Origin of the sequence: Maritimibacter alexandrii (genome assembly GCF_005871115.1) — a bacterium.
GTDB lineage: Bacteria > Pseudomonadota > Alphaproteobacteria > Rhodobacterales > Rhodobacteraceae > Maritimibacter > Maritimibacter alkaliphilus.
In genome coordinates this window covers 571,963-681,508 of record NZ_SWKQ01000013.1, presented here as the reverse complement: position 1 = coordinate 681,508, position 109,546 = coordinate 571,963, and the positions used below count along the sequence as shown (strand labels likewise).

The 109,546-nt window shown below is 65.3% G+C and carries 124 protein-coding genes and 2 tRNA genes (2 of these 126 running past the window's edge); 66 read left to right on the top strand and 60 right to left on the bottom strand.

The genetic code is table 11. The features are described from left to right. Positions 1-754 carry the 5' portion of an FAD-binding oxidoreductase gene (locus tag FCT00_RS15975; RefSeq protein ID WP_138423801.1) on the bottom strand. It extends 620 nt beyond the left edge of the window, so 754 of the gene's 1,374 nt are visible here — the first part of the coding sequence; its start codon is at positions 752-754; the stop codon falls past the left edge of the window. Between the two features lie 30 nt (positions 755-784). Beyond that, the gene (gene hemN, locus FCT00_RS15970; RefSeq protein WP_138423800.1) at positions 785-2,140 is read right to left on the bottom strand and encodes an oxygen-independent coproporphyrinogen III oxidase; all 1,356 of its coding nucleotides are present in this window, start codon (positions 2,138-2,140) and stop codon (positions 785-787) included. Between the two features lie 61 nt (positions 2,141-2,201). Between hemN and fnrL the strand changes: the two genes are divergently transcribed. Then, complete coding sequence (fnrL, locus tag FCT00_RS15965; RefSeq protein ID WP_008331127.1) at positions 2,202-2,942, top strand: transcriptional regulator FnrL; 741 nt, start codon at positions 2,202-2,204, stop codon at positions 2,940-2,942. A 40-nt stretch (positions 2,943-2,982) separates the two neighbouring features. Here fnrL and FCT00_RS15960 read toward each other — a convergent pair whose 3' ends face one another. Next, complete coding sequence (locus FCT00_RS15960) at positions 2,983-3,345, bottom strand: hypothetical protein (protein WP_138423799.1); 363 nt, start codon at positions 3,343-3,345, stop codon at positions 2,983-2,985. A 163-nt stretch (positions 3,346-3,508) separates the two neighbouring features. Further along, the gene (locus tag FCT00_RS15955) at positions 3,509-4,351 is read right to left on the bottom strand and encodes a universal stress protein (RefSeq protein WP_008331125.1); all 843 of its coding nucleotides are present in this window, start codon (positions 4,349-4,351) and stop codon (positions 3,509-3,511) included. Positions 4,352-4,599: 248 nt separating this feature from the next. Here FCT00_RS15955 and ccoN point away from each other — a divergent pair, with 248 nt between their 5' ends. The 23 genes from ccoN to FCT00_RS15845 all read left to right on the top strand — a co-directional run bounded on the left by ccoN (position 4,600) and on the right by FCT00_RS15845 (position 22,240). Next, complete coding sequence (gene ccoN, locus FCT00_RS15950) at positions 4,600-6,198, top strand: cytochrome-c oxidase, cbb3-type subunit I (protein ID WP_008331124.1); 1,599 nt, start codon at positions 4,600-4,602, stop codon at positions 6,196-6,198. A 14-nt stretch (positions 6,199-6,212) separates the two neighbouring features. After that, a complete protein-coding gene (gene ccoO / locus FCT00_RS15945; RefSeq protein WP_008331123.1) occupies positions 6,213-6,965 on the top strand; it encodes a cytochrome-c oxidase, cbb3-type subunit II in 753 nt (250 codons plus the stop codon). An 11-nt stretch (positions 6,966-6,976) separates the two neighbouring features. Next, on the top strand, positions 6,977-7,162 hold the full coding sequence (locus tag FCT00_RS15940) for a cbb3-type cytochrome c oxidase subunit 3 (RefSeq protein ID WP_138423798.1): 186 nt from the start codon (positions 6,977-6,979) through the stop codon (positions 7,160-7,162). Next, positions 7,159-8,022: a cytochrome-c oxidase, cbb3-type subunit III gene (gene ccoP / locus FCT00_RS15935; RefSeq protein WP_138423797.1), complete on the top strand. Its 864-nt coding sequence runs from the start codon at positions 7,159-7,161 to the stop codon at positions 8,020-8,022. The genes FCT00_RS15940 and ccoP overlap by 4 nt, the downstream gene beginning before the upstream one ends. A 148-nt stretch (positions 8,023-8,170) precedes the next feature. Beyond that, positions 8,171-8,680 (top strand): GNAT family N-acetyltransferase, encoded by a 510-nt coding sequence (locus FCT00_RS15930; RefSeq protein WP_171043020.1) that lies wholly within the window; start codon positions 8,171-8,173, stop codon positions 8,678-8,680. Positions 8,681-9,029: 349 nt separating this feature from the next. Next, on the top strand, positions 9,030-10,466 hold the full coding sequence (gene ccoG, locus FCT00_RS15925; protein ID WP_138423795.1) for a cytochrome c oxidase accessory protein CcoG: 1,437 nt from the start codon (positions 9,030-9,032) through the stop codon (positions 10,464-10,466). After that, positions 10,463-10,957, top strand: coding sequence for a FixH family protein (locus FCT00_RS15920; RefSeq protein ID WP_328591399.1), 495 nt, complete (start codon positions 10,463-10,465; stop codon positions 10,955-10,957). The genes ccoG and FCT00_RS15920 overlap by 4 nt, the downstream gene beginning before the upstream one ends. 3 nt (positions 10,958-10,960) lie before the next feature. Next, on the top strand, positions 10,961-13,159 hold the full coding sequence (locus FCT00_RS15915; protein ID WP_138423794.1) for a heavy metal translocating P-type ATPase: 2,199 nt from the start codon (positions 10,961-10,963) through the stop codon (positions 13,157-13,159). After that, the gene (gene ccoS, locus FCT00_RS15910; protein WP_008331113.1) at positions 13,156-13,317 is read left to right on the top strand and encodes a cbb3-type cytochrome oxidase assembly protein CcoS; all 162 of its coding nucleotides are present in this window, start codon (positions 13,156-13,158) and stop codon (positions 13,315-13,317) included. Before FCT00_RS15915 ends, ccoS begins: the two co-directional genes overlap by 4 nt. A gap of 170 nt (positions 13,318-13,487) precedes the next feature. Continuing rightward, positions 13,488-14,324: an urease accessory protein UreD gene (locus FCT00_RS15905; protein ID WP_138423793.1), complete on the top strand. Its 837-nt coding sequence runs from the start codon at positions 13,488-13,490 to the stop codon at positions 14,322-14,324. A gap of 1 nt (position 14,325) precedes the next feature. Next, complete coding sequence (locus FCT00_RS15900; protein ID WP_008331104.1) at positions 14,326-14,628, top strand: urease subunit gamma; 303 nt, start codon at positions 14,326-14,328, stop codon at positions 14,626-14,628. An 11-nt stretch (positions 14,629-14,639) separates the two neighbouring features. Continuing rightward, positions 14,640-14,816: a hypothetical protein gene (locus tag FCT00_RS21505; protein ID WP_171043019.1), complete on the top strand. Its 177-nt coding sequence runs from the start codon at positions 14,640-14,642 to the stop codon at positions 14,814-14,816. Further along, positions 14,813-15,118: an urease subunit beta gene (locus FCT00_RS15895; RefSeq protein ID WP_138423792.1), complete on the top strand. Its 306-nt coding sequence runs from the start codon at positions 14,813-14,815 to the stop codon at positions 15,116-15,118. The genes FCT00_RS21505 and FCT00_RS15895 overlap by 4 nt, the downstream gene beginning before the upstream one ends. Further along, a complete protein-coding gene (locus tag FCT00_RS15890; protein ID WP_138423791.1) occupies positions 15,118-15,600 on the top strand; it encodes a GFA family protein in 483 nt (160 codons plus the stop codon). The genes FCT00_RS15895 and FCT00_RS15890 overlap by 1 nt, the downstream gene beginning before the upstream one ends. A gap of 344 nt (positions 15,601-15,944) precedes the next feature. After that, positions 15,945-17,663, top strand: a complete 1,719-nt coding sequence (ureC, locus tag FCT00_RS15885; RefSeq protein ID WP_138423790.1) for an urease subunit alpha — start codon at positions 15,945-15,947, stop codon at positions 17,661-17,663. Between the two features lie 6 nt (positions 17,664-17,669). Continuing rightward, a complete protein-coding gene (locus tag FCT00_RS15880; protein WP_171043018.1) occupies positions 17,670-18,332 on the top strand; it encodes a DUF6946 family protein in 663 nt (220 codons plus the stop codon). After that, positions 18,329-18,934 carry a hypothetical protein gene (locus tag FCT00_RS15875; RefSeq protein WP_138423788.1) on the top strand — a complete coding sequence of 202 codons (606 nt, stop codon included), beginning with the start codon at positions 18,329-18,331 and terminating at the stop codon, positions 18,932-18,934. Before FCT00_RS15880 ends, FCT00_RS15875 begins: the two co-directional genes overlap by 4 nt. Before the next feature lie 5 nt (positions 18,935-18,939). After that, positions 18,940-19,593 (top strand): hypothetical protein, encoded by a 654-nt coding sequence (locus tag FCT00_RS15870; protein WP_212748022.1) that lies wholly within the window; start codon positions 18,940-18,942, stop codon positions 19,591-19,593. Continuing rightward, entirely contained in the window at positions 19,590-20,159 is a 570-nt protein-coding gene (locus FCT00_RS15865; RefSeq protein ID WP_138423786.1) for a hypothetical protein, read from the top strand. The genes FCT00_RS15870 and FCT00_RS15865 overlap by 4 nt, the downstream gene beginning before the upstream one ends. Next, the gene (locus FCT00_RS15860) at positions 20,156-20,656 is read left to right on the top strand and encodes an urease accessory protein UreE (RefSeq protein WP_138423785.1); all 501 of its coding nucleotides are present in this window, start codon (positions 20,156-20,158) and stop codon (positions 20,654-20,656) included. Before FCT00_RS15865 ends, FCT00_RS15860 begins: the two co-directional genes overlap by 4 nt. Next, positions 20,646-21,284, top strand: a complete 639-nt coding sequence (locus FCT00_RS15855; protein WP_008331079.1) for an urease accessory protein UreF — start codon at positions 20,646-20,648, stop codon at positions 21,282-21,284. Before FCT00_RS15860 ends, FCT00_RS15855 begins: the two co-directional genes overlap by 11 nt. After that, positions 21,281-21,916: an urease accessory protein UreG gene (ureG, locus tag FCT00_RS15850; RefSeq protein ID WP_138423784.1), complete on the top strand. Its 636-nt coding sequence runs from the start codon at positions 21,281-21,283 to the stop codon at positions 21,914-21,916. Before FCT00_RS15855 ends, ureG begins: the two co-directional genes overlap by 4 nt. Positions 21,917-22,018: 102 nt before the next feature. After that, positions 22,019-22,240 carry a hypothetical protein gene (locus FCT00_RS15845; RefSeq protein WP_008331077.1) on the top strand — a complete coding sequence of 74 codons (222 nt, stop codon included), beginning with the start codon at positions 22,019-22,021 and terminating at the stop codon, positions 22,238-22,240. 73 nt (positions 22,241-22,313) lie between these two features. On the opposite strand, the gene FCT00_RS15840 is transcribed toward FCT00_RS15845, so the two are convergent. From FCT00_RS15840 to FCT00_RS15825, 4 genes are all read right to left on the bottom strand, one after another. After that, a tRNA-Gly gene (locus FCT00_RS15840) sits at positions 22,314-22,387 on the bottom strand. A gap of 323 nt (positions 22,388-22,710) precedes the next feature. Further along, positions 22,711-24,243, bottom strand: a complete 1,533-nt coding sequence (locus FCT00_RS15835) for a tripartite tricarboxylate transporter permease (protein ID WP_138423783.1) — start codon at positions 24,241-24,243, stop codon at positions 22,711-22,713. Between the two features lie 10 nt (positions 24,244-24,253). Continuing rightward, positions 24,254-24,685 (bottom strand): tripartite tricarboxylate transporter TctB family protein, encoded by a 432-nt coding sequence (locus tag FCT00_RS15830; protein ID WP_138423782.1) that lies wholly within the window; start codon positions 24,683-24,685, stop codon positions 24,254-24,256. Between the two features lie 78 nt (positions 24,686-24,763). After that, positions 24,764-25,744: a Bug family tripartite tricarboxylate transporter substrate binding protein gene (locus FCT00_RS15825; protein WP_008331068.1), complete on the bottom strand. Its 981-nt coding sequence runs from the start codon at positions 25,742-25,744 to the stop codon at positions 24,764-24,766. Positions 25,745-25,912: 168 nt separating this feature from the next. On the opposite strand from FCT00_RS15825, the gene FCT00_RS15820 reads away from it, so the two are divergent. The 4 genes from FCT00_RS15820 (at position 25,913) to FCT00_RS15805 (ending at position 30,006) form a co-directional block, all read left to right on the top strand. Beyond that, positions 25,913-26,584, top strand: coding sequence for a response regulator transcription factor (locus tag FCT00_RS15820; RefSeq protein WP_138423781.1), 672 nt, complete (start codon positions 25,913-25,915; stop codon positions 26,582-26,584). After that, positions 26,577-27,962 carry a sensor histidine kinase gene (locus FCT00_RS15815; RefSeq protein ID WP_138423780.1) on the top strand — a complete coding sequence of 462 codons (1,386 nt, stop codon included), beginning with the start codon at positions 26,577-26,579 and terminating at the stop codon, positions 27,960-27,962. The genes FCT00_RS15820 and FCT00_RS15815 overlap by 8 nt, the downstream gene beginning before the upstream one ends. After that, positions 27,959-28,996: an ABC transporter substrate-binding protein gene (locus FCT00_RS15810; RefSeq protein WP_138423779.1), complete on the top strand. Its 1,038-nt coding sequence runs from the start codon at positions 27,959-27,961 to the stop codon at positions 28,994-28,996. Before FCT00_RS15815 ends, FCT00_RS15810 begins: the two co-directional genes overlap by 4 nt. An 86-nt stretch (positions 28,997-29,082) precedes the next feature. Beyond that, positions 29,083-30,006 carry a PHP domain-containing protein gene (locus FCT00_RS15805; RefSeq protein WP_138423778.1) on the top strand — a complete coding sequence of 308 codons (924 nt, stop codon included), beginning with the start codon at positions 29,083-29,085 and terminating at the stop codon, positions 30,004-30,006. Between the two features lie 2 nt (positions 30,007-30,008). Here the strand turns inward: FCT00_RS15805 and FCT00_RS15800 are convergent, their stop codons facing one another. Further along, positions 30,009-31,691 carry a dihydroxy-acid dehydratase gene (locus FCT00_RS15800; RefSeq protein WP_138423777.1) on the bottom strand — a complete coding sequence of 561 codons (1,683 nt, stop codon included), beginning with the start codon at positions 31,689-31,691 and terminating at the stop codon, positions 30,009-30,011. 150 nt (positions 31,692-31,841) lie between these two features. Here FCT00_RS15800 and FCT00_RS15795 point away from each other — a divergent pair, with 150 nt between their 5' ends. Then, the gene (locus FCT00_RS15795) at positions 31,842-33,077 is read left to right on the top strand and encodes a lytic murein transglycosylase (protein ID WP_138423776.1); all 1,236 of its coding nucleotides are present in this window, start codon (positions 31,842-31,844) and stop codon (positions 33,075-33,077) included. Position 33,078: 1 nt separating this feature from the next. Here the strand turns inward: FCT00_RS15795 and FCT00_RS15790 are convergent, their stop codons facing one another. Continuing rightward, complete coding sequence (locus tag FCT00_RS15790) at positions 33,079-33,900, bottom strand: DUF6635 family protein (RefSeq protein ID WP_235889115.1); 822 nt, start codon at positions 33,898-33,900, stop codon at positions 33,079-33,081. A 42-nt stretch (positions 33,901-33,942) separates the two neighbouring features. Next, entirely contained in the window at positions 33,943-34,668 is a 726-nt protein-coding gene (locus FCT00_RS15785; RefSeq protein WP_171043017.1) for a helix-turn-helix transcriptional regulator, read from the bottom strand. A gap of 360 nt (positions 34,669-35,028) precedes the next feature. On the opposite strand from FCT00_RS15785, the gene FCT00_RS15780 reads away from it, so the two are divergent. The 9 genes from FCT00_RS15780 (at position 35,029) to FCT00_RS15740 (ending at position 43,377) form a co-directional block, all read left to right on the top strand. Further along, positions 35,029-35,223 carry a Flp family type IVb pilin gene (locus FCT00_RS15780; RefSeq protein WP_008331049.1) on the top strand — a complete coding sequence of 65 codons (195 nt, stop codon included), beginning with the start codon at positions 35,029-35,031 and terminating at the stop codon, positions 35,221-35,223. Between the two features lie 111 nt (positions 35,224-35,334). After that, positions 35,335-36,162 carry a Flp pilus assembly protein CpaB gene (gene cpaB, locus FCT00_RS15775; protein WP_138423773.1) on the top strand — a complete coding sequence of 276 codons (828 nt, stop codon included), beginning with the start codon at positions 35,335-35,337 and terminating at the stop codon, positions 36,160-36,162. Next, positions 36,162-37,649 carry a TadE/TadG family type IV pilus assembly protein gene (locus FCT00_RS15770; RefSeq protein ID WP_171043016.1) on the top strand — a complete coding sequence of 496 codons (1,488 nt, stop codon included), beginning with the start codon at positions 36,162-36,164 and terminating at the stop codon, positions 37,647-37,649. Before cpaB ends, FCT00_RS15770 begins: the two co-directional genes overlap by 1 nt. Next, positions 37,649-38,143 carry a TadE/TadG family type IV pilus assembly protein gene (locus tag FCT00_RS15765; RefSeq protein WP_138423771.1) on the top strand — a complete coding sequence of 165 codons (495 nt, stop codon included), beginning with the start codon at positions 37,649-37,651 and terminating at the stop codon, positions 38,141-38,143. Before FCT00_RS15770 ends, FCT00_RS15765 begins: the two co-directional genes overlap by 1 nt. Next, complete coding sequence (locus FCT00_RS15760; RefSeq protein WP_138423770.1) at positions 38,140-38,766, top strand: TadE/TadG family type IV pilus assembly protein; 627 nt, start codon at positions 38,140-38,142, stop codon at positions 38,764-38,766. Before FCT00_RS15765 ends, FCT00_RS15760 begins: the two co-directional genes overlap by 4 nt. Further along, complete coding sequence (locus tag FCT00_RS15755; RefSeq protein ID WP_138423769.1) at positions 38,763-40,013, top strand: AAA family ATPase; 1,251 nt, start codon at positions 38,763-38,765, stop codon at positions 40,011-40,013. Before FCT00_RS15760 ends, FCT00_RS15755 begins: the two co-directional genes overlap by 4 nt. A 2-nt stretch (positions 40,014-40,015) precedes the next feature. Continuing rightward, on the top strand, positions 40,016-41,428 hold the full coding sequence (locus FCT00_RS15750) for a CpaF family protein (protein ID WP_138423768.1): 1,413 nt from the start codon (positions 40,016-40,018) through the stop codon (positions 41,426-41,428). Beyond that, positions 41,428-42,378 (top strand): type II secretion system F family protein, encoded by a 951-nt coding sequence (locus tag FCT00_RS15745; RefSeq protein WP_138423767.1) that lies wholly within the window; start codon positions 41,428-41,430, stop codon positions 42,376-42,378. The genes FCT00_RS15750 and FCT00_RS15745 overlap by 1 nt, the downstream gene beginning before the upstream one ends. 9 nt (positions 42,379-42,387) lie before the next feature. Beyond that, positions 42,388-43,377 carry a type II secretion system F family protein gene (locus FCT00_RS15740; protein ID WP_138423766.1) on the top strand — a complete coding sequence of 330 codons (990 nt, stop codon included), beginning with the start codon at positions 42,388-42,390 and terminating at the stop codon, positions 43,375-43,377. Here FCT00_RS15740 and FCT00_RS15735 read toward each other — a convergent pair. Continuing rightward, positions 43,374-44,261: a LysR family transcriptional regulator gene (locus tag FCT00_RS15735; RefSeq protein ID WP_138423765.1), complete on the bottom strand. Its 888-nt coding sequence runs from the start codon at positions 44,259-44,261 to the stop codon at positions 43,374-43,376. The two genes, FCT00_RS15740 and FCT00_RS15735, sit on opposite strands and share 4 nt — an antisense overlap. A gap of 101 nt (positions 44,262-44,362) precedes the next feature. Between FCT00_RS15735 and FCT00_RS15730 the strand changes: the two genes are divergently transcribed. Both FCT00_RS15730 and FCT00_RS15725 read left to right on the top strand, forming a co-directional pair. Then, positions 44,363-45,556, top strand: a complete 1,194-nt coding sequence (locus tag FCT00_RS15730; RefSeq protein WP_138423764.1) for an acyl-CoA dehydrogenase — start codon at positions 44,363-44,365, stop codon at positions 45,554-45,556. After that, entirely contained in the window at positions 45,556-46,704 is a 1,149-nt protein-coding gene (locus FCT00_RS15725; RefSeq protein WP_138423763.1) for a CaiB/BaiF CoA transferase family protein, read from the top strand. The genes FCT00_RS15730 and FCT00_RS15725 overlap by 1 nt, the downstream gene beginning before the upstream one ends. 241 nt (positions 46,705-46,945) lie before the next feature. On the opposite strand, the gene katG is transcribed toward FCT00_RS15725, so the two are convergent. Beyond that, on the bottom strand, positions 46,946-49,138 hold the full coding sequence (gene katG / locus FCT00_RS15720) for a catalase/peroxidase HPI (protein WP_138423762.1): 2,193 nt from the start codon (positions 49,136-49,138) through the stop codon (positions 46,946-46,948). A 211-nt stretch (positions 49,139-49,349) separates the two neighbouring features. Between katG and FCT00_RS15715 the strand changes: the two genes are divergently transcribed. From FCT00_RS15715 to FCT00_RS15680, 8 genes are all read left to right on the top strand, one after another. Continuing rightward, the gene (locus FCT00_RS15715; protein ID WP_138423761.1) at positions 49,350-50,261 is read left to right on the top strand and encodes a LysR substrate-binding domain-containing protein; all 912 of its coding nucleotides are present in this window, start codon (positions 49,350-49,352) and stop codon (positions 50,259-50,261) included. 51 nt (positions 50,262-50,312) lie between these two features. Next, positions 50,313-51,701, top strand: a complete 1,389-nt coding sequence (locus tag FCT00_RS15710) for a phosphomannomutase (protein WP_138423760.1) — start codon at positions 50,313-50,315, stop codon at positions 51,699-51,701. A 94-nt stretch (positions 51,702-51,795) separates the two neighbouring features. Further along, positions 51,796-52,614 carry a phosphonate ABC transporter ATP-binding protein gene (gene phnC, locus FCT00_RS15705; RefSeq protein WP_138423759.1) on the top strand — a complete coding sequence of 273 codons (819 nt, stop codon included), beginning with the start codon at positions 51,796-51,798 and terminating at the stop codon, positions 52,612-52,614. A 59-nt stretch (positions 52,615-52,673) separates the two neighbouring features. Continuing rightward, positions 52,674-53,579 carry a phosphonate ABC transporter substrate-binding protein gene (gene phnD, locus FCT00_RS15700; RefSeq protein ID WP_138423758.1) on the top strand — a complete coding sequence of 302 codons (906 nt, stop codon included), beginning with the start codon at positions 52,674-52,676 and terminating at the stop codon, positions 53,577-53,579. Between the two features lie 60 nt (positions 53,580-53,639). Next, positions 53,640-54,491 carry a phosphonate ABC transporter, permease protein PhnE gene (gene phnE, locus FCT00_RS15695; protein WP_138423757.1) on the top strand — a complete coding sequence of 284 codons (852 nt, stop codon included), beginning with the start codon at positions 53,640-53,642 and terminating at the stop codon, positions 54,489-54,491. Beyond that, positions 54,491-55,837, top strand: coding sequence for a phosphonate ABC transporter, permease protein PhnE (gene phnE, locus FCT00_RS15690; RefSeq protein ID WP_138423756.1), 1,347 nt, complete (start codon positions 54,491-54,493; stop codon positions 55,835-55,837). Before phnE (FCT00_RS15695) ends, phnE (FCT00_RS15690) begins: the two co-directional genes overlap by 1 nt. 1 nt (position 55,838) lies before the next feature. After that, positions 55,839-56,477 (top strand): SDR family NAD(P)-dependent oxidoreductase, encoded by a 639-nt coding sequence (locus FCT00_RS15685; RefSeq protein ID WP_138423755.1) that lies wholly within the window; start codon positions 55,839-55,841, stop codon positions 56,475-56,477. Then, positions 56,477-57,094 (top strand): LbetaH domain-containing protein, encoded by a 618-nt coding sequence (locus tag FCT00_RS15680; protein WP_138423754.1) that lies wholly within the window; start codon positions 56,477-56,479, stop codon positions 57,092-57,094. The genes FCT00_RS15685 and FCT00_RS15680 overlap by 1 nt, the downstream gene beginning before the upstream one ends. Here FCT00_RS15680 and phnF read toward each other — a convergent pair. Continuing rightward, entirely contained in the window at positions 57,091-57,804 is a 714-nt protein-coding gene (gene phnF / locus FCT00_RS15675; protein WP_138423753.1) for a phosphonate metabolism transcriptional regulator PhnF, read from the bottom strand. The two genes, FCT00_RS15680 and phnF, sit on opposite strands and share 4 nt — an antisense overlap. Positions 57,805-57,896: 92 nt before the next feature. Between phnF and phnG the strand changes: the two genes are divergently transcribed. The 8 genes from phnG to phnN are packed head-to-tail and all read left to right on the top strand — an operon-like array spanning position 57,897 to position 63,454. Beyond that, entirely contained in the window at positions 57,897-58,343 is a 447-nt protein-coding gene (phnG, locus tag FCT00_RS15670; protein WP_138423752.1) for a phosphonate C-P lyase system protein PhnG, read from the top strand. Beyond that, the gene (gene phnH / locus FCT00_RS15665) at positions 58,343-58,912 is read left to right on the top strand and encodes a phosphonate C-P lyase system protein PhnH (protein WP_138423751.1); all 570 of its coding nucleotides are present in this window, start codon (positions 58,343-58,345) and stop codon (positions 58,910-58,912) included. The genes phnG and phnH overlap by 1 nt, the downstream gene beginning before the upstream one ends. Then, a complete protein-coding gene (locus FCT00_RS15660; protein WP_138423750.1) occupies positions 58,912-60,000 on the top strand; it encodes a carbon-phosphorus lyase complex subunit PhnI in 1,089 nt (362 codons plus the stop codon). Before phnH ends, FCT00_RS15660 begins: the two co-directional genes overlap by 1 nt. Continuing rightward, positions 59,997-60,599 carry an HAD family hydrolase gene (locus FCT00_RS15655; protein ID WP_138423749.1) on the top strand — a complete coding sequence of 201 codons (603 nt, stop codon included), beginning with the start codon at positions 59,997-59,999 and terminating at the stop codon, positions 60,597-60,599. The genes FCT00_RS15660 and FCT00_RS15655 overlap by 4 nt, the downstream gene beginning before the upstream one ends. Next, positions 60,596-61,456: an alpha-D-ribose 1-methylphosphonate 5-phosphate C-P-lyase PhnJ gene (locus FCT00_RS15650; protein WP_138423748.1), complete on the top strand. Its 861-nt coding sequence runs from the start codon at positions 60,596-60,598 to the stop codon at positions 61,454-61,456. Before FCT00_RS15655 ends, FCT00_RS15650 begins: the two co-directional genes overlap by 4 nt. Then, positions 61,456-62,226 carry a phosphonate C-P lyase system protein PhnK gene (phnK, locus tag FCT00_RS15645; protein ID WP_138423747.1) on the top strand — a complete coding sequence of 257 codons (771 nt, stop codon included), beginning with the start codon at positions 61,456-61,458 and terminating at the stop codon, positions 62,224-62,226. The genes FCT00_RS15650 and phnK overlap by 1 nt, the downstream gene beginning before the upstream one ends. Positions 62,227-62,228: 2 nt before the next feature. Then, a complete protein-coding gene (phnL, locus tag FCT00_RS15640) occupies positions 62,229-62,912 on the top strand; it encodes a phosphonate C-P lyase system protein PhnL (protein ID WP_138423746.1) in 684 nt (227 codons plus the stop codon). Next, positions 62,909-63,454 (top strand): phosphonate metabolism protein/1,5-bisphosphokinase (PRPP-forming) PhnN, encoded by a 546-nt coding sequence (gene phnN, locus FCT00_RS15635; RefSeq protein ID WP_138423745.1) that lies wholly within the window; start codon positions 62,909-62,911, stop codon positions 63,452-63,454. The genes phnL and phnN overlap by 4 nt, the downstream gene beginning before the upstream one ends. Here phnN and FCT00_RS15630 read toward each other — a convergent pair. Then, on the bottom strand, positions 63,436-64,125 hold the full coding sequence (locus FCT00_RS15630; RefSeq protein WP_138423744.1) for a DUF1045 domain-containing protein: 690 nt from the start codon (positions 64,123-64,125) through the stop codon (positions 63,436-63,438). The two genes, phnN and FCT00_RS15630, sit on opposite strands and share 19 nt — an antisense overlap. A 77-nt stretch (positions 64,126-64,202) precedes the next feature. On the opposite strand from FCT00_RS15630, the gene FCT00_RS15625 reads away from it, so the two are divergent. From FCT00_RS15625 to FCT00_RS15590, 8 genes are all read left to right on the top strand, one after another. Next, positions 64,203-65,342 (top strand): alpha-D-ribose 1-methylphosphonate 5-triphosphate diphosphatase, encoded by a 1,140-nt coding sequence (locus FCT00_RS15625; protein ID WP_138423743.1) that lies wholly within the window; start codon positions 64,203-64,205, stop codon positions 65,340-65,342. Between the two features lie 218 nt (positions 65,343-65,560). Next, the gene (locus FCT00_RS15620; protein ID WP_008330967.1) at positions 65,561-66,724 is read left to right on the top strand and encodes a polysaccharide biosynthesis/export family protein; all 1,164 of its coding nucleotides are present in this window, start codon (positions 65,561-65,563) and stop codon (positions 66,722-66,724) included. Between the two features lie 272 nt (positions 66,725-66,996). Then, positions 66,997-68,118 (top strand): NAD(P)H-dependent glycerol-3-phosphate dehydrogenase, encoded by a 1,122-nt coding sequence (locus tag FCT00_RS15615; protein WP_235889113.1) that lies wholly within the window; start codon positions 66,997-66,999, stop codon positions 68,116-68,118. Positions 68,119-68,129: 11 nt separating this feature from the next. Then, positions 68,130-68,915, top strand: a complete 786-nt coding sequence (locus FCT00_RS15610; RefSeq protein WP_138423742.1) for an HAD-IIB family hydrolase — start codon at positions 68,130-68,132, stop codon at positions 68,913-68,915. 1 nt (position 68,916) lies between these two features. Continuing rightward, on the top strand, positions 68,917-70,419 hold the full coding sequence (gene ggpS, locus FCT00_RS15605) for a glucosylglycerol-phosphate synthase (protein WP_138423741.1): 1,503 nt from the start codon (positions 68,917-68,919) through the stop codon (positions 70,417-70,419). Positions 70,420-70,484: 65 nt separating this feature from the next. Beyond that, positions 70,485-71,288: a purine-nucleoside phosphorylase gene (locus FCT00_RS15600; RefSeq protein WP_138423740.1), complete on the top strand. Its 804-nt coding sequence runs from the start codon at positions 70,485-70,487 to the stop codon at positions 71,286-71,288. Positions 71,289-71,351: 63 nt separating this feature from the next. Next, a complete protein-coding gene (locus tag FCT00_RS15595; RefSeq protein ID WP_040884677.1) occupies positions 71,352-72,260 on the top strand; it encodes a sulfite exporter TauE/SafE family protein in 909 nt (302 codons plus the stop codon). Between the two features lie 3 nt (positions 72,261-72,263). Further along, complete coding sequence (locus FCT00_RS15590) at positions 72,264-73,025, top strand: TIGR02186 family protein (protein WP_008330958.1); 762 nt, start codon at positions 72,264-72,266, stop codon at positions 73,023-73,025. 2 nt (positions 73,026-73,027) lie between these two features. Here the strand turns inward: FCT00_RS15590 and FCT00_RS15585 are convergent, their stop codons facing one another. After that, positions 73,028-73,423, bottom strand: coding sequence for a VOC family protein (locus FCT00_RS15585; RefSeq protein ID WP_138423739.1), 396 nt, complete (start codon positions 73,421-73,423; stop codon positions 73,028-73,030). A gap of 102 nt (positions 73,424-73,525) precedes the next feature. On the opposite strand from FCT00_RS15585, the gene ychF reads away from it, so the two are divergent. Further along, entirely contained in the window at positions 73,526-74,623 is a 1,098-nt protein-coding gene (gene ychF / locus FCT00_RS15580; RefSeq protein ID WP_008330948.1) for a redox-regulated ATPase YchF, read from the top strand. Positions 74,624-74,655: 32 nt separating this feature from the next. Here ychF and FCT00_RS15575 read toward each other — a convergent pair whose 3' ends face one another. The 3 genes from FCT00_RS15575 to FCT00_RS15565 all read right to left on the bottom strand — a co-directional run bounded on the left by FCT00_RS15575 (position 74,656) and on the right by FCT00_RS15565 (position 77,139). Beyond that, complete coding sequence (locus FCT00_RS15575; RefSeq protein WP_138423738.1) at positions 74,656-75,975, bottom strand: polysaccharide biosynthesis/export family protein; 1,320 nt, start codon at positions 75,973-75,975, stop codon at positions 74,656-74,658. Between the two features lie 87 nt (positions 75,976-76,062). After that, entirely contained in the window at positions 76,063-76,860 is a 798-nt protein-coding gene (locus FCT00_RS15570) for a metallophosphoesterase (RefSeq protein WP_138423737.1), read from the bottom strand. Between the two features lie 189 nt (positions 76,861-77,049). After that, positions 77,050-77,139: transfer RNA gene (locus FCT00_RS15565), tRNA-Ser, on the bottom strand. A 273-nt stretch (positions 77,140-77,412) separates the two neighbouring features. Between FCT00_RS15565 and FCT00_RS15560 the strand changes: the two genes are divergently transcribed. Beyond that, positions 77,413-77,649, top strand: coding sequence for a hypothetical protein (locus FCT00_RS15560; protein WP_138423736.1), 237 nt, complete (start codon positions 77,413-77,415; stop codon positions 77,647-77,649). Positions 77,650-77,684: 35 nt separating this feature from the next. On the opposite strand, the gene FCT00_RS21770 is transcribed toward FCT00_RS15560, so the two are convergent. From FCT00_RS21770 to FCT00_RS15360, 41 genes are all read right to left on the bottom strand, one after another. Then, entirely contained in the window at positions 77,685-77,816 is a 132-nt protein-coding gene (locus FCT00_RS21770; protein ID WP_268920927.1) for a hypothetical protein, read from the bottom strand. Between the two features lie 106 nt (positions 77,817-77,922). Then, on the bottom strand, positions 77,923-78,888 hold the full coding sequence (locus FCT00_RS15555; protein ID WP_138423735.1) for a PQQ-dependent catabolism-associated beta-propeller protein: 966 nt from the start codon (positions 78,886-78,888) through the stop codon (positions 77,923-77,925). Continuing rightward, a complete protein-coding gene (locus tag FCT00_RS15550; protein ID WP_138423734.1) occupies positions 78,888-79,310 on the bottom strand; it encodes a cupredoxin domain-containing protein in 423 nt (140 codons plus the stop codon). The genes FCT00_RS15555 and FCT00_RS15550 overlap by 1 nt, the downstream gene beginning before the upstream one ends. A 211-nt stretch (positions 79,311-79,521) precedes the next feature. After that, a complete protein-coding gene (locus FCT00_RS15545) occupies positions 79,522-80,154 on the bottom strand; it encodes a hypothetical protein (protein ID WP_138423733.1) in 633 nt (210 codons plus the stop codon). Beyond that, positions 80,144-80,338, bottom strand: a complete 195-nt coding sequence (locus FCT00_RS15540) for a hypothetical protein (RefSeq protein ID WP_138423732.1) — start codon at positions 80,336-80,338, stop codon at positions 80,144-80,146. Before FCT00_RS15540 ends, FCT00_RS15545 begins: the two co-directional genes overlap by 11 nt. Then, complete coding sequence (locus tag FCT00_RS15535) at positions 80,322-80,606, bottom strand: hypothetical protein (RefSeq protein WP_138423731.1); 285 nt, start codon at positions 80,604-80,606, stop codon at positions 80,322-80,324. Before FCT00_RS15535 ends, FCT00_RS15540 begins: the two co-directional genes overlap by 17 nt. Continuing rightward, positions 80,606-81,313, bottom strand: coding sequence for a lysozyme (locus FCT00_RS15530; RefSeq protein ID WP_138423730.1), 708 nt, complete (start codon positions 81,311-81,313; stop codon positions 80,606-80,608). The genes FCT00_RS15535 and FCT00_RS15530 overlap by 1 nt, the downstream gene beginning before the upstream one ends. A 76-nt stretch (positions 81,314-81,389) precedes the next feature. Continuing rightward, complete coding sequence (locus FCT00_RS15525; RefSeq protein ID WP_138423729.1) at positions 81,390-81,770, bottom strand: hypothetical protein; 381 nt, start codon at positions 81,768-81,770, stop codon at positions 81,390-81,392. A 10-nt stretch (positions 81,771-81,780) separates the two neighbouring features. Then, on the bottom strand, positions 81,781-84,564 hold the full coding sequence (locus FCT00_RS15520; protein ID WP_138423728.1) for an autotransporter outer membrane beta-barrel domain-containing protein: 2,784 nt from the start codon (positions 84,562-84,564) through the stop codon (positions 81,781-81,783). 16 nt (positions 84,565-84,580) lie between these two features. After that, entirely contained in the window at positions 84,581-84,889 is a 309-nt protein-coding gene (locus tag FCT00_RS15515; protein ID WP_138423727.1) for a hypothetical protein, read from the bottom strand. A 43-nt stretch (positions 84,890-84,932) separates the two neighbouring features. Then, positions 84,933-85,439, bottom strand: coding sequence for a hypothetical protein (locus FCT00_RS15510; protein ID WP_138423726.1), 507 nt, complete (start codon positions 85,437-85,439; stop codon positions 84,933-84,935). A gap of 3 nt (positions 85,440-85,442) precedes the next feature. After that, positions 85,443-86,585 carry a glycine-rich domain-containing protein gene (locus FCT00_RS15505; protein ID WP_138423725.1) on the bottom strand — a complete coding sequence of 381 codons (1,143 nt, stop codon included), beginning with the start codon at positions 86,583-86,585 and terminating at the stop codon, positions 85,443-85,445. Beyond that, entirely contained in the window at positions 86,585-87,475 is an 891-nt protein-coding gene (locus FCT00_RS15500; protein ID WP_138423724.1) for a hypothetical protein, read from the bottom strand. Before FCT00_RS15500 ends, FCT00_RS15505 begins: the two co-directional genes overlap by 1 nt. A 4-nt stretch (positions 87,476-87,479) precedes the next feature. Continuing rightward, complete coding sequence (locus tag FCT00_RS15495) at positions 87,480-90,890, bottom strand: phage tail protein (RefSeq protein WP_138423723.1); 3,411 nt, start codon at positions 90,888-90,890, stop codon at positions 87,480-87,482. Then, the gene (locus FCT00_RS15490) at positions 90,887-91,117 is read right to left on the bottom strand and encodes a hypothetical protein (RefSeq protein WP_138423722.1); all 231 of its coding nucleotides are present in this window, start codon (positions 91,115-91,117) and stop codon (positions 90,887-90,889) included. The genes FCT00_RS15495 and FCT00_RS15490 overlap by 4 nt, the downstream gene beginning before the upstream one ends. A gap of 83 nt (positions 91,118-91,200) precedes the next feature. Next, positions 91,201-91,554 carry a GTA-gp10 family protein gene (locus FCT00_RS15485; RefSeq protein ID WP_138423721.1) on the bottom strand — a complete coding sequence of 118 codons (354 nt, stop codon included), beginning with the start codon at positions 91,552-91,554 and terminating at the stop codon, positions 91,201-91,203. Positions 91,555-91,580: 26 nt separating this feature from the next. Further along, positions 91,581-92,015 carry a phage tail tube protein gene (locus FCT00_RS15480; protein WP_138423720.1) on the bottom strand — a complete coding sequence of 145 codons (435 nt, stop codon included), beginning with the start codon at positions 92,013-92,015 and terminating at the stop codon, positions 91,581-91,583. Beyond that, positions 92,012-92,413, bottom strand: coding sequence for a tail completion protein gp17 (gene gp17 / locus FCT00_RS15475; RefSeq protein WP_138423719.1), 402 nt, complete (start codon positions 92,411-92,413; stop codon positions 92,012-92,014). The genes FCT00_RS15480 and gp17 overlap by 4 nt, the downstream gene beginning before the upstream one ends. Then, complete coding sequence (locus FCT00_RS15470) at positions 92,410-92,886, bottom strand: HK97-gp10 family putative phage morphogenesis protein (RefSeq protein ID WP_138423718.1); 477 nt, start codon at positions 92,884-92,886, stop codon at positions 92,410-92,412. Before FCT00_RS15470 ends, gp17 begins: the two co-directional genes overlap by 4 nt. A gap of 1 nt (position 92,887) precedes the next feature. Next, complete coding sequence (locus FCT00_RS15465; RefSeq protein ID WP_138423717.1) at positions 92,888-93,280, bottom strand: phage head completion protein; 393 nt, start codon at positions 93,278-93,280, stop codon at positions 92,888-92,890. Then, positions 93,280-93,906: a head-tail connector protein gene (locus FCT00_RS15460; protein ID WP_171043013.1), complete on the bottom strand. Its 627-nt coding sequence runs from the start codon at positions 93,904-93,906 to the stop codon at positions 93,280-93,282. Before FCT00_RS15460 ends, FCT00_RS15465 begins: the two co-directional genes overlap by 1 nt. Next, positions 93,899-94,081, bottom strand: coding sequence for a hypothetical protein (locus tag FCT00_RS15455; RefSeq protein ID WP_138423715.1), 183 nt, complete (start codon positions 94,079-94,081; stop codon positions 93,899-93,901). Before FCT00_RS15455 ends, FCT00_RS15460 begins: the two co-directional genes overlap by 8 nt. Before the next feature lie 69 nt (positions 94,082-94,150). Continuing rightward, the gene (locus FCT00_RS15450; protein WP_138423714.1) at positions 94,151-94,600 is read right to left on the bottom strand and encodes a hypothetical protein; all 450 of its coding nucleotides are present in this window, start codon (positions 94,598-94,600) and stop codon (positions 94,151-94,153) included. A gap of 30 nt (positions 94,601-94,630) precedes the next feature. Further along, positions 94,631-95,854 carry a phage major capsid protein gene (locus FCT00_RS15445; protein ID WP_138423713.1) on the bottom strand — a complete coding sequence of 408 codons (1,224 nt, stop codon included), beginning with the start codon at positions 95,852-95,854 and terminating at the stop codon, positions 94,631-94,633. Between the two features lie 2 nt (positions 95,855-95,856). Next, on the bottom strand, positions 95,857-96,525 hold the full coding sequence (locus FCT00_RS15440) for an HK97 family phage prohead protease (RefSeq protein WP_138423712.1): 669 nt from the start codon (positions 96,523-96,525) through the stop codon (positions 95,857-95,859). Beyond that, on the bottom strand, positions 96,518-97,741 hold the full coding sequence (locus FCT00_RS15435; protein ID WP_138423711.1) for a phage portal protein: 1,224 nt from the start codon (positions 97,739-97,741) through the stop codon (positions 96,518-96,520). Before FCT00_RS15435 ends, FCT00_RS15440 begins: the two co-directional genes overlap by 8 nt. 1 nt (position 97,742) lies before the next feature. Then, positions 97,743-99,458, bottom strand: coding sequence for a terminase large subunit (locus FCT00_RS15430; RefSeq protein WP_235889111.1), 1,716 nt, complete (start codon positions 99,456-99,458; stop codon positions 97,743-97,745). Beyond that, positions 99,439-100,290 carry a helix-turn-helix domain-containing protein gene (locus FCT00_RS21610; RefSeq protein WP_212748021.1) on the bottom strand — a complete coding sequence of 284 codons (852 nt, stop codon included), beginning with the start codon at positions 100,288-100,290 and terminating at the stop codon, positions 99,439-99,441. Before FCT00_RS21610 ends, FCT00_RS15430 begins: the two co-directional genes overlap by 20 nt. Before the next feature lie 4 nt (positions 100,291-100,294). Continuing rightward, positions 100,295-101,608: a DNA methyltransferase gene (locus FCT00_RS15420; RefSeq protein WP_138423709.1), complete on the bottom strand. Its 1,314-nt coding sequence runs from the start codon at positions 101,606-101,608 to the stop codon at positions 100,295-100,297. A 189-nt stretch (positions 101,609-101,797) separates the two neighbouring features. Then, positions 101,798-102,199, bottom strand: a complete 402-nt coding sequence (locus FCT00_RS15415; RefSeq protein ID WP_138423708.1) for an HNH endonuclease signature motif containing protein — start codon at positions 102,197-102,199, stop codon at positions 101,798-101,800. 7 nt (positions 102,200-102,206) lie between these two features. After that, positions 102,207-102,557, bottom strand: a complete 351-nt coding sequence (locus tag FCT00_RS15410) for a hypothetical protein (protein ID WP_138423707.1) — start codon at positions 102,555-102,557, stop codon at positions 102,207-102,209. Positions 102,558-102,676: 119 nt separating this feature from the next. Beyond that, on the bottom strand, positions 102,677-103,324 hold the full coding sequence (locus FCT00_RS15405) for a hypothetical protein (RefSeq protein ID WP_138423706.1): 648 nt from the start codon (positions 103,322-103,324) through the stop codon (positions 102,677-102,679). A 406-nt stretch (positions 103,325-103,730) separates the two neighbouring features. After that, positions 103,731-105,545: a DNA primase family protein gene (locus FCT00_RS15400; protein ID WP_138423705.1), complete on the bottom strand. Its 1,815-nt coding sequence runs from the start codon at positions 105,543-105,545 to the stop codon at positions 103,731-103,733. Further along, positions 105,542-105,763: a hypothetical protein gene (locus tag FCT00_RS15395; protein ID WP_138423704.1), complete on the bottom strand. Its 222-nt coding sequence runs from the start codon at positions 105,761-105,763 to the stop codon at positions 105,542-105,544. Before FCT00_RS15395 ends, FCT00_RS15400 begins: the two co-directional genes overlap by 4 nt. Beyond that, entirely contained in the window at positions 105,760-106,881 is a 1,122-nt protein-coding gene (locus tag FCT00_RS15390) for a DUF7146 domain-containing protein (RefSeq protein ID WP_235889108.1), read from the bottom strand. Before FCT00_RS15390 ends, FCT00_RS15395 begins: the two co-directional genes overlap by 4 nt. Beyond that, a complete protein-coding gene (locus tag FCT00_RS15385) occupies positions 106,871-107,158 on the bottom strand; it encodes a hypothetical protein (RefSeq protein ID WP_138423703.1) in 288 nt (95 codons plus the stop codon). The genes FCT00_RS15390 and FCT00_RS15385 overlap by 11 nt, the downstream gene beginning before the upstream one ends. 26 nt (positions 107,159-107,184) lie before the next feature. Continuing rightward, positions 107,185-107,829 (bottom strand): MT-A70 family methyltransferase, encoded by a 645-nt coding sequence (locus tag FCT00_RS15380; protein WP_235889106.1) that lies wholly within the window; start codon positions 107,827-107,829, stop codon positions 107,185-107,187. Next, positions 107,826-108,179, bottom strand: coding sequence for a hypothetical protein (locus tag FCT00_RS21685; protein WP_235889104.1), 354 nt, complete (start codon positions 108,177-108,179; stop codon positions 107,826-107,828). The genes FCT00_RS15380 and FCT00_RS21685 overlap by 4 nt, the downstream gene beginning before the upstream one ends. After that, positions 108,176-108,697 carry a YfbR-like 5'-deoxynucleotidase gene (locus tag FCT00_RS15370; protein ID WP_138423702.1) on the bottom strand — a complete coding sequence of 174 codons (522 nt, stop codon included), beginning with the start codon at positions 108,695-108,697 and terminating at the stop codon, positions 108,176-108,178. Before FCT00_RS15370 ends, FCT00_RS21685 begins: the two co-directional genes overlap by 4 nt. Further along, entirely contained in the window at positions 108,690-108,890 is a 201-nt protein-coding gene (locus FCT00_RS15365) for a hypothetical protein (protein ID WP_138423701.1), read from the bottom strand. The genes FCT00_RS15370 and FCT00_RS15365 overlap by 8 nt, the downstream gene beginning before the upstream one ends. Before the next feature lie 217 nt (positions 108,891-109,107). Next, on the bottom strand, positions 109,108-109,546 hold the 3' portion of the coding sequence (locus FCT00_RS15360) for a hypothetical protein (RefSeq protein ID WP_138423700.1). It continues 38 nt past the right edge of the window; only the last 439 of its 477 coding nucleotides appear in the window; the start codon falls outside the window, past its right edge — the gene reads right to left on this strand; its stop codon occupies positions 109,108-109,110.

Sequence of the window (109,546 nt, the reverse complement as noted above, 5' to 3'; positions counted from 1 at the left end):
TGCGCGGCATGTATTCGCAGGCTTCGACCGCGCCACCCGACGCGGCTTGCAGGCGGTTCAGGACGCTCAGTGCGGCATCCAGCGACACGGGCGCGAGCATCGCGGTGACGGTATGGGCGGGCTTGGGGGACAGCTTCATCACGGCGGCGGTGATGATCCCCAGCGTGCCCTCGGCCCCGATCATCAGGTCGCGCAGGTCGTAGCCGGAGTTGTCCTTGTGCAGCGCGGTCATCAGGTCCATGACCCGCCCGTCGGCGAGCACCACCTCGATCCCGAGGCATTGCGCCCGCGTGTTGCCGTAGCGCAGGACGTTCGATCCGCCCGCATTGGTCGACAGGATGCCGCCGACCATCGCGGAACCGCGCGCGCCGAAGACGACGGGAAACACGAGGCCCGCGTCCTCCGCGGCGTCGCGCAGGCGGTCGAGGATCACGCCCGCTTCCACGGTCGCCGTGCGGGCCGAGGCATTGACCTCGCGCACCGCGTTCATCCGCTCGACCGACAGCATGACGGCGCCCTCGTTGAACGTGCCGCCGCTGACGCCCGTGTTGCCGGAGACGGGGACGACGACCTGATCCATCCCATAGGCCAGCGCCATGAGGTCCGACACCTCCTGCGTCGAGCCGGGGCGAACCACGCAGAGCGGGGCGGAGTGATAGGCGCCGGTGGGGTCGTCGACATAGCGCGCCATATCGGACCCCGTCAGCACCTGTGCGCTGCCGACGATGGCAGCGGCCTGTTCGATGAAACCCATACTTTCCTCCCCGCACCGGGCGAGGAGGTCTCAGACCGCCTGACTGTGCCCGGCTTCGTTCATTTCGTAGGCGTCGAAGTAGCGGGCGATGATCCGGGCGAGGGGCCGAGCCTGCGGCTCGATCGTCAGGACACCGTCCGTGACGGACACCGTGCCGGGCAGAGTTTCGGCCAAGCCGTCGGCCAGCGCAACCGCCGTCGCGGGATCGACACCGACCTCGCGCGCGATGGCGGGCAGATCGACCGCGAAATCGCACAGGATCTGCTCGATCACCCGGCCGCGCAGGATGTCGTCACCCGTGAAGGCGTGCCCGCGCGTGACCGGAAGTTGCCCGGCGCGCACACGCTCCTGATAGGCCGAGGTGGCCGGGGCGTTCTGCGCGTAACCTTGCGGATAGCGCGATATGGACGAGGCACCGATGCCGATAAGCGCCTCGGCGCTGTCCTCGGTGTAGCCCTGAAAATTGCGGTGCATGGTGCCCGCTTTGTGGGCCTTCGACAGCCCGTCTTCGGGTCGGGCGAAATGGTCGATGCCGATTTCATCGAACCCGTCCGCCACGAAAAGGTCGCGCGAGAGGTTGAATAGCTCCAGCCGTTCCTCGGGCGAAGGCAACGCCTCGGTCGGGATCAGGCCCTGACGCCGGGCCATCCACGGGACGTGCGCGTAACCGAAAAGCGCGATGCGGTCCGGTCCGAGCGACAGCACCTTTTTCACTGAATCCGTCATCCGGGCGTTGGTCTGGTGCGGCAGGCCGTACAGCAGATCGACGTTGAGCGATGGCACGCCCCGGGCGCGCAGCCCGTCGACGGCGGCCTTGGTCACTTCGAACGTCTGCGGGCGGCCGATGACCTCCTGAATCATCGGGTCGAAATCCTGCACGCCGAGCGAGGCACGGTTGAGGCCCACGGCCACCAGCGCGTCCATCCGGGCATCGTCGATTTCGTTCGGGTCGATCTCGACCGAGAACTGCGCGTTCTCGCCCAACGGCGCCGTGTCGAAAATCGCAGCGGACAGCCGTTCGATCATACCCGGATCGAGCAGGGTCGGTGTCCCGCCGCCCCAGTGCAGATGGCTGATCGTGATGCCCGGCAGGAGGTGAGACTTCAAGGTCTCTAATTCCTGAGTGAGCGAATCAACATATGCGGCGACCGGGCTGAGTGTGCTCGTCCCCTGCGTGCGGCAGGCACAGAACCAGCACAACCTCCGGCAGAACGGAACATGAAGGTAGAGTGAGATCTGCGATCCTTGGGGAATCGCGCGAATCCAGTCGCTTACATGCGAACCACCGATGCCGCCGGCGAAGTGCGGGGCGGTCGGATAGCTCGTGTAACGGGGGACACGCGCGTCAAAAAGACCGAGTTTGCGAAGTTGCGTCAGGTTTTCCATTGGCGTAGGCTTAAGTTCAACTTTCGCGCGCGACATTGATACGGATCAAATGGCCTCAGCTATGGGCTCACTTCACCTCGATCTAAAGGATTGCGGCAATTGTCCGATCCGCCACCGTGCCGTCTGTTCGCGCTGCGAACCCGACGAGCTCGAGGTGTTGGAAGAAATCAAATACTATCGTAGCTACGAGGCCGGGCAGCCGATCTTGTGGTCCGGCGACCATATGGAATTCGTGGCCTCGATCGTGACCGGAATATCGACCCTCAGCCAGACGATGGAGGACGGCCGCACCCAGATGGTCGGCCTGCTTCTGCCGTCCGATTTCATCGGGCGTCCGGGGCGTGAAACGGCGGCGTTCGACGTGGTCGCGGTGTCCGACGTGACGCTGTGCTGCTTCCGCCGCCGCCCGTTCGAGCAACTCATGACCAACACCCCGCATATCGGGCAGCGCCTGTTGGAAATGACGCTGGACGAACTGGATTCCGCACGCGAGTGGATGACCGTGCTCGGGCGCAAGACCGCGCGCGAAAAGATCGCGAGCCTTCTGCTGATCGTGGCGCGGCGCGATGCGTCGCTGCGCAAGCAACTGCCGGGCGACGGTATGGTCTTCGACCTGCCGCTCACGCGGGAGGCGATGTCGGATTATCTGGGCCTGACGCTGGAAACCGTGAGCCGCCAGATCTCGGCGCTGCGCAAATCGGGGATCATCCAGCTTGAAGGCAAGCGGCGCGTGATCGTGCCGGACCTTCAGGACCTGATCGCCGAAACCGGCGATGACGTGGACGGCGGGATGATTATCTGACGAAAACGGCGGCGCAGTCGGACCGCGCCGCCACGCCGGATCAGACCTTGTTCGGGTCGACCGTGCGGAACGTCAGCCCGCACTTTTTCTGCTCAGACACGGACTGAATCGTTTCGAGCTGGCCCTTGAGGCTGGCAAGCTCGGTCGCGTTGGTGCCGTTGCCCCCGATGAAAAACGCGGCAGGCCAGAAAATCACCGCCGCCGCCGTGGTCGCGACCGCATCGCGGGTGGCGTTCTTGTCCTGCACCCCGGCGACGGTGTTGGCGCGGCTCGCCACCCGTTGCGCCTCGTCCGACAACTGCTTGCAGGACATGCTCTCATACAGCGCGGGCGAGACATAGGACGCTTCGATGTTCGCGCTGGATTTGGCACAGGCCGACAGCGCGGCCGTGCAAAGAAGCACGGTCGTAATGGTTTTTGGATTCAATGGGTTATCCTCACTCACTGGTTTTGTGACCGCACGATAGCCACAGGCACCGACGCCCGCCACCCGCACGGCAAAAAAAAGACCGGTGGGGGTGCCACCGGTCAGTCCTTCAGGGAGGAAAAACGTACTCGTCACATGGTCAATGCATGAGAAGCAGCGGGCGTTCCGTCAGCTCCAGCATATTTCGCGTCGCACCGCCGAGGATCGACTCGCGGAAACGGGAATGGCTGTAGGCACCCATGACGATCATGTCGGCGTCGATGTCGTTGCCATGCCGGGCCAGCACGTCCGCGACGCGGGGCATGGTCTTGGACAGGACCGAAAGCTCGGCCTTCACCCCGTGACGGGCAAGGAACTGGCTCAACTGTCCACCGGGGTCGGACCGTTCGGGGCCATGTTTGGGCGGGTCGATGATCGCGATGTTCACCGTCGAGGCGGCCTTGAGGAAGGGCAGGGCGGCCTTGACCGCACGCAGAGCCTCGCGGCTTTCGTTCCAGCCGATCAGGATGCGGTCGGCCTTGTCCGGGAAGCTGTGCCCGTCGGGCTGGATCAGCACCGGCACGTCGCCTTCGAACATCGCCGCTTCGGAGATCGCCTCCATATCGTGCCCGCGCCCCTTGGAATAAGGTTGCGGCAGGACCACGAGGTCGGAAAAGCGGGTGCGATGCGCGATCAGCTGGTTCACGGCGACCATCTGCGCCGACAGGCCGGTGGCCGACCAATTGAACGTCGATCCTGCGAGCGTTTTGCGCGCCATGTCCTCGATCGCCAGCGCATCTTCGCGGGCCTGATCGAGACTGTCCTGCATCACGACGGCGGTGGCGCCGGCGTAATAGAAACCGGGCTGCGTCCGGTCGAGGCCAAGGCACAGCACGTCAAGGTGCGCCTCGTTCGCGGCGGCGATTTTCTGCGCCGCGTCAAAGGCGGACGCTGAGTCCTTGGGGTCGGTGAGAACCGTGGTCACGGTGCGGAACGCCTTCATGGCTGCCTCATGCTGTCAGGGGCCGGAATGGAACGGCCGGACGGTGTATGACGCCATGGTGCATAGGGTCCGAAGTCCGCGCTTTGATATGTGTCAAATCGCTAATTTCACAAAGCCCACGGGGTTTTGACATGGATCAAGGTTACTGGCCCCCCAACAGGTCAAACCCCCAATCAGTCGAAAAGCGCGGACTGGGTGGGATTCGTCCTTTGTCCGAGCCGCGTAGTGACAGACAGAAGGGACGTAACATGTGGGATTACCTTAAACTGGTGATCTTCGGCCTCATTGCAATACTGGCCGCGATTGCCACCACCTATGCCCGCGATCTCGCTTACCTGGTCCACGCCATTCTGGTCGTGGCGATCGCGGCGGCGGGCTTCATCATCACCCTGCGCAAGATGGGTCATGAGAAGGCGCCGAAATCCGGGTATCTCGACGCACCGATCCGTATCGGTGTCGCACTCACCGCATTCTGGGGTGTCGTGGGCTTCCTCGTCGGAACCTACATCGCCTTCATGCTGGCATTCCCGCAGCTCAACTTCGCTTGGGCCGAGGGCATCCTGAACTTCGGGCGCCTGCGTCCGCTGCACACCTCGGCGGTCATCTTCGCCTTCGGTGGCACGGCGCTCATCACGTCCTCGTTCTATGTCGTTCAGCGCACCACCGGTGCGCGTCTCTGGTCCGACGGGCTGGCGTGGTTCGTGTTCTGGGGCTACCAGATCGTCATCCTTCTGGCCGCGACCGGCTATATCCTCGGCTCCACGCAGGGCAAGGAATACGCCGAACCGGAATGGTACACGGACCTCTGGCTGACGATCGTCTGGGTCGGCTACCTGCTGCTGTTCATGGGCACGCTCATGAAGCGCAAGGAGCCGCACATCTACGTCGCCAACTGGTTCTACCTGTCGTTCATCATCACCATCGCGATGCTGCACGTCGTGAACAACCTGTCGATCCCGGTGTCGATCTTCGGCTCCAAGTCGGTGCAGGTCTTCGCGGGCGTTCAGGACGCCATGACCCAGTGGTGGTACGGCCACAACGCCGTGGGCTTCTTCCTGACCGCGGGCTTCCTGGGCATGATGTACTACTTCATCCCGAAACAGGCCGAACGGCCCGTGTTCAGCTACAAGCTGTCGATCATCCACTTCTGGGCGCTGATCTTCCTGTATATCTGGGCCGGTCCGCACCACCTTCACTACACCGCGCTTCCCGACTGGGCCTCGACCCTCGGCATGGTGTTCTCGGTCGTGCTGTGGATGCCCAGCTGGGGCGGCATGATTAACGGCCTGATGACGCTCTCGGGTGCCTGGGACAAGCTGCGCACCGATCCGATCATCCGCATGATGGTCATCTCGGTCGGCTTCTACGGCATGTCCACCTTCGAAGGCCCGATGATGTCGATCAAGGCTGTGAACTCGCTCAGCCACTACACCGACTGGACCATCGGTCACGTGCACTCCGGTGCGCTGGGCTGGAACGGGATGATCACCTTCGGGATGCTCTACTTCCTGTTCCCGAAACTGTGGAACAAGGCGGGCCTCTACTCGCTGAAACTCGTGAGCTGGCACTTCTGGCTCGCCACCATCGGCATCGTGCTCTACGCCGCGTCGATGTGGGTGACGGGGATCATGGAAGGCCTGATGTGGCGTGAAGTCGACGCGCAGGGTTTCCTCGTGAACTCCTTCGCCGACACGGTGGCCGCGAAGTTCCCGATGTATCTGGTCCGTGGCTTCGGGGGTATCCTGTACCTCTCCGGTGCCCTGATCATGGCCTACAACCTCTGGATGACCGTTCGCAAAGCACCGCTGGCCGAAGCCACGACGCCTGCTGCGGCACCGGCTGAATAAGGAGGACCATAGACATGGGAATTCTTGATAAACACGCCGTCCTCGAGAAAAACGCCACGCTTCTGCTGGTCGGATCTCTCCTGGTGGTCACCGTCGGTGGCATCGTCGAAATCGCCCCGCTGTTCTATCTCGAAAACACGATCGAGGATGTAGAGGGCGTGCGCCCCTACTCCCCGCTCGAGATGGAAGGCCGGAACATCTACATCCGCGAGGGCTGCTATGTCTGCCACTCGCAGATGATCCGGCCGATGCGGGACGAGGTCGAACGCTACGGGCATTACAGCCTCGCCGCGGAGTCGAAATACGACCACCCGTTCCAGTGGGGCTCCAAGCGCACCGGGCCGGATCTGGCCCGCGTGGGCGGCCGCTACTCGGACGAGTGGCACGTCGACCACCTCGTGAACCCGCAGTCGGTGGTGCCGGAATCGGTCATGCCGAAATACGCCTACCTTCTCGATCGGCCGCTCGACGGGCGCTACATCGAGGACGTGCTGCGCACCAACGCCTTCGTCGGTGTGCCCTATACGGACGAGCAGCTCGAAGCCGCCGTCGCGGATTTCAAATCGCAGGCCGACCCGGATGGGGTGGTCTTCGAGGACAGTGATCCCGATGCCGTCGTCGAACGCTATCCGGGCGCACAGGTCCGCAACTTCGACGGTCAGCCCGAAGTGACCGAGATGGACGCGCTGATTGCCTACATGCAGATGCTGGGCACGCTCGTGGACTTCTCGACCTTCGAGCAGACCCCCGAAGACTGGATCCGGTAAGGGAGGCGATGATGGATACCTATTCGATCTTCCGAGAAATCGCGGACAGCTGGGTGCTTCTGGCCATGTTCCTGTTCTTCGTCGCGACGGTGCTCTGGGTGTTTCGCCCCGGGTCGCGCGATCTGCACAGGGACGCGGCACAGGCCCCCTTCCGCAACGATGAACCCGGCGCTGATATGAAGGAGGCCCGGCAATGAGCGACAACAAAGACCAAGTGGAAACCACAGGTCACGTCTGGGACGAGGACCTGAAAGAGTTCAACAATCCCCTGCCGCGCTGGTGGATCTGGACCTTCTACGCCACGATCGTCTGGGGCATCGGCTACACCATCGCCTATCCGGCATGGCCGCTGATCAACGGCGCGACGCGCGGTGTTCTGGGCTACTCGACCCGCACCGAAGTCGCGGACGAGATCAACCGCTTCGAAGAGATGAACGCGGGCGTGAAGGCCGAGCTTGCCGCGATGGACGTGACCGAAATCGCGTCGAACGAAGCGGTTGCGAACTATGCGATCCAGTCGGGCCGCGCGACTTTCGCGACCTATTGTTCGCAGTGTCACGGTTCGGGCGCCAACGGCATCGAAGAGGGCAACGGCTATCCCAACCTTCTCGACGACGAATGGCTCTGGGGCGGCGACATCGAAGCCATCACCTACACGGTGACCCACGGCATCCGGAACGAGGAAGACCCCGACGCGCGCTATTCGCAGATGCCCGCGTTCGGTGACGACTACCTTTCGGACGACGAGATCACCAACGTGGTGGCCTATGTCATGTCGCTGTCCGGTCTCGAAGGCTCGGGCGATGTGGCCGAGGGCGAGACGGTGTTCGCGGACAACTGCACCGCCTGCCACGGAGAAAATGGGGAAGGTGATCCAGATCAAGGCGCGCCGAATCTCTCCGATGCAATCTGGCTGCACGGCTCGAGCGAAGCCGCGATCGAAACTTCGGTCCGGCAGGGTCCGTTCGGCGTGATGCCGAACTGGAACTCTCGCCTCGACGAAGCCGAGATCAAGGCCGTTGCGGCCTATGTACACCAGCTGGGCGGCGGTCAGTAACCGCCGGCTGGCACCAAGTTCCGGGGCCTCACTCCCCGGTACAAGGCACCGACCCCTGATCCTGTTCGCGCGTTTCTCCGGGGTCGGTGCCAACTTAACGAAGGGTCGGAGGGCTGCCTCCGGCCCTTTTTCGTGCCATGTGTGGGCGATGACGGATGATCGGACATACGCGTTTCGGCGCGCCACCCCGGACGACCTGCCCATGCTGCGCCTGTGGCTGGCCGCACCGCGCGTTGCGCGTTGGTGGGACGACGAAGACCCTTTCGACGACGAGGATCTGGCGGACAAGGGGTTCCGCGCCTGGATCGTCAGCCACGAAGGGCAGGCGTTCGGGTATGTACAGGACTATGACGTGCACGGTTGGCCGGATCATCCGTTCACCTTCCTGCCCGCCGGATCGCGCGGAATGGACCTGTTCATCGGGCCTGAGGATATGGCGGGGCAGGGACACGGTTCGGCGTTGATCCGGGCGTTTTCCGAATGGCTGCTCGCGGGCGGCGCGCCCAGCGTCGGGGCCGATCCGCATCCCTCGAACGCCGGGTCGATCGCGGCCTTCGCCAAGGCCGGATTCCAACCGGCGGGCCAGCCGCAGGACGGCCCGCATGGGCGCTATCTGCCGATGGTGCGGGTGACGCGTCCGCCCGAACGGGACGGGTGACGAGTACGGCGGACCCGAGGGTGAGCCCGCCGTAACCGTCTTAGGGACAAACCGGCCAAGAACCTGTTCGCATCTCCGAGGCCGGTAGCTTCGGTATCACATATTCGGGGCGATGCGGGAAGCGGCGCGACGGGGCAGCACCCGGTGCGACATGCCATCGCACCCTGCGCCAAGCCGTCGCACGGCCTTGAAACCCCTGTTTTTGCGGGGCCATAAAACATACGCTACAAAGTAAGGTTACGTTGCGTCAACTGGCGCGGTGCGGCGCGGTATGTTGATCCAAGTCAAGGCTCGGGCGGGGCCTGAGACCCTAGAACCGGACAAACGCGAAACCCAGGATCGGATTCCCATGTCGACCAGTGACACCCCCGAGGCACCGCAGAAACTCTATGCAGCGCGCGAACCCGTGTTCCCGCGCCGGGTGCGCGGTCATTTCCGTGCGCTCAAATGGTGGATCATGGCGCTGACCCTTGGTGTTTACTACCTGACGCCGTGGATTCGCTGGGACCGGGGGCCGAACCTGCCGGATCAGGCGGTTCTCGTGGACCTTGCCGGGCGGCGGTTCTTTTTCTTCTGGATCGAAATCTGGCCGCATGAATTCTACTTCATCGCAGGCCTGCTTATCATGGCGGGGCTGGGCCTTTTCCTGTTCACCTCGGCGTTGGGCCGGGTCTGGTGCGGCTATGCCTGCCCGCAGACGGTCTGGACCGACCTGTTCATCCTGACCGAACGCTGGATTGAGGGCGACCGCAACGCGCGGGTGCGTCTGTGGAAATCCAAGTGGGACCTGAAAAAGTGGCGGCTGCGCCTGTCGAAATGGTTCGTCTGGCTGCTCATCGGCCTCGCGACCGGCGGCGCGTGGGTGTTCTACTTCGTCGATGCGCCGACGCTGGCACGCGACCTCGTGACCCTGAACGCGCATCCGGTGGCCTATTCCACCATGGGTATCCTGACCTTCACCACCTTCTTCTTCGGCGGGATCGCGCGTGAGCAGATCTGCATCTACGCCTGCCCGTGGCCGCGCATTCAGGCCGCGATGATCGACGAGGATACGCTTGTCGTCGCCTACCGCGACTGGCGGGGCGAGCCGCGCGGCAAGCACCGCAAGGGGCCGGAGGCCGAGAAGCTGGGCGATTGCATCGACTGCATGGCCTGCGTGAACGTGTGCCCGATGGGCATTGACATCCGCGACGGTCAGCAGCTTGAGTGCATCACCTGCGCGCTCTGCATCGACGCCTGTAACGAGATGATGGACAAGGTCGGCAAGCCGCGCGGTCTGATCGACTACATGGCGCTGAAGGACGAAACCCACGAACGGGCTGGCGGCCACAAGCGCCCGATCATGAAGCACATCCTGCGCCCGCGCACGATCATGTACACGGCGCTTTGGGCCGCCGTCGGCGTTGCGCTGACCGTCGCGCTGTTCATCCGGCCCGACCTTCAGATCACCGTGCATCCGGTGCGCAACCCGACCTTCGTGACCCTGTCCGACGGCTCGGTGCGCAACACCTACGAGGTGGGCATCCGCAACAAGCACGGGGAAAGCCGCCCGTTCTACTTCTCGCTGGGCGTGGACAGCCCGTTCACGGTAAACGTGGAAGGATCGGTCGAGACGATGCTCGTGGTCGACCCGGACACGGAAGGCAAGACCCGGCTTTACGTCACGGCCCCCGCTGGCAGCGAGGTCGCGCGCGACGACCGGACCGAAATTCGCATCTGGGTGATCGACGGCGTGTCGGGCGACCGCGCGTCCCACGACACCGTCTTTAACGGGAGAGGGCAATGAGCATGACCTATGACGCCCCCGACACGGGCAAGAAACTCACCGGCTGGCATGTGCTTGCCATCTTCGTCGGCGCCTTCGCCATCATCATCGGGGTGAACGTGTTCATGGCGGTCAAGGCCGTCGGCACCTTTCCGGGGCTCGAGACGCGCAACTCCTACGTCGCGAGTCAGAAGTTCGACACCGACCGCGCCGCGCAAGAGGCGCTGGGCTGGGACGTGGCGCCGACCCTGTCGGGCGAAACCCTGATGTTGATGATCACCGATCAGGCGACCGGCCTGCCGGTCATGGTGCGCGACGCGGGCGGCATTCTTGGCCGCGCGACCCATGTGGCCGACGACCAGACGCTGACCTTCAAGCGCACCATGAACGGCACCTACGTGGCCGAGGTCGGCGCGCTCGATTTCGGCAAATGGGAACTGCGGCTCGAAGCCGTGGCCGACGACGGCACGCCGTTCCGCCAACTCATCGAACTCTACATTCCGAAGAACTGACCCATGGCCGCCCCTGTTTCCGCCTGTCCTGCCTGTGATGCCGCCGCGCTTGCCGAAAGCACGGCTGGCAAGGGCTATGCGGGCGATGGGGGGGAGGCCAAGCGCATCATGCTGTCGTTGCCGCAGGTCTATTGCGCGGCCTGCATCGTGGGGGTGGAAAAGGGGCTGGCCACGCAGCCCGGCGTGCGTTCGGCGCGGGTGAACCTGACGCTCAAGCGGGCGACGGTGGAGGTCGATCAGGATGTCGAGCCGGAGACGCTCGCGGATTACCTGACCGGCATCGGGTTCGAAGCCTATGAACTCGACGCAGGCGCGCTGATGGCGACCGAGACCGACAAACGCTCGCGCGAGCTTCTGATGCGGCTGGGCGTGGCGTTCTTCGGCATGATGAACGTGATGCTCCTGTCGGTTGCTGTGTGGTCCGGTGCCTCCGACGCGACGCGCGATCTGTTCCACTGGGTCAGCGCGGGGATCGCGCTGCCCATCGTGGCGTTCTCGGCCCAGCCGTTTTTCACGAGCGCGTGGAGCGCGCTTCGGGTGAAGCGGCTCAACATGGATGTGCCGATCTCGCTCGCCATTCTGCTGGCGGCGGGCATGTCGGTTTACGAGACGATGCATTCGGGCGAGCACGCCTATTTCGACGCGGCGTTGTCGCTGACCTTCTTCCTGCTCGCGGGCCGTTACCTCGACCATCGCACTCGCGCGGTGGCGCGGTCGGCGGCGGAAGAACTCGCCGCGCTCGAAGTCCCGCGCGCGCACTTGATCGTGGGTGACGGCGAAGAGGTGGTGAGCGTCGCGGACCTCGCCATCGGTGACGTCGTGCGGGTCACGCCGGGCAACCGGGTGCCTGTGGACGGCATGGTCGAGACGGGTGAGAGCGAGGTGGACCGGTCGTTCCTGACCGGCGAGTCGCTCCCGGTCTTCGCCGGCCCCGGCGACATGCTGAACGCGGGCGAGGTGAACCTGACCGGGCCGCTCACGCTGCGCGTTGCGGCGGCGGGCAAGGACACGGCGCTGCACCGCATGGCCGATCTGGTGGCCATCGCGGAAACCGCGCGCAACAAATACACCGGGCTGGCCGACAAGGCCGCCGCGATCTATGCACCAGTTGTGCATCTGTTGGCGCTCGCCGCCTTTGTGGGCTGGCTGGTCATCACGGGCGGCGATGTGCGCCTTGCGCTGAACATCGCGGTCGCCGTGCTCATCATCACCTGTCCCTGCGCGCTGGGCCTTGCCGTGCCTGCGGTGACGACGGCGGCGAGTGGGCGGCTCTTCAAGAAGGGGATGCTCCTCAAATCCGCAACGGCGATGGAGCGGCTGGCGGACGTGGATCACGTCGTCTTCGACAAGACCGGGACGCTGACCGAGGGTGCGCCGAAGCTTGAAAACCTTGGCGACCACGCCGAAGCCGATCTGGTCGTGGCGCTGGGTCTGGCGCAGGGCTCGGCGCATCCGCTGGCCCAAGCCATCGCGTTCGCGGCGCGGGGCGAGGGGCTGGTGCCTGCGCCACTGACCGACGTGCGCGAAGTTCCGGGCCACGGGATCGAGGCGCTTTGGAACGGGCAGCAGGTTCGGCTGGGCCGCGCCGAATGGGTGGGGGCGCATGTGCTTGGGCGCACCGCGACCTACCTCAAAATCGGCAAGCGGCCTGCGGTGGCGTTCACCTTCACCGACGCGTTGCGCGACGGCGCGAAAGAGGCCGTGACGGCGCTGAAGGCGGCGGGCTGCGGCGTGACGCTGATCTCCGGCGATGCCGAGGAGGCTGTGCGCGACGTGGCGTTTCGGCTGGGCATCGACGATTTCCGCGCGGGCATGTTGCCGGACGGTAAGGTGGCCGAGGTCGAGGCGCTCGCGGCGTCGGGCAAGCGGGTTCTGATGGTCGGTGACGGGCTCAACGACACCGCCGCACTGGCCGCCGCGCATGTCTCGATCAGCCCGGCCTCGGCGCTGGAGGCGGCGCGGGTCGTGTCGGATATCGTGCTGTTGGGCAAGAGCCTCGCCCCCCTTGGCGACGCGCTGCTGACCTCGCGCAAGGCGACGCGGCGGATCAAGGAAAACTTCGGAATCGCAGCGACTTACAACGCCATCGCCATTCCCGTGGCGCTGCTTGGCTTCGCCACGCCTCTGGCGGCGGCCTTGGCGATGTCGGCCTCATCCATTATGGTCACGCTCAACGCGCTTCGGCTGAAAGTGGGCAAATGAACGTACTCGTGTTCCTCATCCCGACTTCGATCTTTCTGGGTCTTCTGGGCCTCGTCTTTTTCCTGTGGACGATGCGGTCACGCCAATACGACGACCCGGCGGGCGATGCGCAGCGCATCCTGTCGGGCATCTACGACGACGCGCCGCCCGAGGATTGAGGCCGCCGCGCGCAATCCACGAGATTCAATATCGCACAATTATTAGGCGGACAGCGCATTTTTTGCGCGCGGCCTGCGGCGCGTCTGCCGAATCTCACGACTGAACCGGCCCCCGACCTGACAACGCCCGCCGCCCGCGCTCAGATGATCCCCGGACAGCCGGAGGAATCATGACCCACCAGCCGGGGGCGACGTTGGAGCACGAGGCAAGCCAGCCCCGCGCGCGCGGGCGGGTGCAGGTGAGTTCAAAGCTGCGCGACGGACGGTCGGTGATCGACGGACTGGCGATGGCCGGGTCGATGAAGGCGCTGTTTCCGCGCACCGACACCACCGCGCTCGACACCATGCTGATCAACACGGCAGGCGGCGTCACCGGGGGCGACAGGTTCTTCATCGAAGCCGCCGCCGGGCCGGGCACGACCCTGACCGTGACGACGCAGGCCGCCGAACGGGCCTATGCGGCACGCGGCGAGACAGCGGGGCGGATCGAGACCCATCTGAGCGTGGCGCGTGATGCGCGGCTCAATTGGCTGCCGCAGGAAACCATCCTCTTCGAGCATATGAATTTCGAGCGCAGTCTGACGGTCGATCTGGACCCCGGCGCCCGGTTCCTGATGGTCGAGCCGATCATCCTTGGCCGCGTCGCGATGGGCGAGCGCATCTACGATGGCCGGTTCCGCGACCGGGTGGCGATCCGGGTCGGCGGGCAGGCGGTCTATCTCGACGGTGTGGCGCTGACCGGGGATGTCGATGCGCAGATGTCGACGGCCTCGACCCTGAACGGCGCGCGGGCGATGGCCGCGCTTGTTTACGTGGGCGCCGATGCCGAGGCGTGGCTGGAGCCAATGCGCCGCCTGATGCCCGAAACCGGGGGTGTGAGCCTGCAATCCCCCGACCTTCTGACCTGCCGGATCGTGGCGGCGGACGGCTTTGCGCTGCGCCGCGCGCTGGTCCCCGCGATCCGCCTGCTCAACGACGATGAAATCCCAAGACCCTGGATGCTGTGACATGAACCTGACCCCGAGAGAAAAAGACAAACTGTTGGTCGCCATGGCCGCCATCGTCGCCCGCAAACGGCTGGAGCGCGGGGTGAAGCTGAACCATCCCGAGGCCATCGCGCTCATCACCGACACGGTGGTCGAGGGCGCGCGCGACGGGCGTTCGGTGGCCGAGATGATGCAGGCGGGCGCGGCTGTCATCACGCGCGATCAATGCATGGAGGGCGTGCCGGAGATGATCCACGAAGTTCAGGTCGAAGCCACGTTTCCCGACGGCACCAAGCTCGTCACCGTTCACAACCCCATTCGCTAAGGAGAACCCATATGCGTTATCTCGTTGCCCTGCTCGCCACCACCGCCCCGGCGTTGGCCCATCCCGGTCACGGTGCGGTGCTGCATCTGCATGAAAAGGACGGGGTCCTGATCGCGGGCATCGCCTTTGTCATCGGGGTCAGCCTGTCGGCGGTCGCGGTCATCAAAGCGGCGAAGGCCCGGAAATGATCCCCGGCGAGGTCATGGCGGCCCCCGGTGAGCTCGTCCTGAACGAGGGCGCGCCGATCACGTCCCTGATGGTCGCCAACACCGGCGACCGTCCGGTTCAGGTCGGCAGTCATTATCATTTCTACGAGACGAACCCGGCGCTCGATTTCGACCGGGAGGCGGCGCGGGGCCTGCGCCTCGACATCGCGCCCGGAACGGCGGTGCGGTTCGAGCCGGGGCAATCGCGTGAGGTGAACCTTATCCCCATCGGGGGCGCACGCAAGATCTATGGCTTCAATCAAAAGGTCATGGGGGCGCTGTGATGCCGATGTCGCTGGAAGGGTCGTGCCAATGCGGGGCGGTGAACTTCACCGTTCAGAACCGCACGCCCGTCCCCTACCAGCGGTGCTATTGCTCGATCTGCCGGCACTCGGCCGGGGGCGGGGGCTTTGCCGTCAACATCGGGGCAATCGCAGACAGTCTGAGTTGCGACAACTGGGAAGGGCTGGGAAGCTATCACGCCGTCCATGACAGCGGGCGTGCGTCGCATGGCGAACGGTTTTTCTGCAAAACCTGCGGGAGCCAGCTTTGGCTTTTCGACGAACGCTGGCCGGACCTCGTGCATCCGCTGGCGAGCGTCATCGACACCAAGCTGCCGGTGCCTTCGGCGATCGCGCACATCTGGCTGGCGGACAAGCCCGACTGGGTCGAGGCCGAGATCGGAAAGGGTGACCGCAGCTTCGACGGCTACCCGGACCTGTCGCTGGAAGAATGGCATCGGGCGAACGGGGTGTGGGTGGAATGACGTTGTCTGTCCGGCATATCGGTCCCGCGCAGAACAGAGGTTTGCGCCCGGCCCGAGGGGAGGCGCTTGCGCCCGCCCTGGGGGCGGGGCGGGCGCAAACCGGATCGCAAGCGATCCGGTGGGGTCAGAACTGTCTGAGTACGGTCACCACTAACAACAAGCAAAGGGCCGTTAGCTCGATAGCTGTTACGAGGTTCCCATTCATAGGAAGCTCCTTCATTTGCGCGCCGGACCATCCAGCGCATGAGCCTCCTAAGGTTCACATGGAACGAAATTCCCCAATGCACCGAATTCTGGCGCACCGATATCCGCGCCAATGCACAGACGAAAAGGGCGCCTAGAAAATGCCAGCAACCATCAAACGATCCGACTATGCCGCGATGTTCGGCCCGACCACTGGCGACAGGGTGCGGCTGGCGGACACGGACCTTATCATCGAGGTCGAGCGCGACCTGACCGCGACCGGCGGGTATGGCGATCAGGTGAAATTCGGCGGCGGCAAGGTGATCCGCGACGGGATGGGGCAGAGCCAGTCTCCGCGCGCCGACGGGGCCGTCGATTGCGTCATCACGAACGCTCTGATCGTGGACTACACCGGCATCTACAAGGCCGACGTGGGACTGAAGGACGGGCGCATTGCGGCCATCGGCAAGGCAGGCAACCCCGACACGCAGGACGGGGTGAACATCATCGTCGGCCCGGGGACCGAGGCGATTGCGGGCGAGGGCAAGATCCTGACCGCGGGGGGCTTCGACAGCCATATCCATTTCATCTGTCCGCAGCAGATCGAGGATGCGCTGCATTCCGGGCTGACCACGATGCTGGGCGGCGGCACGGGGCCGGCGCATGGCACGCTGGCCACCACCTGCACGCCGGGGCCGTGGAACATCGCGCGGATGCTTCAGGCGGTCGATCGCGTGCCGATGAACATCGGGTTCGCGGGCAAGGGCAACGCCTCGCTCCCCGCCGCCTTGGAAGAGCAGGTGATGGCGGGCGCGTGTTCGCTGAAGCTGCACGAGGACTGGGGGACGACGCCGGGGGCCATCGACTGCTGCCTGAGCGTGGCCGATGACCTCGACGTGCAAGTGATGATCCACACCGACACGCTGAACGAGTCCGGGTTTGTCGAGAACACCGTGGCCGCGATGAAAGGCCGGACGATCCACGCCTTCCACACCGAAGGCGCGGGCGGCGGTCATGCGCCCGACATCATCAAGATCTGCGGCGAGGATTTCGTGCTGCCCTCGTCCACCAATCCGACGCGGCCCTTCACGGTGAACACGCTGGAAGAGCATCTCGACATGCTCATGGTCTGTCACCACCTCGACAAATCGATCCCCGAGGATGTGGCGTTCGCGGAATCCCGCATTCGGCGCGAAACCATCGCGGCGGAGGACATCCTGCACGACATGGGCGCATTCAGCATTATCGCGTCCGACAGTCAGGCGATGGGCCGGGTGGGCGAGGTACTGATCCGCACGTGGCAGACCGCCGACAAAATGAAGAAGCAGCGCGGGCGTCTGGCCGAGGAAACCGGCGACAACGACAACTTCCGCGTCCGCCGCTACATCGCGAAATACACGATGAACCCGGCCATCGCGCATGGGATGAGCCATGAGATCGGGTCGATCGAAGTGGGCAAGCGCGCGGACCTCGTGCTGTGGAACACGGCCATGTTCGGGGTGAAGCCCGAGATGGTGCTGATCGGCGGCATGATCGCGATGGCCCAGATGGGCGACCCCAATGCCTCGATCCCAACGCCGCAGCCGGTCTATTCCCGGCCCATGTTCGGCGCGATGGGGCGGGCGGTCGAGAACTCGGCCGTAACCTTCGTCAGCGCCTGCGCCCACGACAACTCCATCGCCAAGACGCTGGGGCTGATGAAGAACACGGTCGGCGTGAAGAACACGCGGGGGATCGGGAAGAAGGATCTGGTTCTGAACGACGCGACGCCGGAGATCGAAGTGCATCCCGAGACTTACGAGGTGCGGGCGAACGGCGAATTGCTGACCTGCGAGCCGGCAAGCGAGTTGCCTATGGCGCAGCGGTATTTCCTGTTCTGACGATCCATGATCTTGCGCCCCACCACCTCTCCTGAAGACTGGAAAGCCTTTCTCGCCCAACCCGACCTTCACTGGAAGCCGGGGCGGAGCGCAATGGAGACGGCGTTCGCGTGGGAGGGTGCGAAGGGGCTACCACTGGAAATCGCGGCGATGCTTCCGGGGGCGAAACTTTTGCTGGCGATCCCGGAATACAAGGTGGCTCTGCCGGGCGGTGGGGCCGACAGTCAGAACGACGTCTTCGCGCTGGTTCGGGACGAAAACGGCCTGATCCCGGTGATGGTCGAGGCCAAACGCGACGAAAGCTTCGGGCCGACGCTGGGCGAGTGGCTGGTCGATGCGAGCACGGGGAAGAAGGCGCGGTTGGCCGCTATCTGCGATCTGTTGGGGCTGGACCCGGCGGCGCTCGACCCCGGCCTGCGCTATCAGCTCTTCCACCGGACCGCATCGGCGCTGGTGACAGCCGCACGCTTCCACGCGGATCGTGCCGCGATGGTCGTCCAAAGCTTCTCGCCCGAACGTCGCTGGTACGAAGACTTCGCGGCTTTTGCGGCGCTCTTCGGCGATGCACCTGCACCCAGCGCCGCCCTGAACAGGGTCTTGCCGAATGGTAAAACGCTTCTGCTAGGATGGGCCAGCTGCCCATTGCTCACAGAAGGAATTGCCCCATGAAACGCCTTGTCTTTGCCGCCCTCGCCGCCGCCCTCCCGCTTTCCGCCAATGCCGCTTGTGTCGCGCCCGGTGACCTTTCTCGAGGCATCGCGTTTACCCGCGAGATCAAGGGGCAGGGGTCCGCGCAACCGAACGGGCAGTATGTGCAGGTGAACTATGGCCGGGGTGATGCGGTGGTCGCTCGCTATGGCATCTTTCCGGTGCAGGGCCATTTCTCGGATGCGCCCGAGAACGTGATCGGGGCGTGGTTCGAGCAGACCTCGAAATACAGCTTCGGGGGCAATCCGCCCAAGCCGCAGTCGGGGCGGGTCTGGACCTCGACTCTCAACGTCAAGGCGACCGGGAGCGATCAGTCGGGCGCGTTCAAGGAGAACTACCGCTACAACGTGCGCTACGTGTTCGAAGAAATGCGGCAGGCCACGCTGTCGGGCTGCACCTACGCGGTCATGGGCGTGACGGCGCGGTTTCAGGGCGAAGGGCGCGACTGGACCGACCGTTACGCCTATTTCCCTGAACTGGGGTATGGCCTGCTGACGCAATACACAGACAACCAGACTGGACGCACCGCCCGCTACGGCATCACCAAGATGGTGACGAAATGAGGGGCGTGGCGATCCTTGCCGCCGGTGTCGCGGTGCTCGCGGGGCCGGGTGCGGCGGCGTGCCTGACGGCCGCGAACCTCGACCGGGGGATCGTCGTGACCCGTCAGGCCACCGGGCCGACCACCGTGACGCGCACGGGGCAGGGGACGCGCTATCAATTCACGCGCCGTTTCGACCCGGACACGACGGACGGGTTCGCGGTGGATCGCTACACCGACATCCTGCGCGACGGGCCGTTTCCGATCCGGGAAAGCGGGTCGACCACGGCGGTCGCCCTGACGGGTCAGGCGCCGCTCGACTTCAACACGACGTGGTCGTCGGACTGGCGGATGAGCGGTGCGCGGCCCCGGCTCGACCCGCTCACCCGAGCGACGCGGACCGTGACGGAGGTGTCGTCCTCGTCCAATGGTCTGGACGATCAGCGGGGGCGCACGCGCTGGCAGGTCACTTACACCTTCCTCGAAGAAAAGAGCGCGCGGGTGAGTGGTTGCGACTACCGCGTGATGGGCATCACCGCCGAGCACCGGGATGGGCCCACGGCCTTCCTCGACCGCTATGTCTATTTCATCGATCTCGACATGGCGGTTCAGACCCAGTGGACGGAACTGGCCTCGGGCGTGCAGCGCACCTACGGGATCACGGGGGTGCGGGCGCGATGAGGCTGTTCCTTGCATTGACCCTGCTCGCCGGCCCCGCGCTGGCCTATTGCCCGCGCCCTTCGGACATGGCCGGGAACGGCGTCCGGTTTTCGGCCTCGACCGGGGATGTCGAGACCTTCGTTCGCTATGCCGACGGCTCGGTCGAATCCACGGTCGAAAGCGAGACAAAGCCGACGGTGCGCGCCGTGCTGGCCAAGGGCATGTACCTGACCCGGATCTTTGATCTGGTCGACGGAAAGGCCGAGAACGAGACGCGATATACTTATCCGACCGCGCTCGACAACCTGCCGGAACCGTTTCCCGATGGCGCCCTGACCCTGACGGTCGAAGGGTTCGACGGCACCGACCGGTTCAAGTCGACCGAGACTTATACCTTCGGGCCAGCATCCGTCCTGACCATCGGCACCTGCGCCTTCGCGATGATCCCGGTCGCGTTGTCTTACGGGCAGGAGCGCGAGATCTATCACTACCTGCCAGAATACGGCCTGTCCTACCTTGCCGAGAGCATCGCACCGGACGGGGCCAAGACCGATTACCGTTACGACACCGTTATGGGGTTGAGATGAACCTGCCTGCCGCCCGAGCCGTGAAACACCTCCACCATCCCGACACGCGGGTGGTGCTGACCTATGACGAGCGGTTCCTGCGGCGCAGGGTTCTGACCACCGAGACGGGCGAGCGGTTCCTCGTCGATCTGGCCCAGACCACGAGCGTCGGGGTGCATGACGCCTTCGTGCTGGAGGACGGGCGCAGCGTGGGCGTCGTTCCGGCGGAGGAAGACCTTTATGAGGTGACGGGCGACGACATGGTGCGGCTCGCCTGGCACATAGGCAATCGCCATACGCCTGCACAATTGGCATCTGCCGCAATTTTCATCCAACGCGACCACGTCATGCGGGACATGCTGACGCGGCTGGGGGCTTCGGTGCGCGAAGTGGTTGCACCCTTCACCCCCGAAGGCGGAGCCTATGGTCACGGTCGCACCCACGGGCACGACCATTCGCATACCCACGGCCCCGAAGGCCACGACCACGACCACGGAGATCACGGCCATGCGCACTGACGCGGTTCTCACGCTGACCCAATGGCTTTCGCCCGCCTTTCCGGTGGGGGCTTTTACCTATTCGCATGGGTTGGAGGCCGCGTTCGAGGCGGGGTGGATCAAGACCTCCGCCGATCTGGAAACGTGGCTCACCGACCTGCTGACGCTCGGCTCGGCCCATGCCGACGCGCATTTCGTGGCCGCCGCCTATCACGCCCGGGTGCCGCTGGCCGAGGTGGACCGGGCGGCGCGGGCCTTCGCGCCGTGCCGCGAACGGCTGCTCGAGGCCGAGGCGCAGGGGCGGGCGTTCTGCGACGTCGTGGGCCATGTGTGGGACGCCGACCTCGCCGGCCTGACCTATCCGGTGGCGCTGGGTCGTGCGGTGGCGATCGAGGGGCTGCCGCTGGAGCTGTCGCTCACGCTTTACCTTCAGGCTTTCGTCTCGAACCTCGTCTCGGCGGCGCAGCGGCTTGGCCCGATCGGCCAGACCGAGGCGCAGCGCGTGATCCGCACGCTGTCACCGATCTGCGAGGAGACCGCGCGGGAAGCGGCGGACGGGGAGTTGACGCATATCGCCTCGTCCTCGTTCCTGTCCGATATCGCGGCGATGAAACACGAAACCCAACGCTCGAGGATTTTCCGCACATGAATGGACCCCTGAGAGTAGGCATCGGTGGCCCCGTGGGGGCCGGCAAGACCACCCTGACCGCCGAACTGGCCAAGGCGCTGAAAGACCGCTGTTCGATGGCGGTCATCACCAACGACATCTACACGCAGGAGGACGCCGAGGCGCTGATGCGGATGCAGATCCTGCCCGCCGACCGCGTCGTCGGGGTCGAGACCGGCGGCTGCCCGCATACGGCGATCCGGGAGGATGCATCGATCAACCTCGCCGCCGTGGCCGACCTGACCGCGCGCCACCCCGATCTGGACCTGATCCTGATCGAAAGCGGTGGCGACAACCTGTCGGCCACCTTCAGCCCGGAACTGGCCGACATCACGCTTTACGTCATCGACGTGGCGGCGGGGGAGGAGATCCCGCGCAAAGGCGGCCCCGCGATCACGCGCAGCGACCTTCTGGTCATCAACAAGCGCGATCTGGCCCCCTATGTCGGGGCCGATCTGGGGGTCATGAAGCGTGACGCGACCCGGATGCGGGCCGGGAAACCCTTCGTTTTTTCTGCATTGCGGCACGGTGAGGGCTTATCCGACATCGTGGAACACATTGTAAATATTGGGGGATTGAGCCTCGACCCGGCCGGCTCTGCAAATGCTGCATAGCGGCATTGCCGCATTGTCGGTGTTCGTGGCAGCCTGTGTGACCTAATTAGATCGGCAAGGGGGGAAACCCTGAGCAACACAATCTGATCTGAGGTTCCCAAGATGGCCTATACCGCAACCAACTCCGACTTCGCCGCTTCGCACCCGGTTTTCGCCCGTGTCCTGAACGGTCTGAAATCCTTCGGTGCCGCCTATGTCGAAGCCCGCTCGCGCCAAGCCGAAATCGCCGCGTTCGAGTCGCTGTCGGACGCCGAGCTCGCCGAACGCGGCCTGACTCGAGACGGCATCGTCCGCCACGTTTTCGCGGACACCTACTACCTCTGATCGATCATCAGAGCGTGACGAAATCGCCGGGCCGGGTGCCCGGCTTTTTTGTGTCTGGAGACTTGCGGATCGGTGGAGCGGGCGACGGGAATCGAACCCGTATCATCAGCTTGGAAGGCTGAGGTCTTACCATTACACAACGCCCGCTCGGTGACTGCGTACCTATGGCATCGTATTTCCGGGGTCAAGATCGAGACGGTGCTGGCCTGAGGGCTTTCCACTGATGATTCCGGGAAACATGCCGACGTAGCGCCGCGGCCTATCTCTACGTCAAGAATATTGGCCGGCATTCCGCTCAGTTCGTCTGAAGCGGTGGGCGATGAGGGCGCCCCACGCATGCCACGAAAGACTGCTCGACGCACTCGGGAAGAAGCAGTCAGGCATCATTGTCCCGACCCAACCGAAAAGCCCCGCGCCGCGCCCGGCATGGATGGGAAAAGGGCGGCACCTGAATGCCGCCCTCGATCTTGTCAGTCCTGAAGCGCGCCTTCTTCGTCGCGGCGCATCTTGGCTTTCACGCGTCGCCCGACGATGACGGGCAGGATGAAGCCGACGATGGCGATGGACCACAGGATGATCGTCAGCGGGCTGTCGATCAGGGTCCACCAGTTGCCGTTGTCGATGGTGATCGCGCGGCGCAGGTTGTTCTCCATCGCGTTGCCCAGAAGCGTGCCAAGGATGATCGGCACCAGCGGCACGTCGAACTTGCGAAGCACCCAGCCCATGACGCCGAAGCCGATCATCACCAGCAGGTCGAAGGACGAGCCCGAGATGCCGTAGATCCCGACAAAGCTGACCATCGCGACGATCGGCATCAGGATACGGGGCGGGATCAGCAGGACGCGGGTGAACAGACCCACCATCGGGATATTCAGCGCCAGCAGCATGAAGTTCGCGATGAACAGCGCCGCGATCAGGCCCCAGACCACATCCGGGTTCTGCGTGAACAGCAGCGGGCCGGGCGTGATGTTCAGTGACAGGAGCACGGCCAGCAGAACCGCCGTGGTGCCGGACCCCGGCACACCCAGCGCCAGCATCGGCACCAGTGCGCCCCCGGCGGCGGCGTTGTTGCCCGCCTCGGGCGCGGCCACGCCACGGGGGTCGCCCGTGCCGAAGGTGCCTTCCTTGTCCACCAGCCGCTTTTCGAACGAATAGCTGATGAACGAGCCGAGCGAGGCCCCCGCACCGGGCAGAACGCCCGCGATGAAGCCCAGCACCGAGGTGCGCAGCATGGTCGGCGTCGTCTGTTTAATCATCGAAACCGGCGGATAGAGCCGACCGATGGTCAGCTTTTTGGCGTCCGCTTCGGAGTTGCCGTGGCGCTCTTCGAGGAAAATGAACACTTCGGACAGGGCGAACAGGCCGACGATGGCGACGAGGAAGTCGAGGCCGTCGTAAAGGTGCACTTCGCCGAAGGTGAACCGGGGCACGCCGGTCTGCGTGTCGACGCCGATCGTGGCGAGACCCAGACCCAGCGCGGCGGCGAAGGCCGATTTCGCCTGATTGGTCGAGGACACGCCGCCCAGCGTCATGAACGCGAGCGCGAAGAGCGCGAAATACTCGGCAGGGCCGAACAGAAGCGCGATCTTGACGAGCTGCGGGGCCAGCAGGATGAGCCCCCAGGTGGCAAGAAACGCACCGACGAAGGACGCGATGCCGGAGAGCGACAGCGCCTCGCCCGCGAGCCCTTTTTTCGCCATCGGATGCCCGTCGAGACAGGTCATCATGGCGGGTTCATCGCCGGGAATGTTGAGCAGGATCGACGATATTCGCCCGCCATACATCGCGCCGTAGTAGACCGAGGTGAGCAGGATCAGCGACGGCGTCGCGCCAAGACCCATGGTAAAGGCGAGCGGGATCAGGATGGCGACGCCGTTCGACGGGCCAAGGCCGGGCAGCGCGCCCATGATGGTGCCGAGGAAACAGCCCAGCAGCGCGAGCCACAGGTTGTTCCACGTCAAAGCGATGGCGAAACCATCGGCGAGGTTTGCGAAAGTTTCCACGTGAGCCTCCTCAGAAGCCGAGCGGGCCGCGCGCGAGCGACAGGCCGAAGATGAGGTGGAAGATCACGTAAATCCCCACGGAAGAACCGACTCCGGTCAGGACGGCACCGACAATGCCGGACCCCAACCGCCAGCTCAGGTAGGCGGCTGCGACGGCGGTGGCGATGACGAAGCCCACGACCGGCAGAAGCTCGGCATACAGCACCATCATCACGACGGCGGCGAGCAGTTCGGCGAGGCGGCCGAGGCCGGGCCAATGCGGGGCGGCGTCGGGTTTGATCGCGATGACGATGCTGGACAGGCCCAGCACGACGGCGACGATGAGGGGGAAGCCACTCGGCCCGACGGCGTCCGAGAGGAAGCTTTCCTCGATGTTCAAGGCGGCGACGGCGAAGCCGATGGCCAACAGCAGGCCGACGGCACCGAATATGCGATCGCTCATGGCGCTCTCCTTGCGGCAGAGATTGCGGAAAGGGCGGCGACATGGCCGCCGCCCCGGTGTGCGTGAGTGGTGGTCGGGTTACTTGATGATCCCGATTTCCTTCGAGATGTCCTGAATCTGCTGGACCGAATTCGCGACGAATTCCTGGAACTCGGCACCCTGCAGGCTGAGCGGGGCGAGGCCGTTGGCCGCCATGATCTCTTTCCACTCGTCCGAGGCATAGAGATCGGCGATTTTCGACACCCAAGTGTCATAGGCTTCGTCGGACATGCCGCCCGGCGCGTAGAACCCGCGCCAGTTCGCGCCGATCGCGTCGATGCCTTGCTCCTTCGCGGTCGGGAAGTCGGCGAATTCGCCCTCCAGACGCTCGGGCGAGAGAACCGCGATGACCTTGATGTCACCGGAATCGACGAACCCCTTGGCTTCCGAAATGTCGCCGGTGAAGGCCTGAACGGAGCCGGCCAGAAGCTGCGTGACAGCCTCGCCGCCCCCGTCGAAGGCGATGTATTTCACCGACCGCACGTCTTCGATGCCATAGGCATTGGCCGCGATCAGCACCTTGAGGTGGTCCCAGCCACCCACGGCCGAACCGCCCGCGACCGACACCGAGGTCGGGTCGTTCTTCACCATGTCCAGAAGCTCGGGCAGCGTGTTCACGTCGCTGTCGGCCGCCACGGCGATCACGCCGTAATCCGCGCCGATCGAAGCGAGCCAGCGGACCTGATCCATCGTGTTGCCGGGGAATGCCCCCTGCGCCAGACGGGTCGCGGTCGCGCTCGATGCCGCGACGATCAGGTCGTTGTCATCGCTGCGCTTGTTCACGACTTCGGCAAAGGCGACGCCGCCGCCGCCGCCGGCGAGGTTGACGACCTGCATGGTCTTTTCGATCAGGCCCTGATCCTGAAGCGACTTGCCCACCTGACGACAGGTGAAGTCCCAGCCACCGCCGGGGTTGGCGGGTGCGATGCACTCCGGGTTCTCGGGGGTGAAGTCCTGCGCGACGGCGCCGAAGGTGGATGCGCCCAGCATGAGGGCGGCGAGGGTGAGTTTGATGGTCATGAGTGTCCTCCAATTTCGGCGCCCGCACTCCCAAGCGGCACGCCGGTCTCCTCCCCGGCCGGGACACGGCTTTGCAGCACCGCTCCCGTCGGGTTAACTGGGCAGTAACGGTTGAACCTGTCACAAACCTGTCATGCGCCGGACGCATGGCACGAAAGGACCCCCGAGATGCGCGTTCTGATGGTCGAAGACGCGACCGATCTGGCCGAAACCGTGTCGGCCCGGTTCGCGCGCGTGGGAATCGCCTGCGATCTGGCGGCCACCGTGACCGAGGCCGAGGATCATCTGGCGGTCCAGCGGTATGACGCGCTGGTGCTGGACATCAACCTGCCGGACGGCAGCGGGACCGACCTTTTGCGCCGTCTGCGCACCGGCGGGGATCGGACGCCGGTCCTGATGCTGACCGCGCTGGTGTCGGTGGACAACCGGGTCGATGCGCTCGACCTCGGGGCCGACGACTATCTTGTGAAACCCTTTGATCAGCGCGAGCTGGAGGCGCGGCTACGGGCGCTGGTGCGGCGCGAGGCGGCGCAGAAAAGCGACACCATCCAGCTTGGGGCCCTCAGCTATTCGCCGTCACAGATGAGCGCGACTCTCGACGGCGAGAAAGTGACCCTGACCCGGCGCGAGGCGGCGTTGCTGGAACTGCTCGTCCGTTTCCCCGAGCAATACCTGTCGAAGGAACGGCTTTACGATGGGCTTTTCGCCTTCGACGATGCGGATGTCGGGCTGAATGCCATCGAGCTTTATATCGCGAGGTTGCGCAAGCGCCTTGCGGGCAGCAGTGTGGGGATCGAGACGCAACGCGGTGTCGGCTACAGGATCGTCGACCGTGGCTGACGGTTCGGCCCCCAGCCTTCTGGCCCGGCTTCTGACCGGGGTGGTTCTGATCCTCGGCATCGGCGCCGTGATCGTGGCCCTGTCGGCATGGTTCAACGGGCGATCCGCGTCGTGGGAGGCTTATGATCGTCTGCTTCTGGGTGCCGCGAACGACATCGCGGAGTCCATTCGGATCGCGGACGGGGCGCCGACGCTGAACCTGCCCACCTCGGCCTTCGAACTTCTGGCGCAGGCCCCGGACGATCGCGTGACCTATGCCGTGCGCGGACCGGACGACGGGCTGATTACGGGGCTGAGTGACACGCCGTACCCGACGCGCGAGCGGCTGCGCGAGGCGATCTTCTTCGACGGGTCGATGCAGGGCGAGGACGCGCGCTTCGTCGATGTCGTCCGCCGCTTCGCCGAGCGCGACTTTTCGGGCAACGTCCGGGTCACCGTGGGACAGACCATGATCGCGCGGCGGGCGCTTGCCATCGACCTGATGCTGAATGCTCTCGTTCCCATTGCCATCGCGGGGGCCGCGCTGATCCTGATCTCGGTCATCGTGGTGCGCGGCGCGGTCCGGCCGCTCGACCGGATCGCCGAGGATATGGCGGGGCGCGACCCGTATGACCTGACGCCGGTCTCGGTCGAGGACGTTCCGCGCGAGATCGCCGTCATCGTCACCGCCATGAACCGCTTCATGGGGCGTCTGGATCGGCAGTTCACGGCGATGCAGTCGCTGATTTCGGACACGGCCCACCAGCTTCGCACGCCCGTAGCCGCGATCCGCGCACAGGCCGAGACGGCAATCGAAGAAAGCGATCCGGGGGAACGCGACAAACGCCTCGAACGCCTCGCGCGGCGCACGCGGTCCTTGGGCATGCTTCTCGATCAGATGCTGTCGCGCGCTCTGGTCGTCCATCGCACCGACTCGGTCGCGCGCGAAAAGATCGACCTGCGCCAGATCGCGCTGGAAATCGTCGAGACCCGCGACCACGAGGTGCTGGCGCCTGACGTCGAGGTGGAACTGGTGATCGGGGAAGACCCGGTCATGGTTCTGGGCGACGAGTTTTCGCTGGTTCAGGCCGGAAAGAACCTGCTGACCAACGCGCTCAAACATGGCGCGCCGCCCGTGCGGATCGGTGTGAGCGAGGATAGGGGGCGCGCGGTTCTGTGGATCGAGGATGCGGGGCCGGGCATGTCGCCCGGTCTGCTCGCCCGCACTGGCGAACGGTTTCAACGCTCCGCCGCCTCGCGCGAGGACAGCGGCGGGCTTGGCCTGTCCATCGTGACCGCCGTGACCGACGCTTTCGACGGCGAGATCGTCGTGTCGCAGGCGAACGGGCGGTTTCGGATCGGCTTCGCCCTTCCTATGGTCAAAGGGGGTGCTTCGTGACGCGCCTGATACAAGCTCTGCTGGCGGTCGCGGTTTCGGCCACGGCGGCATTCGCACAGGAAGACGTGGCGACGTTCGGCACCGGGGCGACGCCGTTCGTCATCCGGTCGACGACCGACATCGCCATACTGGAACCCGCCCTGACCGCCTTCGCAGCCGACCACCCGGACCTTGCGATCACTTATGAACAATGGGGCTCGAACCCCCTGCACGCCGATGCGTCGTCCGCCTGCGACGGCGAGACGACCCCGGCGGACGCGGTGTTTTCGTCCGCCGTTCACCTAATGGTCTCGCTGGTCAACCGCGCCTGCGCCCGGCCCTTCGTGTCCGACCGCACGCGGGCCCTCCCCGCGACGCGCCGTTGGCGCGACGAGGTTTGGGGCGTGACGCAGGAACCTGCGGTCATGATCTACAACACCGACCGGATTGCGCCTGAGGATGTTCCGCAATCGCGTTTCGATCTGCTCGATCTCATGCGCGACGATCCCGTGACCTTCCGGGCGCGCATCGCGACCTACGACATCGAGGCATCCGGGCTGGGATACCTGTTCGCCTATATCGACAGTCTCGAAGCGACCACTTTCGGGTCGCTGCTGGAAGGTCTGGCACGGTCCGATGCGATCGCGACCTGCTGTTCGGCCGAGATCATCGAGGGCGTTTCGACCGGCGAATACCTGTTCGCCTACAACGTCCTCGGCTCATACGTGCGCAACGCGGCCCCCGCGAACGTGGGTGTGATCCTGCCAGAGGACTACACCCTCTTTCTGTCCCGTGCCTACATGATCCCCGCCAAGGCGCGGAACCCCGTGGCGGCCGAACAATTCCTCGACTTCCTTCTGTCCGAGCGGGGGCAGGCCATGCTCGCCTCGGTCGGCCTGCTGTATGCGACCGACCCCGACGAGTTGCGCACGGTGCAAAGCGCGCGCCGGTCCATCCCGCTCGCGCCGCCGCTCCTCGTGGCCCTGGACGGCAGCACCGAGCGGCAATTCCTCGAACGCTGGACCGACGCGTTTTCCGCCGCACCCGTGCCCTGACACATGACGCCGGGCGGGCGATGGCGACAAACGGGTTCAAAACCGCGCCGTGATTGCGATAGCGTTCCCGCAACAAGGAGAGCACGATGTCGCTGACCGCATTCACGGCGCCCGGACGGTTCTGGCGCGGAAACCTGCACACCCATTCCAACTTGTCCGACGGGGCGCTCGACCCCGGCGAGGTGTGCCGACGCTATCAGGCCGAGGGCTATGATTTCATCGCGCTCACCGATCATTTCGTCGGCATGTTCGACTACCCCATCGCGGATACGCTGCCGTATCGCAACAACGCCTTCACCACGCTTCTGGGGGCCGAGCTGCATTCCGGCGCGATGGAGAATGGGGATCTGTGGCACATCCTCGCCGTCGGGTTACCCGCCGATTTCGCGCCCTCAAACTCGCCCGGGTTCCTTGCCGTCGACGCGCAGGAGACCGGGCCCGAGGTCGCACGTCGTGCGCGCGATGCCGGGGCTTTCATCGCCATCGCGCATCCGCACTGGTCGGGGCTGACGCTGGCGGACGCCCGGTCGATCGACGCGGCCCATGCGGTCGAGATCTATAACCACGGGTGCGAAGCCGGGGCGGCGCGCGGCGGCGGCGGACATGTGCTCGACCTCCTGCTGTCGGAGGGGCGCGACCTTACGATCATCGCGACGGACGACGCCCATTTCACCGAACCGGACCATTTCGGAGGCTGGGTCATGGTGAAGGCCGAAGCGAACGATCCCGATCTGCTGTTGGCGGCGCTGAAGCGGGGGGAGTTCTACGCCTCCCAAGGGCCGGAAATCCGGGGCATCGACGTGACGAAAAGCGCGGTGACCGTGGAAACCACCGCCGCGGTGTCGATCATCGTGCAGGGTCGGGGGCAGGGCACGGCAGCGGTCCACGGCACGTCCATGACGCGGACCGAAGTGCCGCTCATGCGGTTCTACGACAGCGATTGGTTGCGCGTGACCGTGGTGGATGCGGCGGGAAAGCAGGCGTGGAGCAATCCTTTCCCGCGCCCCTGAGCCTAGGTGTTCCGGTGCGTGGTCGCGCCCAGATGCGCGGGGCCGACGAGGGCCGCGTATTTGCGCAGGGTCGGCGTTTCGGGTTCCAGCCCCTCGGGCACCGGGGGGCGGGTGCGCCGGGCAAGCTCGTCGATCGAAAGTTTCACGTTCAACTCCCGCTTGCCTGCGTCGATCTGGATGATATCGCCCGTGCGGATCAGGCCGATGGGGCCACCCGCCGCCGCTTCGGGCCCCACGTGACCGATACACAGACCCCGCGTCGCGCCTGAGAAGCGGCCGTCGGTGATGAGCGCGACCTTCTCGCCCATGCCCTGACCGTAGAGGAGCGCGGTGACGCCCAGCATCTCGCGCATCCCCGGCCCGCCCTTGGGGCCTTCGTTGCGGATCACGATGACGTCGCCCGCCTCGTATTCACGTTTGCGCACGGCAGCCACGGCATCCTCCTCGCACTCGAACACCCGTGCGGGGCCTTCGTGGACTGTGTGCTTGAGACCCGCGACCTTGAGCACAGCGCCTTCGGGGGCGAGCGAGCCCTTGAGCACCACCACGCCCGAGGTCGGCGTGACCGGATTGCCCATGGCCCGGATCACCTTGCCGTCCGCTTCGGGGCCGGTGTCGGCCAGTTCACCCAGCGTCCGGCCCTCGACACTCGGCGTATCCGTGTGCAGCACGCCCGCCCCCTTCAACACGCGCAGGAGCGCCGGGGTGCTGCCCACGTGGTGCATGTCGCGCGCCCAGTAGGCGCCGCCGGGTTTCAGGTCGGCGACCAGCGGCACGTCCTCAAGCACCTTCGCGATGTCGTCCAGCGTGAAGCTGATCCCGACCTCGTTCGCGATGGCGGGCAGGTGGAGCAGGGCATTGGTCGATCCGCCCGTCGCGCCGACCGCGACCACGGCGTTTTCCAGCGACTCGCGCGTGATGAGGTCCGAGGGCAGCGGGCTGTTCTCGTCCACGGCGCGGCGCAACAGGCCCGCCGCGCGTTTCACCAGCACTTGCCGTTCGGAATAGACGGCGGGAAGGTAGGCGACACCGAGGGGGGCCAAGCCCAGAACCTCGGCCACGAGCGCCATGGTGTTGGCCGTGAATTGCCCGGCGCAGGAGCCGACGGTGGGCACGCCCACCCGCTCCATCGCGTCGAGCTCTTCTTCGCTCGATGTCCCCTCGTAGACGCGCCCCACGCCTTCGTAGACGTCGACCACCCCGATGTCCTGCCCGTTCCACGGCGTCGGCAGCGCGGCCCCGCCATACAGGAAGACCGAAGGGCGGTTGATGCGCGCGATGGCCATCAACATGCCCGGTAGCGTCTTGTCGCAGGAGGCGAAGGTCATCAGCCCGTCATAGGCATGGCCGCGCACCACCGCGTCGATGCTGTCCGCGATGATCTCACGCGAGACGAGCGAAAAGCGCATCCCGCGATGGTTCATCGACATGCTGTCGGCCACGGTGATCGTGCCGAATTCGAAGGGTGTCATCCCTTCGCGGGTGATGCCCAGCTTGGCCGACTGGATCTGCGGCGGGAGCGACATGGTGCAGGGCGTCACCTCGCTCGCGGTATGCGCGATGCCGACGAACGGGCTGGCCAGTGCCGTGTCGTCGTGCCCCATCGCGCGCAGGAAGGCGCGGTGGGGCGCACGGTCGAGCCCCTCCACGATGGTGCGTGAGATGAGCGTGTCGCGTTTGGTCATGTCGGTCCTCCCTGTCCTCGCCGGCACTGTGACCGAAGACCGGGGCGGCGGAAAGGGACGTGGCGGGGTTTTCAGCCGATGGCGGAACCCCCGCCTTGGTGCCGCGCGGGATTGGCCCTAGGGTCGGGGCGACCTTTGGACGTTCGTTTCATGCGCTGGCTACATGCCCTGATCTTCGCTGCCCTGATCGCCACACCCGCCGCTGGGCAGGATCGTGACGCTGTGGAAGGGCAGTTTCAGGACTGGCTGGACATGACCGTCTGGCCGCGCGCACAGGCCAACGGCGTGTCGCGGGACACGTTCGATGCGGCTTTCGACGGTGTAACGCTGAACTGGGATCTTCCCGACCTCGTGCCCCCGGGAACGGTGCGCGAGACGCCGCAGAACCAGCGGCAGGCGGAGTTCGGGGCGCCCGCGAAATACTTCAACCGGAACGGGCTGGACGGTGCCACCTCGGTCGGAAAGGTCATGGCCCGCCGTCACGCGGCCACCCTAGACGCGGTCGAACAAAAGACAGGCGTGCCGGGGCGGATCGTTCTTGGCGTCTGGGGGCGCGAGAGCGGTTATGGCCGGGTCGCGATCCGGTATGACGCCTTCGAAGTGCTGGGCACCAAAGGCTTCATGTCCACGCGCGCGGATTACTTCACCGACGAGTTGATCGCCGCTCTGGAAATCGCCGAGGCGGGGCATCTCGACCCGCGTGAGATGCGCAGCAGCTGGGCGGGCGCATTGGGGCAGCCGCAGTTCATGCCGTCCAACTTCGCGCGCTACGGCACCGATGGTAACGGCGACGGCAAGGCGGATATCTGGGGCTCCGAAGCCGATACCATCGCCTCCATCGCCGCCTATCTGGCCGACCACGGCTGGGTCGCGGGCCGCGACTGGGGGTTCGAGGTCAGGGTGCCCGCCTCCATCAGTTGCACTTTGGAGGGGCCGGATCAGGGGCGCACCATCGCGGATTGGGCCGATATGGGGATCACCCGCGTCTCGGGCCGTCCGTTTCCCGAACACGAGGCGAAAGGCCAGGGCTATCTGATGATGCCCGCCGGCCGGTTCGGTCCGGCCTTCGTCGTCACACCGAATTTCTATGTGCTCAAGGATTACAACACGAGCGACCTGTACGCCCTGTTCGTGGGGCATGTGGGCGACCGTATCCAGTATGGCATCGGGGATTTTCGCGGCGATTGGGGCGATGTCGGCGGAATGTATCGCTCGGACATCGCCGACATTCAGCGCGCGCTGGAAGGGCAGGGGCACGACGTCGGCGGGGTCGACGGGTTGCCGGGCTACAAGACGCGCCGCTCCATCGGGCGCTGGCAGGAGGCCAACGGGCGCGAGGCCACATGCTTTCCCAGCAAGGCGCTCAAATCCGCGATGGTGCCGTAACTCAGCCGCGCAGGAAGCGGATCAGGTTGAAGGCAAGGTCGCCGATATCGCCCAGCCGGGCCGCGACATGCTCGCGCGCAAGCCCTTCCGGCCCGGCGCGGTCCGCAAGGCGGCGGAAAAGGCGCTCCAGCCTGCGGCGGTGCGTGCCGGTCGCGACCTGAACCGGATCGGCGACGAGGCCCGCAAAGGTCGTGACGAAGGCGCTGGCGACAGAGAGCGCCAGAAAGACCGCGACCACCATCCAGATCGGCAGCGCCGCCGGGAACAGGCCATACCAAAGCCGCCCGATGCCAGGGCCAAGCGGGAACCGGTCGATGGCGATGGACTGGGCCCCCAGATCGGCGAAGGGGCCAGCGAGCGATACGAGGCCGGGGGTCGCGGTGTGAAACAGCAGAAAGCCGGATAGGATGACGACGATCAGTGTGACGATCTCGGCCACGGCGCTGCGGGTCGAGACATAGGCGTCGATCGCCGCACGCGTCTCGTCCACCGGCGCACCGGGACCGATGCCGTGACCGTCCAGCTCGTGAATGAACGCCGCCACCCGCGCGGCCACTTCGGTCGCCACACGGGTGCGAAGCAGGATGCGGCGCGTGGCGAGCCAGTCTGCGGCCCGATGCCGTTTCATCACTCGCGCGAGCAGAGCGGCAAGGCGCGTCAGCAGAAACACGGGCGCGAGGATCACGTTCAGCGGCGCGCGGATCAGATCGCCGCCAAGGGCCGCGCGATGCAGCCGCAGGGTGCCGCGAAGCCCGAAGGTTTCCAGCACGAACGCCCGGATCTCGCCGCGCGGCAGGGTTTGAGGTGTCTCTGACGTGTCCACACCGATCAAGTGGGGTGGGGCGCCGGGAAAAGCAATCGTGCCTCAGGTGACGGGCGCGCCGTTCATGTCGGCGTGCAGCTTGTGCACCACAGCGAGCATCCCGTTCAGCCCGGTCTTGGCATAGATGTTGCGCAGATGCGTGCGAACGGTGGGCATGGAGCAATGCAGGCGTTCGGTGATCTCGGCGGGTTTTAGACCGTCGGCCAGAGATTTGCAGATCCGCGCCTCGGCCCGTGTCAGGTCATAGGGATTTTCCGGCGACAGGAGCGGATAGACCGATGTGGGTTCGAGGTGCTCTTCCTGCCCGATGAGCCGCGAAACGAGGCCCTTCTTGCGCGTGGACCAGAGAAAGGCGAGTTCCGAGCCGAGGAGTTCGGTCACCGCCGGGTCCGGGCAGGCGATGAACAGGATGTCGGCATATGCGTCGTTCTTGCCGAGCAGGACCGTGAATTTCTCGAAATAGTCGCCCGAATAGGTTTTGAGGCTTCCCACCTCCCCCTCGGCCGCGATCCAGACGAGGTCGTTCAGCTTCCGGGTGTCGACGCCCCCGACATCCACGATCATATCCGCCTGGTCGCTGCCCTTGCGAAGCCGGACGAGCGCCAGACGGTCGGCCCGCGTCGCGACGGCGATCGCTTCGGCCATCGAGCGGAAGTCGGCCTGACCGGACAGTGTGAGCGTGGCCACGTGGCCGACTCGCACGAAACAGCCGAGGTCCGATGTGGGTGACGCTGCTGCGATGCGGCGGTGGTTCAGCGGTATGACCATGATGAGCCCCTTCGTTTCTGGTCGCGACACCGCCATCCAACGAAAAACCGCGTCCAAAAGTGGGGAATTATTAAGGTATTCAACATCCCGGATTCAGGTTTCGCAATTTGCAAAAGACCACGATCCGGGCCGCCTTTCTGAACAAAAGGTTAGATTCCGAGGCGAAATGTGGCGGTGCGGCGGCAGCACTGTGTCGATCCTGTGAAAAGGTAAGGTTGCCCTGACCCTTTCGGCGCTAGGCGCTCAACCCTTGGTTGCAGTTCTCATCCCTTTGAATGATGCCCGGATTTCCGTTTTCCGACACGTTCATAGGCATTGAGGCGGGCCGCGTCGGTTTCGTCCAACCCCCAAGGAGCTAGTATGTTCAATGTTATCAAGGCTGCGCTGGGCCGTTTCCAGCGCGACGAATGCGGCGCCACCCTCGTCGAATACGGGATCGCCCTCTCCCTCGCCATCACCATCGGCGCTGGCGCGTTCCTCACCCTCTCGGGCGACGTGTCGGAATCGATGGGCGCCGCGTCCAGCGCCCTCCCGGACGCACCGGCCCCGAGCTGAGCCGATTACCTCGCCACGCGTCGCGCAGTTTCAGGTCTGCGCGGCGCGTGACCCGCACTTCGCCCGGGACAGAAGGCGAAGGCCAGTCTTACGAGTGAAAACGAGCAGATCATGCGAAAAGCACCCCTCATCCTCGCCGCGAGCGGCATCGCACTTGCCGTCGGTTGTGCCGCCGTCGCACAGCGCGTGCTGGGCGGGTCCGAACAGGCCGCCCCGACGGTGGCCGTGCCGGAAACGGTGGTGCTGATCGCCGCCGCGCGAGACATCCGGTTCGGTGAGCCGATCCGCCGCGACGACCTCGTCCCCCAGACATGGCCTGCCGATCTGGTGCCAACGGGCGCCTTCGACAGCGCCACGGTCCTGCTCGGCGCCGAAGGCACGGCCCCGCGCCGCGCCACCCAGACAATCCACGAGGGCGATGTCGTTCTCGCCGCCAATGTTTCCGAATTCGGCGCCTCGGTGACGATCGGATCGACCCTTTCGCCCGGAACCCGCGCCGTCGCGATCCGGGTGAACGCGGACACGGCCGTCGGCGGCTTCGTCTCCCCCGGCGACCATGTCGATATCGTCCTGACGCAGGGGCGGGGCGACACCCTTCGCACGGGCGTCATCCTTCAGGATACCCGCGTTCTGGCCGTCGATCAGGACACCGAGGCGCGGGGCGCCCGCAAGGCCCGCACGATCACCGTCGAGGTCGCGCCGCGCGACAGTCAGCGCCTTGTCCTGGCGCAGGAAGCCGGGCAACTGAGCCTGATCCTGCGCAATGACGATGCCATCGGTGACACCGGCGAGATGGATCAGATCACCCTGCGCGACGTCTGGGGCGATCCCGAACCCGCGCCGGAACCCGAGGTGGTCGTTCAGGCCCCCGCGCTCGACCCGACGACGGTGCGTGTGCGCCGTGGCGTGGCGTCGGAAGAGATCGTTCTGGAGCAATGATGCGGTCCCGCCTGGCTTCCCATTGGCGCGACGAGGGCGGCGCCGTGCTTGTCGTGTTCGCGCTGATGCTCGCCATCTTTTCGGGCATCGTCGCCCTGAGCTACGATTTCGGTCGCGTCGCAGCCACGCAGTCCGAGATGCAGAGCTTCGCCGACAACGTGGCGCTGGCGGCGGCGGGCGAGCTTGATGGGGGTGCCGACGCGCTGACCCGCGCGCAGGCCGCCGCCGAACAACTGATCGCGGACAGCCAGACCTATGGCGAAGGGCCGGGCGCCTTGGGCGCGGAGGATTTCGTCCTGACCTTCTACGCGGTGCGGCCGGACGCGTCGGGCGAGATCGATGCCACGACCACCCCGGAGGCGGCGAAATACGTGTCGGTCCGGGTCTCGGATCGCGCCGTGACGCCGATCTTCGGCGCGGTCTATGCCGCCCTGTCGGGCAACGGTGCCGGACGCGACCGCGCGGGCGCCCATGCCGTCGCGGGTTTCACGCGCTATGCCTGCAATGTCACGCCCCTGATGATCTGCGCGCCGGGTGCCGGCTTCGACATCGGGGCCAGTGTGGGCCGGTCGCTCGACCTGCACCTTGCCGCCGATGTGGGTCAACTCGCCCCCGGCGCGCTCGCCCCGCTCGATCCGGTCGCGGACCTTATCGGAATGGACAGCCTGTGCGCGGGTCTTGACGGTGTCGGCCTCGACATCTGCATGATCGCGGCGGAAGGCGACAAGCCGGTCTGCCTTGCCGATGACGGGGTCACTGTGCGCGACAGCCTGTTGTCGGTCAGTCTCGACGCCTCGCTCAACATCCCCTTCGACATATTCGACGGCCCGGCCACGGACCTCGTGAACGACGCGCTTTATCCTGCCGCCTCGAACGTGCTCTCGGCGTTCGAGCCGCTTCTGGGTCAATGCCTGACGGGCACGAACGTCTCGCTCTCGGGGGCGGCGGGACTGCCGCTCGACGATTGTCAGGCGGGCGGAACCTGCGGACTTCTGGGCGATGGCGACTGGAGCGCGGGGCGCGACGCCTATGTCGACGTGAACTATGGCGGCACCGACCCTTACCCGACCGCGACGACGCGCTTCGGATACTTTCAGGCCGAGCTTGCCGCCGAACTGGCGGGCGAAACCCCGGACGGGCCGAGTGGTGGGTCGTCCGGGGGTTTGGGCGGTCTGCTCGGCGGCGTCGGCGGCATCGTGGACGACGTTCTCGATCTGGTCGTCGGGCCGCAATGCACCTCGGCGGTGTCCGAAGACCCGGCCCGCCGCGTACTGGTGGCGGCGGTGGTGGATTGCGGCGCGAACGGTGTCTCGGCCGGGTCCACGGGCGTCCCAGTGCTTGGCTTCGCCGAGGTCTTTCTGATGACTCCGGTCGGCCTTGACGGCACAGACGGTGTCGCGGTCGAGATCGTGGGGCAGGTCGGGCCGGACCCCTCGCAGAACGTCACCGATGCGGTGCTGCGCGACGTGGTGAGGCTCTACGATTGATGCGCGCGTTTCGTCATATCCGCCGGTTCGCACGCCGCGACGAGGGCGCGGTGCTGGCCGAGTTCGGCCTCGTCCTGCCGCTCATGCTGATCCTCTTCGGCGTGACGATCGAGGCCGCGCGCACCTTCTGGGCCTATCAGGCGACCATCGCGGGCGTGCGCGACGCGACACGCTATGTCGCGCGGGTCGAGACGCCCACGATCTGTGACGAGGTCGGCGCCGATCTGGACGACTGGCAGGCGACCGTCACCGACATCGTGCGCAACGCCTCGGACGGAACGCTGATCTTTCCGGCGTCGATCACCGTGTCCTCGGTGACCGCCGCGCTGACCTGTGCGACCGGCGACTACCGCACCGGCACAGTGCCGGTGGCGACCGTGACCGCCGTGCTGAACATCACCTTTCCCTTCGCGCGCGTGTTCGAACTGGCGGGCATGACCCTGCCCACCGCATCGACGCAGGTGAGCGATCAGGGCCGGATTTTCGGAACATGACCCTGCGCGGCCATATCATCCGCTTCCGGCGGGACGAGGGCGGTGCGGCGCTTGTCGAAATGGGGATCATCATGCCCCTTTTCCTGCTGCTCGCCTTCGGCCTGATCGACTTCGGTCGTCTGGGCTTCGCCTATGTCATGGCGCAGAAGGCGACCGAGCAGGCGGTGCGCGCCGCGGTGGTTCGGACGCCCGCCTGCGATGGCGTGCCGGCGGCGACCACGCGCAGCATCGGCTGGAGCCTGACCCCCTACGGAACCGCCTGTTCGGCGGGCGATGGGCTGTGCGCCGACCCCGGTTCGGTGTCCTGCACGGCTGCGCAGTCGGGCGCGACGGGGGCCGAAATCTACGCCCGCATCACGGCGCTTCTGCCGACCAACGCGACGCCCGCCAACCTGCGTTTCGGCTACGACTACGACGGGAACCTCGGCTTCGTCGGCGGGCCTTACACGCCCCGCGTCACGGTCGAGATCGTCGACCTCGACTTTGAATTCGTGACGCCCATCGGGGCGCTTGCCACGCTTCTGGGCGCGAATGCCGACGGCAAGGTCGGGGCGGCCATCGCCTTTCCGGGGATGAGCGCCTCGTTGCCCGCCGAAATCCTCATGGATGGAGAGAACACATGACCGAGTTGGCCATCTCGCCCCGCTTCACCGACGCCGATCTGCCGGTCGCGGCGCCAAAGGCTGCGCGCACCCGGACCCTGATGCTGTCCGGCACGCCCGGCATGGCCGAAATGGTCGCGCGGGGGCTGGCGCAGGATGCCAACCTTGACGTCCGCCACAAACCCTTCGGCCTTGCGGACTACATCTCGCGTGAGGATGCCGATCTTGCGGGTATCGAATTGCTGGTCTTCGAGATCCGCCCCGGAAACGACACCGACATCGCGATCATTCGCGAACTCAAGCGCCACTTCGGGGACGATCTGCAAATCCTCGGCGTGACCGGCGAGGCGTTGACGCTGGCGACGGCGCGCACGCTGATGGAGGCGGGGGTGGCCGAGGTCATTCCGCTGTCCAACACCCAGCCGCAAGCGGACCATGCGGCGAGCCTCGGTGCGCTGACCACGCAGGCCGAAACCACCGGGGGCGAGACGCGCGACGCAATGGTGCTTGCCGTCTGCGGTGCGGCGGGCGGTGTCGGCACGACGACCTTCGCGCTGAACCTCGCCACGCTGCTGGCACGCCCCGACAAGACATCGAAAGGCGAGGCCGCGCGGGTCGCGGTGGTGGACCTCGACTTCCAAAACGGCGTTCTGGGCGCCTCCATCGACCTGACCGATGGCGGGGCCTATCTGGAGATGCTTCAGGGGCAAGCGAGCCCGAACCAATCCTTTCTGAAGCGGGCGCTGGAGAGCTATGCATCCGGCGGCTTCGACGTGATGGCCGCGCCCGTGATGCTTGCCCCGCTCGATGCGATGACGCCGGACATGGTCGCCCGGCTGATCGACGAACTTCGCCTGGCCTACGACTACGTCGTGCTCGACCTGCCGCGTGTCGTCGTCGACTGGATCGACGCCGTGCTGGCCCGGGCAGACCGCTTTTTCATCCTCGGCGATACCTCGGTCCACACGGTGCGCCAGATCCGACGGATGATCGACCTCTACACCGACGATCACGCCGCACTGCCGGTGCAGGTCGTTGTGTCGAAGGAGAAGAAGCCGGGTGCCGCCCATGTGAAGGAGGCGGAGCATTTCCTCGGCCAGACCCTCGCCACATGGCTCCCCCGCGACGACAAGACCGCCGCACGGGCGCGCGCGCACGGGCAGCCGATGGCACTGTCCGGCCCGAAGGCACCCGTAAGCCGCGCCATGGGTCCGGTCGTCGAGCAGATCAGAACAGACTTCAAGAATTCGAACCGGCGGAGGGCCTGAGCATGCCGATTTTCAATGATTTCCGCGGTGGACGCGACGCGCGCAAACCGGCGCCCGTTGCCGCCGGGGTGCGCCCAACCGACACGCGGAACGTCGTGCCGATGCCCGCGCCCGCCCCGGTCGCGCACAGCTCGCAAGGCGAGACGAGCGCATGGTTCGACCTCAAGCACCGCCTGCACGAGATCATCCTCGAAGAGGTGAACCTCGCCCTGATCGAAGAGGCCGACCTCAAGGAACTGCGCCGGGCGATTTCGGCGCTGGTCGTCACGCATCTGAACGACAACCGCATCCAGATGGGATCGGACAGCTTCAAGCGGCTGGTGGGCGAACTGATCGACGAGGTGATGGGGCTCGGCCCGCTCGAACCGCTGCTTGCGGATGACAGCGTTTCGGACATCCTCGTCAACGGCCATCGCAACGTCTTCGTCGAACGCGGCGGCCTGCTGGAACGCGCGCCGACGACGTTTCGCGATGAAAAGCACCTGCTCAGGATCATCGACAAGATGGTCAGCCGCGTGGGTCGCCGGATCGACGAAAGCCAGCCGTGGGTCGATGCGCGCCTGCCGGACGGAAGCCGCGTGAACGCGATCATCCGGCCCTGTGCCATCGACGGACCGTCGCTTTCGATCCGCAAGTTCTCGGCCGACAAACTGACGATGGAAAAGCTGGTGAGCCAAGGCGCGTTGAGCCGGAACGCCGCCGCGTTTCTCCATGCCGCGGTCGGTGCGCGGATGAACGTGCTGATTTCCGGCGGCACCGGGTCGGGCAAGACGACGATGCTGAATGCGCTGTCGTCCTTCATCGACCGTCGCCAGCGGATCGTGACGATCGAGGACGCCGCCGAGCTTCAGCTTCAGCAGGAGCATGTGGTGCGGCTTGAAACCCGCCCCGCGAATGTAGAAGGCGCGGGCGAGGTGAGCCAGCGGCTTCTCGTCAAGAACGCGCTCAGGATGCGGCCCGACCGGATCGTGATCGGCGAGGTGCGGGGGCCGGAGGCTTTCGACATGCTTCAGGCGATGAACACCGGGCATGACGGGTCGATGACCACGATCCACGCCAACACCGCCCGCGATGCGATTTCGCGGCTCGAACAGATGGTGGTGATGATCGGAAACGACTTCCCGCTGTCCGCCGTGCGCGCGCAGGTGGCCGCAGGGATCAACATCGTCGTGCAACTCAACCGCCTGTCGGACGGCAGGCGCCGCGTCATGGCGATCTCCGAGGTTTACGGGATCGAGGGCGATACGATCCTGATGCAGGATATCTTCGCCTACCGCCGTGCGGGGCGCGATGCGGAGGGCAACGTGATCGGACGCTTCGGTCCGACCGGCGTGCGCCCCCGCGCGGTCGAGGCGATCGAGGCGGCGGGCTATCCGCTGCCCACGGGCATCTTCACCGCAGCGGAGCCGGTGTGATGGCGGGCCTGTCCGGCACAGCTTTGCTGATCGGCCTTGCCGTTCTGGCGCTCTGCCTGCTCGGGGCCGCCGTCTGGTCGATGCGCCGCCCGGCGGACGACAGCGTTCGGCTCGATCGGATGCGCCGGATGCAGGCGGGTGGGGACGCGGGAACGGGTGACCGGCTGCGCAAGCTGGTGGAGCGGACCGCGCTAGACGGTCTGCCGATCCTCGGAACCATTCCGGTGCGTATGCGGCGTGCCGGCATGACCCTGTCGCCCAACGTGCTGGTGCTGGGGTCGGCGCTTGTCACCTCGGTCCTGTTCCTCGTGCTTCAGGGGGTGATCGGCGCGGGCCTTGCGCTTGTGGTGGCCGTGGGGGTCGGTGTTCTCGTCCCGACGCTCGTCATCTCGACCGCGGCCCGCAAACGGGCCGACGCGCTGACCCGGCAACTGCCCGACGCGCTCGACCTCATGAAGCGGGGGCTCTCCGTCGGCCACCCGTTGAACGTTACGATCCGCAACGTCGCCACCACCTTGCCCGACCCCATCGCGGCGGAGTTCCGCATCCTCGCCGATCAGGTGGCCTATGGCGACAGCCTGACCGACGCGGTCGACGATCTGGCGCGGCGCATCGACATCGAGGATTTTCATTACCTGTCCGCCGCAGTGCAAATCCAGCACGCGACCGGGGGCAATCTCGGCGCGATGCTCGAAACCCTTGCGCGGGTGATCCGGGGTCGCTTCACCATGCGTCGCCGAGTTTCGGCTGTCAGTTCGGAAGGGCGGATCACCGCCATCATCCTCTCGGCGATGCCGGTGCTCATGTATGTGGGCACTTCGCTGACCGCGCCGGAATACTATGCGTCCGTCAAGGACGATCCGGCGTTCTGGCCGATGTGCGGCGCGATCCTCGCGCTGGTTCTGGGCAATGCGCTGATGCTCAGAAAACTCGTTTCGTTCCGTGTGTGAGGTTTCGCGATGCTTGGTGATACGTTTTCCGATCTGACTTCGCTCCTGAACTCGCCCGGTCTGCTCATGGCTATGGTCGCGGTGTCGGTCGTGTTCATCGGCCTCGCGCTCTGGACCGCGATCGCGATGCGCGACCCGGCGGCCGAACGGATGCGCGCGGCGTCCGCCGCCTATGGGCGCGCGGCGAACCGTGACCTGCTCAAGACACCCGATGCGTTGCCCGAGGGGATGCTCAAGGCGCTGATCCCCGAGGAGCGCGCCGAACGGACCCAGATCCGCGACCAATTGCGGCGGGCCGGGTTCGGCGGTCCGAACGCGCTGCGCAACTTCTTCGTGCTACGTCTGATCCTCGCCACCGCCGCGCCGGTCATCGCACTGGCGTTGACGGCCCTGAACATGAGCATCGGATTGCCCTGGTTCCTAGACAAACTCGTCGGCGGCTTCACCTTCATTTCCGCCTCGCGCCTCGTCGCGATCTGCACCGCCATCGGGTTCTGGTCGCCGACGATCTGGCTCAAGCGCAAGATCAGGGCGCGACAGGCCGAGATCGAGGCGGGGTTTCCCAACGCGCTCGACCTGCTGCAAATCTCGACCGAGGCGGGCATGGGGTTCGATGCGGCGATGACGCGCGTTGGTCAGAGCCTTGCTACCGTCAGCCCGGCCATTTCCGAAGAGTTCCTGCTGTGTCAGGCCGAAATCCTCGCCAGCCGCGACCGGCGGCAGGCGCTGGCCGATATGGCCGAGCGGATGGGCGTGGCCGAGGTTTCGGCCTTTGCGCAGGTGGTCAGTCAGTCGATGGAATACGGCACGTCCATCGCCAAGGCGCTGAACGCCTATGCCGCCGAAATGCGCGAGATGCGCGAGATGAAGGCGATCGAAAAGGCCAACCGCCTGCCGGTGCAGATGTCCGGGGTCATGTCGGTGATGATGCTGCCCGCGCTGTTCCTCATCACACTGGGGCCGACCGTGATCCGCTACCTTTCGGTCTTCGGAGACTAGGGCGCGGGCTGCCCGACCAACCAGTCGCGAAACGCGACCAGCGGTGGATAGGCATCGCGCGGTTCCGGCCAGGCGAGCCAGTACGACCCGCGCCCCGGCACCGCCGGAGTGAACAGCGGCTCCAGCCGCCCCTCGGACCGTTCGGTGGCCGCGAGGTAGGCGGGCAGGATCGCGACGCCAAGCCCCGCGATAGCCGCCTGCGTCATCATCGAGAAATGGTCGAACAGCATCCCGTCGGCGCGCGGCGGCGGCGCGTCATGCGCGGCGAACCAGTCGGCCCACGCGAGGGGCCGGGTTTCCAGTTGGAGGAGCGGCAGGCGGGCGAGGTCGGCGGGCGCGGTGACGTCGGCCCCGGCGATGAGGTTGGGCGCAGCGCAGGCGGTGTAATGCTCGCCGAAAAGGCGCAGATGATGCGCGCCGGGCCAGTCGTCGTCGCCGAAGTAGATCACCGCATCCACCGGCTCGGTCTCGAACGAAAAGCGGCGCAGGCGGGTGGTCAGGCTCAGGTTGATCCCCGGATTGGTGTCGAGGAACGACTTGAGCCGCGGGCCGAGCCATTGCGCGTTGAGCGTCGGCAGCGTGGCGACGGACAGGGAGCCGCCTTCGGGGTTCGCCACCACCTTCATGCTCGCCCGCTGAATGAGGTCGAGCGCCCGCCCCACGTCCCCGGCCAGATCGAGCGCGGCGGGGGTCGGCACCAGCCGCTTCTTGTGCCGCACGAACAGATCGCGCCCCAACTGCTCTTCCAATGTGCGGATCAGGCGGCTTACGGTGCTTTGTGTGAGGTCCAGCTCGCGCGCGGCGGCGGTCACCGATCCGGTGGCGATCACGGCGTCGAAGGCGGCGAGCACCGAGATCGACGGGAGGAAACGACGGTTGCGCATGGCGCCTCATGCATAAAGTGCATCAACTCTTGGGAAAATGCCGATGTTCAGGCGGGTTTTCAACGATTATGCACATGGAAACGACGGACTAGGAGGATCAGATGGCCGACGCGAAAGGACAGAGTTTCAAGTGGGAAGACCCATTCCTGCTGGACGATCAGCTCGAAGAAGACGAGCGCATGATCCGCGACACGGCGGCCGCCTTTGCCGCCGACAAGCTCGCACCCCGCGTGAAGGACGCCTATCTCAATGAGACGACCGACCCGGCGATCTTCGCCGAGATGGGGGCCGCCGGGCTGCTTGGCGTCACCGTGTCCGACGCCTACGGCGGGGTCGGCGCGGGATATGTCTCCTACGGCCTCGTCGCGCGTGAGGTGGAGCGGATCGACAGCGGCTATCGCTCGATGATGTCGGTGCAGTCGTCGCTGGTGATGTATCCGATCGAAGCCTATGGGTCCGAGGCGCAGAAGCAGAAATACTTGCCCAAATTGGCGTCCGGTGAATGGATCGGCTGTTTCGGCCTGACCGAACCCGATGCAGGCTCGGACCCGGCGGGCATGAAGACGCGCGCGAAAAAGACCGACGGCGGCTATGTGCTGAACGGGTCCAAGATGTGGATCTCGAACTCCCCGATTGCGGACGTGTTCGTTGTCTGGGCCAAGTCCGAAGCGCATGACGGCAAGGTGCGCGGTTTCGTGCTGGAGAAGGGCATGAAGGGGCTGTCGGCGCCCAAGATCGAAGGCAAGCTCAGCTTGCGCGCGTCCATCACCGGCGAAATCGTCATGGAAGATGTCGAAGTGGGCGAGGATGCGCTGCTGCCGAACGTGTCGGGCATGTCCGGGCCGTTCGGCTGTCTGAATCGTGCGCGTTACGGCATCTCGTGGGGCGCGATGGGGGCGGCCGAGGATTGCTGGTTCCGGGCACATGCCTACGGGATGAAGCGCAAGCAGTTCGACAGGCCGCTTGCCGCGACGCAGCTTTACCAGAAGAAACTGGCCGACATGCAGACCGAGATTGCGCTGGGCCTGCAAGGCGCGCTGCGCGTCGGGCGGCTGATGGACGCGGGCAAGTTCGCGCCCGAGATGATCTCCATCGTCAAACGCAACAACTGCGGCAAGGCTTTGGACATCGCCCGGCAGGCCCGCGACATGCATGGCGGCAACGGCATCTCGTCGGAATACCACGTCATGCGTCATGCCCAGAACCTCGAGACAGTGAACACCTACGAAGGCACGCACGACGTTCACGCGCTCATCTTGGGTCGTGCGCAGACGGGCCTTCAGGCGTTCTTCTGATGACAGCACCGTATGCGGGGCTGAAGGTCGTCGAACTGGCGCGGGTGCTGGCCGGTCCGTGGATCGGCCAGACGCTTGCCGATCTGGGGGCCGAGGTCATCAAGGTCGAAAGCCCGGACGGCGACGACACCCGCAAATGGGGGCCACCCTTCATCGAAAGGCCATTGCCGGATGGCGGGACCGAGCGGGTGGCGGCCTATTTCCACTCCGCGAACCGGGGGAAATCCTCGGTCGTCTGCGATTTTCGCGACGCGAACGATCTGGCGCGGCTGAAGGCGCTGATCGCAGAAGCCGACGTCCTGATCGAGAATTTCAAAGTCGGGGGCCTTGCGAAATACGGGCTGGATTACGCAAGCTGCGCCGCGCTGAACCCCCGGCTGGTCTATGCCTCGGTGTCCGGTTTCGGTCAGGACGGGCCGCGCAAGCATCAGCCGGGCTACGACTTCATGGCGCAGGGCATGACCGGGATCATGGACCTGACCGGCGACCCGGATGGCGAGCCGCAGAAGATCGGGGTCGCGTGGATCGACATCCTGACCGGCCTGCACGGCGTGATCGGGGTGCAAGCGGCGCTTGCGGCGCGGGAGCGGACCGGGCGCGGGCAGCAGGTCGACGTATCGCTGATGGAGACGGGGGTCGGCGTGCTCGCCAATCAGGCGATGAATTACCTCGTGTCCGGTGCGGCACCCACGCGGATGGGAAATGCCCATCCGAATTTGGTGCCCTATCAGGTGTTCCCGGTGGCCGATGGCCACGTCATCATCGCGACGGGGAACGACCGTCAGTTCCGGGCCTTGTGCGCGGCACTTGGGCTCGATCCGTTTCTGACCGACGCGCGGTTCGCCGACAACGCGGGCCGGGTCGCGCATCGCGGCGAGCTTTGCGACGCGATTGCCGCCGCGACGGCGGAGGTCGAGAAGGCGGCTTTGATCGAGCGGCTGACGGCCTTGGGCATTCCGGTGGGGCCGATCAACACGGTGGCCGAGGCGATCGACGATCCGCAGATGGCGGCACGTGGAATGGTGATCCGGCCCGAGGGGATACCGGGGGTTCGCACGCCCATCCGGTTGTCCGATGCCGAGACGGTGTCCGGTCGCGCCTCGCCTAGTCTGGGGCAAGGGAAGTGGGCGTTTGGGGAGCGGTCCTGACGCGGTGCCCCGGGTGCTGCGAAACGCGTGGCATTAACGAATTGAGCGGGTGCTGTGAGTTCAAGGTACTGTAAAATAATGATATTAAAGCAACCAGGATACTAGAATCCTAGTATTCTGGTATCCTGGTGGATCGAACTCCAAGCGCACCCGCGATCCCGTCCAGCCAAGCCCGAGCCGAACCCCCAGACAAGAAAAGGGCGGCCCCGAAAGGCCGCCCCCGAAAGTCGCTAAGGTCAGGTCACTTCACGTCGAAGCGGTCCGCGTCCATCACCTTGACCCAGGCCTTCACGAAGTCCGCCGCGAATTTCTCTTTCGCGTCCGACTGGCCATAGACCTCGGCAATCGCCCTGAGTTGCGAGTTCGAGCCGAACACCAGATCGCAGCGCGTCCCGGTCCACTTCGCTTCGCCCGTCTTGCGGTCCCGCGCTTCGAACGTCGTCTCGGCGTCGTCCGTGGCCGACCACTTGCACCCCATGTCGAGGAGATTGACGAAGAAGTCGTTGGTCAGCGTCCCCGGTTTGTCGGTCAGCACGCCATGCGCCGACCCGCCGTGGTTCGCGCCCAGCACCCGCAGGCCACCCACGAGCACCGTCATTTCGGGTGCGGTCAGGGTCAGAAGCTGGGCCTTGTCGACCATCATCGCCTCGGCCGGCACCGCGAATTCCACTTGCTGGTAGTTGCGGAAACCGTCGGCGAGCGGTTCGAGCGGCTCGAAGTTCTCGACATCCGTCTGCTCGTCCGAGGCATCCATCCGGCCCGGCGTGAAGGGCACCGAGATGTCCAGACCGGCATCCTTGGCCGCCTTCTCGATCCCGGCCGAACCGCCGAGCACGATGAGGTCGGCGAGCGAGATTTTCTTGCCGCCCGAGGCCGCGCCGTTGAAGTCGGCCATGATGCCTTCATAGACACCCAGCACGCGGGCGAGTTCTGCCGGTTCGTTCGCGTCCCAGTCCTTCTGCGGGGCAAGACGGATGCGGCCCCCGTTGGCCCCGCCACGCTTGTCGGACCCCCGGAAGGTCGAAGCCGAGGCCCAGGCGGTTTTCACCATGTCCGACACGGACAGGCCCGACGACAGGATCTTGGCTTTCAGGCCGTCGATGTCCGCGCTGTCGACCAGCGGGTGATCGCACGTCGGGATCGGGTCTTGCCAGATCAGATCCTCGGCCGGGACTTCCTCGCCCAGATAGCGCGTCTTCGGCCCCATGTCGCGGTGGGTCAGCTTGAACCACGCACGGGCGAAGGCGTCGGCGAACTGGTCGGGGTTTTCATAGAACCGGCGCGAGATTTTCTCGTACTCCGGGTCCATGCGCAGCGACAGGTCGGTGACCAGCATCGTCGGCTTGTGCTTTTTGTTGGGGTCGAACGGGTCGGGAATGATTTCCGGCGCGTCCTTGGCCACGAACTGCTTGGCGCCCGCCGGGCTTTCGGTCAGCTCGTATTCGTATTCGAACAGGTTCTCGAAGAAGTTGTTCGACCACTGTGTCGGGGTCTTGGTCCAGGTGACTTCCGGGCCGCCCGTGATCGCATCGGCACCCATGCCGCTGCCGTGGGTCGAGGTCCAGCCGAAGCCCTGCTCGGCCAGCCCCGCGCCCTCGGGCTCGGCGCCGACGAGGGCGGCGTCGCCCGCGCCATGCGTCTTGCCGAAGGTGTGGCCGCCCGCGATCAGCGCGACGGTTTCCTCGTCGTTCATCGCCATACGGGCGAAGGTCACGCGGATGTCGTGCGCGGCTTTCACGGGGTCCGGCTCGCCCTCGGGCCCTTCCGGGTTCACGTAGATCAGGCCCATGTGCGTCGCGCCCAGCGGGTTGTCGAGGTCACGCTCACCGTGGAACCGCTGATCGGTGCCGAGCCACTCTTCTTCGGCGCCCCAGTTCACGTCCTCTTCCGGCTCCCAAGTATCCGCGCGGCCACCGGCGAAACCGAAGGTCTTGAAGCCCATCGATTCCAGCGCGACGTTCCCCGCCAGCACCATCAGGTCGGCCCAGGAAATCGCGTTGCCGTATTTCTGTTTGATCGGCCACATCAGGCGACGCGCCTTGTCGAGGTTGGCGTTGTCCGGCCAGGAGTTCAGCGGCGCGAACCGCTGCTGCCCCGTGCCTGCGCCGCCTCGACCGTCACCGATCCGGTAGGTGCCGGCGGCGTGCCATGCCATGCGGACCATCAGGCCGCCGTAGTGGCCGAAATCGGCTGGCCACCAGTCCTGACTGTCGGTCATCAGCGCGGTGAGGTCCGCCTTCAGCGCCTTGAGGTCGAGCTTGGAGAACGCCTCGGCGTAATCGAAATCGTCGCCCATGGGGTCGGACAGGTCCGAGTTCTGGTGCAGGATCTTGAGGTTCAGCTGGTTGGGCCACCAGTTGCGGTTCGTGCGGGTCCCTTGCGTGACCGCTGCGCCACCGGCGAAGGGGCATTTTGATGCAGCATTGCCGTCCATGAGGTACTCTCCCTTTAGAGTCAGTCTGTTATGCGCTCTCGAAGGACAGGGCATACGACCGCTTTTGCGGGGCCAACGGTCACGTCGACCCCGCCAAAGTCCTTGATCCGACCTTGGCGGCGCATGGAATGTCCTCCTCCTAGAATCAATCTAACATTCGCGTTCGATATCTAAAAGTTGCGTTTTCTGATGGTTGTCATAATTAGGGGTTATGACAAACCTGACGATCAAACAGCTCCGCTATTTCGACGCCCTCGCGCAACACGGCCACTTCGGGCGCGCGGCCGATGCCTGCGCCATCTCGCAGCCGGCCCTTTCGATGCGGATCAAGGAGCTTGAGGAAGAACTCGGGACACCTCTGGTCGAACGTGGGCCCCGCCAGTTGCGGCTGACCCCGTTCGGTGAAGATTTCGTGGCGAAAGCGCGGGAGGTGCTGCGCGGTGTGGATGAACTGGGCGATCTGGCGCGCGCGGCCAAGGGGCGGCTCGCCGGACGGCTCAGGATCGGGGTGATCCCGACTATCGCACCCTATCTGCTGCCCGCCATCATCGGTCGGCTGTCGTTGGAGCACGACGACCTCGACATTCATGTGCGGGAGTCGCTGACGTCGAAGCTTATCACCGAGTTGCACGAGGGGCGGCTGGACACGGCCATTCTCGCGCTTCCCATATCGGAACCCGCGTTCACCGAAGTCGCGCTATTCGAAGAGGACTTCGTGCTCGTGCGTCCACCCGATGATGCCGACAAACCCGTTCCCGACCGTGAGGGCCTGCGCGAGATGCGGCTGCTCCTTCTGGAAGAGGGGCATTGCTTTCGCGATCAGGCGCTGTCGTTCTGCAACATCCAGTCCGCTTTGCCGCGCGAGACGCTGGACGGGTCGTCGCTTTCGACGCTGGTGCAGATGGTCGGGTCGGGCATCGGTGTCACGCTCATCCCCGAAATGGCCGTCCCGGTCGAGACGCGGGCGACGGACGTCTCGGTCGCCCGGTTTCCCGAACCGCAGCCGACGCGCACGATCGGGATGATCTGGCGACGGACAAGTCCGCTGGCGGGCCAGTTGCGCGAGGTGGCCGAAGTCGTGCGCGCCGCCGCGATGGCGGGCCGCCCCGCGAATGCGGCTTGACCCACGGGCACCGGGCCGGGACAAACGGGAAAACAGGCGAAGGGCAGGGACATGGCACCGAAATTCGGAACGAGCGGGCTGAGGGGCCTCGTCACGGAACTGACGCCGGAACTGGTGGGCGACTACACCCGCGCGTTCCTTGCCGCCTGCCTGCATAACGGCACGATCTTTCTGGGATGGGACTTGCGCCCATCCTCGCCCGACATCGCGGATGCCGTGGCCGATGCGGCGTTGGGCGAGGGCGTGAACGTGGTTCGCCTTGGCCCGGTGCCGACACCCGCACTGGCGCTGGTGTCGATGGCCGGGCAGGCGGGGGCCGTGATGGTGACGGGCAGTCACATCCCGGCGGACCGCAACGGGCTGAAATTCTATCTGCCGACGGGTGAGATTTCGAAGGACGACGAAGGGCGCATCACAGCGGCCCTCGGGCGCGCCCCGCGTGGCGGCCATGCCGAGGAAGAGCCGCGCTACGACGCGCCGGACCTTTACGTTGCGCGGTATGTGCGGGCCTTCGGGGCCGATGCGCTGTCGGGGCTCAGGATCGGCGTCTATGAACATTCGTCCGTGGCCCGCGACATTCTGATCCGTGTCATGGCCGAACTGGGGGCCGAGGTCGTGCCGCTCGCCCGTTCGGACACTTTCATCCCGGTCGACACCGAAGCGGTGGACGCCGAGACGCGCGAGATGTTCGCGGGCTGGTGCGCCCAGCATGGGCTGTCGGCTCTGGTGTCCACCGATGGCGATGCCGACCGCCCGATGGTGACGGACGAGACGGGGCGGATCGCGCCGGGCGACGTGCTTGGCCCGCTCACGGCGCAGATGCTGGGCGCGCAGGTGATCTGCACGCCGGTGTCCTCCAACACGATGGTGTCCGAACTGGGCTTCGACCGGGTGGACCTGACGCGCATCGGCTCGCCCTTCGTGATTGCGGCGATGGAGGCGGCGCTGGACGCCGACCCCGCCGCCAAGGTCGCCGGGTATGAGGCGAACGGGGGCTTCCTGCTCGGGTTCGAAGCGCAGGGGCCAGCGGGCAAGCTTGCCCCGCTCATGACCCGCGACAGCCTGCTGCCGATGATCGCGCCGCTCGCGCGGGCAAAGGCCGAGGGGTTGGACCTGTCAGGCCTCGCCTCGACCCTGCCGCCGCGTTTCACCGCCGCCGACCGCCTGCAAGGTGTGGAGCCTGAGGTGGCGCGCGCCTTTATCGCGGGGCTTGAGGGCGACCGGGCCGCGCGCGCGGCGTACTTCGGTGAAGGCCTGACGGAAACCGCGACCGACACCACGGACGGGCTGCGCGTGACCTTCGCCGAGGGGGTCGTGGTGCATCTGCGTCCCTCCGGCAACGCGCCCGAATTCAGGTGTTATGCCGAGGCGAGCGATTCCGAAACCGCCGCGAATTTGGTCACCCTGCACATCGAAAAGCTGCGCGCCGCCCTGACCTGATCACGGCAGCGCGGCGTTACAAAAGCTTTACGCCAGCGACACATTCCGGTGACGGACTCGCCCCATACGGACCCCCGTGACAGACGGGGGCTCCATGCTGGTTGTCGAAAACCTGACCAAACGCTTTGGCCGCAACACGGCGGTCGATTCCATGAATTTCAGCGTCGATCGGCCCATGATGCTGGGCATCATCGGGCGCTCGGGGGCGGGCAAGTCCACCTTCCTGCGGATGATGAACCGGATGACGGACGCGACCCAAGGCAGCCTGACCTTCGACGGGCGCGACGTGCTGACCCTGCGCGGACACGACCGCCGCAACTGGCAGGCCGACTGCGCGATGATCTTTCAGCAGTTCAACCTCGTCCCGCGCATCGACGTGGTGTCGAACGTGCTGCACGGCACGCTCAATCGCCGCTCGACCTTCGCCACGATGTTCAACCTGTTCCCGCGTGAAGACATCCATCACGCCATCGACATTCTCGAACGCATGGGCATTGCCGAACATGCCGCCAAACGTGCCGAGGCGCTGTCGGGCGGTCAGCAGCAGCGGGTCGCCATCGCGCGGGCGCTGATGCAGGACCCAAAGGTGATCCTTGCGGACGAACCCATCGCCTCGCTCGACCCGATGAACGCCCAGATCGTGATGGAGACGCTGCGGCGCATCCACGAAGAAGACGGGCGGATGGTCATCGCCAACCTCCACACGCTCGACACCGCGCGGCGCTATTGCGACCGGGTGATCGGGATGCGCGACGGGCGGATCGTGTTCGACGGCACGCCCGCGCAACTGACCACCGGCGTGGCCCGCGACATCTACGGCGCGGACGACAGCTTTTCCGAAGACGCCACTTCGACCGAAATCCGCGATGCCGCGCGCCCGGCCATCACCGCCCGCGCCACCGCGACCGCCTGACACCCTTTCATCGACCGGGGCAGGACGCCCCACAATCAACCTGAAACGGAGAGAGACAGATGAAACGCATCCTCGTGGCTGCCCTTGCCACCACCGCGCTGGTGACCCCGGCCATGGCCCAAGGCATCGAAGAGTTCAACATCGGTATTCTGGGCGGCGAAAACGCTCAGGACCGCCTGAACAACCACGAATGCCTCAAGACCTATGCCGAAGACGCTCTGGGCGTTCCGGTCAAACTGTTCGCCCCCGCCGACTACAACGGTGTCATTCAGGGCCTGCTGGGCGGCACGATCCACATGGCGTGGCTGGGCGCCTCCGCCTATGCCGCCACCTACCTGCAAGACCCCGAAGCGGTCGAGCCGGTGCTGGTCAAGATCAACCTCGACGGCTCCTACGGCTACCATTCCATCGGCTTCGCCCGCGCCGATAGTGGCATCACCTCGCTTGAGGACATGCAGGACAAGGTGTTCGGTTTCGGTGACCCGAACTCGACCTCCGGCTACCTGATCCCGTCCATCGAAATCCCAATGGCAGGCGACGCGATCACGATGGAGCCGGGCGCGTATTTCGCCGACGTCGTGTTCACCGGCGGGCATGAGCAGACCATCGTCGCAGTCAACAACGGCGACATCGACGGCGGCGTGACCTGGGCCGACGGTCAGGGCGAATGGGCCGACGGCTACAACTCCGGCGCGCTTCGTAAAGCGGTGGACGCGGGCCTCGTCGACATGAACGACCTTGTGGAAATCTGGCGCTCCAAGCCGATCCCCGAAGGCCCGATCGTGCTCGCCTCGGCGCTGCCGCAGGACGTGAAGGACAAGATGACCGCGCTGGTCGACGGCATGTACGACGCCGACCCCGAGTGCACCTACAACATCTCGGCCGGTGAATCGCTGGGCTTCGACCCGATCACCCACGACGCCTATCTCTCGATCATCGAGGCCCGCAAGGCCAAGAGCGAGTAAACCAGACCACCATCGACCCCGCCGCACCCCGGCGGGGTCTTTGTATCCGAAAGGCCCGCCATGACCGACATCCCCTTCGACGCCCGCGCGCATTACGTCGAAATGACCCGGCGCAAACGGATGTACGGCGGCATCATGCTGGCCGTTTTCGTGGCGCTCATGGTGTCCGGCTTCATGCTGGCCGATGCCCGAAACGCGGGCGGGTTCTGGGCCGGGCTGCCGAATATCTTCGGCTTCCCCGCCGACGTGATCGCGGACACGGCCCCCAAGGTGGACCAGTTGCCCGGTCACCTCGTGGCATACTTCCCGGCGCTTATCGAAACGCTCAACATCGCGGCGGCTTCGACAATCATCGGTGCGGCGCTGGGGTTCATCCTGTCGCTTCTGTCCACGCGCGGCATGGCCCGCTGGCCGCGTCTGATCCCGGTGTTTCGCCGGATCATGGACGTGATGCGCGCGGTGCCCGAGATCGTCATCGCGCTGATCCTGATCTTCGTGCTGGGCGGCGGCCCGGTGCCCGCGATGATCGCCATCGCGTTCCACACCTCCGGCGCGCTGGGCAAGCTGTTCTCAGAAGTGAACGAGAACGCCGACCTCAAACCTATCGAGGGGCTGGCCTCGGTCGGGGCGACATGGGGTCAGCGCATGTGGCTGGGCGTCGTGCCGCAGGTCGCGCCCAACTATTTCAGCTACGCGCTGCTTCGGTTCGAGATCAACATCCGCGCCTCGGCCATCCTCGGCTTCGTGGGCGCGGGCGGCATCGGATACGAGCTTAAGAACGCGATGTCATGGGGGCAGGGTCGGTTCGACGAGGCGGCGGCGATCTTCATCCTGCTGTTCCTGACCATCGTCGTCTTCGACCAGATTTCAAGCCACGTCCGCAACCGGCTGGCACATGAGGGGGCGCATTGATGAACGATGCTACCGCATATGCACAGGCGGATCGCCTGTTCGGGCGCAAGAAGCTGTTGTCGTGGGGGCTTCCGGCGGTTGTCCTGACCTATCTGGTCTACGTCGCCTTCGCGTTCCACATCCTGACGCCCGACATGTTCGGCATCCCTTCGAACATCCCCGACCGCGACCGGCTGAAATTCGACGTGCAGAACGGGCGCACGCTCGTCGCGGATATGGTGAGCTACAAGACCCACGTGACTCGCGACAACCGCTCCGGCGACCTCAGTGTCGCCATCGAAGGTGAGCGCAAAGGGGCCTACCCGGACGGCATCGTGCCGGGCTGGGTGGACGCGCAGGGCGAGACAACGGTGATCGACCTTGGCGCCGGGCATGTCGTCACTTTCCTGCCGGACAATGCGATGACCTATGAGGTGCCCGGATACGGCACCATTCGCGGCCAGATCGAAGGGCGCACGGTCGTCACCAACATCCCCGAAGACGACGTGCCGGACTGGATCAACCTGTCCAGCGCACGCATGGCCATCACCACGGACGAGGGGCGGCTGTCCCTGACCCGCAACAAGACCGAGGTATTCAATTATTTCCCGGGGTGGGAGCTTTTCTGGTTCACGCTCGACAGCCCCTATTCCGGCCACGGGTTTATCGACATCCTCTTTGGCGACCAGATCGACCCGGCGCGCGGCAATATCGAAGGCGCGTGGCATGATTTCTGGGAAAACCCGATGTGGCGGCATGTGGACGTCGCTTGGGCGCTGTTCGAAACCGTGCTTATGGCGTTCCTCGGCACCTTCGGCGCGGCCATCGTCGCGCTCCCCGTCGCCTTCCTCGCCGCCAAGAATTTCTCGCCGCTCATGCCCGTGCGTTTCGCCCTGCGCCGTGTCTTCGATTTTTTGCGGGGGGTGGACGCGCTGATCTGGACGATCCTGCTCAGCCGTGCCTTCGGCCCCGGCCCGATGACCGGCGCACTTGCGATCCTGTTCACGGATACCGGCAGCTTCGGCAAGATGTTCTCGGAGGCGCTGGAGAACGTGGATCAGAAACAGATCGACGGCGTCGCCTCCACCGGGGCGTCGACCGTGCAACGCTACCGCTTCGGGGTCATCCCGCAGGTGACGCCGGTGCTGTTGTCGCAGGTGCTCTATTTCCTCGAATCCAACACCCGGTCCGCCACGATCATCGGCGCGATCACGGGCGGTGGGATCGGGCTATTGCTCACGCAGGCCATGATTACCCAGAAGGACTGGGAAGAGGTCACCTATTATATCATCCTGATCGTGATCGTCGTGATGCTGATGGACAGCTTGTCCGGTTGGCTCCGACGGAAACTGATCAAGGGAGAGTGACATGCGAATTCTGGTGACAGGGGCGAACCGTGGCATCGGCGCGGCGCTGGTGGCGGCTGCGCGGCTTGAGGGGCATGACGTCGTGACGCACAGCCGGTCGGGCGCGGGCACGGATATCGCCTGCGATCTGTCGGACGTGGCCGCCGTCGCCGGGGCCTTCGGCGGTTTGGGCCGGATCGACGTGCTGGTGAACAACGCAGGGATCATCGGGCCGGACCGGCAGTCGACGCTCGACATGGATTTCGACGGGTTCGCCGAGACGCTGACGATCAACACGCTTGCCCCGCTCGCGGTGGCGCAGGCCGTGCTGCCCGCGTTGCGGGCCAGCGGTCAGGGCAAGATCGTCACTGTGTCGAGCCAGATGGCGTGGATGGGCTATGCCAAGTCCGACCGCATCGCCTATCGCGCGTCCAAGGCGGCGGTGAACAAGGTGATGCAGGGGCTGGCGACCGATCTTGCCGCCGACCGTATCCCCGTCGCGCTGGTCGATCCGGGCTGGGTGCAGACCGACATGGGCGGGCCCGAGGCGGATGTGACGCCCGACGAGGTGGCGACGGGCATTCTGGGTCTGATCGAACGCTTGTCGATGTCCGATACCGGCAAGTTCTTCAAGTTCACCGGCGAGGAAAGACCATTCTGATGGCACGGCTGGGCGAGGCACCGTTCATTCACCCGGATTGTCAGATCAAGGAGGCGACCTTTGGCGCCTATGTCGAAATCGGGCTGGGTAGCCGTATCCACAACGCGCGGTTCGGGGACTATTCCTATTGCGACCGTTACGCCGACATCGCCAATGTCGAGATCGGCAAGTTCGCGAACATCGCCGCGTTTGCACGGATCGGGCCGACCGATCACCCGATGGACCAGCCGTCCTTGCATCACTTCCTCTACCGCTCGCCCGACTATTTCGACGATGCCGAAGCCGATGTCGGGTTCTTCGAGAAGCGCGCGGCGCGCCTCGCCCATATCGGGCATGACACATGGATCGGCCACGGGGCGGTGATCCGGCCCGAGGTCAGGATCGGGCACGGCGCCGTCGTGGCGAGCATGGCGGTGGTGACGCATGACGTGGACCCCTACCAGATCGTTGCGGGCATCCCGGCGAAACCGATGCGCGCCCGGTTCGCCCGACCCATCGCCGAGCGCCTGATGGCGCTCGGGTGGTGGGACTGGGAGCACGCGGTCCTGCGCGCGCGGCTGGACGATTTCCGCGCCATGCCGACCGAGGCGTTTTTGGAGAAATACGAGGGCGCCTAGCCCTCGGCCATCACGGTCAGCGTGACCTTGTCGCCCGCGAACCATGTGGTGCCGAACTCGATGGGCAATCCACCTTCGGTCCGGTTGACGCCCACCGACTTCAGCAAAGCGTCGCCCGCGCCGATCTTGAGGTGGAGCGCCTGCGTGGGCGTGGCGTGGTCCACCGAGATACGCGTCTCAGACCGCACGTAATCGGGGATGCCGTTTCGCTTGAGCGCCTCGGTGACGGACGAGACCTCTTCCAACGTCTTGGCGAGACCGGGAACCGGGGCTGCGGGAAAGACCGAGATGAAATGCGCGATGGGCTGGCCCTCGGCGAATGACAGGCCCTCGTACACGATGACCGGCGCGCCGGGGTCGATCTCCAACGCCTTGGCCTCGGTCAGATCCGCACCGCGCTCTTCGACCCTGAGCACTGTCTTTTGCGGCAGACGGCCCGAAGCGCGGATGTTCTGGTGAAAGCGCACGCGCTTGCCGATGGGATACTCGGTCGGCTCGGTCTCGACAAAGACGCCGGAACCGCGGCGCGACCGGACCACGCCGCGCCCGGCCATATCCGCGATGGCATGGCGCACCGTGTGGCGGTTGACGCCGAACCGCGCGGCCAGAGCGGCCTCGGTCGGGAGCTTGCCGCCGGGGCGGTAATGCCCCTTGAGGATTTCGTCCTCGAGTGTTGCGGCGATGGATTTCCAGACCGGGGTGCGCGCCATCCGTCACAGAACTTTCACAAGACACTGCCGACGAGTCAGCCTATGATTTGTCTAGTTGTATAGTAACGTAGACAAATCGGCAAGGTGTCTAGATGACGGAAAAGACGGACACGGCGCGGCAGGCCCGGATGGGGCTGGTGGCCAAGGCGCCGCCCGCGAGGCTGGCGGCGTTGATGGCGGGGGTGGAGGCCCCCGGCTTCGACTGGCTGCGCGCGCCCGAGGTCGGCGGCGTCATGGTCCGGGGCCGGATGGGCGGCACCGGCGCGCCGTTCAATCTGGGCGAGATGACCGTGACCCGCTGTGCGCTACGGCTGGCGACGGGCGAGGTCGGGCATGGCTACGTGCAGGGGCGCGACAAGGCCCATGCCGAACGGGCGGCGCTGGTCGATGCGCTGATGCAGACCGACCGCGCGGAAGCATTGCGGGCGCTGGTGCTCGACCCGCTGGCAAAGGCGGCCATGTCCGAAAAGGCCACGCGCGCGGCCAAGGCGGCGGCCACCAAGGTCGATTTCTTCACAATGGTCAGAGGGGAAGACTGATGCTGGACGACGCGCTTTCCGGCGATTTCACCGATGCGCCCCGTGAGGCGGCGCGCGCCTTTCGCGCGGTGCTGGACGCGATGGCGCGGCCCGGCAAGATCGTGGACATTCTGGGCGGAGCCGCGCCCGCGCCGATCTCGCCCGCCGCCGCCACTTTGATGCTGACGCTTTGCGACGGCGAGACGCCGCTTTACCTCGCCCCCGGCTATGACGGCGCGGCGATCCGCCAGTGGATCGCCTTCCACATCGGCGCACCTATGGTGGATCGCGAAAACGCGATGTTCGCGCTGGGCAGCTGGGCGGCTCTCGCCCCGCAAACGGGCTTTGCCATCGGGACGCCGGAATACCCGGACCGTAGCGCGACCCTGATCGTCGAGGTCGGGACGCTCACCACCGAAGGCGCGCGCCTGACCGGACCGGGGATCGAGGCCGAGGCGCATCTGAGCCTGCCCGAGACCGGCTTTTTCGCCCGCAACGCCGCACTTTTTCCATTGGGCGTGGATTGCCTGTTCACCTGTGAGGGCCGCCTTGCCGCGCTGCCCCGCTCGACCCGCGTGGAGGATCGCTGATGTATGTCGCCGTCAAAGGTGGCGAGCGCGCCATCGACAATGCCCATGCGTGGCTGGCCGAGGAGCGGCGGGGTGACACCGCCGTGGTCGAGCTTGGCACCGACCAGATCCGCGAACAGATGAGCCTCGCCGTGAACCGGGTCATGGCCGAGGGCTCGCTTTACGATCCCGACCTCGCAGCCCTCGCGATCAAACAGGCACGGGGCGATCTGATCGAGGCGATTTTCCTGATCCGCGCCTATCGCACGACGCTGCCGCGCATCGGTCACGCCAAGCCGGTCGATACCGGCGCGATGGCCTGTGATCGGCGCATCTCGGCCACGTTCAAGGATGTGCCGGGCGGGCAGGTTCTTGGGCCGACGTTCGATTACACCCACCGTCTGCTCGACTTCAAACTGGCCGCCGATGGTGAGGTGCCGGACGCGCCAGAGGCCGAAGCGTCAGAGGCCGACATGCCGCGCGTCACCGAGTATCTGAACCGGGACGGGTTGATCCAGTCCGAGCCTCATTCGGATGAGACGCCCCCCGACATGACCCGCCAGCCGATGGAGTACCCCGCCAATCGGGCGCTGCGCTTGCAGGCACTCACGCGGGGCGACGAGGGCTTTGTGCTGTCGATGGCCTATTCCACGCAGCGCGGCTACGCCAAGAACCACCCGTTCGTGGGCGAGCTCCGCATCGGCACAGTGGCGGTCGAGATGGACATTCCCGAGCTGGGGTTCGCCATCGAGATCGGAGAGATCACGCTGACCGAATGCGAGACCGTGAACCAGTTCACCGGATCGAAATCCGAGCCGCCGCAGTTTACGCGGGGCTATGGCCTTGTCTTCGGGCAGACCGAGCGCAAGGCGATCAGCATGTCGCTGGTGGACCGCGCGCTGCGGTGGGCGGAACTGGGCGAAGACAACCTCGGCGCCCCGGCGCAGGACGAGGAATTCGTGCTCTCCCATGCCGACAACATTCAGGCGACCGGCTTCCTCGAACACATCAAGCTCCCGCATTACGTCGATTTCCAGTCAGAGTTGGAATTGGTCCGGCGTATCCGCGCCGACGCGAAGGATGCCGCAATGAAGGAGGTCGCCGAATGAAACCGACGCATATGGTGTTCGATATCGGCGGCGTGCTTGTCCAATGGGACCCGGTCGCGGCGTTTGCCGAAGCCTGCGGTGGGCGCGAGGCGGCGATGGGGTTCATGGAACGTGTGGGCTTTCGCGACAAGAACGCGCGGGCCGACGCGGGCGAGAGCTTTGCCGATCTGGCGGATGAGATCGAAGACGCGCGGGATCGCGAGATTTTCACAGGATACCTCGACGCCTATCCCCTGACCGTGCAGCGCAAGATCAAGGGCAGCTGGGCGCTTTTGGATGCGATGAAGGAAAACGGCACGCCGGTTCACGCCATCACCAACTGGTCGGCGGAAACGTGGCCGCGCGGGCTGACCGCGCAGCCGCGTCTGAGCAAGGTGTTCGACACACTCATCGTGTCGGGCGAGGAACGCATGGCCAAACCCGACCCGGCGATCTTCGCGCTCTTCTGCGACCGTGCGTGCGTCGCGCCCGAGGCGTGTTTCTTTGTCGACGACAGCATCAAGAACGTCGAAGCGGCGCGTTCGATGGGGATGCAGGCGGCGCAGTTCATCTCGCCCAAAGTGCTGCGGCTCGACCTGATCGACAGGGGGTTTCTATGAGCGACTACAACTTCGCCTATCTGGACGAACAGACCAAACGGATGATCCGGCGCGCGATCCTCAAGGGTGTCGCGATCCCCGGCTATCAGGTGCCCTTCGCCAGCCGCGAAATGCCGATGCCCTATGGCTGGGGCACGGGCGGGGTGCAGGTGTCGGCTGCCTGTCTGACGCCCGAGGACAAGCTGAAGGTGATCGATCAGGGCGCGGACGACACGACCAACGCCGTGTCGATCCGCAAGTTTTTCGAGCGCACCGCCGGGGTCGAGACGACCGAGCGCACGAATGAGGCCACAGTGATCCAGACCCGTCACCGCATTCCCGAAGAGCCGCTGACCGAAGATCAGATCCTCGTCTATCAGGTGCCGATCCCCGAGCCGCTCAGGTTCCTCGAACCGCGCGAGACCGAGACGCGCAAGATGCACGCGCTCGAGGAATACGGGCTGATGCATGTGAAGCTTTATGAGGACATCTCGCGCCACGGCCATATCGCGACCAGCTATGCCTATCCGGTGAAGGTCGAGGGGCGCTATGTGATGGACCCGTCCCCGATCCCCAAGTTCGACAACCCGAAGATGGAGATGGCCGGGCTGCAACTCTTCGGCGCCGGGCGCGAGCAGCGCATCTATGCGATCCCGCCCTATACGCGCGTGGTTAGCCTCGATTTCGAGGATCATCCGTTCGAAGCGTCCAAGGCCGATCATCCCTGCGACCTGTGCGGGGCCGAAGACAGCTACCTGGACGAGGTCATCATCGACGATGCGGGCGGGCGGATGTTCGTCTGTTCCGATACCGATTTCTGCGCGGGCCGGCAGGATGCCGGGCATCGCGGACGCCTGAACGCCGAGGAGGCCGCCTGATGACCCCGCTTTTGTCCGTGCGCGACATCCACAAGAGCTATGGCGCGCGCATCGGTTGTACCGATGTGAGTTTCGATCTGTTCCCCGGTGAGGTCATGGGGATCGTCGGTGAATCCGGGTCGGGGAAATCGACGCTTCTGAACTGCCTTGCGGGGCATCTGGCACCGGACCGGGGCGAGGTGATCTTTGACACCCGCACGGACGGCCCGCGCGACACGCTGACCATGTCCGAGCCTGAGCGGCGGATGCTTGGCCGCACCGACTGGGCCTTTGTTCACCAGAACCCGCGCGACGGGCTGCGCATGTCGGTCTCGGCGGGTGGCAATGTGGGCGAGCGGCTGATGGCCGTGGGTGCGCGGCACTACGGCGACATTCGCGACAGCGCGACCGACTGGCTTGGCCGGGTCGAGATCGCGGCGGACCGGATCGACGATCGCCCGCGTGCGTTTTCCGGCGGGATGCAGCAGCGGCTTCAGATCGCGCGCAACCTCGTCACCGGGCCACGGCTGGTGTTCATGGACGAACCCACCGGCGGGCTGGACGTAAGCGTTCAGGCGCGGCTGCTGGACTTGTTGCGCGGGCTGGTGCGGGAGATGGGGCTTTCGGCCATCATCGTGACCCATGACCTTGCCGTGGTGCGGCTGCTGGCCGACCGGCTGATGGTGATGAAATCGGGCCGCGTGGTCGAGGCGGGGCTGACCGATCAGGTGCTCGATGATCCGCAGCACGGCTATACCCAACTCCTCGTGTCCTCCGTCTTGCAGGTGTGATGATGATCCGTATCGAAAACGTCTCGAAATCCTTCACGCTGCACAATCAGGGCGGCACGGTGATCCCGGTCATGGCGAACGCCAGCTTTGTCGTAGAGCCGGGGGAGTGCGTGGCGCTCACCGGCAACTCGGGCGCGGGCAAGTCCACGCTGATGCGGATGATCTACGGCAACTACCTTGCGGCCTCCGGGTCGATCATGGTGGGCGACACGGACGTGGCCACCGCCGCCCCGCGCGAGATCATCGCGCTGCGTCGCCATACGCTCGGGTATGTGTCGCAATTCCTGCGCGTGGTGCCGCGTGTGGCAACGGTTGATGTGGTGGCAGAGCCGATGTTGGCCGTGGGTGTTGCGCGCGACGCGGCGCGGGCGCGGGCCGAAGAGCTGCTGGCGCGGCTCAACATTCCCGAAACGCTCTGGGGTCTGTCGCCCACGACCTTTTCAGGCGGCGAACAGCAGCGGGTGAACATCGCGCGGGGCTTTGCGCATCGCTATCCGGCGATGCTGCTCGATGAACCCACCGCCTCGCTCGACGCGACGAACCGCGAAACCGTGCTGAGCCTGATCGAAGAGGCCAAGGCGCGGGGGGCGGCCATCGTCGGCATCTTCCACGACGCGCCCGCGCGGGACCGCGTGGCGGATCGCGAGGTCGACGTGTCGGCGTTCACCCCAAGGCGCGCGGCATGAGAGTGATCGGCCCCTTCGCGGTCGTCGGCCCCTCGGGCGTCGGTAAGGACACGGTGATGGAGGCGGTGCGCGCCGCCGACCCTAGGGTCGTGCTGGTGCGCCGGGTCATCACGCGGCCCGCCGAGGCCGGAGGCGAGGCATTCGAGGGCGTGGACCGCGCGGCGTTCGCGGCGATGAAAGCGGCGGGCGCCTTTGCGCTGGATTGGGAGGCGCATGGTCTGGCCTACGGCATCCCGGTGTCGATCTATGACGACCTTGGCGCCGGGCGGCCCGTTCTCTTCAACGGCTCGCGCGCCATGCTCGCAGAGGCGGTCAAGGTGTTCCCCGGTCTGCGGGTGCTGTCGATCACGGCGACCGACGATGTGCTGTCGGCCCGGCTGCGGGCGCGGGGGCGTGAGAGCGAGGATCAGATCGCCCAGCGGCTCGCACGGGCGAAACTGCCGCTCCCCTCCGGGCTGCGCGTGACCGAGATCGACAATTCGGGCGCTTTGGAGCGGGCCGTGCTGGCGGTGCGGGCCGCGCTTCAGCCGGTGAGGGCGTAGCGTTGGATCAACTGGAACCGCCCCGTCTCGTCCTCTCCGAAAAGGCACAGATCGCGCAGCGCGAACGGGCGCGGCAGGAGCGGCGTGAGATGCGGGTCGAGCGCGGCCATCGTGCGCGCGGCCTCGTCCGGGTCCAGCTTGCCGGTCAGCGTCAGATGGAACCGAAACTCGTCCATCACGTAAGGGTAGCCCCAGCGCATCAGCAACTCGTCCTGTCTCGGGGTCAGACCGGCCGCGCGCCGTCGCTGGATTTCCGATGCGGGTGCCGGGGCGCGGTGACGGTCGAGCGCCTCGACCACCTCCCCCGCCAGATGGGCGAGGGCGGATGTGTCGCCCTCCGGCACCAGCGCCACGAAGCCGCCCAGCCCTTTCAGGGCAAGCCCCTCCATCCGGACCGGCGCCAGACGCCGGGCCAGCGCCGACAGGTCGTCCTGGAGCGCCTCGGGGCTGGAACCGTCCGCCAGCCGGAAGGGCGGCTTGATCGTGCCGTGAAACCCGTATTTGCGGGGTGTGCGCGTGATCTCTTCGACCGGGCGGGGCAGGCCCGCGACGTCGGGATGGGGCTTTTCGATGCCGGACAGCGGGCACCAGCCCAACCATTCGGCAGCGAAGCGTGCGAACGGCCCCCGATCCGGGGCGTAATAGACGGCGTATCTTTGAAACTGTTCCATGCTCGGCCTGTAAGCTTAGACTGTCACATTGCGGTGACAAAGCCCTGCCACAACCCCCGAATTCCGCGGAGGCTTCCATGACCGACCTCATTTTCACCAATGCCCAAATCGTGCTCGCCGATGAGGTGATACGCGGCAGCGTGACGATCCGCGACGGACGGATCGCGTCGGTCGATCATGGCGCGACGGCGGTGCCGGGTGCGGTGGATGTGGCGGGCGATCTGCTGATCCCCGGTCTTATCGAGTTGCACACCGACAACCTCGAACGCCATCTGGAGCCGCGGCCGAACGTGGACTGGCCCCATGCCGCCGCGATCCTCGCCCATGACGGCGAACTGGCCAGCGTGGGCATCACCACCGTGTTCGATGCGCTGCGCGTGGGGTCGATCCACACCGGAAAAGGGCGGTACGAAAAATACGCGCGCAAGGTGGCGAGCGAGATTTTCGCGATGCGCCAGATGGGCGCGCTGCGGATCAGCCATTTCGTGCACCTTCGGGCGGAAATCTGCTCGGAAACGCTGGTCGAGGAGATGGAGGAATTCGGCCCCGACGACCGTGTCGGGATCGTGAGCCTGATGGATCACACGCCGGGGCAGCGGCAATTCCGCGATATTTCCAAGCTCAAGCAATATGTGGCCAAGAAGCGCAGCATGACTGATGACGAGTTCGACGCGCATGTATCGCATCTGAAATCGCTTCAAGCCAACAACGCGGATCGGCACGAAGTGGAAGCCGTCGCCCATGCCCGGCGATACGGCGCGGTTTTGGCGAGCCATGACGACACGACGGCGCAACACGTCGCTGTGTCGGCCGCGCACGGCATGGGGCTGGCGGAGTTTCCAACGACCTTCGAAGCCGCCGAAGCCTGCCATGCAAATGGCATTCAGGTGATGATGGGCGCGCCCAACCTGATCCGGGGCGGGTCGCATTCGGGCAACGTGGCGGCGCATGAACTGGCCGAAGCGGGTCTGCTCGATATCGTGTCGTCCGATTACGTGCCCTCCGCGCTCATGACCTCGGCCTTCCTGCTGGCCGATTTGTGGGATGACCTGCCGCGCGCCATCGCCACGGTCACAGCCAATCCGGCCCGCGCGGCGAACCTGACCGACCGTGGCCGGATCGCCGCGGGCCTGCACGGCGACCTCGTTCGGGTCGGGCAGGTGCAGGGCACGCCGGTCGTGCGCGGGGTCTGGTCGCACGGCAAGCAGGTCGGCTGACAGGCCGCCGGGTGCCTGTTGCACCCGGGAAACCCCTCGGCGAGAGAGTGCCGTGGGGCAATTGCCAACCCGGTTTTTTCCTGCCACATAACCCCGGTGATATCCGGGGGGATGGTCATGCACACGCGCTGCACCATAACGAAAACAACCTTGCTCCGCCGTGCGACCACGGGCGTGAGCCGCGATTCGAACCTCGTATCGCGCAACCGGAACACCGTATGACTTTTTCCCGTATTCTTCCGCTCGTCCTGTCGGTTCTTCTGAGCGCCTGTTCGATCCTTCCGAACCAGGGGCCGACCACGCAGGCCTTTGAAATGGAAGAAAACCGGATGCCGACGGCGGTCTCCGAAGGGTTCATCGTCGCCGACCTGACCCCGCGTGTCGTGCAATTGCTCGAAGGGCGTGGCGTGCAGAGCTTCGGCAGCCTTGGCGGTGCCTATCGCGGGGCCGGGCAGTACCGGATCGGCGTCGGCGATGCCGTCAGCGTTTCGATCTGGGAGGCGAACGGCGGCGGTCTGTTCGCGACAGGCGCGCCCGGCACCACCGGGTCGCGTGCCACGGGTATTCCGGCGCAGGTGGTGGAGCGTGACGGCGCGATCACCATTCCCTATGCCGGCCGCGTGACCGTTGCCGGTCTGATGCTGTCCGAGGCCGAGACCAAGATCGTCGAGGCGCTTCAGGGCAAGGCGATCGAGCCGCAGGCCATCGTGTCGGTGAACCAGAACGTCTCGAACACCGTGACCGTGACCGGCGAGGTCGTGAACGGCCGCCGCATTCCGCTGACGCAGGCCGGGGATCGTATTCTCGACGTGATCGCGGCGGCGGGCGGCGCGCGGGCACCCACGGACGAGACCAAGGTGACGCTCACGCGCGGCGGGCGCACCCTGTCGATCGCGATGGGCAAGCTCATCAACGACCCGTCCGAGAACATCTATGCCCGCCCCGGCGACACGATCACCGTGGTGCGCGAGATCCAGACGTTCACCGCCCTCGGTGCCACGGGCCGCAACACACTGGTCGATTTCTCGACCGACGGGATCACGCTGGAAAAGGCGGTTGCGAAGGCGGGCGGTCTCATCAACGTGCTCTCAGACCCCCGTGGGGTGTTCCTGCTGCGTCGCGAGCATGCCTCGCTCGCCCGTAAACTCGACCCGGGCTTCCCGATCAAGAACCCGAACGGCTACGTCAACGTCGTTTATCGGGCGAACCTGCGCGACCCGAACACCCTGTTCCTCGCCCAGCGGTTCGATGTGCTCGAGGACGACATCCTGTACGTCTCCGGCGCGCCCTCGACCGAGCTTCAGAAGTTCCTGACGCTGGTCGGCCTCGGGTCCGGCACGATCAACGATGTGACGGCGGGCGTCGCGCGCTTCACTCCGTAACCGCACAAAAATTGTGCAATGCGCCCGCGCCATCGTCAGGCGCGGGTGAACTTTTTCGTCCCTTCGCGGAACCCGATGCTGCACGGCAGCGTTGCCTTGCGGAGGGGCGGGAACCGGCTACCCTCATGTTCATAACGCTGCGCGCCCCCGTGATCCGGGCGGATGAGGGGTTGATTGCGTAGCATTCGGTGAGCCACTCCCGGGCTCCCTGGGCCGATCCGCCCCACGGTCGGCCGAGCAACGACAATCCGAAGGGTCTCAGGCCCGAGCAGATGAAAGACAGCGACAGACAGCCGTCATCCGAGCCCTTTTCCCGCGTCGCCGTGATCGGTGCCGGATCGTGGGGCACAGCCCTTGCCACCGTTCTCGCCCGCTCCGGGCGCGACGTTTCGCTCTGGTCGCGCCGCGCCGAATTGGCCGAAGCGATCAACCTGCGGGGCGAGAACCACGATTACCTTCCCGACATAGACCTGCCCCCCGGTATCCGTGCGACGGGTGTGATCGGCGACGCGCTGGCCGGGGCGGAAGCCGTACTGATCGTCACCCCATCCTCGACCCTGCGCGACATCTGCACCGCGATGGCCCCGCATATTCCGCTGGGCATCCCCATCGCACTGGCCTGCAAGGGGATCGAGCGCGGCGCCGGTCTTTTGCTCTCCGAAGTGGTGTCGGAGATGTTGCCGGGCCATCCCGTTGGTGCCGTATCCGGCCCGACCTTCGCGCGCGAAACCGCGCTCGATCATCCCACCGCCGCGACCGTGGCGTTTCCGTTCAGCTATGCCGACCGTCTCGACCCGCATGCCAGCCCTGCCGCGCGTCTCGCGGTGTCGCTGTCGGGCGGCGGTTTCCGGCCCTATGTCTCGGACGACCTTGTCGGCGTCGAGGTCGGGGGTGCGGTGAAGAACGTCATCGCCATCGCGTGCGGCATGATGTCGGGGGCGGGGTTCGCCGAGAACACACGCGCCGCGCTCATCACCCGCGGGATCGACGAGATGAAGCAATTGGCCGAGGCGCTGGGCGGTCGGCGTGAGACGGTCACGGGGCTGGCCGGGGCAGGGGATCTGACCCTCACCTGCTCCTCCGCCACGTCGCGCAACATGTCGCTCGGCACGCAACTGGGGCAGGGGATCGCCCGCCCCGACTGCTTCGACGGCAAGCCGGTCGTCGTCGAAGGCGAGGTGAACGCCGTGTCCGTCATCGACCTTGCCCGTCGGATCGGTGTGCCGATGCCGATCTGCGAAACGGTGAATGCCGTGCTGCACGAAGGCGCGGATCTGGAAGACAGCTTTTCGGCGCTGTGGCGCAGGCCCATCGAGGCCGAACCCCGTGCGCTCGACATCCTTCTCGACCATCCCAGCCCGTCCGCCCGACTGGACTTTGGAGTGACCCGATGAACCTTGCCGCCATGACCACCCCGGTCACGTCGCTCGCCGCGCGGACCTTTACGCTCGCCACCGATCTGGACGGCACTTTCCTCGGTGGGGCCGAGGCGGACCGCAGACGGCTTTATGACTGGATCGAGACGAACCGCGAGACCGTCGGCCTGATCTTCGTCACCGGGCGCGATCCCAAGTTCATCGCCGAGATGTGTGCGAGCGGTGCCTTGCCGTGGCCGGAATACGTCGTCGGTGACGTGGGCACCACCATCGCCAGAGTGAAGGACGGGGCCGTCACGCCCATCGCCGCGCTCGAAGAAGATATCGCGACCCGCTGGCGCGACATGGGCGACACCGTGCGCGCCAAGCTGGGTGGTTCGCCGGGCCTGACGCTTCAGCCGACCGAATTTCGCTATCGGGTGAGCTACGACCTTTCCCCCGAAACCTTCGACGAGTCCGCCAAGACGCGGGTCGAGGCGATGGGGCTGGACTGGCTCATCTCCGACAATCGCTATTTCGACGTGTTGCCCAAGGGGGTCTCGAAAGGGCCGTCGATCCGGCGGCTGGTCGAACACCTCGGGATGGAGGAAAGCCGGGTTCTGGTCGCGGGCGACACGCTCAACGATCTGTCCATGCTCGAATGCGGGCTGCCCGCCGTGGCCGTCGGCAACTCCGAGCCCGAACTCGTGTCCCGCGTCGCGCATCTGCCGCATGTCCACTACGCCACCGCACATGGTGCGGCGGGCATCATGGAAGCCATCGCCGCCTTCGACCTGCACCCCAAGGTGCCCTATGAAAAACCGCTAGGAGCCTGAGATGTCCTCGAACCTCGTCATCGTCTACCACCGCCAGCCCTATACGGAGGTCGAGGTCGACGGGAAAATCGAATACCACGAGAACAAGAGCCCGAACGGGATCGTGCCGACGCTGAAAAGCTTCTTCGGCCGTTTCGACAAGGGGTCTTGGGTCGCGTGGAAAGAGGCCGAAGACCAGAACAAACCCGACTTCGAACGCCGGATCGAGATCGAGGACGATTTCGGCACCTATGGCGTGACGCGCCTGCCGCTGACCCGCGAGCAGGTGAAGAGCTTCTATGAGGTGTCGTCGAAAGAGGCGTTCTGGCCGATCCTTCACGGATTCAAGGAACGCTACAATTACGACCCCGTGGACTGGCCCACGTTTCGCGAGGTGAACTGGGCCTTTGCCGAGGCCGCCGCGGCGGAAGCCGCGGACGGTGCCGTGGTCTGGGTCCACGACTACAACCTTTGGCTGGTGCCGGGCTATCTGCGCCAGCTTCGCCCGGACGTGAAGATCAGTTTCTTCCACCACACGCCGTTTCCCTCGGCGGATATGTTCAACGTGCTGCCGTGGCGCAAGGAAATCCTCGAAAGCCTTCTGGCCTGCGACGTGGTCGGTTTCCACATCCCGCGTTACGTGGCGAATTTCGTCTCGGCCGCGCGGTCGATGTTCGAGGTGGACGTGACGCGGCGGCAGAAGGTCGAGGACGACTTCGCCTCGGAATTCTCGGCCCTTACCGAAGTGTCGGTGCCATCGGAACTCGAATTCCGTGGTCACAAGATCCGGGTCCAAGCCTCGCCGGTCGGGGTGGACGCCGATTACATCGAAGAGGTGTCCCAACGGCCCGAAACCGACAGGATGGCCGCCGAAATCCGCGCGGAACTGGGCGAGCGTCGTCTGCTTTTGTCGGTCGGGCGCACCGATTACACAAAGGGCGGGATCGACCAGTTGGAAAGCTTCGAGCGTATTCTGGAGGCCAACCCCGACATGCTGGGCAAGGTGAAGCTCATGCATGTGTCGGTGCCCGCGAACCAGAACATGACCGTCTATGAGAACATTCAGGCCGATCTGGAGCAGATGGCGGGGCGGATCAACGGGCGGTTCGGCACGCTCGACTGGCAGCCCATCGCGCTTATCTCGCGCGCGATCCCGTTCACCGATCTGGTGGCCTATTACCGGGCCGCCGATGTCGCGTGGATCACGCCGCTTGCCGACGGCATGAATCTTGTCGCCAAGGAATTCGCCGCCGCGCGGGTCGATGGTGACGGCGTGCTGGTGCTTTCGGAATTCGCCGGCGCGGCGGTCGAGATGCGTTCGGCCCTGCTCACCAACCCGTTCTCCGCCCGCTCGATGGACAGCGCGATCGAACAGGCGCTGGCGATGGAGGAGGTGGAGCGCAAGGACCGGATGAAGGCCCTGCGCGAGACGGTCCACAAATACGATATCCGGTTCTGGGCCGATCACCAGATGCAGGCTCTCGGCGGTGACGCCGCCAGGGCGGCGCGCGCCAACGCCGCCTGACGTGCGGGCGGGCTGGACCCGTGCCACTTGTCGCGACTAGGGTGGCGAAAACGACGAGGTGACCCATGTCCGACGCCGCCACGCTGGCCGATTTCATCCGAAGCAAAGCCGGAGACGCGCCGGTCGAAATGGGGCTGATCCTCGGCTCGGGTCTCGGCCACCTTGCCGATGCGGTCAAGGGAACCGCGATCCCCTATTCCGATCTTCAGGGCTTCCCCCAGCCGGGCGTGTCGGGACACAACCCCAAGCTCGTGGTCGGGGATCTGCTGGGCACCCGCGTGGCCATCTTCGGTGCGCGCGCGCATTACTACGAGCATGGCAACCCGGCGGAGATGCGCCTGCCGCTCGAAGTGCTGAAGGCACTGGGCGCAAAGACGCTGTTGCTGACGAATGCCGCCGGATCGACGCGGCTCGACGTGCCGCCGGGCGAGTTGCTGATGCTGACCGACCACATCAACTTCGCAGGCGCCAACCCCCTGATCGGCGAGGCGACGGATGCGCGTTTCGTGCCGCTGGGCGACGCCTATTCGGAACCGATGCGCAAGGCGCTGCACGATGCCGCCGTGGCCGAGAACATCACGCTCGCCGAAGGCACCTATGCGTGGTTTTCCGGCCCCTCGTTTGAAACGCCCGCGGAAATTCGCGCGATCAAGATGCTGGGGGGCGACGCAGTGGGCATGTCGACCGTGCCGGAGGTGATCCTCGCCCGGTTCTTTGGGCTCGAGGTTGCGGCGATCTCGGCGATCACGAACATGGCCGAAGGCATGTCGGACGAGAAACTCTCCCACGCCCATACCAAGAAGATGGCCGTCGCGGGTGCCGAAAAGCTTGAACGCCTCATCCGCAGGTATCTTTCAGAAAAGGCCTAGAAATCACCACTGCGCCCGCCCGGTCATCTGGACAACCGCGGCAAGTTGGCGCAGGAGATGAATATGCAGATCTACCTCCCCATCGCCGAGGTTTCGGTCAACGCCTTCCTGCTCTTGGGGCTGGGTGGTTTGGTGGGGGTGCTCTCGGGCATGTTCGGGGTCGGCGGCGGCTTTCTGATGACGCCCCTGCTGTTCATGATCGGCATTCCACCCGCCGTAGCCGTGGCGACGGGCACGAACCAGATCGTCGCGTCATCGGTGTCGGGCGTTCTGGCCCACCTCAAGCGAAAGACCGTCGATCTTAAGATGGGTTGCGTGCTGCTAAGCGGCGGCCTTGTCGGAGCCGCCGCCGGTGTTCAGCTTTTCGCCTATCTCAGGTCCATCGGGCAGGTCGATCTGCTCGTCACGCTGTCCTACGTCGTCTTCCTCGGAATCATCGGCACGCTGATGCTGATCGAAAGCGTCGGTGCGCTCATGCGGTCGCGCCGGATGGCCGCGCCGAAGCGCAAGAAGCACAACTGGGTCCACAACCTGCCGATCAAGTCGAAATTCCGCACCTCGGGGCTTTATATCTCGGTGATCCCCCCGGTTCTCGTGGGCTTCGGGGTGGGCGTGCTGTCGGCCATCATGGGCGTCGGCGGCGGGTTCATCATGGTGCCCGCGATGATCTATATCCTCGGGATGCCCACCAAGGTCGTCGTCGGAACCTCGCTGTTCCAGATTATCTTCGTCGCGGCCTTTACCACCCTGATGCACGCATGGGAAAATCATACGGTCGATATCGGTCTGGCCGTGCTGCTGATCGTCGGCGGCGTGATCGGCGCACAGGTCGGGGCGCGGATCGGGCTGAGGATCAAGGCTGAGCAGACGCGCATCCTGCTCGCCCTATTGGTGGTTGGGGTCTGCCTGAACCTTGCCGTGGGCCTGCTGGTCGAACCCAAGGAACTCTATTCGATCGGGACGGAGGGCTGAGGGATGCTGCGTCTGGTTCTGATCCTCACCCTATTCCTCGCAGTCCCCGCGCGTGCCCAGCAGGAGCAGATCGTCGCGGGGATGAGCCAGAACCGCGTCGCCATCGACGCGACCTTCGTCGGCTCGGAAATCCTCGTCTTCGGTGCGGTGAAGCGCGAACGGCCCGCGCCCGACAGTGAGCTCGGCGTCGTCGTCGTGATCGAAGGGCCGACGCAGGCGATCACGGTCCGGCGCAAGGACAGGCGGTTCGGTATCTGGATCAACACCGACGAAGTGCGCGTCAGCAACGTGCCCTCGTTCTATGCCGTCGCCACCTCCGGCGTGTTCGACGATGTGGTGAATGAAGAGGCCAACGCGCGGCGCCTCGTCTCGATCGACGAGGCGATCTGGATACTCGACCGGCCCGACATCGCGGACGAACAGGCGTTCGTGGATGCCGTCATTCGCATCCGGGAAGAGGCCGACCTCTACACGCTGAAAGAAAGCTCCATCGACCTCAATCAGGAAACCCTGTTCTCGACCGCCGTGCAGCTTCCCTCGAACCTCGTCGAAGGGCTCTACACCGCGCGTATCTATCTGACCCGGAACGGCAATATCGTATCGGATCACATCTCATACGTGAGTGTGCAGAAGGTCGGGCTGGAACGTTGGCTTTACAACCTCGCCCACGACCAGCCGCTCTGGTACGGGTTGCTGTCGCTCGCCATCGCGATCATCGCGGGCTACGGCGCGTCGACGGCCTTCCGGATGTTCAGCCGGGGCTGAGGTCACTCGGCCGGATCGGCGGACACCATCCAGCGGATGCCGAACCTGTCGGAAAACGCGCCGAAGGCCGGGGCCCAGAACGTCGCCTCCAGCGGCATCCTGATTTCGCCACCGTCGGACAGCGCGTTGAACACGCGCGTCGCCTCGTCCACTGTCGGGAAGCTGACGTGGATATTGCACCCGGCCATCGACGAGAAATCCGTGCCCGAAGGATCGTCGGAACCGTAGATCCAGCCGTCGCCGACCTTGAGTGCCGCATGCATCACCGTCTTGGGGTCGACGCCCGGCATCTGGTCGCCCATCTCCATGATTTCGGGATCGGCGCCGAACACCTCGCCATAGAACGTGAACGCCTCGCGGGCCGTGTTCGAGAAGAAAAGATAAGGAATCGGCTGCATCGGAAACTCCATCAAGACTGCCCGCAGACCCTATCACGCGCCCCGTTGCGGGCGAGGGGTTTTGCACATAGAAGGCGCGGGACAATTCCGAAGGAGACGAGCATGGGCTTTCGCATGGGGATCGTAGGGCTGCCGAACGTCGGCAAGTCGACCCTGTTCAACGCACTGACGCGCACCGCCGCGGCGCAGGCGGCGAACTTCCCGTTCTGCACGATCGAACCCAACGTGGGCGAGGTCGCCGTGCCCGATGCGCGTCTCGACAAACTGGCCGAAATCGCCAAGTCGAAAGAGATCATTCCGACGCGGATGACCTTCGTCGACATCGCGGGCCTCGTGAAAGGCGCGTCCAAGGGGGAAGGGCTGGGCAACCAGTTCCTCGCCAATATTCGTGAGGTCGATGCCATCGCCCACGTTCTGCGCTGTTTCGAGGACGGCGACGTGACCCATGTCGAAGGTCGCGTGAACCCGGTCGAAGATGCCCAGACCATCGAAACCGAATTGATGCTCGCCGACATGGAGTCGATCGAGAAGCGGCTTCAGAACATCGTGCGCAAGGTGCGCGGTGGCGACAAAGAGGCGGTCCAGCAGGAACGCCTGATGAAAGCCGCGATGGAGGCCCTGGAAGCCGGTCAACCGGCGCGCACCGTCGAGGTGGATGCCGAAGACGCGAAGGCGTGGAAGATGCTCCAGCTTCTGACCACCAAACCGATCCTCTACGTCTGCAACGTGGGCGAGGACGAGGCGGCCGAGGGCAACGAACATTCCGCAGCCGTCGCCGAGATGGCAGCGGAACAGGGGGCGGCGTCGGTCGTCATCTCGGCCAAGATCGAGGAAGAGATCAGCCAGCTCGACGCGGAAGAACAGGCCATGTTCCTCGACGAACTCGGGCTGGAACAGGCCGGTCTGGATCGCCTCATCAAGGCGGGCTACGACCTATTGCACCTTCAGACCTATTTCACCGTCGGTCCGAAAGAGGCGCGCGCCTGGACGATCAAGGAGGGCACCGCCGCACCGCAGGCCGCGGGCGTCATTCACGGCGACTTCGAGCGCGGGTTCATCCGGGCCGAAACCATCGCCTATGATGACTATATCGCACTGGGCGGCGAGAACGGCGCCAAGGACGCAGGCAAGATGCGGGCCGAAGGAAAGTCTTACGTCGTGAAGGACGGCGACGTCCTCCACTTCCTCTTCAACGCCTGACGTCGGACCCCGGCATCAGGCCGGGGTGCCTGTCATATCCCCAGAAGGCGGACGCTTGCGGCCACTTCGCCCATGACCCGGCTCAGGGCGGTCAGGGGCTTTTCGGACACGAAGACCACATCGTTCGGCCGAAGCTCGAACCGGGTCGCAAGGACGAGGTTCGCGGCGTTGTAGGCGTTGAGGTGCCAGGCCCGAATACCCTTGCCGTCGCCGGTGCCACGCAGCACGTAGACCTCTCCGATATTGCCCGACGCGTTCGGCACCCCTCCGCCTTCGCTGAACAGCGCGTCCGCAAGGCTCGCCTTGCGTTCGAAGGGCAGGGTGAAGCGGCTCTGCTGCCCGACTTCACCGGCGATATAGACATAGTCCCGCTCGACCGCGTCCAGCTGGATGCGTTGCGCATAGTTGGCGCGCGCTTCGTCCAGTTCGGCGCGACGAATACCGATCTCGGAGTTCAGTTGCGAAATGGCGTTGGCCCGCGCCTGCTGACGCAGCGAATTGACCGTGATCTGTTGCTGGAAGAACGCCTGCGCCCGGTCGAGCTCGTATTCCGTATCGACGTAGATGGAGTCGCCATCCGTGAGGATGAGGCGCTGAATGCTCGGCGTCTTGAGATAGGTTTCGAGCGGGATCTGATACATCGTCCCGTCCCGGTAAAGCCGGATCGACGCGTAATCGAGGTCCTCGGTGTCGATCCCGCCGGCGGCCGTCAGAGCCTCGGCCAGCCGCAGGGGCGATACGGTGATCGGCAGGATCGCGGCGGACTGAACCGCGCCCCCCACGGTCACCCGCTTGGAGTTGAATTCGGACACCTCAAGCGAGAAGTTGGGCACCATGTCCTGATCGACCATGGCGCTGAATATCTCGCTTTCGGCCTCTTGCAGCGTCATGCCGCCAAGGTTGATCCGCCCGATATCCGGGATCGAGATCGAACCGTCATCCTGGATCGTGTAGCCAAGGCGGCGGCTCTGCGCGGCGAGAAGCCCGGTCAGCGCTTCGACGGTGTTGGCCGACTCCGGCGTGGCGAGCGTGATGATGTCGCCCGCGCCAAGCCGGTAAGGGCCCGGGTCGATCTGCGGCGGGATTCGCGTGCTCAGACCCGTGGGGCGCCGTTCTTCGGCGACCGGCGGTTCGGGCAGGGCGCCGAAGCCCGTCGTCGAGCCCGCCGTGCCCGTGGTGCGCGCGAAAATCGCGGGAAGCGTGCGTGGCTGATAGGTGCTCGCGTTCGCCGCGGCGATGCTGTTCGCCGTCATCGCGACGATTTCGACCTCGCCGACCGCCGTCCGTTCGGCGACGATCACGGGCGTCCCGATCGCACCGCATCCGGCAAGGGCCAGAAACAGACCCGTCATTAGAATTGACCGCACGACTGCCCCCCAGACAGGATTATTTTCTCAGTAAGGTGATACCAGCCCTAGCGGTCCGATTGAAGCGACATACTAGGGATATCCACAGGAAACTCCCTGATAGGTCGCGACCACCGTTTCGGCGCGCCCGTCCGGATAGGCGATGATTCCCGACAGCCGACCCGTGGCATAGGCCCCTGTATCCACGGAGATAATACCACCTGCGGCGCGTGCCTCGGGTATGATCGTATGGCCATGCGCGATCCAGAGACGGTCCTCGCGCATTGTGTCGGGAAAGTCACGGTGCCCCCATTTCAACGCGTGTCCCGACTGATCTTCCAGCGGCTTGGTGGGGTCGGCGGCGGCATGAACGATTCCCAGGTTGCCCGACATCGTCCAAAGCGGCATCGCGCGCAGCCAGTTCATCATGTCCGGCCCGAGGGCCTCGGCCAGTGCCGCTGCGGCCTCGGTCACCGCGTCTCCGGTCGATTGCTCCGACAATCCACCGATCCCGTAGCTCGCAAGGGTCTGAAGCCCCCCGAACCGCAGCCACCGCCGCCCATGCCCATCGGGGTCGGTGATGAAGTCGAGCATAGCCTCTTCATGGTTGCCCTGAAGACAGGTGAACCTGTCGCCGTCATCGCGCGGGCGAAGGAGGTCGAGGACCGCGCGGCTCTGCTCCCCCCGGTCGATATAGTCGCCGACGCACACGACGCGCGCCACCTCGTCACGCCCGTCGAGATGGTCGAGCATACGGGACAGCAGCGTGTCGCAGCCGTGAACGTCACCGATGATGCAAAGGGGCTCGGACGGGGCCAGCGGCGCGGCGAATGCGGGCGCGGCGTCTTCCGTATTCGACCGACCAAGGAGCTTGCCCAGAAACCCGACCATGTGCGCACCCCTCGAAACCCGGACAGCCCGCGGCCCATGCGCAGCGAAAGCGCCTGCCGTCCCGGTGATCTAGCATCCCGCTCCGCGATTGCAAAGAACGCGGCCACCGCGAGCGGCCAAGCGGCTTCGATATCGGTGAGGGGCTTATGGGTCGGGGAGAAAGGTCCATGCGAGGGCAGGGACGGGAAGTGGCGGAGACGAAGGGATTCGAACCCTCGAGACGGTTTCCCGCCTACTCCCTTAGCAGGGGAGCGCCTTCGACCACTCGGCCACGTCTCCGCCGACCCGTTTACGGATCAGGCCCAAGGAAAACAAGGGCTTTTTTCGGCGGAATGGAATTGAGACCGACAGCGCCAAATTACCGGGTTTTGGTGGAACTTACCGCGAACTGCACCAGAAAGTGGTGCAAAATCCGTGCAGCCCGTTCGCGCCCTGTTCTTGTTGAGATCAGTGGTGTAGAGAAGATCCGGCGCTGCGAAGAGCCCTGCGAAGGCCGGGATACTGAGCGGCAACCGGCGGCGCAATGGAATGAAGTCTTTTGCAGGGGAAAACATGAGCGAAGAAACCAATTTTCTGAAGTGTGACATCGAGATGGAGGTCGCGGCACCCTCGATGAAGGTGGCCGAAAACTGGGCCGCAAAAGCCTTACGGAAACTCGCCGACCAGATTGAGGCTGGCGAAACGAAAGACGGCCATCACGATATCACGACGAGCTTCGGCAGGAAAATCGGTGAGGTTTACTTCGATTTCTCCGAAGGGTTTCACATCGAGGATGACGGCCAGTACTAGGCGAGGGCATTCGCCTCGCTGCCGCTTGGTCAATCCTACCCGTCCCGATCCGCCGGCGTCACCACCGGCGCGATCTCGACGTTCGTCACGGCCGGCGCCAGAGGCAACCAGCCGAACAGGAAGATCTGACGCGTCCAGATCAGTGAGATCGGCGGCGCTGCGTTCATGCAGCGTTGCACCCGGTCGGGTAGATCATAGCTGACTGTCGGGCCGTTCTCTTTCCGTTATTTGGACGGCCCGACAGGCCGGCTCAATACACGCTACCAGCGCCGCTCAATCGTCAATCACCACGGTATGCGGGACACGGCCCACGGGGATCGACCGGATGGGGCGATAGCTTTCCATGTCGACTAGCGTGATGTCGTCGGACAGGCCGTTGGCGACCACCGCCGTCTGTTCGTCCCGCGTGAGTGCGACCGACCAGGCGCGACGCCCCACGAGCACGTAGGACAGCAACTCCTTCGACACCGCGTCGATGATCGCGATGTGGTTGGCGCGGCCAAGGCTGATGAGGCCGATCTTGCCATCCTGCGTCAGCGCCATGCCCACGGGCGTCACGTCCTCGGGCCGGAAGCCCGGCGGCAGGAACTCCAGCACCTCTTTCACCTCTTCGGTGGTGCGGTCGATGATGTAGATCTCGCTCGACAATTCGGCGGACACCCACAACTCGTCGGTATCCGGTGTCACGACGAAACGGCGCGGGCGGGTGCCGACGACGATGTTGTTGGTGACGACGCCGTTTTCCTTGTCGACGACGTGGATCATGTCGGCCACTTCCGACGTGACATAGACCGTTTCGCCATCGGGCGAGACGATCACACCTTCGGGCTCGGCCCCGGTGGGAACGTCATGCACAGTGATGCGCGCCTCGAGGTCGATGATCTCGAGCATCGAGTCCTCTTCGTTCGAGACATAGATCTGCGTCTCGTCCGGCGAAAAGGCGAACACTTCGGGGCTTGGCCCGGTGGGGATGCCGTCGACGACTTCCAGCGTCTCGACATCGATCACGTCGATGATGTCGTCATCGCCGCAGGCCACATACAAAAGCGTGCGGTCGGCGTTGAACTTCATGTCGCGCGGGCGGCGCGAGGTCTCGATCTTCTTGATGAGGTTGAATTCAGGGTCAAAGACATAGATGTCGTGACTCTTTTCGTTGCTGACGAAGATGCGCCCGGTTTCAAACGCGGACGCGATCGTCGGGACGAGTGCGATTGCGAGGGCGAGAAAGACTGATCGCATCAGCGCACCACGAAAGTGCCGGCGAGACCGCGCTCTTCATACCCTTCGATCCAGAAATCGAAATCGCCGGGGCGGATCGGAACGAACCAGATGTCGATGGTGCCTTCGTCGTCGAATTCGACCGAGTGCAGGCCAAGCGGCTTGACTTCGAGGTCTTCGATCACGACCTGGCTGACCCAGGAATTGCGAAACAGGTCCGGCGCGACGATCTGAAACTCCTCGCCGCCGTCATGGACGATGCGCCAGCGGTAATACTTGCCGGTTTCCAGTTCGAATTGATTGACCGAAAGCGTCAGTTCCGCGCTGTCGATCGCCATATCCGGCAGGCGCTCGGGCTGGCTTGCGAGGTTGCCTTCGGCCAAGAGCGGCGTGGAGCACATAAAAAGAGCGGCGACCGCCGCACTGATCCGACCAAATTTCATTCCGATTCCTCCCATAATTTGCATTTGTGCAATCACTTTGTCCGAACTCGTCATTGGTTACGAAAATGTCGTCAATTGGAGTCGCCAACGATCGAGGGTAAACAAAGCGCCCGTTCCGAGCCGAATATCTTGGCCGTGACACGCGGACCATGCTGAAATCCGATCCTTTGCTCGGCAATCCACACGCCAACTGCGCATCGGCGTGGCATGGTCACTCCGCCTGCCTGATCGTGAACGGGATTGGCTCGTTCTGATACTCGAGAGGCGGCTCACCCTCGATCCAGCCAGGGCAGTGCGTGTACTTCGCGATGAACGTAAAATTCGCGTCCGGCTGCAGCCCTGTCGGTGTGATCACCGTGACGAAAGTGTCTTCCCAGGTCAGCCCGATGTTGCGCCCGGCCGGCGGGTCGACGCGCTCGGCATGGGCGAAGATCTCCGATCGCGGGTTCACGAAGCCCCATTCGACCGAGCCTGGCACAATCTGGCATTCCTTCGCCGGCTCGAGGCGGCGGATTCGGAGCTTGATGCGGCAGGGCTCGCCTTCTTCACAGAAACCAGCCACCGGCCGCGTGCTTACCCTGGACACCTCGAACACCTTGCGCGGCTGCGTCAGTCGGCGCACCGTCGTCTCGACCGCTTCGATCCGTTCGCCCTGCTTCTGGATCTCTCGCGGCATTGTCCCCATGCCGACCAGCCAATCGCGCGCAGGCTCCCAGACCAGAGCGGTGGTCAGAGCCACGAAACCCGTGATGACGATCGTCAGGAATTGCCGGAAGGCGAACTTGATCGCCTCGTCTTTCATCCATGCCTTTCGCGGCATTTGGTTGCCGTTCTCATCCGTCATGCGTCACCAGTCCCTTGATCGCTTCGATTTTGTCGTTGGCCGTGTCCAGCCCCGCACGCAGTCGCAGGGCACACTCACCGAGAGCGCGCTCGGTCGTACCGGCAGCGCAGCGGACGATCACAGGCTCGAGCAGGGTCGGCGGGATCGGCTGTTGGGCGACCGTGGTTTCACCGCACGCTGTCAAGAACAGCACGGCCATAATCGGATAGCGCATCGTCGGCCCCTTCCAGTTCCGCGAACTCGTCGATCCGCGCCTCAAGCGCGGCGTTTCGTGCCTGCTCGGCGCGCAGCTGGTCGTTGGCGACCCTCGCTGCCTCGCGGTAATTCTCGATCGTCGCCTCGGCCCCGCGCAGATCCTCGCGCAGCGCAGCATTCCGGATCGTCAGGTGGTAGATCAGCCAACCGACAGCCAGAGCGGCCGAGACCGCGCCAAGGATGAGCGTCAGGCGCATCAGAGGCCCGACAGGCACAGGCCGCGCTCGTCGGCCCGGCGATTGACCAACCCCTGCCAGACGCGGCCCCCGGCGCGGTTCCAGCGGGGCAGTTCATTGCAGGCGGCCTCCCACTGACCCGCGCGGGCATATCTCGCCAGTGTGGACCGGCAGGCGGCCCCGGTGCCGACATTGTAGGTCCAGCTGGTCAAAGCGGCCTGTACCTCGATCGGCGCGGTCACAAGGGTCGGGATGCACGCGGCGAGCGGGCGGTAATAATCCTCGAGCAGCCGTTCCTCGAGCATGCCAGCGCACTCGGCCGAGCTATGGACGTCGCCAGGCTGCACGCCTTCGGTCTCGCCGTAGCAGACCGTCCAGACGCCCACGACATCGCGGTAGGCTTCAGTTCGCAGCCCCTCCCACTTCGCGGTGATCGGCACGGCCATCGCCATCACGGCGGCGACGACAGCGGCGCCCCCAGCGGTCTTCCGACCGATGGCGCCCGATGTATCGGTCAGAAAGTCGGGCAGGTTCTTCTGCGCGACGATCCGGGCGAGGCCAGCGGCGGCCGCGATAACCGGCGTCAGCACGACCAGCCAGGCGGGCGCTGCTTTGTCGAGAAGCGCGATGACGCCCTGAGCACCCGCGAGCACGAAGGCGATGGCGATGAAGCGCACCGACCAGGCGAAGCGGATCGTTTCTTTCCAATTCGGGATGAGCTGAAACATGGCAGGCCCTTTCGTGGCTGCGCGCAATGCCCGGTCTGGCCGGGTGCCTTGGTGGGAAAAGTGGGGAGAGTGCGGACTAGATCCGGGTGACCCCCGCGAGCGCGAGCGCCCCCTTTGGATCATCGCTCACTATGGTGAGAAGCCGCGCGGGGTCGGCCGCAAGCGGTGCGTTCGGATCGAAGATCGTCACGGCAGCCTGCGCGCGGCCTGCCGCCTCGAGGTCCACACCGGGAGAATGCGCGGGCGCTTCAAGGGCACTCGACGCAGCCTGAAGAAACCCGGCCTTCACCAGCGAGGATGCGACCGCGTATCGGTTCCCACCGGCATCCTCAAAACGAGCCTGCGCAAAGGTGTGGACGTCAGCCGGGCTCTCTCCGACGACCAGCGCCAGCTGGTTCGCGTCCGCCATGAGTGCCTCCGGACACACGAAGGTCGCGCGCATCACATACTCGGTCATAAAGTGCTCCTTACTTTTCGAGGATCAGACCATCGAGCGCGGCGATCACCGTGCTCACGCTGGCGGTCGTTTTCTGCACCCTTTCCAGGCCATCGATGATCGAACGCCCGTCCGACGAACCCGCGTGGACAAGCCCGGTGCCGGGGTCGATGGCCACAGCGTCGACTGCGTTGTCGGTGCCCGTCAGGGTCGCCGCGCCGCCGTTGATGAGGGGGAGTTCGTCGGCGTAGATCTGGGCGATCTGGGCCGCGGTGGGGATCGTGTTTGTCGGACGAACCCCGCGCATCTTCTTGCCTGCCTTCAGCGTCATATCCGCCCCGGAAAAGGTGATGCTTGTCGTCGGGGCTGTTCCGGGCGCACCATCCTCGTAATCCTGCCCGCCTGAAAGGTCATACAGATACAGGTGCGGCTCGCCCGCCACTTCCTCCCACCAGTAGACGCAGCCAGACGAGGAAATATCCGTGTCGAGCGTGACCGTGCAGTCGGCGGATAGCTCGCACCAGACCAACGAGTCCGCTTCGCCCAACTTGGTCTTGGTGATGGTGCCGACGACGATCAGGTCATTGCCGTTCACCGAGCGGTCTTGTTGGGTGACGATAGGGGTGACTTTCACGCTGAGTATGTTGGCAGTTTCATTTCCATCGGGATTAAAGCACCGGATTAGGGCTGACATCGTTGATGCGGTCGCGACCATGCGCCCGGTGTAAGTCCCATCGGCTGTGATGTTATTTCCACCAGTCTCGTCAAACACGAGGTTTTCACCATCAACCCGAAGCCTCAATTCAGAGTTATCGAGATTAGCAGTTCCAGAAACTTCGATCTCGAATTCATAGGTGACGCCAGACGTAGTATCGACGGTGAACGGTAAATCGGTTGTGTTCGTTGCGCCACCTACGCTGGTATCAAGTTCCCAACGACTAGCACTCTGGTTGAATGACCAACTTGCTGCCCCCGTGCCGGTCGGCAACCACCCCGCCGCTTCCGCTGCCGTTTGGTTCGCATACGCAGCGAAGTTGTCCGCAAAGGCGTAGGGCCCGATCACCGTCACATCGTCTATCTTTCCGTTATAACCAGAGACAGCGTTGATCAGGAACGTTGTCGAGGCGTCTCCAGCTTCAAATGAGGCATCATAAGTCCCGTTGTTCTGAATATAGCTGTCGTGGATATTCACCCCGTCAGCCGACAGGATAACCCGACCAGATGTCCGATCCGAGTGGGTAAGCTGGGCGATGTAGTAAGAGCCCGCGACAGTTGGAACGTCTTGGCTCATCTGCCCATTGGCACCGCCCGCGAGCGCCTTCCCGCTGGCGTCCCAAGTGAAGTCCGTCACCGTCCAACCTGACAGGTCCGATGCGAAGTCACCGTTCGTCACGATGTCGGCAGGAACCGCGGCACCCACGATTTCGGTATCGTCGCTGTCTGATAGCCAGCACCCGAGCGGGTTCAGCATCCAGCCGGTGTTATAATCGGTCGTGATCAGGGCCGAAAGTGTCTTGGTGAAGTCGGTCCAGTCCGGGCGATACAGGGCGACCCCGTTGACCGCCTGTTCCGATGCGTTCTGCCCGCCCGTTGCGATCAGATCGTCCATCATGTCGATGGCATAGGCCCGCGTCAGGAGATCGAAGTCACGCTGACCTGCGGTTGTCGAGGCGAGGTTATCGCCAAATCCATCCCCGGCTTCGATCTCAGTCCATGTCGCGAAATACCAGTTCTTGTAGGTATTCTGGGCGTAAATGACGCCATGCTCATTTGCGGCGACCAGAGTGAAACTCAAGGTGGCGAGGCTGTCTGTTACCGTCCCATCGTCGAGAATGACACTCAGACCCCCGGCAGTCCCGACCGCGATAGTCGGCACTTTGAGGCCGGTCGCGCCGTCCGTGGGTGCGTCGGGTTGGACGTAGGCGGCGACGGCGTTGACGGTGTTGTTCACGATCGCCGGGCTGGTCGCAGTCGTGTGCGTCGGGGTTACGGTGCTGTCGCCGTCAGCGAGGTTCAGGACAGTCGCGCCACTCCCGGTCCCGACGACCAGAACGCCCTCGATGCAGGCAACCGAAGAGACTGTGTAGCCGGTGAAATCGTGCGTTTGGTGCAGGGGAAATTCGGGATCCGTCGCATCAAAGATCTTCACCGCCGTCGCTTCAGCCACTGCCACGAAATGAAGCGGATATCCCTCAGCGAGCATGGCCGTACCGCCATCGCTGTCGTCGGCGCTGTCATAAATCGCGACATCCACCGCGTTCAGCATGATCTCCTGCAAGCGCGACAGCGTGCCGCCATAATTCACGCCGGTGGCCTGCCGGGCGAAATACGACACGACCTCGAGCTTCTCGGCCGAGGTCAGCGCCCGATCGATCACAAACCACCCGAGCAGATCCTTCTGCGGCAAGGTCACGGTTCCACTCACGGTCTGATCCTCGTCGATCCAGACTTCGGACTGCGTGACGTAGCCGACCGTGCAGGACGAACCCAGATCACCGAAGGTCACCGTCAGTGCATCGTCGATCTCGTCGTTCTGGATGATCCGGTCGCCGTTCTCAGCGACGATGAGCGTGGGTTTCGCGGCGGTCGTCCCCTGGGTCGCGTCATTGCCGTTGCCCGAGACATCGGCGATATGGCCGATCGGGTCACCCGTACCGGCCGGGGTGGTCCCCGCCGCGTTCTGAAACAGCTTCGACGACACGGTCGTGAACCAGGCCCCGTCCTCACCCGACGAATAGAACTGGCGAAAGAAATTTTGTTTGGCCGCGAACTGCGACGCGAGCCGCGACATTGCGAGCGAGACACCGATGGTCATGGGGTTTGGCTCCGGGTCAGGGTGCGATGGCGACGAACACCGTCACGGCGTCCGTGTCGGTGGACATGATCTGGCCAACCGATGTCGGAAAAAGCTCATTCGCCAGAAGGTTGACGGTCAGGGCATTCCCGTACTGGTCCTTGAACGTGACCTGCGCATCTGTCTCAACCCGGATGGCCGTGCCGATGGTTTCGGCTCCGTCCTTGCCCAGGATGTTCGGCGTAGAGTCATGCTTCGTGGGCGTGATCCAGTAATCGACCATGCCCGAGAGTGCGGCGAAGCGGTCGGCCGCGAACATCTCGCGCGCGTTGAATGGGTTACTCATGAGGGTGTCCTCTTGGAGGTTTCAAAATGGAGGGCAGGGTGGGCTATGAAGGCCAATGGCTCGCATCTCGATAGTCCTGCGGAATCGGATCGGCATTCAGGAGTGCCTCTTGCGCCGCGAGGATCGGCCCGATCGCCGCCTTCAGCGCCGCATCCTTGGCGATGATGGTCTGCGCCATCTCCGTCGCTGAAAGCCCCCTTGGCGAGGCCAGCGCTTCGACCAGCGACGAAGTCCCGCCGTCCACGACGACAATCCGCGCCTCGGCCAGCTGGCCCTTCCACGTCTCACGCTCGAGGTCGCTGTATTCCGCCACGAGCGCGGCGAGGCGACGGCGCCCCTCCTGCCGCACCAGACCAGGGAGATCCTCCGCCGGAATGTCCTCCGGTGGGGGTGGGGCGAACGTCGCGCCATCCCAACTGAAACCCGGTCCGGCCGGACCCGTTGCCTCGGTAACCGCGATAAGTCCTTCCGGCTCCCGGCCGGGCACATAATTGCGAACGGCCTCGACGACACCATCGACGAGGAATGCGAATTTCTGTTTTTCAGGCATGGCTCACTCCGAATATTCAAAAATCACGATGATCCCGTCGGCGCCGTCGCCGCCATCCGCATTTGCCACGGCGCCGAGCGCGGCAGCACCGGAACCGCCTCCACCATTGCCCTCACAAGCAAAGCCTTGCGCGTTGGTGCCGGCCACGTCGACGTGACCACCTTTCTCGCCCTCGCCGAACCGCGATCCGGCCCCATCACCACCCATTGCGATGCCCGCACCGGAAAATTCGTCGGACGGGATCCCGAAACTGTTGGAGCCTGAATTTCCTTCGAAAGAGGTCGACGCGAGTATCGACGTGCCGGTGCATGTGGTCACGTTGCCGCCGTTGCCACCCGCAGCCGTGTGGGCATTGGTGTCGACCTGCGTCTCGGCACCGTAGCCGCCCTCAACGGAAATCGTCAGCCCGGCTCCGCTGTCTCCGTTCGACATAAGCGACGACAGGCCGCCGTTGGAGCCGTTCGTGTCCGTTCCCCCGTTGCCGCCTGTGCCTCCTGCGCCGCACACGCCCGCATAGCTCGCCGCGTCAAGCGTAAAGTAGACATCCGCTTCCGCCCCGGCGCCACCGCCACCGCCAGAGCCTGCCTCCGAGCCTGTGGTGTCCCCGTCAGCGCCTCCACCACCGCCACCAGCACCGACGACCTGCGCCCGCGCGCGCACGGCGCCAACGGTCGGCGTATAAGTAAACGATCCGGCGGTGTCGAACACCTGCATCGCAATCAGGCGCCCCGCGAAGTCGGCATCCAGATCGATGCCAAGCTGCGCGGCCGTCACCCCGTGCGGGTTGTCAGTGTCCTCGAGATGAGACACGGGAAACCCACCGACGAGATCCCAATTCGAGCTGTCGAGGCTCGGATCGGTCGACGACGTGAAGTCGGCGGTCGCCTGATAGAGTTGAAGGTCGATTGGCGACCAGACGCGGTCCCCAACCTCATATGCCGTGCCGGTCACCCATTCGAGCGCGTTTGTCGCGTTCTCGAGGCTCGCCAGAAGCGCGGACATCCAGACGAGAGCTGCGTTGATCTCACCGATCGTCGTCCCGGATAGCAGGTTCCAGACATAGAACGCATAAGCGTGGAACGTCTCCGGCTCGTTCGGATCCGGGATCTGATCGGTGTCGAATTCGGTAAGGCTTGGCGTGGTCATCAGATCACCCCCTGACAGGTCACTGGAAAGATGAAGTTTGCGGGCATGTTCGACGGCACCTCGATGTCCAGCAGGAAGCCGAAATTCACGAGCTCGGGCGCGAGCGTGGCCTCATAGGTCACAACCGCGACACCATCGACCGCGTCGAGCACGTTCTCGATCGACTGGAACGTCGACCGGGCAGCCTTGACCTCGTAGGTCACGTTGCGCGCAATTGCCCGCTTTGTGGCCGTCGTGACCCCGAAGGCATCGGTGGTGAGCTCGGTATAGGTTCGCCGCCGAGCCTTGGTCTGGTCGCTGATCAGGGTGCGCCCGATCACATACTGGCGCCCTACGACGAGCATGCCGAGCGCAGGCGATGAGCCCTCGATCGTCAGCTTTATGGTGGCACCAGCGGGCGCGAAAATGTTCTCGATCACGGTTCGGCGGATCGAATTGAAGAACACCGCGTTATACCACGACCACCAATCCGACACCGGCTCCGGCGAAGTCTCAAGAGTGGTCGACTGGATGACCTCGCTGTCGACGATGACCTCGATCGTCGTGTCTGTCATATTGAGACCAAACAGGGCGATGGCATTTGAGAAGGCATCAACCGTGACCTCGAGCACGAGCGGCGACGTCCCGGTGGTCTGCGTCCCCAACTGGCCATCGATGAACTTGCGGATGTTGGTGGCCGACACGAGGATCCAGCGCGCGCCTTCCAGAGCCTGCACCTCGTCGGAGGGGTCGTAGCCGAGGTTGCTGTCGATCGACGAGACGTAGATGAAGCCCTCCCAGATCACGTAGTCGCCGATGGCATAGGTGGTCGCGTTGTCCCACTCGGGATGATCGTCCTCGTCTTCTGAGGCCGACGCGAGGGTGAGAGTGTTGGGCTTAATGAGTTTCACGGCGTCACCCCAGAGCCGTCTCGAAGGCGAGATCCTCGGTCGCGACGGCCGAGCGCCCGAGCGCCAGCTTGATGTCCCGCAAGAGCTCGGTCTGGCGCGAGAGCTCGGCGTTCTGCGTGTCGATGAGCGTGTTGGAGTAACGTCCGGCGTTCGAAATCTCGTTCGCCAGCTTCGCCTCCCAGGCGGTCCCGTAGCCGCCCGCGTCGAGGTTGTAGGCGCTCCGGAGCGCACCGCTGGCCTCGAGCACGGTCGCGGTCACCTCCACGAACACCGGCGCGATGCCAAGGAGTGCGGCATAGGCCTCGCGCCCGGCCTTCGTCATGAGGTTCTGGCCGGTCACCAGCGCCTTGAAGCCCGCCATCGTTTCGGGCAGGGCGAGGTTCAGATCGGCAAACACCTCGGCGATCTGGCTGCGCATGTAGGCGAGCTTCTCCTCCTGCGAGAAGAACGTCTCGAAGAACGCGGCCGTCTGCGTGGTGAGCGCACTGAACGTGCCAAACACACTCACAAGTTCGTCGGCGAGGTCGCTGCGCACCCGCATGCCAACCACGCCGAGGATCCGGACCACCTCGCGCGCCTGTTCGGCCTGCGCCTCGAGAATGTCGGTGATCTGGTCGAAGGTCGGCGCGATATCGAGCAGGGCGGTGAAGGCCCGGCGCCCCGACTGCGTGAGCAGGTTCTGCGACTGCACGAGCGCGCGGAACGCCTCGTCGGTCGTCGGCACGGCCCGGCCGAGCTCGCGGAACGTCCCGGCGACCTGACGGCGCATGTAGGCGAGTTTTTCCTCGTCGGAGAAGAACCCGTCGAAATACGCGCCGGTTTTCGAGGCGAGGGCCTCGATCCCGCCGACACGCTCGGCGAGATACTTGGCAGACCGGCCGAACTTGCCGAGATCCGCCGCGCCCGCTTGGCGCGACGAGGCCGCGAACAGATCGAAGTCCTTGGAAATCGGGTCGAGCACGGCCTGCACCCCGACCAGGGCCTCGGCCGCCTGCGCGCCCATCTTGGCGATCGCGTTGGACAGGGCGCCCGCATACTCCTTGAACATCTGCTCGACCCGCGCCTCGATCTCGTTGGCCGAGAGGTTCTCGGTCTCGATCCGCCGCATGGTCATCTTGACCCGGTCGAGCAGCTCCTCCGGCACCGAGATGCCGAGTTTCGCGTAGAGCTCGGTCACGGTCTTCTGAACCTTCGAGGCCTGCCGGTTGAGCGAGCGGGCCAGCTGCGCGGGCAGGTCGCGCTCTTCATCGAACTGGTTTTTGAACAGGCCCCAGAACGTGGTGCGTTCGAACTCGTCATAGGCCGACCCGGTGACCTGCCCGCCCTCGACGCCGAGTTTCAGGCCCGAGCCGATCTGGGTCTTTTTCGAGAAGGTCGCGATCAGATTGATTCCGGCGATCACGGCACCGATGATCGGCAGGGCGCCTGTGACGGCCGTGCCGAGCGCGGCGAGGCCACCGCCCGCTGCGAGACCCGAAAGTCCGCTCGAGACCTGCTGGAAGGCCGTCGTGAACCCGGCCGCGATGCCGCCCGGGTTGAACACCGCCTGCGACAGGGCCTGACCGGCGGCCGACTTGAAGCCGCTCCAGGCGTTCTTGAAAGCCGAGTCCGGGTTCGACACGAGATCCTGCAGGAAATTCTGTCCGACGCCCTTCAGAGCCTTGGTGGCGTCGAAGGCGGCATCCTTCGCGCCCGCGAGCTCTTCCTTCATGCGACGGGCGCCTGCGGCCCCGGCCTCGCCGAGCGCCTCACCGGCCGCGCCTGCGGCCTCGAGGTTGGTCTCAAGCACCTGCGCCTCGACGGCCGTGTCCTCGACGCCGTCCGTCATATCGGAGATCGCATCCTGCACACCCGGGGTGCCGCGCGTGATCCCCCGCTTCAGGCCCTCGGCGATGAACTCACCGATCTTGCGCATGACGAGCGATGGCGACTTGATCCCGAGTTTGTCGCGCACCCACTGCGGCAACTTCGCGCCAAGCTCGTCCATCTTGGCCTTCAGGCCCGCCCACGCGGCATCGATGCCCGCGCGAATCCCGTCGATGATGTTGCGACCGACCGATTGCGCGGCCTCCCAAACGGTCGACGCGACACCGCGTACGGCATCGGCCAGACGCGGGCTCAGGGTCTCGATGATCGCCATCGCGCCCTCGACCATGCCCGCGAGACCATCGCGGATAAGCGCACCGGCAGACACGAACACGTCGCCCAAGGCCGAGATCCCGGCCCGGGTGGTTTCGACCAGCTGCTCGAGCGCCGCCTTGTAGGGCGCCACGAGTTCGAGCGCATAGCGCCGCAGGAGCTCGGCGATCGCGGCGAGATTGGTGTCGGTCGCCGCGCGCACCTCCTGCCACTTCTCGACCGCAACAGTGGCGATCGAGCGGAACAGACGGATGATCGACCGAAGCGACAGGTAAAGACCGCCCGCGACCGCCACGACGCCCGCGATGATCGGAACGACGGTCGCCAGCGCGCCCGCGAACGGCGCCAGCGCGATGGTGGCGAGACCGATGCCTGCGATCACCGGGCCGAGGGCCACGGCAATCGCCGCCGACACGGAAACAAACTTCTGCGCCTTGGGCGAAAGGTTCTGGAACCACTCGGCCAGATCCACCAGCTTGTCGGTGATCTTGGTGAGGATCGGAATGGCCGCCTCGGCCAGCTGCGTAAACACCGGGATGAGGCCGACCAGGGCGGCCTGCATCTTGGTTCGAAGGATGTCGCCGACGAGCCGGAACTCTTCACGCGAGCGGCGCGCCGCGTCGATGGTGCGCTGGTCGAGCACGAGCCCGAGCTCGGCCGCCTTCGCCGCCATGTCCGAGATCGCGCGGCCGTAGTTGTCGAACATCTCGGTGAGCAGGGTGGCGTCCGACGCCATCGCCTCCATGTAGAAGGTCATCTCCTGCTGGCTGACACCGGCCTCCTTCAGGGACCGGATGTAGAGCCCGAGCGCTTCCTCCGAATTGAGCCCGACGAAGGCATCTTTGGTGATGCCGACCTTGGGCGCGATATTCTCGAAAAAGTCCTTCATCGGACCGCCGCCGGTCTGCAGGAAATCGCCGACCCGGTCGTTCACGTCCTTGAGGATATCGGCCAGCTTTTCCTGCTCGACGCCGAACCGGGTCGCGGTGAGCGACAGCACCTTGAACCGGCCCGCACTCAGGCCCGCCATCCGCGCGACGTTGTCGAGCTCGATCATCGCGTCGGCCGCGCGCATGGACATGGCGGTCAGCCCGGCCGCAGGCGCTGTGATCGCGGCCGTCATGACCGCGCCCACGTTGCGCATGCCCTTGCCGATATTGGTCATCGTCCGGCGTAATTCGCGCGCCCGCTTCTCGGCGCGATCCGCACCTTTCTCGAACGCCCCCGTCTCCAGCGACAGGACGGCGCGCAGCATGCCGACCAGGGCCTTGCTCATTGGATGGTTTCTCCGGTGGTCGAGGTGTGCATGAAGCGGATCATCCGCTCGATTTCGGCGTCCGACTGTGCCGGGCGACGGCCCGCGCCGGTGATGATCCGGTCGGCAGGTGGATACTTGGCCGGGGCGTTCACGCCGACCGCGACCAGCTGGCCCGTGAGCCAAGACTGGAGCTGGACGAGGGCGCGCTCCCGATCGAGCCGCGCCCCCACCCCTTTCAGGATCACGTCATACTCGCGCAGCGTGACCCGCCAGAACAGCTCCGGCGGTTGCCCCGCCGAGACCCACTCCGACCAGAGGGCCGACCAGTCTAGGCGGCCGCTGCCGGTTTTCCCGGCGTCTTTTCCTCGGCCCCCTTCTCCGGCATGGAGGCGGTCATCGCCTTGTTTACCAGATCCATGACGGCATCGAGGCCGCCAGCCGCGTCGATTATCGCGCCTGCCTCTTTCTGGGTCATGGTGTCGTGGTGTTCGATGAGCCCCGCCCAGAAAATCGCCCGCAGCATCTTCATCGACTGCTGCTCGCTCTCGAGGATATCGACGACGGACTTTCCCGTCGCCTCTTCGAGCTCGACCAGCGCATTCGTGGTGAACTGGAGCGTGTAGGTTTTGCCCGCCGCCTCGAAGGTGGTCTTGGCGCGCGGGTCCATGCCGGATTTCGTCATTTTGGAAAGCCTCTCTCAGCGCCGGATCAGGACGTCTGCGTCCAGTCCGGAGCGCCGGTGATCTTGAAGGTGGCGGTCAGCGTGAGCTCGTTCTCGTCGAGCGTCGGCGGGGTGAGCGAGGTGAGATAGGCGGTGTAACCCCAGGTCGACCCCGACGCGAGCTCGATCTGGTAATACTGCGCATCGTCGTCCTCGAAGTCGGTGATGAGCGTGTCGTAGGTGCCATCATCGGCGTCGAGGTAGAGCTCGGCCGAGAACTCGCCCGCATCGCGCAGGTTCGCGATGAACTCGCGGTAGCGGCCGGACGATTCCAGATGGGTCACGTCCTTGGTGTCGCGCGTGAGCGTCGCGGGCGTGATCGAGCGCACCTGACCGATGGCGGTGAACGTGCCGCCGGAAGTGCCGTCAGAGGACCGTTTCAGGGTGGTCCCGTAACCCGTTTTCGCATCCGTCACTTTCATGTCTCCTTCCAGACGCAGTAAAATTCGACGATCACGCGAGACAGGATCCCGGCACCGTCCATTTCCTCGGCTGCGCCATCACGCATCGAGATCTTCATGATGTGGTCGAAGGCGACACCGCCGACGGTCCCCACATAGCCACCCAGGAGCCCGTCGATGATCCGGGCGACCTCGGTCGCGCCGAGAACGAGATCGGCATAGACATCGACCTGCAGACGTGCCCGCGTGAGCCCAGTCGGCCCTTCGAGGTGGTAAGGCTCGGTCGCCACCACCTCGCGCAGCAGCACGAAGGGCCGGGCGGTTTCACCCTCGGGCAGGCGCGTCCAATGGACCCGGGTGCCGACGAGATCGGTGAGCGCCGACTGGCCGAGCAGGTATGTGGTCAGCGCTTCTTTCATCCTCCGGCCCTCGCCATGCGACGCTGGTGGCGCGCAACGGTCTTCGCGACGTCGATGCGCAACTGCGCGACGATGATGTCCCAGGCCTCCGGCGCCCGTGTCTCGAAGGCTGGGCGCATGAACGGATGCGCGGCCATTTTGTGGCTGCCGAACTCGTTGACCATTGCGGCCGCATAGGGCTGGCGCTCCGGTCCGCGACCGTCGTGGATCGAGGTCAGGACGCCGACGTTCTGCTGCACCTCGTTCGACCCGGCCTTTCCGCCTCGTGCGGCCGCGCGCGACGAGATGCCGATGGAGCGATGGAGGTCATTGGCGGCAGTGGCCGGATCATCGGCAGCCAGCTGCTCGGCGGCGGCCTTGATCGGCGCGGCGGCCTTTTTCAGAACCCGGCGGCCGCTGGCCTTGGCGACCGTAGACGGCAGGTCCATGAGCAGCCGCTCGAGCTCGCGGCCGCCTTCGAATTTCAGATCCACCTCAGAGCTCCTCGACGGCGGTGATTTCGAGATAGCGGTGGCGGCCGCTGCCCCCGGCCTCCTTCACGCCCTTGATGTCCCAATTACGGCCATCGGCGATCATCATGTCCCCCGCCGTGATGCTTCGGGTCTTGGCATTCGACCTGACCGTCCAGCGGGTGCGCAGGAACCCATCCTCGATCCCCGCTTTCAGGCGCTCGGCATCCGACAGGTCCATGCGCGCCGCCCAGGCCTCGCAGAACGGATCCGGAGCGGGCGTGGCCGTTGCAGGATCCGGACGGACAACCTCGTTCAAGGCGTTTCGCGTGGCGGTCACCTTGCCCGAGGCCGGGGTCTCCGCGTAACGGTAGAACGCGACGCGCCGATCCAGCCGCGCAGCCCCCGACCGGGCCATCAGATCAGGCCCTCGGGACGGCGGAAATTCACGAGCAATGCGCGCACTCCGAAGGGCAGTATGTCGCGCGGCCCGCTCGCGGCCGCCTCCGCGTTCTCATACCAGAACCCGACGAGCAGGCGCACGGCCTGTCGGATGGGCTCGGGCACGTCCGAAGCCGCCGCGCCATAGCCCGCGACGAAGGTCACTCGGATCGCATCTGAACGGTCGTAGACAGCGGGCCATGACGCCCCTGCGACGAGCTCGAGGCGCGCCCGGCTTTCACCGGCCACGAGGCGATAGCTCTCGGCCGCGAGCGTCTGGGTCTCGCCCTCGGCATCGATGTAGACGACCGAGGTCACCGACTGAACCGGCGGCAATGGTAGATCGAGTGACGCGCCCGAGGGCCAGACAGCACGGGTCATGACCCACGACTGCGTGATCAGCGCCCGGCCGAGGATCCCGAACGGCCCGTCGAGCAGACCCTCGGCCGCGAGCACGAGCCCGTCGACCAACGTATCGTGATCGTCTTCGAGCTCGCGCAGGTGTTCTTTGGCCTCTTCCGTCGAGAGAACGCGGGTGGCGGGCGCACCTTCCTCGGCCAGGGCCAAGGAATAGCCGCGCGCGCCGTGCAGCCCGTCAGGCACCCTTGTTCTCCGGCGGCGTCGCGGCCTTGGTCGCAGGCGCGGCCTTGCCGGCCACAGCGCCAGCGGCGCGCGCTTCGACCTCGACCGCGCCGGACACCTCTGAGCCCGCCTTCAGCCACTCCGGGTGAATTTTGCCCTTCGGCACTGCGTAGAAATCCTTGGTGAGTTTTGCCATATCAGCCTCCGTGGTTTTTGGATGGAGGCCGGAACACGCCCGGCCTCGCACCAAAAATCGCGAGGGCGATCAGGTCGCCGCGATCTCGGCCGCAGCCGTGCCGCCCGGCGAATAGCGCAGGTTCTGCAGCACCCAGGTGCCTGAGACGATCGCATCGGTGCCGGTGGTCCCGGTCGCTACAACACGCACGTGTTTCTTCGTGCCGATGTAGCCGATCGAGCCGAGGGCCTTGTTGTCGTCGTCATCGTCGGTGACGGACAGCGCCGCCTCCGTCCCGACGAGATCCGCGTCCGCGACCGGGGTGAAATCCGCGTCCGCGTCCGTGTCGCTTTCCTGCACTTCGAAGCTGAAGCCCGCAGCGCCACCGGCATCGGTGACCGTTCCGGTCTGCAGGAATAGGGTGGCCGCACCGGCGTCGCTCACGTCGACGATGTTGCCCTTGGCCGGAGTGGCTCCCGACAGCGTGGCCAGCAGGCCGTGCGCCATCACAGTGAGCGACCGGCAGTCGATCTTATGCATGTGCTTTCTCCTTCAGAAAGGTCCGGACGATCAGCTCGTGGCGAACTTGATCACCTTGATCGCGTCGAAGTCGGTGATCCCGCCACCAACGCGCTTGGTCGCGTAGAACAACACGTTCGGCTTCGCCGAGAACGGGTCGCGCAGGATCACGACGTTGGTGTTATCGGCGATGGTGTAGCCGGTGAAATCGCCCACCGCGATCGACAGCGAGCCCGCGCCCTTGGCAGGCATGTCGTCGGCGACATACATCGGACGGCCCTGAACGGTCCGCACGATCTGCCCATCGGTGTTGAGCATCGACTGGAGCAGATACTGGTCCGCGCCGTCCTTCAGCACCGCGACGTCGGCCGCAACGGTGTTCTTCATGAGCCACGAGGCATTCGCCTGATAGACGCCCTGCAGGTCGTAGAAGGTCCGGGTCAGAACATCCGCCGGTGCCGAGGCCGCGAAGTCGCCCGCCGCACCCGTGGCGCGATACTGCAGCTTGCCAGCCGCACGATCGGCATCCGCATCCGTGGCCACGTCATAGGCAAGGAAGCCCTTGGGCATGTTGACCCCGTTGCCCGACACGAAGGCGGTCGCCTCCGCGCGCGCGAATTTGTCGGAGATCTTGCCCACGAGCCAGGACTCGATGTCGAAATCCGCGACATCGAGCATGCGCTGTGACACCTTCGGCATCGCCGAGAGCTCGTGCAGGACGATGGAAATGCGGTTCACGGTCGGCGTGTTGGTTTCCGAACGCGAGCCGGTTTCCCCCGCCCACTCATAGCCCAGGTCGTCGCGATCGATGAGCACGTCGTAGCTCGCACCCGAGAACTGCTCGACGGTCGCGAGCATGCGGATCGGCGAGGTCCGACGATGCCGGGTCTGGATCCCGGCGCGGATGGTCGGACTGACCATGAAGCCACCGCCCTCGGCGGTGTTGGTCGCCATCGACTTGAGCTCCGGGCCTTCCTCGCCCTTGCGCAGGTAGTCGACAAAGGACGCGTTGTAAGCGGCATCCTTGGCCTCGTCCGGGCCACCGGGTGCGCCCGGGCGATTTCCGGCCGTCTCGACCTTCTCGAGACGCTCCATCATCGACTTCTGCTCGGCCTCGAGTCCGGCCGCGATATCGGCCTTCATCTTGTCGAATTTCTGGTTGTCGACGTAGTCCGCCGACTTCCCCTTAAGCCCTTCCACATCCGAGCGCAGCGCCTCGACGGTCTTCTGCGTGTCGGAAAAGAGCTCTTTGATCTCCATCATGCCATCGGGCATTTTTAGACTCCTTGTCCAAGTGTGCGGCGCATGAACTGCGCCAATTCGCCAAGACCACCATCGCCAGCGTCCTGCATGGCTTTGACGGCTTCGAACCCGCCACCCATGAGGGTGCGGGCCACGGAACGAGAGAACCCAGCGTCCTGCATGAGCCTCCGTTCGCATTCGCGTTGAGTGAGATCCCCGGCCTTCACGGCGTCGATCCGCGCCGAAGAAAGCATAGGGAATGTGACCATCGAGACCTCCCAGAGATCGAGCTCGAGCAGCTGGCGCTCGCCGTTCTCCCCCCGGGTGGCGCGCAGGGTTCGGTAGCCGATCGACATCCCGTCGATGATCCCCTCGCGGATCATTTCGGCCACCTCGGCCCCCTTCGCGATCTTGGTGAGGATCCGGCCGCGCACGAACAGCCCGGTCTCGTCCTCAAACACCTCGTCCCACTTTCCGATGGGCTGCGACGGGTCGTGCTGCCAGAGCATCTTGATCCCCCCGACCCCGCCGGGTTTCTCGGCCAGCGAGCGCGCGAAGGCGCCGGGCACCACGACGTCGCCGCCCGCATCAACCTCGTTGAAGCGCGAGGCGTAACCTTCGACGTGGCCATCGGCGTCGGCCTTGACCTCGAGGGCCAGTGTTTTGAACTCGGCCCATGCGGCCTCTTCCTTGCGCTCATTCATCGATTTGTCCCTCCGGGTTCATCGCGCCGCGCGGCACGGCGTTGGCCCACGGCTCATCGACCGGGTTCATCCCGACTTCCTCGCGGACCTCGTTCGGCGACATCCAGCCGGGCTGGCCGCCCGCGCCGAGCGCCCTTGTGAAATACTCGGCCTGATCCTTGAAATCGCCGCGCAACAGCGCGCGCTCGTCGAGATCGACCCTCAGATCCCTGTCCAGCGACAGCACGTCGCGATGGCAGACATCTTCGAACCGACGCATCCACGGCCCGAGCGTGTGGACAACGTGGTTGCGAAAGTGCTGCTCGGCCGAGGCGAAGGTCGTCGTCGAATTCGCATGCATGAGCATGATCGGATGCACCCGGAATGCCCGGGCGATTTCTTCGATCTGGAACTGCCGCGTTTCCAGATGCTGCGCGTCGACGCTGGTCATGACCATCGAGTCGAACTTGGCGGCCGCGTCCAGGATCGCGATCCCGCCGTCGCCACCGGGTCCGAAGCGCTGCTGCCAGAGATCGCGCAGGGCCTCGCGCCGTTCCGGGCTCAACTCCTGCTCGAAGCTCAGGACACCGGAGGGCTTGCCGCCATTCCCCGCGAGCCGCGCCTGCTGCTGCTCCATCGCCGCAGCGAGCCCGATGGCCTCGCGCGCGGCCGAGAGGGCGGGCAGGGCCTGCCAGCCATCGAGCGACGGACCGCGCAGATACATGACCTGTGACGGTTCGAACGTCCCGCTGGTCCCGTTTGCGTAGCTGACCCGGAAGTAATGGCGCCAGCTGTTTGCGACCCGCTCGATCGACCATGTGCCGATGGGCAAGGGCAGGATTTCGCGAACCTCGCCGTTCACGACGTTCTTGATCCCGAGAAACCCGTTGCCCAGGAGCGCCGAGAGGATCGCATACTCGCGAAACTGAAACGGCGTCTGAAACTCGTTCGGCGACACCGCCATCACCCGGTGCGCCCAATGGTTCCGCACGACCTCATACGAGCGACGGCCGTCCTCGAAGCGATCACGCACGATCCTGACCGGCATCTGCGCGATGCCCTCCGAGATGACCCGGACGGCGCAGGCGACGGCCGAGATCTGCATGGCGGTCACCGGGGTGACCGCGACGTTGGAGCGGCTGGTGTAGCGCACAAACGGCGCGACCTCGGCCAGCTGGTCGAGGGTCAGCGTCACCATGTCGGCGCTCTTGCGGCGCAGCTTTCCGAGCCCGAACATCTCAGAGCACCATGAGGTCGGCGGTTTCGAGATAGGATCGCGCGCTCGACGCGACCGGGTTCATATCCATAAGAACCGCCGCGTTGAAGGTCGCGATCAGCGGATCGATCTTCGCGACCCCGGCCTTCGCTTTCGTGATCATGATATTATTGCCCTTCGCCTCTGCCTTCGCGTTGCCGAGCGCCCACCGCATGATCGGCTGGTCGCCGTGCAACAGTCGGCCATCCATCAGCCGCCGCTCGAGGCCCTTGATTGCCCCGTTCAGTTTGAACCCTTGCCCGACCCCGTAGACCGCTCCTTCGGGAAAGCCCGCCTCGCCAAGCTCATCGAGCAGCGCCGCGACGCCCCAAGGGTCGAGCCCGATGCCCCCTGCTTCAGGGAACAGACCCCCCTCTCGCACGACACTGCAGAGCGCGGCCATCTGGCGCGCATGCTCGGTCGTGTTTTCCTCGATCACGAGGTCGCCCGCCTCTTCGACGTCGCGCAGGACGGTGGCGATTGAGGCGCGCCGGGCCAGCACGTCGGGCGTGGCCCAGACGCGCACATGGTGCAGCCACCGCCGGGTGTCGGCCTCACGGCCGATGAACGCGAGAGACGCGAGGTCGTCCGCACCCCCTAGATCGCCCCCGGCCACGACCACCTCGGACCGCTCGAGAAGCTCTTCGAGACCGATCAGCGTGTCGTCGATGCACCCGGTCCAATACTCGGCGCCGACCCACCGCTCGGAGTGAAGCCCGAGACCGATCTCGACGTTCAGATGCTGGCTGACCCAGATCTGCTCGGTCTCAGCCGTGGCCGAGCCGTTGTTTTCATAATCGGCCTCGAGCCGTTCCCGGCTGATCGAGCGCCCGAGGTTCGGCAGCACCAAGTGCCAATTGTCCCGGTTGCGCCAGAACCCCTCGTCCTTCTGCACCGCCTCGGGAAACTCGTAGAGCACCGGCAGCATGATCGGCTTGGACCCGGCCTGCCCATCGCGGATCGCCCGGGCCTTTCTGAGCTCGGCCTTCCAGATCCCGGCAGGCTCCTTGTCCGACTGCGTCGTGATCATGAGCAGGCGGCCGCCCGCCTTGGTGATCCCGCCGCCCCGAACCTGTTGCATGACCGCCGCCGCGCCCGCCTTCTTGCCGAGCTCGTGGAGCTCGTCGATGATGGTCAGCCGTGGGATTTCCCCGGTGACGATCGATGTGTCGAAGGTCTTCACCTCCAGCTTGGACCGGGTGCGCCGTCGAGTGATGCGCTTCAGGTTGTCCTGAATGTGAAAGATCTTCTCGAGCCCGGGATCGAGCCGGATCATGCCCTGCGCCTGCGAGAAACACCGCTCCGAGATGTTCTGCGACGGGCCGATGAGCAGGAACTGGCTCTGCGGCACCTCTTCGAGATAGAGCTCGGTGAGCGCCAGCGCCGCCGAGTAGGTCGACTTCGAGCTCTTCTTCGGGACCATGCACAAGCACTCCCAGACCAGCCGCTCGTGGGTCTCCGGATCCTCGCTCGCCGAGATCGCGATCAGAATGTCGCGAAACCAGTCGCCGCAGGCTTCCTTCAGCGGCGGATTGCCCGCGACATCGGGCAGGCGCAGCCGATTGAAGAACGCGAGCGCCCTGCTGGCGCGCTCCCAATTGACAGGAACCTCGGCCATCGGTGTTTCGCCCGCCTGCAGCCGCTCCCACCAGTCCGGGCAGGCGAACCGTGGCAGAGCCTCAATGCGGCCGTTTGGCACGACCCGCCTCGGCTTCGATTTCGGCGGTCAGCCATTCCTCGGCATCGGCCGCTGCCTGTTCGTTTTGCTCTTTTTTGCCCAGACGTTCCGGCTTGGCCTCGGGCTCGGCATCGGGAGCCCGGCCCGCGTGGGCTTCGGCGAGGCGCAAATCCTGTGCCTCGAGCAGCTTGCCGAGCTCACGCAGGGCGGCCACGTTTCCGCGCCCCGCTTCCTGCATCGCGATCTCCATACGACGGGCGTCGAGCCGGTCTCGCATCACATCGCGTTCGCCAAGCTCGCGCTTGAAGGCGCGCCGCAGGGTGGGCTCGGAGATTTCGAGTGCGGCCGCAATGCGCTTGTTTGACCAGCCAGTGGCCAAGAGCAGGCGCACCCGATTGCGATCCTTCGCCGTCGCCTGAAACTTCGGGCGCCCCTTCTGGCCGCGTCCCGGGCGATCCGGATACCCAAAAATGTCCCGGTTCGGAGGCTCGGCACCGGAATCGACGTCCGGGTCGATGAAGTCGGCCGACAGCTGCCGGAACTCTGCCAGCGCCGACGTCGCGGCGCGGCGCAACGCCGAGACCTCGAGGCGGCCGTTCGTGGGCGATTTGGTGAGCTCGCCCCCGACCGGGTTCTTGTCCGACCGCAGCCGGTCCAGCTGCGCCTCGAGCGCCCGATACCGGCTCCAGGCCTTGCAGGCGGCCTCCAGCTGCAACAGCTGCCCCGGCGTGACCCCGACCCCGGGATCCATCGAGCGCACGAAGGCCGACCAGGCGGCCTGACCTTCCGCGTCGAGGCCCTGCGGCGCCGAGGGCAGATCGCCCCCGCTCAGAGCGAACTCGGACCCGGGCATCCCCTTACCCCGCGCCCCGGGCGGCCGAGACCTCGGCAAAGGTCTGGTCCGTGCCGTCGAGGCGCGCCTCGGCGCCGGTGAATTCCTGCCAGCGACGAACGATCACATCGACGTAGGTCGGATCGAGCTCCATCGCGTAAACGTGGCGTCCCTCGATCTCGCCCGCGATCACCGTGGTCCCGGATCCGCAGAACGGCTCGTAGATCGCCTGTCCCGGCGACGAGTTATTCACGATCGGCCGGCGCATGCATTCGACCGGCTTCTGCGTCCCGTGGCCGGTGTCGTTTTTCAGGTGTTCGATGAACCAGACGGTGGTCTGCTTTCGGCCGCCGCGCCAGCTGGCGGTTTTTCCGGCCCGCACCAGATAAGCGAGGCTCTCCTGATCGACCGAGAACCCTTCAGGCCCCTCGGCTTCGCGCTCGGCATAGAAGGCGGGCTCGTGCTGCCAGTGATAGTGCCCGCGCGAGATCGGCGCCCGGGTCTTCACCCAGACGATCTGGCTGCGGACCGCGAACCGGGCGGCCTCGAGGCTGGCGGCGACCTCGACGTTGTGAAGCGCCCCATGCCAGACATAGGCGACGTCGCCCGGAAACAGATCCCAGGCCTCGCGCCAGTCGGCCCGGTCGTCGTTCTGCACCTTGCCTGAAGCAACAGCCGAGCCGGTCACGGCTGCGCGCCACGCCGGGTCGTAATTCACGCCATAGGGCGGATCGGTCACCATGAGATGCGGACGCACGTCCCCGAGCAGGCGGCCGACATCCTCGGCCGACGTGCTGTCGCCACACAGGAGCGTGTGATTTCCGAGGCGCCACAGGTCGCCCGGCCGCGAGATCGGCTGGTCGGATACCGGCGGTGCGGCGTCCGGGTCCGTGAGCCCGGCACCGCCGCCGAGGATGAGATCGGCGAGCTCATCCTCATCGAACCCGATGAGGGTCATGTCGAACTCGAGCTCGGCCAGCGCGCGCATTTCTTCCTGAAGCGCCGCCTCATCCCAATCGGCGTTTTCGGCCAGCTTGTTGTCGGCGATCACGTAGGCGCGCTTCTTAGCGTCCGACCAGCCGGTCGCTACCATGCAGGGCACCTCGTCGAGCCCGAGACGCTCGGCCGCCATGATCCGACCATGCCCCGCGATCACCCCGCCCGCTTCGTCGATGAGCACCGGCATAGTCCAGCCCCATTCGCGGATCGAAGCGACCAGCTGGTCGACCTGCTCCGAGCTGTGCGTCCGGCTGTTCTTCGCGTAGGGCACAAGATCCACGACGGCCCGACGACACACCTGATCGGCGGGCCAGGCGCTGAGGTCCGTTGCATCCTTCACGAGGTCACTCCCGAAAAAAAATGGGCGCCCGAGCGCCCTCGCGGCGATCCCGGTCAGAGCCGGTCCGCCAAGCCCTTGAAAGGGCTCAGGTTTTCAGAACCCGCCGGACCCGAGGTCCGCCGGACGAGGTTTCGCACATCAAAATTCCGGCCCGGCCGAAAAAAAACGCGCAGATGAGGGGGGCGCGGGCTAACGGATGGGCCGGTCCGAAGATGGACCCACCCCCCGCCCAGCGGCCGCGCGCTCGAGGCGCTGCTTCACCCGGTCATGATATTCCTTCGAGACCAGCTGAAGGTTCGCAGGATCCCAGAACAGGGTCAGGTCGCCCTTGTGCGGGCGGATATGGTCGAGCACCGGGCTGTTGGGCGCGGGCTCCTTGCCGGTGAGCAGAACGCCCGTCTGGCGACACACGAGCCCATCGCGCTCGATGATCTTCAGCTTTAACCTTTGCCAGCGCCTGCTGCTGTAGAGCGCCCGCGTCGGCGACACTTGCCGCCGGACCCGGTCACGCTCGGCTCCGGTCGCACGTGGCACCCGTGAGCCCGCCAGCTGCAGTCGCGCAGGCGCGGAGGTCAGACGCAGCTTCGGCATGCCCGGATCAGAATTCGAGCAGCGATGCGACCAGTCCCGAACCCGACGAGATCGAGATGGCACCTGCGAGATAATTCTCGATCGAGCGCAGCCGAATTGCGACGACGTCGCCATCCGCAATGGAGCCGACCGCGAACCCGCCCGAGAAGTCGATGGCGCCAGCGCCTCGCACATTGCGGGTGCCCGCACCGGCTCCGACGATGGTCGGCGACACCGGCGAGCCCGTGTCATTGCGCAGCATGAGCACCGGATCGTGCGACGGGTTGAAGGTCAGCACATCGGAGGATCCGTTGAGCGTGACCTCGGTAAGGTCGACGGCGCCAGCGGGCTCCATGTTGGTGGCCGTGATCGTGGTCATGAGAGACCCTCCATGTCGGGAACAGCGGGGCGACAGCGGCCCGGAAACGCGAAGCGCCCGGGGCGGGGATACCGCTCCGGGCGCACACGTGGTAACGGCAATCTGTCAAGAGATTGGGATCAGGTCAATCCCTTTTTTCCCCAGGGCCGGACTGGCGGCATCTCTGCCGTGACCCGAAAAGCCGACAGCGGGCTGTCGACCGAGAGACAATGGCGCACCTCGTTCAAGGCCGACCACCATTGCAGGTAGGACCGTCGAGCACGTCCGATCTCAGCGGCCGTGTCGTAAAACCGGATCGGGCAGGCAAAGCCATACTTGTCGGGGATCCAAGTCGCGGGCCACTGACCCGTGCCGCGCCAGAACTCCCGCTCCGCATAGAAGCCTGTCTTGTGGCGTCGCCACCCGACCGGCTCGCAGCGCGGGCAGGCATCCGGCCGCCAGTCTGGCATGCTCCCGGTCCGCGCGAGCTCGGCCATGTAGAGCGCCATGCGGCGACCGCCATAGACCTCGGGCAGCACGGTCACGGCCGAGGCGACCAGATCCGCATCCGGGTGCGAGGCCGATGAGCCACCGCCATCAGGTCGGCATCCCAGCCGAGCCTGCTCGAGCAGAACCCACTCGTTGCCGACCCGGACGTGCGGCCCGGTCTCGTCGAAGTCCAAGCTCGCACCCTCCAGCCGGAACGCCCACTGCACGAGCGCCCAGATCCCGACGTCGATCACCTTACCTCGCACCGGCCGGGCGACCTCGCCCCGCTGTTTTTCCACCAGTTTGTCCCATTGCCGCACCGCCATCATGCCGGACCTCTATATGTTGTGGGCTTTGTCGCCACTTTGCCCAAGTATTGATTGTTGCTCGATTTCGCAGGGAGTTTAGGGAGGTCAGGGAGGTTTCATGGGAGGATAGATCGAACTCGGAGAGACGAGTGCTGGATCAGGGAAACAAGGGCGATGGAGGCCGGTGTGGGAGGACAGGGAGGTCAGGGAGGAACAATCCACCCTAACGCATGAGCCCACCTTTTCGCCGCCCCCAGACCCCGGTTTATACGCGCGCGTGTATAGGCCCAAATGTTCCTCCCTGACCTCCCTGACCTCCCATCGATGAACACAAGCCACTGTCGTTAAAGCCTTTTCCCCCGAACCCCGATCAGGTGCCCATCCTCCCACGGCCGTCTCAATCCTCCCATTCCTCCCGTGGATCAGCGGACGCGGGGTCCGGGGTCGCCACATCGCCCGCCAAGAACTGGCCTCGATGGTCGCGCGGCGCGTTGTCGAGCTCGCGCTTGAACGTGTCGGTGAGCCGGATCCCGTCGTAGAACACGGTCGAGGCCTTGCGTTTGGTGAAGGTCTGCCCGCCGTTCGGATGGCGCCATCGTTCGGCCTTGTCGGACAGGCGGCGCGACACAGTGCGCGCTTTCCAGGCCCCGTGGGCGTTCTGGATGAGCCAGAACGTGAAGGCCTCGCCGAGCCGCGCCGACGACAGACTGTCCTCCGGGCGGCCGGTCACGATGGTGCAGGAGGTCAGGAAATCGCCGGTCGGATCCTGATCGGCCCGGAACTCGGCGGTCGCCGCGACGACCTTCTCGGGCGGCGCGAGGCCGATCTCGCGAAACTGGTTCAGCCCGGCGACCAGCCACTGGAAGATCCCGTCGCGTTCCTCCCAGAGCTTCTCCACGAGATGCGGATCGCGCTCGTGCTCGGGGATCTGCTCATCGAACGGCACCATGAGGAACCGGCGCCAGATGCCGTCGTCGGTGCCCCGAATGTCGGGCTTGTGGTTGCCCGACATGGTCATCTTGAACCGGGGATGCACCTCGATGAAGTCCGAGTGCAGCGCGCGCACCATGATGGGCTCGCCGCCGGTGAGCTCTTTGATCAGTCCCTCCTGCAGCTTCGCGCCCTCTTCGGGCTCGGACGTTCGCACCAGGCGCGCCCCGATGAGCGGGATGAGATCGGGCGTGGCCTCGCCGCCACCGCGCCGGTTCGTGCCGGTGAGGCTTTCGATGCGCGCGGTCGCCGCGTAGTCGCCAAGGATGCGCGACAGGACATCGACGAGCACCGACTTACCATTCGCCCCCGAGCCGTAGAGAAACACCATGTTCTGCAACGGCTCGGCCGTCATCGAGACACCGAACCATCTCTGCAGGAAAGCCCGGTTTGCATGATCGGGCATAATGCGATCGAGGAAGGCGTCAAAGCGCGGCGCGGTGGCGCCCTCGCGGAATTCGACCGGCATGATCTTGGTCAGGCGCTGCTCACGCGCATGCGGCACGAGCTCGATTCCGGCATAGCGAAACACCCGGCCATCGTCGGCCGCCTCTTCACGCACGGTGGAGCGTAGAACACCGGAAAGACAATTCACCTCGAAGGGCTCGGCGTCGAGGGCGTCGAGCGGCACGGCGAGCGCGGTCTGGCTCTCTCCGATCATGTTCCTGATCGGCCCGGAATTCCCGGCATTGCGGGCGAGCGTCCGGCGCCGGTTGTGCAGATCCCGGCGGCGCTTCTTCAGGGCCTCGATCCGGGTGAGTTTCATCTTGGCCTCGGCCAGCTCGAGCCGTTCCTCGTCGGTCGGCTCGGATTTCAACGCCAGCGCGTCGCGTTGCCCGGCGATCTGGGGTTCGTCTGCAATGAGGCGCATTTCGGGCTCGGGCAGCCTGATGTGATCTAGCTCCTCCAGGATAAGTGCGCCGATCTTCTGCGCGCGTCGGCGCACTTCGAGCTCGTCGGGATCGGCCGCCCAGACGGTGCCGGTCCAAGTGAACCACCCGACGCGCGGCACATACATGAGATCGTCGCCAAAATGGATCACGAACCGTTGGCCGTTGCCCACGTCGTTCTCGGTCTGCTGGCTTGCCGCATAGATAGGATCGATGGGCTCATCGCTTTCGGGCGGTTCACCATCCCCCGGGGTGCGGGGTGGGGCGCCGCCCTCCATCGGCGTGACACGTTCGGGCGACGACAGCGCCCGGCGGACATCCTCGGTGCTCACTCCTCCAACTCCTTTTTTAGAGCTTCGAGACCAGACACGGTCTCGGCATATTGGGCGGCGAACCGCCGGGTCTTGGTGCGTTCGCACTTTCGGTCGCGGAGCTCGCGGTAGAACGCGAGGCGCGAGGCGAGCTCTTCGACCGGGAAACGGTCGGTGTGGACCGGCCCCTCGATCAAAACGTCGCGGCCGTCCGGGGTGAGGGTGACAACCTTTGTCACTCCGGATCCTCTTCGAGCAGCATGTCGTTTAGATCCTTGCCCGGATCGCAGGTGACGATCTCGCCCACGAGCCCGGGCACGAGTGCCATTGCCCGGCGCAAACCGGCCTCCAGCTTGGCCCGGGTCATGGCGGGCTGGCTGTCGCCATCCATGAGAAAGATGAGGCGGCGCACCCAGGACGGCGGCACGAACGCCTCGGTGTCCGCGAGATCCGGTAAGCCCGACCAGCGCCGGCCATCCTCAGCGCGCGCCATTCGGCCTGCCATATTGCCCAAATCGATCCCGGCCCAATAAGCCGCGTCTTGGTATTGATCGAGGTGCATGGCCGAGAGGGTGGTCTCGATGCCTTCGCCCATCACGAGCGTGGTGCAGCCTTTCGCCGACGACAGCCGGATCGCGCCGCCCTTCTTGGAGCCGCGCACCATCTTCGCCGCCTGCGCTTCGCCCCCGTAGAGGATCCGAGCCTTCTGACCGGGCTGGTCAGGGTCAAGCCAAGTCTGATGAACGGCAGTGACCTGATCGCCCGGCGACAGCACGGCGGAGATCATCGCCGGACCTGTGTGCAGGGTCCGCACTGACCCGTCGATCTTCTTGCGATAGGGGTGCGCGCCGAGAAATCGGATGGTTGGCGGGAACCGTCGCACCGGCACTCCTCGTGCCGCAAGATAATCGGCCGCGAGCGTTCCATGCGGATCCACGGCGGCCCGCCAAATCCGCCGGCCGTCCTCGATCGCCTTGCGGCGGAACCGTGCCGCGTCGGCCTCGCGTTTGCGTTCCGCCCGCTCGGCGGCCGCGCGGCGGCGGCGGCGCTCCTCGTCGGAGATCTCGATCGCGCGCGCGCCGACCAGATAATCGAGGGCCGCGCCGAACTCGCAGGACAGGACATGGCGCACCAGATCGATGCCCGAGCCGTGCGCGCCGCAGACCCGGCAGTTAAACACGCCCTTTTGAGGGTTGATGGCGAAACGATCTCGCCCGCCGCACTGTGGGCAAGGGCCGACGATCTCGCCGCCCGCCCGTTTCAGGTCTGGGATGGCGAGACGTTGCGCGACGTCCGAAATCGGAATCGAGCGCGCCGCTTCGAGGCGATCTCTGGCCAGCTGCCGGTCATAACCCACAGTCCGCCCTCCGTTGCCAATCGAACACCGGCCGCTCTTTGGCATCCGGTTCGGCGTCACCTTCGAACGGGAAGGTGGCCTGCACCCATTCCACAAGGGCCTCACCCGCGCGCTGTTGCTGGCCGCAGCCGAGCCCGTCGAGGTAGAAGCGGACCGCCTCGGCGGCGGCATCGTCGTGGCGCAGGGGATCACCCAGAAACACGATCGAAAGGCTTAACCCGTCCCGCACGGTCGCCCGGCCGTCCCGGGCCTTCATGCCCGCCGCGAGGGCGGCCATCGGGAAAGAGAACGGCCTCGGCGACATCAGACGGTCCCCGCCGAAGCAAATTTGTCGGTCTGGTTGCCCCAAACGTGCCAGCCCGGCCGGGCCTGCCGCGAAAAGAGCTCAATGCGTTGAACGTCGGGCAAGAGCGCCTCGGCGGCCGCGAATGCCTCATCAGGCTTGCGCGAGTGCTCGCGCGCCACAGCCTCGATGGTGATCGAGGATGCGGGCCAGTCGCCCGCCAAGAGATCGACCCTCTCATAGGTGGGAATGACCGAGCGCACCCGCCGGGTGGCGCGCGGTTTGCCAATCTTGCCGATGAGGAAGGGCTCATTGGACGAACGCAGGACATAGCCGGTCCCGAAGGCGCTCTTGCCGTGGATCGTTCGCTTGTTCCACGACCCTGCGGTCGTATAGGTGAAACCCCAAGCGTCGAGCACATCGAACGCGTCACGCAACATCGGATTGGTGGCCCAGAGCCACAGAAGGCAATTGTCGGCCGCGAGCGCCGAGACGGGCAGGCCTTTGATCCAGTCGAGCGGAGTGCAATCGTAATGCGCGGTCGCATTTCGACCCTCACCCTTGGCCGAGAAATTCTCGAAGCGCCACGGCGGGTCGGCCATGATGAGCCCGAACCCGCCGCCCGGCCGCAGAGCCGCGAACTCCTGAACCAGGGCGCGGGTCACGCGTCGCCTCCGATGAGCCCGCAATCGCAGATCCTCGGCCGCTCGCCGTTAGGTCCACGGTTGAACCAGAAGGCCGGGCGCGGGGCGCGCTCGCGATAGACGTTGATGATCCATCCGCGATCCTTGCATAGGCGGCAATCGGGACCGGCAACGGCGCGGGGCGTGGGCGGTTTTGCCCCCATGGACTTTGCGCTCGCGCGAACCGCCCGCGCGACGACAGCCTTGTGGCGCTGGCGCACTGTCGAGACATAAGCGGCCTCGATGCCGAGCTCACGTGCGATGTCCGCGTTTCGAGCCTCCGGCGCGCGCCGGATCGCTTTGAGGATCGCGTCCTTCTTCAGGGCAGTCATCCGCGCCACCCCATGCGCTCGATCGCGTCGCAGACCTGCTCGGCCTGCCGAGGCAGGTCCGACAGGAGCTCGGCGGTTGAGCGGATAAGAGCCGCCCGCGCCTCGGGCCAGCCATCGCCATAGAGAACATACGGCGCATGGTGAGCGGCCCACATATACGCATCGAGCCGGTCCGCGAACTTGAGCCAAGTCCGGTCGGTCACGCTCAGGTCATCGGGTGAGATCAGATCGTCCCAAAGCTCGCGCGTGGCGCGGGCCTCTATCTCGGCCAGTCGCGTGGCAAACGCGGGGTCAGCATCCTTTGTCGGCGCCTTGATGTCGCCGACGACACTCTCGCCGTCGTCGTGGGTCAGGGCCTCGCGGATGAGCGCGAAGGACGGGTTCGGATGCAACGCGATCAGGATCCGCGCGACGCGAGCCGAATGTCCGTCGATGCGGTCGCAGGTGTGCGCGAGATCGGGGTTCATGTGCCAGCGGCGCACGAACCCGGCGCGGAATATTGCGACCAGATTAGGCATCCTCTGCACCGAGCCCGAGAACCTCTTCGAGGTCGGCCTTTGCCTTGTCGAATGCGACGGTGTTCTGCTCGCGCGCCGCCATAATGAGCTCGACGGCGAGCTCCGTGGTTCGGTCGACTTTCTGAACGACGGCCGAGGCGATCCGGTCGACCTCGTCGTCATCGAAGCTGGCGTTCAGGACAGGATCGGGCATAGCGCACCTCCGAGGATTGGTCGGCCGGGTGCCGCGCCGAGCACGAGGGGCGCTCGGGTCACGACAAACCCGGCCTGCGGGCGCGGCCTGCAACGCACCCGGTCTGGATTGGAAACTGGTCCGCGCCGGGCACCGAGGGAGGAGGATCGGGTGACCCGGCGCTGCAGCGACCGGCCGCGCGCCCCGGCCGATGGTGGGATGGATGCGAGCGCGGCGGTCACCGGGCGGCCTCGATGATGGCATCGAGCGCCGCGTCCATCCGCAACGCGGCCGCGACGAGCTCGCCGAGCTCGCGCCGTTGCCGTAGCGCCTCGTCGACGGTGTAGCCCGCCGGATCCTCCGAACGGTCGGAATGAACGTGGGCATGCGTCGAGATCACGTCCGAAAACTCGCGGGTGATCTCATGGATATCGGTCTCGCTCGGCGGGCCGAGATCGACGGGCCGAAACACCCCGCCAGCGAGACGCGCAAAATGCTCCGCGAGCGGCACGGCGGCGGCGGGCTCCATGCGCCCGAGGCGGTCAAGGTGATTGACGCCGAGGCCGCCGGGTCGGTCTTCGTTCTGCGCCGTGGCGTAGGAGAGGGTCGCGATGGACAGACCGAGATCGGTGGCGGCGGCCTCTATGCCGCCGACGCTTCGGTAGGCCTCGGAGATG

Excerpts from the sequence above, each read along its gene's own strand:
- hemN (WP_138423800.1), bottom strand. The coding sequence starts at position 2,140 with ATGGAAAACCTGACGCAACTTCGCAAACTCGGTCTTTTTGACGCGCGT.
- fnrL (WP_008331127.1), top strand. The coding sequence starts at position 2,202 with ATGGGCTCACTTCACCTCGATCTAAAGGATTGCGGCAATTGTCCGATC.
- FCT00_RS15955 (WP_008331125.1), bottom strand. The coding sequence starts at position 4,351 with ATGAAGGCGTTCCGCACCGTGACCACGGTTCTCACCGACCCCAAGGAC.
- ccoN (WP_008331124.1), top strand. The coding sequence starts at position 4,600 with ATGTGGGATTACCTTAAACTGGTGATCTTCGGCCTCATTGCAATACTG.
- ccoO (WP_008331123.1), top strand. The coding sequence starts at position 6,213 with ATGGGAATTCTTGATAAACACGCCGTCCTCGAGAAAAACGCCACGCTT.
- FCT00_RS15940 (WP_138423798.1), top strand. The coding sequence starts at position 6,977 with ATGGATACCTATTCGATCTTCCGAGAAATCGCGGACAGCTGGGTGCTT.
- ccoP (WP_138423797.1), top strand. The coding sequence starts at position 7,159 with ATGAGCGACAACAAAGACCAAGTGGAAACCACAGGTCACGTCTGGGAC.
- FCT00_RS15930 (WP_171043020.1), top strand. The coding sequence starts at position 8,171 with ATGACGGATGATCGGACATACGCGTTTCGGCGCGCCACCCCGGACGAC.
- ccoG (WP_138423795.1), top strand. The coding sequence starts at position 9,030 with ATGTCGACCAGTGACACCCCCGAGGCACCGCAGAAACTCTATGCAGCG.
- FCT00_RS15920 (WP_328591399.1), top strand. The coding sequence starts at position 10,463 with ATGAGCATGACCTATGACGCCCCCGACACGGGCAAGAAACTCACCGGC.
- FCT00_RS15915 (WP_138423794.1), top strand. The coding sequence starts at position 10,961 with ATGGCCGCCCCTGTTTCCGCCTGTCCTGCCTGTGATGCCGCCGCGCTT.
- ccoS (WP_008331113.1), top strand. The coding sequence starts at position 13,156 with ATGAACGTACTCGTGTTCCTCATCCCGACTTCGATCTTTCTGGGTCTT.
- FCT00_RS15905 (WP_138423793.1), top strand. The coding sequence starts at position 13,488 with ATGACCCACCAGCCGGGGGCGACGTTGGAGCACGAGGCAAGCCAGCCC.
- FCT00_RS15900 (WP_008331104.1), top strand. The coding sequence starts at position 14,326 with ATGAACCTGACCCCGAGAGAAAAAGACAAACTGTTGGTCGCCATGGCC.
- FCT00_RS21505 (WP_171043019.1), top strand. The coding sequence starts at position 14,640 with ATGCGTTATCTCGTTGCCCTGCTCGCCACCACCGCCCCGGCGTTGGCC.
- FCT00_RS15895 (WP_138423792.1), top strand. The coding sequence starts at position 14,813 with ATGATCCCCGGCGAGGTCATGGCGGCCCCCGGTGAGCTCGTCCTGAAC.
- FCT00_RS15890 (WP_138423791.1), top strand. The coding sequence starts at position 15,118 with ATGCCGATGTCGCTGGAAGGGTCGTGCCAATGCGGGGCGGTGAACTTC.
- ureC (WP_138423790.1), top strand. The coding sequence starts at position 15,945 with ATGCCAGCAACCATCAAACGATCCGACTATGCCGCGATGTTCGGCCCG.
- FCT00_RS15880 (WP_171043018.1), top strand. The coding sequence starts at position 17,670 with ATGATCTTGCGCCCCACCACCTCTCCTGAAGACTGGAAAGCCTTTCTC.
- FCT00_RS15875 (WP_138423788.1), top strand. The coding sequence starts at position 18,329 with ATGAAACGCCTTGTCTTTGCCGCCCTCGCCGCCGCCCTCCCGCTTTCC.
- FCT00_RS15865 (WP_138423786.1), top strand. The coding sequence starts at position 19,590 with ATGAGGCTGTTCCTTGCATTGACCCTGCTCGCCGGCCCCGCGCTGGCC.
- FCT00_RS15860 (WP_138423785.1), top strand. The coding sequence starts at position 20,156 with ATGAACCTGCCTGCCGCCCGAGCCGTGAAACACCTCCACCATCCCGAC.
- FCT00_RS15855 (WP_008331079.1), top strand. The coding sequence starts at position 20,646 with ATGCGCACTGACGCGGTTCTCACGCTGACCCAATGGCTTTCGCCCGCC.
- ureG (WP_138423784.1), top strand. The coding sequence starts at position 21,281 with ATGAATGGACCCCTGAGAGTAGGCATCGGTGGCCCCGTGGGGGCCGGC.
- FCT00_RS15845 (WP_008331077.1), top strand. The coding sequence starts at position 22,019 with ATGGCCTATACCGCAACCAACTCCGACTTCGCCGCTTCGCACCCGGTT.
- FCT00_RS15830 (WP_138423782.1), bottom strand. The coding sequence starts at position 24,685 with ATGAGCGATCGCATATTCGGTGCCGTCGGCCTGCTGTTGGCCATCGGC.
- FCT00_RS15825 (WP_008331068.1), bottom strand. The coding sequence starts at position 25,744 with ATGACCATCAAACTCACCCTCGCCGCCCTCATGCTGGGCGCATCCACC.
- FCT00_RS15820 (WP_138423781.1), top strand. The coding sequence starts at position 25,913 with ATGCGCGTTCTGATGGTCGAAGACGCGACCGATCTGGCCGAAACCGTG.
- FCT00_RS15805 (WP_138423778.1), top strand. The coding sequence starts at position 29,083 with ATGTCGCTGACCGCATTCACGGCGCCCGGACGGTTCTGGCGCGGAAAC.
- FCT00_RS15800 (WP_138423777.1), bottom strand. The coding sequence starts at position 31,691 with ATGACCAAACGCGACACGCTCATCTCACGCACCATCGTGGAGGGGCTC.
- FCT00_RS15795 (WP_138423776.1), top strand. The coding sequence starts at position 31,842 with ATGCGCTGGCTACATGCCCTGATCTTCGCTGCCCTGATCGCCACACCC.
- FCT00_RS15785 (WP_171043017.1), bottom strand. The coding sequence starts at position 34,668 with ATGGTCATACCGCTGAACCACCGCCGCATCGCAGCAGCGTCACCCACA.
- FCT00_RS15780 (WP_008331049.1), top strand. The coding sequence starts at position 35,029 with ATGTTCAATGTTATCAAGGCTGCGCTGGGCCGTTTCCAGCGCGACGAA.
- cpaB (WP_138423773.1), top strand. The coding sequence starts at position 35,335 with ATGCGAAAAGCACCCCTCATCCTCGCCGCGAGCGGCATCGCACTTGCC.
- FCT00_RS15770 (WP_171043016.1), top strand. The coding sequence starts at position 36,162 with ATGCGGTCCCGCCTGGCTTCCCATTGGCGCGACGAGGGCGGCGCCGTG.
- FCT00_RS15765 (WP_138423771.1), top strand. The coding sequence starts at position 37,649 with ATGCGCGCGTTTCGTCATATCCGCCGGTTCGCACGCCGCGACGAGGGC.
- FCT00_RS15760 (WP_138423770.1), top strand. The coding sequence starts at position 38,140 with ATGACCCTGCGCGGCCATATCATCCGCTTCCGGCGGGACGAGGGCGGT.
- FCT00_RS15755 (WP_138423769.1), top strand. The coding sequence starts at position 38,763 with ATGACCGAGTTGGCCATCTCGCCCCGCTTCACCGACGCCGATCTGCCG.
- FCT00_RS15750 (WP_138423768.1), top strand. The coding sequence starts at position 40,016 with ATGCCGATTTTCAATGATTTCCGCGGTGGACGCGACGCGCGCAAACCG.
- FCT00_RS15745 (WP_138423767.1), top strand. The coding sequence starts at position 41,428 with ATGGCGGGCCTGTCCGGCACAGCTTTGCTGATCGGCCTTGCCGTTCTG.
- FCT00_RS15740 (WP_138423766.1), top strand. The coding sequence starts at position 42,388 with ATGCTTGGTGATACGTTTTCCGATCTGACTTCGCTCCTGAACTCGCCC.
- FCT00_RS15735 (WP_138423765.1), bottom strand. The coding sequence starts at position 44,261 with ATGCGCAACCGTCGTTTCCTCCCGTCGATCTCGGTGCTCGCCGCCTTC.
- FCT00_RS15730 (WP_138423764.1), top strand. The coding sequence starts at position 44,363 with ATGGCCGACGCGAAAGGACAGAGTTTCAAGTGGGAAGACCCATTCCTG.
- FCT00_RS15725 (WP_138423763.1), top strand. The coding sequence starts at position 45,556 with ATGACAGCACCGTATGCGGGGCTGAAGGTCGTCGAACTGGCGCGGGTG.
- katG (WP_138423762.1), bottom strand. The coding sequence starts at position 49,138 with ATGGACGGCAATGCTGCATCAAAATGCCCCTTCGCCGGTGGCGCAGCG.
- FCT00_RS15715 (WP_138423761.1), top strand. The coding sequence starts at position 49,350 with ATGACAAACCTGACGATCAAACAGCTCCGCTATTTCGACGCCCTCGCG.
- FCT00_RS15710 (WP_138423760.1), top strand. The coding sequence starts at position 50,313 with ATGGCACCGAAATTCGGAACGAGCGGGCTGAGGGGCCTCGTCACGGAA.
- phnC (WP_138423759.1), top strand. The coding sequence starts at position 51,796 with ATGCTGGTTGTCGAAAACCTGACCAAACGCTTTGGCCGCAACACGGCG.
- phnD (WP_138423758.1), top strand. The coding sequence starts at position 52,674 with ATGAAACGCATCCTCGTGGCTGCCCTTGCCACCACCGCGCTGGTGACC.
- phnE (WP_138423757.1), top strand. The coding sequence starts at position 53,640 with ATGACCGACATCCCCTTCGACGCCCGCGCGCATTACGTCGAAATGACC.
- phnE (WP_138423756.1), top strand. The coding sequence starts at position 54,491 with ATGAACGATGCTACCGCATATGCACAGGCGGATCGCCTGTTCGGGCGC.
- FCT00_RS15685 (WP_138423755.1), top strand. The coding sequence starts at position 55,839 with ATGCGAATTCTGGTGACAGGGGCGAACCGTGGCATCGGCGCGGCGCTG.
- FCT00_RS15680 (WP_138423754.1), top strand. The coding sequence starts at position 56,477 with ATGGCACGGCTGGGCGAGGCACCGTTCATTCACCCGGATTGTCAGATC.
- phnF (WP_138423753.1), bottom strand. The coding sequence starts at position 57,804 with ATGGCGCGCACCCCGGTCTGGAAATCCATCGCCGCAACACTCGAGGAC.
- phnG (WP_138423752.1), top strand. The coding sequence starts at position 57,897 with ATGACGGAAAAGACGGACACGGCGCGGCAGGCCCGGATGGGGCTGGTG.
- phnH (WP_138423751.1), top strand. The coding sequence starts at position 58,343 with ATGCTGGACGACGCGCTTTCCGGCGATTTCACCGATGCGCCCCGTGAG.
- FCT00_RS15660 (WP_138423750.1), top strand. The coding sequence starts at position 58,912 with ATGTATGTCGCCGTCAAAGGTGGCGAGCGCGCCATCGACAATGCCCAT.
- FCT00_RS15655 (WP_138423749.1), top strand. The coding sequence starts at position 59,997 with ATGAAACCGACGCATATGGTGTTCGATATCGGCGGCGTGCTTGTCCAA.
- FCT00_RS15650 (WP_138423748.1), top strand. The coding sequence starts at position 60,596 with ATGAGCGACTACAACTTCGCCTATCTGGACGAACAGACCAAACGGATG.
- phnK (WP_138423747.1), top strand. The coding sequence starts at position 61,456 with ATGACCCCGCTTTTGTCCGTGCGCGACATCCACAAGAGCTATGGCGCG.
- phnL (WP_138423746.1), top strand. The coding sequence starts at position 62,229 with ATGATCCGTATCGAAAACGTCTCGAAATCCTTCACGCTGCACAATCAG.
- phnN (WP_138423745.1), top strand. The coding sequence starts at position 62,909 with ATGAGAGTGATCGGCCCCTTCGCGGTCGTCGGCCCCTCGGGCGTCGGT.
- FCT00_RS15630 (WP_138423744.1), bottom strand. The coding sequence starts at position 64,125 with ATGGAACAGTTTCAAAGATACGCCGTCTATTACGCCCCGGATCGGGGG.
- FCT00_RS15625 (WP_138423743.1), top strand. The coding sequence starts at position 64,203 with ATGACCGACCTCATTTTCACCAATGCCCAAATCGTGCTCGCCGATGAG.
- FCT00_RS15620 (WP_008330967.1), top strand. The coding sequence starts at position 65,561 with ATGACTTTTTCCCGTATTCTTCCGCTCGTCCTGTCGGTTCTTCTGAGC.
- FCT00_RS15615 (WP_235889113.1), top strand. The coding sequence starts at position 66,997 with ATGAAAGACAGCGACAGACAGCCGTCATCCGAGCCCTTTTCCCGCGTC.
- FCT00_RS15610 (WP_138423742.1), top strand. The coding sequence starts at position 68,130 with ATGACCACCCCGGTCACGTCGCTCGCCGCGCGGACCTTTACGCTCGCC.
- ggpS (WP_138423741.1), top strand. The coding sequence starts at position 68,917 with ATGTCCTCGAACCTCGTCATCGTCTACCACCGCCAGCCCTATACGGAG.
- FCT00_RS15600 (WP_138423740.1), top strand. The coding sequence starts at position 70,485 with ATGTCCGACGCCGCCACGCTGGCCGATTTCATCCGAAGCAAAGCCGGA.
- FCT00_RS15595 (WP_040884677.1), top strand. The coding sequence starts at position 71,352 with ATGCAGATCTACCTCCCCATCGCCGAGGTTTCGGTCAACGCCTTCCTG.
- FCT00_RS15590 (WP_008330958.1), top strand. The coding sequence starts at position 72,264 with ATGCTGCGTCTGGTTCTGATCCTCACCCTATTCCTCGCAGTCCCCGCG.
- FCT00_RS15585 (WP_138423739.1), bottom strand. The coding sequence starts at position 73,423 with ATGCAGCCGATTCCTTATCTTTTCTTCTCGAACACGGCCCGCGAGGCG.
- ychF (WP_008330948.1), top strand. The coding sequence starts at position 73,526 with ATGGGCTTTCGCATGGGGATCGTAGGGCTGCCGAACGTCGGCAAGTCG.
- FCT00_RS15575 (WP_138423738.1), bottom strand. The coding sequence starts at position 75,975 with ATGACGGGTCTGTTTCTGGCCCTTGCCGGATGCGGTGCGATCGGGACG.
- FCT00_RS15570 (WP_138423737.1), bottom strand. The coding sequence starts at position 76,860 with ATGGTCGGGTTTCTGGGCAAGCTCCTTGGTCGGTCGAATACGGAAGAC.
- FCT00_RS15560 (WP_138423736.1), top strand. The coding sequence starts at position 77,413 with ATGAGCGAAGAAACCAATTTTCTGAAGTGTGACATCGAGATGGAGGTC.
- FCT00_RS21770 (WP_268920927.1), bottom strand. The coding sequence starts at position 77,816 with ATGAACGCAGCGCCGCCGATCTCACTGATCTGGACGCGTCAGATCTTC.
- FCT00_RS15555 (WP_138423735.1), bottom strand. The coding sequence starts at position 78,888 with ATGCGATCAGTCTTTCTCGCCCTCGCAATCGCACTCGTCCCGACGATC.
- FCT00_RS15550 (WP_138423734.1), bottom strand. The coding sequence starts at position 79,310 with ATGAAATTTGGTCGGATCAGTGCGGCGGTCGCCGCTCTTTTTATGTGC.
- FCT00_RS15545 (WP_138423733.1), bottom strand. The coding sequence starts at position 80,154 with ATGACGGATGAGAACGGCAACCAAATGCCGCGAAAGGCATGGATGAAA.
- FCT00_RS15535 (WP_138423731.1), bottom strand. The coding sequence starts at position 80,606 with ATGCGCCTGACGCTCATCCTTGGCGCGGTCTCGGCCGCTCTGGCTGTC.
- FCT00_RS15530 (WP_138423730.1), bottom strand. The coding sequence starts at position 81,313 with ATGTTTCAGCTCATCCCGAATTGGAAAGAAACGATCCGCTTCGCCTGG.
- FCT00_RS15525 (WP_138423729.1), bottom strand. The coding sequence starts at position 81,770 with ATGACCGAGTATGTGATGCGCGCGACCTTCGTGTGTCCGGAGGCACTC.
- FCT00_RS15520 (WP_138423728.1), bottom strand. The coding sequence starts at position 84,564 with ATGACCATCGGTGTCTCGCTCGCAATGTCGCGGCTCGCGTCGCAGTTC.
- FCT00_RS15515 (WP_138423727.1), bottom strand. The coding sequence starts at position 84,889 with ATGAGTAACCCATTCAACGCGCGCGAGATGTTCGCGGCCGACCGCTTC.
- FCT00_RS15510 (WP_138423726.1), bottom strand. The coding sequence starts at position 85,439 with ATGCCTGAAAAACAGAAATTCGCATTCCTCGTCGATGGTGTCGTCGAG.
- FCT00_RS15505 (WP_138423725.1), bottom strand. The coding sequence starts at position 86,585 with ATGACCACGCCAAGCCTTACCGAATTCGACACCGATCAGATCCCGGAT.
- FCT00_RS15495 (WP_138423723.1), bottom strand. The coding sequence starts at position 90,890 with ATGAGCAAGGCCCTGGTCGGCATGCTGCGCGCCGTCCTGTCGCTGGAG.
- FCT00_RS15485 (WP_138423721.1), bottom strand. The coding sequence starts at position 91,554 with ATGACGAAATCCGGCATGGACCCGCGCGCCAAGACCACCTTCGAGGCG.
- FCT00_RS15480 (WP_138423720.1), bottom strand. The coding sequence starts at position 92,015 with ATGAAAGTGACGGATGCGAAAACGGGTTACGGGACCACCCTGAAACGG.
- gp17 (WP_138423719.1), bottom strand. The coding sequence starts at position 92,413 with ATGAAAGAAGCGCTGACCACATACCTGCTCGGCCAGTCGGCGCTCACC.
- FCT00_RS15465 (WP_138423717.1), bottom strand. The coding sequence starts at position 93,280 with ATGGCCCGGTCGGGGGCTGCGCGGCTGGATCGGCGCGTCGCGTTCTAC.
- FCT00_RS15455 (WP_138423715.1), bottom strand. The coding sequence starts at position 94,081 with ATGGCAAAACTCACCAAGGATTTCTACGCAGTGCCGAAGGGCAAAATT.
- FCT00_RS15450 (WP_138423714.1), bottom strand. The coding sequence starts at position 94,600 with ATGCATAAGATCGACTGCCGGTCGCTCACTGTGATGGCGCACGGCCTG.
- FCT00_RS15445 (WP_138423713.1), bottom strand. The coding sequence starts at position 95,854 with ATGCCCGATGGCATGATGGAGATCAAAGAGCTCTTTTCCGACACGCAG.
- FCT00_RS15440 (WP_138423712.1), bottom strand. The coding sequence starts at position 96,525 with ATGAATGAGCGCAAGGAAGAGGCCGCATGGGCCGAGTTCAAAACACTG.
- FCT00_RS15435 (WP_138423711.1), bottom strand. The coding sequence starts at position 97,741 with ATGTTCGGGCTCGGAAAGCTGCGCCGCAAGAGCGCCGACATGGTGACG.
- FCT00_RS21610 (WP_212748021.1), bottom strand. The coding sequence starts at position 100,290 with ATGCCCGGGTCCGAGTTCGCTCTGAGCGGGGGCGATCTGCCCTCGGCG.
- FCT00_RS15415 (WP_138423708.1), bottom strand. The coding sequence starts at position 102,199 with ATGCCGAAGCTGCGTCTGACCTCCGCGCCTGCGCGACTGCAGCTGGCG.
- FCT00_RS15410 (WP_138423707.1), bottom strand. The coding sequence starts at position 102,557 with ATGACCACGATCACGGCCACCAACATGGAGCCCGCTGGCGCCGTCGAC.
- FCT00_RS15385 (WP_138423703.1), bottom strand. The coding sequence starts at position 107,158 with ATGGCCGCCCTCGCGGCGGGCATGAAGGCCCGGGACGGCCGGGCGACC.
- FCT00_RS21685 (WP_235889104.1), bottom strand. The coding sequence starts at position 108,179 with ATGACTGCCCTGAAGAAGGACGCGATCCTCAAAGCGATCCGGCGCGCG.
- FCT00_RS15370 (WP_138423702.1), bottom strand. The coding sequence starts at position 108,697 with ATGCCTAATCTGGTCGCAATATTCCGCGCCGGGTTCGTGCGCCGCTGG.
- FCT00_RS15365 (WP_138423701.1), bottom strand. The coding sequence starts at position 108,890 with ATGCCCGATCCTGTCCTGAACGCCAGCTTCGATGACGACGAGGTCGAC.